Genomic DNA, 110,579 nt, shown 5'->3' with positions numbered 1-110,579 from the left:
GTGGCTGCCCCCCGGGATGCGTGTCCGCATCGCCGAGGGGGAGCTCGACCCGCCGCGCGGCTGGGTCTCCTCCGGTTTCGGGGAGCGGCACCCGGCGCCGGCGCTCGTGGCCTCGGGGACCGTGGAGCTTCCGACGCGGGCCGCGTTCCTCATCGCGCCCGGGCACGAGGGAGAGGGGTCCCCGCGCGCGACGCGTGCGGCAAGCGGGCCAGGCGGCCTCGTTCTCGACGTCGAGGTCGGCCCGGACCGGGAGACGTGGCTCTTCGGTCATGTGTCGGTTCCCGACCGCGGTGCACTCTTCGAAGGCGCCGTCGGTCTTCGGGCCGTCCGCTCCGGCGCGACGGCGCTGATCGGCCTCGACGTCGCGCGCTGGACCGAGTCCGGCCGCGACGCAGCCCATGAGAGCGTTGCGAACCTCCTCGCGGCGGTCGCTCGCGGAAAGGAACGCGCGAAACGATGAAGGTCAGCGTGCTCGGTCTCGGTTACGTCGGCTGTGTCTCCGCAGCCTGTCTCTCCGACATGGGTCACACCGTCATCGGCCTCGACGTCGATCCGCGGAAGCTCGAGCCCCTGCGTCAGGGCAGGAGCCCCATCGTCGAGCCGGGCCTCGCCGAGCTCGTGAAGAAGGGCGTCGCCGAGGGGCGGCTCTCCGTGACCGAGGACTACGCGAAGGCGATCGGCGAGAGCGAGATCTCGCTCGTCTGCGTGGGGACGCCGTCCACCGAGTCCGGCACCCCGAACCTCGAGTACACGAAGCGCGTCTGCGCGCAGGTGGGCCAGGTGCTCAGGAGGAAGAGCGCCTTCCACACGATCGTCTTCCGGAGCACGATCCCTCCCGGGACCGTCGAGACCGAGCTTCTCCCGGTTCTCGAGCGCGAGTCCGGGAAGAAGGAAGGGGAGGGCTTCGGCGTCCTGTTCAACCCCGAGTTCCTCCGCGAGGCCTCGGCCGTCCGCGACTTCCACCACCCGCCGAAGATCGTCGTCGGCGAGAGGACGCCGGGAAGCAGAGCGGGCGATGAGCTCATCCGGCTCTGCCAGGGCATCGAGGCCCCGCTCGTCCGGACGGAGCTCCGCGTGGCCGAGATGGTGAAGTACGCCGACAACTGCTTCCACGCCCTCAAGGTGTGCTTCGGCAACGAGATGGGCAATCTCGCGAAGGCGATGGGCGTGTCGGACAGCCACAAGGTCATGGAGATCTTCTGCCTCGACCGTCAGCTCAACCTCTCCCCGTACTACCTGAAGCCGGGGTTCGCGTTCGGCGGCTCGTGCCTCCCGAAGGACGTCCGCGCGATGGTGCGGAAGGCGCAGGAGCTCGGCGTGAGGTCGCCCGTGATCGAGTCCCTGATGCCGTCGAACCGCGAGCAGATCCAGCGCGCCGTTCAGCTCATCCGCGACACGGGGAAGAGGAAGATCGGCGTCCTCGGCATGAGCTTCAAGTCGGGCACGGACGACCTCAGGGAGAGCCCGATCATCCAGGTCGTCAGCACGCTCATCGGGAAGGGCTACGAGCTCTGCATCTACGACCGGAACATCTCGTGGGAGGAGCTGTTCGGGTCGAACCTGGGCTTCCTCAAGCACGAGCTGCCCTACGCGCAGCGCCTCAGGGCCGAGACGGTGGAGGACCTCGTCGCGCGTTCGGAGGTCCTCGTCATCGCCAACGGCGCCGAGGAGTTCGAGGCGGTCCCGCGGACCATGCGCCCCGACCAGGTGCTCATCGACCTCGTGCGGATCATCGACGACCCGCGCGAGGCGCGAGGGAAGTACGTCGGGATCTCCTGGTAGGGACCTCAGGGGGCCGCGGAAGGCGGAAGGCCGCAGCAGGGAGCGTCCGTGGGTGAGACACGAAGGAAGCACATCCTGATCATCGTGGAGAACCTGCCGGTCCCCTTCGACCGCAGGGTGTGGCTGGAGTCGCTCACGCTCCGCGGCGCGGGCCACGACGTGAGCGTCATCTGTCCGCAGGGCGGCGGGTACCGGGCGTCGCACGAGGTCATCGACGGCATTCACATCCACCGGTATCCGCCGCCCCCGCCGACGAACACCAAGATCGCCTACGCGTGGGAGTTCCCGTACTGCTGGATCGAGACCCTCAAGCTGGCGCGGCGGATCTGGAGGGAGCGGCCGTTCGACGCGATCCACGCCTGCAATCCCCCCGACACCTTCTTCCTCATCGGCCTCCTCTACAAGGCGGCGGGGCGCGTGAGGTTCGTCTACGACCAGCACGACCTCTGCCCGGAGCTGTACCTGTCGCGGTTCGGCGGCTCGAAGTCGATCTACTTCTGGCTGCTGAGGGTCCTGGAGCGGGCGACCTACCGCGCCGCGGACATGGTGCTCTCGACGAACGAGTCGTATCGCGAGCACGCGATGACGCACGGGAGGATCCCTGCCGACCGCGTCTTCGTCGTCCGGAGCGGGCCGAGAGTGACCCGATTCGTCCCGGTACCGCCCGACGAGGGCCTCAAGCGGGGCAAGAGGTACCTCGTCTGCTACCTCGGAGTGATGGCGCCCCAGGACGGCGTCGACTATCTCCTGCGTGCCGCAAGGCACGTGGTGGACGTCGTCAAGAGGAAGGACGTGCACTTCACCCTCATCGGGTCGGGCGACTCGTTCCTCGGGATCAAGGCGCTACGGGACGACCTCGGTCTGACGGACGTCATCGAGATGACGGGCCGCATCCCGGACGAGGACGTCCGGAGGCTCTTGTCGACCGCCGACGTCTGCGTCTGCCCCGATCCGAGGAGCCCGCTCAACGACGTGTCGACCATGAACAAGGTGCTGGAGTACATGACCTGCGGGAAGGCCATGGTCTCCTTCGACCTCAAGGAGAGCAGGTTCTCGGCGGGCGAGGGCGCCCTCTACGCGACCCCGAACGACGAGATCGAGTTCGGAGAGCGCATCATCCAGCTCCTCGACGACGAGGAGCTCCGGGAGAAGATGGGGCGGGCGAACCGCGCCAGGATCGAGGCCGAGCTCAGCTGGGAGCGGACGAGCAGGGAGCTCCTCCTGGCGTACCGCGCGCTCCTCGGCGCGCCGGAGGGCGGGGGCGGCTCATGAGAGGTCCGGTCGCGTGCGTGGCCGCCGTGACCTACCGGTGCAACGGCCGCTGCACCATGTGCGACATCTGGAAGCGCCCGCCCGAGGCCGAGCGCGAGCTCGCGCCGGCGGACTACGCGTGGCTGCCGGCCTCGCTCCGCTCCGTCAACGTGAGCGGCGGCGAGCCCTTCCTGCGCGACGACCTGCCCGACGTCGTGAGGGTCATGCGTGAGAGCTGCCGGCGCGCGCGGATCGTCGTCTCGACCAACGGCCTCGAGCCCGACCGCATCGCGCGCATGGCCGCGGCGATGAAGGGCATCGCCGTCAGGGTCTCCGTGGACGCGGTGGGGCCGACCCACGACGCCGTCCGCGGCGTGGACGGCGCGTTCGAGCGCGCGGTCGAGACCGTGCGCCGCCTGAGCGCGGCGGGCGTGCGGGACCTCGGGATCGCGGCGACCTCGACCGAGCGCACGACCGGGCAGCTCACGGCCGTCGAGCGCCTGGCGTCCGAGCTCGGCGTCGCGTTCATCGCGAGCGTCGCGCACAGCTCTCCCATCTACTTCGGGAACCAGGACGAGAGCCGGCCGTCGTCGGACGGCGTGGTAGAGGAGATCTCGAGCCTCGTGCGGCGGCAGCTCCGCTCGAAGAGGCCCGCGGATTGGGCGAAGGCGTACTACGCGCGCGGGCTCATCGAGTACGTGCGGCGGAGGCCGAGGATGCTCCCGTGCGGAGCGGGTGAGGACCACTTCTTTCTCGACCCGTACGGGGACGTGTACCCGTGCAACGTGCAGGGGACCCGGATGGGGAACGTCCGCGAGGGCAGCTTCGCCGAGCTCGCGGCGCGGTCGCGCGATCTGGTCCGCGAACGCGTGGCCGGGTGCCGCGAGCAGTGCTGGATGGTCTGCACCGTGTCGCCGCCCATGAGGCGGCACCCGCTTCGGCCCGTGGCGTGGATCGCCGCGGCCAAGCTCTTCGGACGCGACGCGGCGGGCGGGCCGTGGGGCGCGGGAGGGCGACAGGGCTCGTGACGGTCCTCATGTGCAACAAGTACTACTTCGTCAAGGGAGGGGCCGAGCGCTACCTCTTCGAGCTTTCACGCATTCTCGAGTCGAAGGGGCACCGCGTCGTCCCGTTCGCCATGCGGCACGAGCGCAACGAGCCGAGCGAGCACTCTGAGGCGTTCGTCTCGCACGAGGGGTTCGACGGTGACGGAGGCGCCATCGGGCGTCTGCGGGCCGCGGCCCGTGTCATCTACAGCGTCGAGGCGAGGAGGAAGATCGAGCGACTGGTCGACAGGGTCGGGCCGGACATCGCGCACGCGCACAACATCGCGCACCAGCTCTCGCCCTCGATCCTCTACGGGCTGGCGGCGAAGGGCGTCCCGGTCGTTCAGACGCTGCACGACTACAAGCTCGTGTGTCCCAACTACTCGATGTTCGTCGACGGGGAGAACTGCGAGCGCTGCGCGACGTGGCGGTACTGGAACGCCTGCGCGAGGCGCTGCATGCGGGGAGCGCTCGCGCCGAGCGCGCTCGTCTGCCTCGAGGCGTACGCGCACCGGCTGCTTGGCTCGTACGCGAGGCACGTGGCGCTCTTCATCGCCCCCAGCCGCTCGCTGCGCGATCGCGTGATCGCGCACGGCGTGTCCCCGGACAAGGTCGTTCACCTCCCGTACGCGATCGACCTGTCCGGCTACGCACCGACCTACGCGGACGACGGCTATGCCGTGTACGTGGGCAGGCTCTCCGCGGGCAAGGGCATCGGGACGCTGCTGGGGGCCGCGGCGCTCGCCCCCGAGGTCCGGATCAAGGTCGTCGGCGCAGGCCCGCTCCTGGCCGATCTCGAGGCGCTCCGCGACCGGGAGCGCCTCTCGAACGTGGAGTTCGTCGGGCATCACACGGGCGAGGAGCTGAAGCGCCTGATGGCGGGCGCGACGTTCGTCGTGGTTCCCTCGGAGTGCTTCGAGAATTCCCCTCTCACCGTGTACGAGGCCCTCGCGCTGGGGAAGGCCGTCGTGGGCTCCGACATCGGCGGCATCCCGGAGCTGCTTGGCGGCGAGGCCGGCGTGCTCTTCCCGGCCGGCGACCGCGAGGCCCTGGCCGAGCGGCTGCGCTCCCTGTGGGGCGACCGGCCGCGGGCGGCGGAGATGGGCAGGCGCGCCCGGGCGCGCGCGGAGGGCGTTTACGGTCCCGAGAGCCACTACGAACGGCTCATGGACATCTACGGACGGGTGGTCCATTGAAGATCGCGATGCTCGGACAGAAGGGGATCCCTGCGACCTACGGCGGGATCGAGCGGCACGTCGAGGAGCTCGCGACGCGGCTCGTGGAGCGCGGGCACGAGGTGACGGTGTACTGCCGCCCGTACTACACGAGGATCCGCGGGGAGTATCGCGGCGTGAAGCTCGCGATCATCCCGAGCGTGCGCACGAAGCACCTCGACACGGCGACGCACTGCGCCCTGTCGGCGCCGGACATCCTCGCGCGCGACTACGACATCGTGCACTTCCACGCCCTCGGGCCGTCGATGTTCGCGAATCTCCCGAGGATGCGCGGGGCGCGGACCGCCGTCACGGTGCACGGCCTGGACTGGCAGCGCGAGAAGTGGGGCCGCTTCGCGCGGTGGGTCCTCAGGCGCTGCGAGTACACGTCCATCTACTTCCCGAACAAGACGATCGTCGTGTCGAAGGCGCTCCGGGAGTACTTCTGGGAGGCGCACGGCGTGACGGTCACCTACATCCCGAACGGGACGGTCCTTCCGCACGTCCGGGAAGCCTCGAAGATCAGGGAGATGGGCATCACGCCCGGGAACTACGTGCTCTTCGTCGGCCGCCTCGTGCCGGAGAAGGGCTGCCACTACCTGCTCGAGGCGTTCAGCCGCGTCTCCACCGACGCCGAACTCGTCGTCGCCGGCGGGACGAGCTTCTCGGCGGAGTACGTGGACAGGCTTCACGCGCTCGGCGGCGAGAGGACGCGCTTCCTCGGGTACGTGTACGGCGACGTCCTCGACGAGCTCTACTCCAACGCCCGGCTCTTCGTCCTGCCGTCCGACATCGAGGGGTTGCCCATCGCTCTCCTCGAGGCCATGAGCTTCGGGAACTGCTGCCTCACGAGCGACATCCCGGAGAATCTCGAGGTCATCGGGGACGACGGCGTGACGTTCCGCAGGGGGGACGTGGACGACCTGGCCGCGAAGCTCGGCGGCCTGCTCGAGCGGCCGGAGAAGTGCCGCAGCCTCGGCGAGCGCGCCAGGCGGCACGTGCTCGAGACCTACGACTGGGACGGCGTGACGCTGCACACCGAGGCGCTCTACTACTCGATGCTGAGAGGATTCTGACCGCGATGGCGGGGGCGGCGCGAGCAGAGGAGATCCGGAGGTCCGTGGACGCGTCCGCGCGGCTTGAGGAGCGGCGGGTGGTCGTGGAGGCCGCGCTGGGGCGCAACCTCCCTGCCGAGGGGGAGTATCCCCCGCGCATCCACGAGGCGCTGCGCTACGCCTGCCTTGGCGGCGGCAAGCGGCTGAGGCCGCTCGTGACGATGGCCGCGGTCGAGTCGGTCGGAGGATCCGCCGAGAGCGTCCTCAAGGCCGCGTGCGCCGTCGAGTACGTGCACTGCTGCTCCCTCGTGCTCGACGACCTTCCCTCGATGGACAACGCGCTCATGCGGCGCGGGAGACCCGCGACGCACCGGGTGTTCGGTGTTGCCACGTCGATGCTCGCCGCGGACGCGCTCCTCATGCATGCGTTCCGGCTCGTCGCCGACAACGCGGTCGACGTCGGGGCCGACGGGCCGCGAACGGCGCAGGCCGTCCGGGACCTCGCGACGGCGGTGGGATCGTTCGGCATGGTCGGCGGGCAGCACGTGGACCTCGAGACCGCCGGAAGCGCCGTCGAGCCCGCGACCCTCGAGTACATCCAGACCAGGAAGACGGGCGCGCTCTTCGCCGCCTCGGCGACGGTGGGGTGCGTTCTCATCGGCGCCCCGGCCGACGCGGTCAGGCGCCTCTCCGAGTACGCGCGGAGCCTCGGGCTGGCCTATCAGATCGTCGACGACATCCTGGATGCCGAAGGCGACCCCGTAGTGATGGGGAAGGACGCCGGTCAGGACGCGAGGAAGGCCACGTTCGTGACAGTCCACGGAGTGGACGCCGCGCGGCGCGCCGCGCGGGCGCTGGGCGCCGCCGCGAAGCGCGCGCTCGAGGGCTTCGACGGGGACGCCGGCGCGCTTCTGGGCATCGTCGACCAGTGCCTCACGAGGTCGTCCTGACCGGACGGGAGGGCGCATGATCCACGCGGTCATCCTCGCGGGCGGCTGGGGAGAGCGGCTCTGGCCGATGAGCACGCGCTCCCGCCCGAAGCAGCTCCTGAAGCTCGCGGGCGACGAGTCGCTCGTCCGGGCGACGGTGCGACGGATCGCTCCGCTGGCGAGTGCGGAGGGCGCCCTCGTGCTGACGGGCGAGGCGATCCGCGGCGCGATCGCGGAGGAGCTCCCGGACGTCCCGCTTGGCCGCATCATCGCCGAGCCCGTGGGGAAGAACACGGCGCCGGCCATCGCGCTCGCCGCGCGTCTGCTGCTGGCGGAGGACCCCGACGCGGTGATGGTCGTCCTGCCCGCCGACCACGTGATCGCCGACGAGGACGCGTTCCGGGCGGCGGTCGCGCTCGCGGCTCGCGCCGCGGACTCCCCGCGGGCGCTCGCGACGCTGGGCATCCGGCCGACGCGTCCGGAGACGGAGTACGGCTACATCAGGCCGGGAGCGGAGTCGGCTGTCCCCGGCGTCTTCGTCGCGGAGGAGTTCACGGAGAAGCCCGACCCCGCGACCGCGCGGGCGTTCCTCTCTGGGGGCCGCCACCTGTGGAACAGCGGGATGTTCGTGTGGCGGGCCGACAGGTTCCTGGAGGAGGTCGCGCGCCACCTCCCGGCGGTCGCGGACGCGCTGGCGTCCGTTCCCGACCTCGGCGACGCCGGGTTCGAAGCCGCGGTCCGGCGCTACTACGACGCCGTGCCCGCCGTCTCGGTGGACTACGGCGTCATGGAGCGGGCCGACGGCGTCGTCGTGGTCCCGGCAGGGTTCGGCTGGGACGACGTGGGATCGTGGAAAGCCCTGGAGCGCGTCTGGAAGTGCGATGAGGCCGGCGCCGCCGCGCGCGGTGATGCCGTCCTCATCGACGCCGAACGCTGCATCGTCTCCGCGGAAGGCGGGGTCGCCGCGGTCGTCGGCGTGTCGGACGTCATCGTCGCCCACACGTCCGAGGCCACGCTCGTCTGCGCGAAGGAGCGCGCCGGCGACGTGCGGCGCGTGGTCGAGGAGCTCAAGCGAAGGCGGATCGTCGAGCCGTAGGAAAGGGCCGCGTGCGAAGTCGTCGCCGGGGGTGCCGTCCCGCGCTTGACGCGCCGCGGGGATTCTGGTAACCGTTGCCGCTTCCGCCGACCCCCTCGACGGTGGCCGGCCACGGCGAGGAGACGGAATGCCGCAGCTCAGGAAGGACCCCGTCCTCGGACGCTGGGTCATCATCTCGACGGAGCGCGGGAAGCGCCCGACCGACTTCGCCCACGAGCGGGAGCCTTCGCGCGGCGGCGTCTGCCCGTTCGACGAGGGCAACGAGGACAAGACCCCGAAGGAGGTGCTGGCGTACCGCCCCGGGGGTTCGGGCCCCGACACGCCGGGATGGCAGGTCCGCGTCGTGCCGAACAAGTTCCCCGCGCTCGCGATCGAGGGGGAACTCGACCGCGCCGGCGAGGGCATGTACGACAAGATGAACGGCATCGGCGCGCACGAGGTCATCATCGAGACGCCTCGCCACGACGCGACGTTCGAGGGGCTTCCGCTCGAGCACGTCGCGCTCGTCGTCAAGGCGGCCCAGGACAGGATGCTCGACCTGCAGGGCGACACGCGCTTCCGCTACGTCCAGCTCTTCCGGAACAAAGGAAGCGCGGCGGGCGCGTCACTCGAGCACCCGCACTCCCAGCTCATCGCGCTGCCCATCCTGCCGAAGCGGCTCGCCGAGGAGCTCTCGGGTAGCCAGAAGTACTTCGGCTACAAGGAACGCTGCGTGTTCTGCGACATCGTCGCGCAGGAGACCTGGACCCGGACGAGGATCGTCTGCGAGAACGACGAGTTCATTTCGATCGTGCCGTTCGCCGCGCGCTTCCCGTTCGAAGCGTGGATCCTCCCGCGCAAGCATCTGCCGTCGTTCGAGTACATGGAGGAGGGCACCAGGGTCGCGTACGCGGCCATCCTCAAGGAGACGCTCACGAGGATCACGCTGGCGCTCAACGACCCGCCGTACAACCTGATCGTGCACACGTGCCCGTGCGGTGAGCGCGATCTCAGGTACTACCACTGGCACACCGAGATCATGCCGACCCTCACGAAGGTGGCCGGCTTCGAGTGGGGATCGGGCTTCTACATCAATCCGACGCCCCCGGAGGACGCCGCGCGCTATCTCAGGGAGGTCGATCTCTCACAGCGGAGCGCTCCATGAGGATCCTGATCGCGGCCGCCGAGGTCGCTCCGTTCGCGCGCGTGGGCGGGCTGTCGGACGTCGCGGGCGCTCTGGCGAAGGAGATCGCGCGCGCCGGCCACGACGTGTCGGTGTTCCTGCCGCGGTACGCGAGCATCGACGGGACCGCCTTCGGGCTTCAGCCGGTGGCGGGACTGGGGCCGGTCGGCGTGCCGATGGGCGACCGCGAGGAGCGGGCGTCGCTCTTCCGCGCGCCGATGCCCGGGGAGCCGCGGGTCAGCGTGTTCTTCGTCGGCCACGAGGGGTACTTCGGGCGCCCCGGCATCTACACGGACCCGGCGACGGGGCACGGCTACCCGGACGAGGTCGAGCGGTACGCGTTCTTCTGCCGCGCGCTCCTCGTGTTCGCCGAGGCGATGGGGCTTGCCCCCGACGTCGTGCACCTCAACGACCATCACACCGCGCTGGCCGCGGCATACCTCAGGGGGCCGAACCCGCACGCGGGAGCGCTGTCGCGCGCGGGTGTCGTGTTCAGCATTCACAACCTGGGGTACCAGGGGTGGTTCGACCGGGATCTCCTTCCGCGGCTCGGGTTCAGCTCCGAGCTCTGCTCGCCAGGCAGCCCCTTCGAGTTCAGCGGACGCGTCAATGCCCTCAAGCTCGGCATCGAGTTCGCGGACTTCGTGAACACGGTGAGCGAACGGTACGCGATCGAGATCTCCACGACCGCCGAGTTCGGCCTCGGTCTCGAGGGCGTTCTCGCCGACAAGGCGAGCCGCGGGCGCCTGATCGGGATCCTGAACGGCGTGGACACGGCGGTGTGGGACCCCGCGACGGACCCGCTGATCCCGGCCCACTACTCGGTGTCCGACATGAGAGGGAAGACGGCCTGCCGCGAGGCGCTGACCAAGCGCTGCGGGCTTTCGGTGTCCTCGCGCGCCCCGGTCGTCGGGATCGTCTCCAGGCTCGCGGACCAGAAGGGACTCGATCTCATCAGGGAGATCGCGGACGAGATGATCGGGCTCGACCTCGCGCTTGCCGTGCTCGGGACGGGCGACCGCGCCTACCACGAGTTCCTCACGGGACTGGCGGCGAAATACCGGGGCCGGGTGTCGGTCGACCTGCGCTTCGACGATGAGCTCGCGCACTGGATCGAGGCCGGCTCGGACATGTTCCTTATGCCCTCGCGGTACGAGCCGTGCGGCCTCAACCAGATGTACAGCCTGAGGTACGGCACGGTGCCGGTCGTGAGGGAGACCGGCGGGCTGGCCGACACCGTGACGGACTACGACGCGTCCAAGAACACGGGCACGGGCTTCTCGTTCAGGGAGTATCGCGCCGACGCGCTGCTCTCCGCGCTGCGACGGGCGGTCGGGACGTTCCGCGAGCCCGATCGGTGGGCCGGCATCGTGCGCCGCGGGATGCAGCTCGATCTGAGCTGGGCCGCGTCGGCGCTCAGGTACGCACGGCTCTACGAGGACGCCGCGGCGGCGCGGCGGAAGGCCGAGGCTGGGGAGCTTCGCGCTTGACAGAGGCGCGAGAGGCCCCTATACTCGGGGCTCGAAAGACAGCGCGGGAATAGCTCAGTGGTAGAGCGCCACCTTGCCAAGGTGGATGTCGCGGGTTCGACCCCCGTTTCCCGCTCCAGACTTCGGGGCAGGGGCGATCGGAAGCGACTGCCCCTGTCCGTGCCTCAGGGCGGCGTAGCCAAGCGGTAAGGCAGAGGACTGCAAATCCTTCACCACCGGTTCGAATCCGGTCGCCGCCTCCAGTCTCCCGATCCAGGACCCGTCCGCAGCCGCACGTCGGCCCGGTCGGGTCTGCTGTTCCCACGGCCCGCCGGGGTGGCGGAGCTGGAAGACGCGACGGACTTAAAACCCGTCGGGGCCTTGAGGCCCCGTGCCGGTTCGATTCCGGCCCCCGGCACCACCGCCGCAGCGCGACGCTCCGGTTCCGTCCCCGTTCCCCGATGGCATTTGCGCCTCCTATGGCACAAGGTATGCATCTCGGCATGAAGTAATGTGCCGTGGAGCGCTTTGTTGCATGGAGGCCCGAACAGCCATGGCAAGAGCCGGCGCGGCGTTCGTCGAGTGGGACGATGCGGAGAGGCGGCGGGCGAGGCGCCTGGGTTGGGCGACCGGACTCCTTCTTGCCGTGCTCGTTCTCCTTGCCTGCCCCGGTCGCGCCGAGGTCTCCTACCCGCGGCTGGCGAACATCTACTTCCCGACACTGGCCGGCGCCGACCTTGAGAAGCTCGCGCGGTGGGATCTCGTCGTCCTCACGACGTACACGGGGGAGTCGTGCGGGGACGAGCTCGAGACGCTTCGTCAGCTGAACCCGGACATCAAGCTCATCGTGCACATGCCGGTCGGGTACCACGGGGGCTGGACATGTCCGAGCGCCCTCGGCGGCCTCAGGGACGCGCTGGACGCGAACGGGTGGTGGCTGATGGACACCGCCGGAGAGATCGTCACGCCGCCGTTCGGGTTCGGCATCATGAACATGACCACCTCGTGCGCCCCCGACGGGCAGGGGCAGAGGCTGTGCGACTGGCTGCCGGAGCACATCGCGTCGCACCTCGGGCCGGGTGGAACGTGGGACGGGATCTTCCTCGACTTCTGCATGGACGACATCTCCTGGGTGAGCGGGTACATCCCCAATCCGATCGACGCGAACGGCGACGGCATTGCCGACACGCGGGCCGAGCTGGACGCCTGGTGGAAGAGTGGGATGCGACGGATGGCCGACCGTCTTCGCGAGCTCGTCGGCGACGACTACACCCTGATCACCAACGGCAACAACACGCTGTACGACGTGTGCGACGGCTCCACGCGGGAGAACTTCCCGTTCATGCACGGCGGCTGGTACGAGAACGTCATGCACCCGACGTACGGGTACGCGTCGAACAACGCGAACTACCGCCAGCCGGCCGTCAACATCGTGAACTCGATCTGGGCCGGCGAGGCCGGACCCAACGGCCCCCAGGGCAATCTGAACTACGAGCGGCAGCTCAGGTTCGGTCTTGCGACGACCCTGGTGTACGGAGACGGGTACTTCTCGTTCGACGGGCTGGACGGAGAGGACGCGCACAGCCACATGTGGTGGCATCCTCTGTACGACGTGGACCTCGGGCAGCCCGTCGGACGCGTCGAACGCGTCACGGCATGCCCCGGTGCACTGCCGGGGATGGTCAACGGCGAGTATCTGCGTCTTCGCAGGTTCACCAAAGGCATCGTCATCGTGAACCCGACCGGCGCGCTCCAGGCTGCCGACCTGGGCGGGATGTACTACATGGGCGAGTCGTGGAACGGGCAATTCTTCGAGAGGTCGGGCGCGGTGCACGAGGTGCTCGTCCATGCGCGCTCCGGCGCCATCGTCGTCGGGCGGGGGCACATGCTTGCCAGCTCAATCGTGCTTGAGGTCGTCGGGCGGGGGGTGGGCGGCAGTCCCGAGGTGTCATGGGACGCCCTCCCCGGCGCGGAGCGCTACAGCGTGTACCGAAGCCGGCTCGACGGTTCCGTGCCGGGCGAGCCCGTTCTCGTGGGCGTGGTGGACACGCCGACCTTCGTTGACGACTCCGCCGCGCAGGGCATGGCGTACCGGTATGCCGTTGCGGGAATCGACTCCAGCGGTTGCGAAGGGCAGCTGTCCCGTCCGGTCGAGGTGTCGACCGAGCCGGGGAGCGACCTGCACGTTCACTTCACGGTCGACATACTGGACGGGCGGCTGACCCTCGCGTGGACCGTTTCTGAGAACACGCGCGTTGCGATCATGCGGACTGGAGCGCGCGGAGAGCGCGCGGCGGTCGGCGATGGCCCGCAGGACGGCCCCGGGAGGCTGGTCGACGAGTCGGCCGTGCCCGGCGAGGCCTACGAGTACGAGCTCGTGGAGATCGACGGCGGCGCCGAGCGGGTGCTCGCGCTCGCTCGCTCGCGCGTTCCGGTCGACTCCGCGGGCACCGCGCTTCTGAGCTGCTCCCCGAACCCCGCTGCGGGGGAGACGCTGATCCGGTTCTCGATCGGCGGCGTCGTCGGTCGCGGAGACGTGGCGCGCGCCTCGCTCACGATCCACGACGCCGCCGGGAGGGTCGTGAAGCGGCTGGCCGACGGCCCGCTGCCTTCCGGCCTCCACGAAGCCCGCTGGGCGGCCGACGACGAGGCCGGGAACCCCGTCGCGTCCGGCTGCTACTTCTGCGCGCTGACGGCCGAGGGCCGCACGGACACGGCGAAGCTCCTCGTGATCCGCTAGCCCCGTAGGTCGCCCCGGCCACGCTCTGCGCCGAGCCGCGGCGGGCCGCGCCGGCCCGAGCGGCAAGCCGCCTTGACAGCCCCCCGGTCCGGTGCTAGCGTCACGCGGCGTAGGCTGGCATCCCGGCCGGGAGGCACCATGAATGCCACCGACATCATCATCGGGGTCATCCTCATCGCGGGGCTCATCTCCGGCGTCGCGCGGGGGTTCGTGAGGGGGCTCTTCGGTCTCGCGGGGCTCGTGCTCGGCGTCATGATCGCCGCCGGGAACTACGGGTTCGTGAGCCGACGGGTGTTCGGATTCGTCTCCGACGAGCGTCTCCGCGCGATCGTCGCCTTCATGGCCGTCCTCATCGTCGTGCTCGTGCTCTTCTCCATTCTGGGCAAGCTGCTCTCCAAGGCCGTCCGCCTGGCCGAGATGGGCTGGGCCGACAGGCTCGCGGGGGCCTTCCTCGGTCTGCTGACGGCCTCGCTCCTGTCGGGCATGCTGCTGATCCTGGCGGTGATGGGGGGCGTTCACGGCGAGCGGTTCCTGGCGGACTCCGTTCTCGCCCCGAAGGTCCTCGCCGTGACCGACGCCGTCGTGTCGGTGTTCCCGGGCGCGGCGCAGTCGAGGATCGAGGAGGCCCGGGAGGAGCTCCGCCGCGAGTGGAACCGCCAGCGCGGGCGAGGCACGTCGACGCTCGTGCTCGGCGGCCCGCCTGCCCGGCGCGGCCCGACCGGCGCACGGCCGGCCTGAGGTCACCATCCATAGGCGAGGAGGGCGAGCCATGATGTCCCGCCGGGACGACGCGACCCCGACGAAGGAGTCCTGCGCGTCCGTGCTGGAGCATCTGGGCGTGGACCTCACCGCGCTGGCGCCGCCGCCCGACCCGCTCCTCAGCGACCTCTGGCGCCGCGAGCTCGACAGGCTCAAGGAGGTCCTCGGGAAGCGGGAGCGCCACGGCGCGCTGCTCGTGGGCCCGGACGGCGTCGGGAAGAGAGCGCTCGTCCTGGCGCTCGCCCGCGAGATCGCGGACGGGCGCATCGCGGCCCACTTGCGCGGCCGACGGGTCGTCGAGCTGCTGTTCCACAGGGTCGCGGCCGCGGCCGGCAACCCCGGCGACTTCGAGCGCATCGTCTTCGCCGCCCTCCGGGAGGCGGCGCTCCGCGACGACGTCGTGCTGTTCATGAACGACATCACGAGCTTCATGGGGCTTGTCGGGGGGCGGAGGGACTTCGCCGGCGCGGCGGTCGTCATCGAGCTGGCATGCCGCCAGCCCGGTCTGTACCTCATCGGGGCGACGACGCCCGAGCTTCACCGCGAGGCCGCGGGCGTCTTCCCGTGGTGCGAGAAGCGCCTCGCGCGCGTGGACGTGCAGGAACCGTCCCGCGAGGCGACCGTGGCGCTTCTCGGGCAGGCCGTGAAGTCGTTGTCCGAGTACCATGGCGTCACCGTGGATCCGGACGCGGTCCAGGCCGCGGTCGACCTCTCGAGCCACTACGTTCAGGAGCGCGTCCTGCCGGGGAAGGCGCTCGATCTTCTCGATGAGGCGGCGGCGAAGGCGGTGGTCGCCGCGCCGCCGGGCACGACGCCCGTCGTCGGCACGCCCGAGGTGACCGCGGCGCTCTCCGATTGGGTGGGGATCCCCGCGGAGAAGCTCGCGGAGCGCGGGAACCACGAGCTCCTGGGCCTCGAAGGCGCCCTCATGAGGAGGATCAAGGGGCAGGATCACTGCGTCCGGAAGCTCGCCGACACCGTCCGCGTGGCGAAGCTCGGGCTCGACGAGAAGCCGGGGCGCCCGGACGGTGTGTTCCTCTTCGTCGGGCCGCCCGGCGTGGGGAAGACGGAGCTCGCGCGGGCGCTCGCCGACGAGCTCTATGGCGGACCGCCGCGGCTGCTCACGTACAACATGACGCGATACTCCGAGGAGGACGGCCTCACGCGGTTGACGGGCGTCCGCTTCGGCGACGTGGACCGGTCCGGAGACCTCACGGCGGCGGCGGCGGCGCACCCGCACTCGGTCATCGTGTTCGACGCCATCGAACGCTCGCACCGCGACGTGGCGCTCATGCTCATGCAGATCTGCCGCGAGGGCTCGATCGTCGACGGGCAGGGCAACACGGTCTCCTTCTCGAACGCGACCATCGTGATGATCTCGAATTCGGACAACATCGCTCCCAGGCTCCCCGACGAGCCCACGGTCGGGTTCGGGACGGGCGAGACGGACGCGGAGCAGCGGCGCATCGCTCAGGTGACCCGGGCCGTCGAGGAGTTCTTCCCGCCGGAGTTCATGGACGGCGTGGACGAGGTCCTTCTGTTCTCGCCCCTGTCCGACGTCGCGCTCCGGGAGATCGTGCACCTGCACCTCGGAGACATGCGCGAGCGGCTTGCCGCGCGCGGCGTCGCGCTGAACGTGACCGACGAAGCCGTCTCGCTCCTTGTGGAGAAAGGGGCGAGTCGCGAGTACGGGGCTCGGAACCTCGGCCGCACCGTGGAAGGCCTCGTGCTCAAGCCCCTCGCGCGGTTCCTGTTGTCGAACGGCGCCGTGCGGGACGTGACCGTGCGGGTCGTTGAGGGCGACATCGAGGTGGCCGCCGGCGGCCCGGGCGGCGCCGGCGGGCGGCGGGCGAAGCGAGGCGGAAGGCCGGCGGCATGAAGATGCTCATTGCCGGGCGCGAGGCAGGGGTCGGCCGGGCGATCAGCGTGCAGAACCCGCGCGACGGGTCCGTGATCGACACGGTGCCCGAAGCGACCCAGGCCGAGCTGGAAGAGGCGCTGGCGGCGGCCGCGCGCGGCGCCCGGGCGATGGCCGCGATGACCCGCCACGACCGCGCCCTCGTGCTGGAGCGGGCGTCGGCCGCCATCGCGGAGCGCTCCGAGGAGCTGGCCGGCCTGCTGGCGTCGGAGGTCGGGAAGACCATCCGCGAGGCCAGACTCGAGGTCGCGCGGGCGGCGTCGACCTTCGCGCTGTCCGCGGCCGAAGCGCGGCGTCTGTCCGGCGAGGTCGTGCCGTTCGACGCCGTTCCGGCCGGGCGCGATCGCCTCGGCTTCTGGATGCGGATGCCGATCGGCGTCGTCGCCGCCATCACGCCGTTCAACTTCCCGCTCAATCTCGCGGCGCACAAGGTGGCGCCGGCCATCGCCGCCGGGAACGCTGTCGTGCTCAAGCCAGCGACGGCGACGCCGCTTGCGGACCTCCGGCTCGGTTCGATCCTTTACGAGGCCGGGCTCCCGGGCGAGGCGCTCTCCGTGCTGACCGGGTCCGGCCCTGCGGTCGGTGACGCGCTCGTCGCGCACGCGGCCCCCCGCATGATCACCTTCACCGGGAGCGCCGAGGTGGGCGCGGCCATCGGGGCGCGCGCGGGCCTCAAGAGGCTCGCGATGGAGCTCGGCTCGAACTCGGCCGTCATCGTGACGGAGCGCTGCGACGTCGAGGACGCGGCCGAGCGGTGCGTCCGAGGCGCGTACGCGGTGGCCGGTCAGGTCTGCATCTCCGTCCAGCGCGTGCTGGCGCACGAGTCCGTCATCGGGCGCTTCGTTGACGCCGCCGCGGCCGGCGCGTCGCGACTGCGTGTCGGCGACCAGCTCCTCGAGGACACCGACGTCGGGCCGATGATCGACGAAACGCAGGCGCGGCGGGCCGCGGAGCGGATCGCGGACGCGGTCGCGATGGGCGGCAGCGTCGTGGTCGGCGGCGAGCGCTCGGGCGCGTTCGTCACGCCGGCCGTGCTCACGGGCGTTCCCGAACGGGCGGCTGTTTGGAGGGACGAGGCGTTCGCGCCGGTGATGGTGGTCCGGCCGTACCGGGCGCTCGACGAGGCCATCGCGTCCGTGAACAGGTCGCGCTACGGCCTTCAGGCCGGGATCTTCACGGACGACCTCGGCGAGGCGCTGCGCGCGGCGACCGAGATCGAATGCGGCGGCGTCATGGTCAACGACGTTCCGTCGTACCGCGCCGACCACATGCCCTACGGCGGCGTCAAGGACAGCGGCCTTGGCCGGGAAGGTCCCCGGTTCGCCGTCGAGGAGATGACCGAGGTCCGGCTCGTGGCGTTCCGGAGATGAGGCCTTGGGCAGGGGCTTTTGCCGCTTGACACCCGGCCCGCGCTCACGTATCTTCTTGGAGCGCCGTCGAGCGGCCCGAGAGGGCGCCCGGCTGCGAGGGCGATTAGCTCAGTTGGTTAGAGTGCTTGCTTGACATGCAAGAGGTCACTGGTTCGAGTCCAGTATCGCCCACCACTCGAACATCACAGGGAAGAAGAGGCATCTCGCTTCTCACCTTGAGGGCTCACGGCCCGAAGAGGTCTGTCGGCGTGCTCAGGAGACCGGTCTCCTTGAGTCCGAGGACGGGATGCGTCTCGACGGGGATGCATCCCGTCCGCCGTTTCCATCGCCGCCGTGAACGGCGGCGCGAGCGGAAGGAGGTCAGGTGACGATCCAGGCCCCACGCGTCAACCGGAAGATCCGCATCTCCCAGGTGCGGCTCATCGACGTGGACGGCACGCAGGTGGGCGTCCTCGCGACGTCCGAGGCGTTGGCGATGGCTGAACAGAAGGGACTCGACCTCGTTGAGGTCTCGCCGAAGGCCCGCCCGCCGGTGTGCAGGATCATGGACTACGGGAAGTACATGTATCAGCTGAACAAACGGGCGAAGGAGGCGAAGAAGCGCCAGCACGTGACGCAGGTCAAAGAGGTGAAGATGCGTCCGAAGATCGAGCCGCACGACTACGACTTCAAGCTCCGCCATGCGCGGGAATTCCTCGAGGCCGGCGACAAGGTCAAGTGCACGGTCACGTTCCGTGGCCGCGAGATGGCGCACAAGGAGATGGGCATTCGCCTGATGGAGAAGGTGGCGCAGGACCTCGCCGAGGCGGCGGCGGTCGAGGTGCCGATCCAGTCCGAGGGACGCGCCATGATGATGGTGCTGTCGCCGAGGCCGGGGACGAAGGCGCGGGAGCGAACCGGGAGCAGCGAGCATGCCGAAGGTCAAGACGCATCGAGGGGCGGCCAAGAGGTTTAAGCGCACGGGGGCGGGGAAGATCAAGCGGCCCAAGGCGTACACGGGCCACTTCTTCATCCGCAAGAGCGCGAGGGCGAAGAGGAACCTGAGGAAGCAGGGCTACGTCCACAAGGCCGACCAGCCGCGCATCGAGCGGCTGCTCAGGGACTAGTCTCTCCGGGAGGAAGGGGAAGACATGCCACGGGCACGTTCGGCGCCGGCGTCGAGGCGCAGGCGCAAGAAGATCCTGAAGTCCGCGAGGGGGTACTACGGCGGCAGGAGCCGTCTCATCCGCACCGCGACGGAGACCGTCCACCGCGCGGGCGTCTTCGCCTACGGCGCCCGGAAGGACAGGAAGGGCGACATGCGCCGCCTCTGGATCGTGCGCATCAACGCCGGGGCGCGGCTCCACGGGCTCTCCTACAGCCGGTTCATGCACGGGCTCAGGGAGGCGAAGGTCGAGGTGGACCGCAAGCTCCTCGCCGACATGGCGGTGCACGATGCGGACGGGTTCGCGAGGCTCGCCTCGATCGCGAAGGGGCAGCTTGGGCAGGCATGACGCCTGACGCGGGAGGACCTCGTTGATCGAGCGGCTCTCCGAACTTGCGGCGGCCGCCCTCGGAGACCTCGACGCCGCGCGCACCGAGAAGGACGTCGAGGACGCGCGCGTCCGGTACCTGGGGCGGAAGAGCGAGATCGCGACGATCTCGAAGGGGCTCGGGGCGCTTTCGGACGATGAGCGGAAGGCGCTCGGGAAGGCCCTGAACGAGTTCAAGGCGACCGTGACGGCGCGGCTCGACGAGGCGCGGACGCGCGTTCTTGCCGGCGCGGCCTCGGCCTCGGTGGGGCCGGATCTCACGCTCCCGGGGCGGGCGCCGTGGGTCGGTCGGAAGCACCCGATCACAAGGACGCTCGACCGGCTCGAGGAGATCCTCCTCGGCCTCGGCTTCGAGGTCGCCGTCGGCCCCGAGGTCGAGGACGAGTTCCACAACTTCGAGGCGCTGAACATCCCGCCGGACCACCCCGCGCGGGACATGTGGGACACCTTCTACGTTGACGGCGGGTCCCTCCTCCGCACGCACACGTCGCCCGTGCAGATCCGCGTGATGCAGTCCACGAAGCCGCCCGTGCGTATCATCGCGCCGGGGCGGGTGTACCGGAACGAGAACCCCGACGCCTCGCACGGCTCCGAGTTCTACCAGCTCGAGGGGCTCTACGTGGACCGCGACGTCCGCCTGGCAGAGCTCAGGGGCGTCCTCACGCGATTCCTGAAGGAGCTTCTGGGGGACGACGTGGGCATCCGCTTCCGTCCCGGCTTCTTCCCGTTCACCGAGCCGTCCATCGAGGTGGACGTCCGCTGCAGCATCTGCGGCGGCTCGGGATGCAGCGTCTGCAAGGGGACGGGCTGGGTGGAGCTTGTCGGAGCGGGGATGGTGGACCCGCGCGTCTTCCGGGCCGTGGGGTACGACCCGGACGCCGTGAGCGGCTACGCGTTCGGGCTGGGCGTGGACCGCGTGTGCATGATGCTGACGGGCACGGACGACATCCGGCTCTTTCTGGAGAACGACCTCCGGTTCCTCCGGGGGGTCTGAGGGGCGCCCATGAAGGTGAGCCTCGCGTGGCTCAGGGACTACGTCGACTTCGACATGGACGCCGTCGAGCTCGCCCGGCGTCTGACCGAGCGCCTCACGGAGACCGTCCCCGTGCGCCCGGCCGGCGCGGACGCGACGGGCGTGGTCGTCGCGAAGATCGTGACCGTTGACCGACACCCGGACGCCGACAGCCTCAGCGTCTGCGTCGTCGACTGGGGCAGCGGCTCGGCGAGCGTCGTGTGCGGCGCGCCGAACGCGCGGGCCGGCCTCGTGACGGGGCTTGCGCTCCCCGGCGCCGTCATCGCCGGCGGGCGCGCGATCGGCGAGCAGACCATCCGCGGGAGGCGCTCGTTCGGGATGCTCGTGTCGGCGGCCGAGCTCGGCGTCTCCGACGACGCGGCGGGGATCATCGAGCTCGATCCCTCGTCGTCGCTCGGCGAGGACATCCGCAGCGCGCTCGCGCTCACGGCCGACGCGGTGGACGTCGAGGTCCAGCCCAACCGACCGGACTGCACGGGCATCGTCGGCGTCGCCCGCGAGGTCGCCGCGATGACGCGCTCGCCGCTCAGGGAGCCGCGCGTCGACCTCCTCGAGTCGGGCACGCCCGCGTCCGCCCTCACGGGGGTCGAGATCCTCGATCCCGCCGGCTGTCCGCGGTACATCGCCCGCGTGATCGCGGGAGTGAAGGTCGGCCCTTCCCCGGCGTGGCTCGCCGAGAGGCTCGAGAGCGTGGGGCAGCGGCCCATCAACAACGTCGTGGACGCGACGAACTTCGCGATGCTCGAGCTCGGGCACCCCGTGCACGCGTTCGACTTCGAGGCGCTCGAGGGGCGACGCATCGTCGTGCGGCGCGCGTCGGCGGGCGAGGAGCTCGTCACGCTCGACGGGGTCACCCGCAAGCTCGGCCCCTCGCAGCTCGTGATCGCCGACGCGGCGCACCCCGTGGCCCTCGCCGGCGTCATGGGCGGCGCGGGCAGCGAGGTGACCGAGGGCACGACGACCGTGCTCCTGGAGTGCGCCTGCTTCGACCCGGTGATCGTCAGGCGCGGCGCGCGCGGCGTCGGGCTCCGGACGGAGGCCTCGTGGCGGTTCGAGCGAGGCGTGGACACGGCGGCCATGGACCGCGTCGCCGCCCGCGTGTGCGGCCTGATTGCGTCGATCGCCGGAGGGCAGGTGGCCCCCGGCGCCGTGGACGTCGGCCCTGGCCTTCCGGCTCCCTCGCCGGTCACCCTCAGGATGTCGTCGGTGCGGCGCCTGCTCGGTGACGGGGTCTCGACGTCCGACGCGGCCGGACACCTTGCCGCGCTCGGTTTCGGCGTGGCGCCGGACGCCGACGCGCTCCGCGTGAGCGTGCCGAGCTTCCGGCGCGACATCGAGCTCGAGGCCGATCTCGTCGAGGAGGTCACGCGGTCGCACGGATACGAGAACGTCGCGTCGGCGGTGCCCTTCCGCGGTCTCGACGAGCGCTACGAGAAGCGCGACGCGCGCGTCGCGCAGGTCCGCGGGGCGATGGTCGGCCTGGGCTTCTACGAGGCGCTCACGAGCTCCTTCACGAGCCCGGCCGTGCTCGAGCGCGTGGGGGCGGACCCTGCGGCCGCCCCGACGCTCTCCAACCCCATCAACAGGGACGCGCCGCTCCTTCGTCCCACCGCCGTCCCGGGTCTCCTGGACGTCGTCCGGACGAACTGGAACGTGGGGGAGAAGGACGTCAGGGTCTTCGAGATCGCGAAGGTGTTCTCGAGACAGGGGACGGCGACCGCCGAGGCGTGGTCGCTGGCCGGGGCGATGACGGGCCGGGCCGGAAGGCCGGCGTGGGACGGGCAGTCCCGGTCCACCGACTTCTTCGACGGCAAGGGCGCCCTGTGGGCCCTCGGGGAAGCGCTCGGGGTTGACAGCCTGGGCATGCGCTGCTACGATGGCCGCCCGCTGTTCGACCGCGCGGAGGGGGCGGTGCTCTCCGCAGGCGGGCGGGAGATCGGGCATCTCGGCATGATCTCTCGCGGCGTGCTGGACGCGTGGGATCTCGAGCAGCCGGTGTTCGTGTTCGAGCTCTCCCTTGATGAGCTGGCACGGGGGTGCAGGTTGGTGGGGAAACACGAGCGGCTACCGCGGTATCCCAAGGTGCGGCGCGACGTTGCGCTGATCCTGGATGACGGGACGCCCGCGGCCGGCGTGCTGGACGTGGTCGGCGGGCACGGCGAGGCGCTCCTGCAGTCCGTGGAAGTGTTCGACCTGTACCGTGGCTCGCAGCTTCCCGCGGGGAAGAAGAGCCTTGGCCTGTCGCTGACGTACATGTCGCGCGAGCGCACCCTGACGGACGCGGAGGTCGACGAGGCGCACGGCCGCGTCGTCAACCGCCTCCTCAAGGAGCTGGGGGCGTCGCTCCGGAAGTGACCGGGCGGCGCCTTCGTGGAGACGACGATGCAGGTGCCCGGAATGGAAGCGCTCGAGGCCTCGATCGCGCGGGCTGTGGGTGAGCTCGCGCGACTGAGGGCGGAGAACGCCGAGCTCAGGGAGCGCCTGCGCGCTCTGGGAAAGGAGTTCGAGGACCTCGCCGGCCACATGAAGAGCGTCTGGTCCGGTGAGAAGATAGACGCGAGGCAGCGGAAGCGGATCGAGCAGAAGATGAGATCGATCGGCGAGAAGCTGGCCTAGGGGCCCGGCGGCGCTCCGTCGCGTCGCGGTGTCCCCGGTGAGCGCCCCCCGATGGGGCGACGAAGCCTGAGATCACCTGATGAGCAGCGTGAAGGTCGAGATCTTCGGGTCGGAGTACCGAATCCGCGGGGACGCGGACCCTGAGAGCATTCAGGAGATCGCCCACTACGTGGACAGCAAGATGCGGGAGGTGGACGGCGAAACGGCCCTTGGCTCTTCCCTCAAGGTGGCCATTCTCGCGGCCCTCAACATCGCCGGCGAGCTTTTCCGGGAGCGAGACGACCGGAACAGGCTGCTGGCCGAGGTCGAGGAGCGGGCCGAGGAACTCTCGCAGGAGATCGAGTCCCAGATGGGCGAGTGACCCCCGCGGCCCTTCTCAGGCCTTTCGCTGACCTTCAGAGCGCGCCGCCGCATTCGGAGGCGCCACGCCGATGCCGTCGACCGAGCTTCGTTCCAGCCCAGCCCGATGCCCTGCCCCGTGTCCCGCGTTCGGATGAACGAGGTGAACGCGTTGCGCGATGCCCACGCTGAGCCGGGGGGCCTCTTCACGGTTCCCGAAGCCCCGCACGCGCCTCTCGCGAAGAGGATGCGGCCGCGGGCGCTCGGTGAGTATCGCGGACAGGACCACGTGCTGGGACCGGGCAAGCTGCTTCGGAGGGCCATCGAGGCCGACAGGCTGTTCTCGATGATCCTGTACGGCCCTCCTGGGAGCGGCAAGACCTCCCTCGGCCACGTGATCGCGGAGGCCACCGGGTCGGCGCTCGTGAGGCTCAACGCGGTCGAGGCCGGCGTGGCCGATCTGCGGGCCGCCGTCACCGGCGCGCGGCAGCGCTCGCCCCGGCGGACGATCGTGTTCATCGACGAGGTGCACCGGTTCAACAAGGCCCAGCAGGACGTGCTGCTCGCGCCCCTCGAGGACGACGCGTTCGTCATGATCGGCGCGACGGTGGAGAACCCGTTCTTCTACCTGAACCAGGCGCTCCTGTCGCGCGTTCAGGTGTTCGAGTTCCGGCCGCTCTCGAGGGACGACGTGCGGGCGATCCTGGTGTCCGCCCTCGCCGACCGGGAGCGGGGCCTCGGCGAGTACCGCGTCGAGGCGGCGGACGACGCGCTGGACCACCTGGCCGACAACGCGCTCGGGGACGCGAGGAGGGCCCTCTCGGCGCTCGAACTCGCGGCGCTCTCGACGCCGCCGGACAAAGGCGGCGCCATCCGCGTGAGCCTGGCCGTGGCCGAGGGGTGTCTCGCGCGCCGCGTGATCAGGCACGACCGCGACGGCGACGCGCACTACGACGTGGCGTCGGCGTTCATCAAGAGCGTGCGCGGCTCGCAGCCCGATGCGGCGCTCTTCTGGCTGGCCAGGATGCTCGAGGGCGGCGAGGACCCGCGCTTCATCGCGAGGCGGCTCGTGATCCTGGCCTCCGAGGACGTGGGGCTTGCCGACCCGGGGGCCCTGGGACTTGCGGTCGGGGCGGCCAGGGCCGTCGAGATGCTCGGGCTTCCCGAGGCGCGGTACGCGCTCGCCGAGGCGACGATCTACCTCGCGGCGGCGCCCAAGAGCAGGGCGTGCGCCGACGCGATCGCCGCGGCCGAGGAGGCCGTCCGGACGGAGGACTCGGGGGAGGTTCCGGCGCACCTGCGCGCCGCGGGCTACGCGGGAGCCGCGCGGCTGGGGCGGGGGGCCGCGTACGAGATGCCGCGCTCGGAGGCCGAGGGCAGAAGGCAGGACTACGTCGAGAAGCGCCGGAGCTTCTACACGCCCGGCGATGCGGGGTACGAGAGGGAGGTCCGGGAGCGGTTGTCCCGATGGGACGCCGCTTCGCCGGTCGAGGATCCGGAGGGCACGTGATGCCGGGGGCCGGCCGATCGGCGCAGGACCACAATGCGATAGATGGGAGGGAGACGACCGCATGAGCCAGTGGGGAGCCATGGTCGTTGCGTTCCTGATCGGCGTTGCCGTGTTCGTGGCCGGCTGGTTCGCCAGACGGCTCGTGGACCGCAGCAAGATCGTGAGCGCCGAGGAACTGGCCGAGAAGATCGTCCGCGAGGCGCAGCGCGAGGCCGAGACGCAGAAGAAGGCGGCGATCCTCGAGGCGAAGGACGAGTGGTACAAGGCGAAGTCCAGGTTCGAGGAAGACACGCAGGCGACACGAGCGGAGCTCGAGAAGCTCCAGAGGCAGTTGGAGAAGCGGGAGGATGACCTCAACAGGAGGGTGGAGTTCCTCGACAAGAAGGAACAGGAGCTCGCCCGGTCGGAGACCGAGCAGGCCGCGAAGGAAGCGGAGATCGTCGAGCGTTCCGAGAAGGTCTCGAAGCTGATCGACGAGCAGAACGAGCGGCTCGAGCGGATCGCGGGCATGAACCGCGACGACGCGAAGAAGCTGCTCATCAAGAACATGGAGAGCGAGGCGCGCCTCGAGGCCGCGAGGATGGTCAAGGACATCCGGGACGACGCGCGGAGGCAGGGCGACAAGGAGGCGAAGCAGATCCTCACGCTGGCCATCCAGCGGTGCGCCGCCGACCACGTCGTGGAGTCCACCGTGTCGGTGGTGAACCTCCCCAGCGACGAGATGAAGGGCAGGATCATCGGCCGCGAGGGCAGGAACATCCGAGCGTTCGAGACCGCGACCGGCATCGACGTGATCGTGGACGACACCCCCGAGGCCGTGATCCTGTCGGGCTTCGATCCCGTGCGCCGCGAGGTGGCGAGGCTCTCGCTCGAGCGGCTCATCGGGGACGGGCGGATCCACCCGGGGCGGATCGAGGAGGTCGTCGAGAAGGTCACGAAGGAGCTCGACCAGAAGATCACCGAGACCGGCGAGGAGGCGTGCCTGGACGTCGGCATCCACGACCTTCGCCCGGAGCTCATCAAGCTCCTCGGGAAGCTCCGGTACCGGACGAGCTACGGTCAGAACGTGCTCCAGCACTCCAAGGAGGTCGCCTACCTGACCGGTCTCATGGCCGGCGAGCTCGGGCTCGACGTCGCGGTGGCCAAGCGCGCGGGGCTCCTCCACGACCTCGGCAAGGCCGTGGACCACACGATGGAGGGGACGCACGCCGCGCTCGGCGCGGAGCTGGCCTCCCGGTACGGGGAAGACGAGGTCGTCGTCAACTCGATCGAGTCCCATCACGAGGACGTCGAGCACACGAGCATGATCGCCGTGCTCGTCCAGGCGGCCGACGCCGTGTCCGGCGCGAGGCCGGGCGCGCGGCGCGAGACGCTCGAGACCTACATCAAGCGCCTCGAGAAGCTCGAGCAGATCGCGGGGACCTTCCAGGGCGTCGAGCGCTCCTACGCGATCCAGGCGGGCCGCGAGATCCGCATCATGGTCCAGCACAAGAAGATCGACGACGCCCGCGCCGAGGCCCTCGCCTCGGCCGTGGCGAGGAAGATCGAGGCGGAGCTCAAGTACCCGGGCCAGATCAAGGTCGTCGTGATCCGCGAGTCGAGAGCCGTGGACTACGCCAAGTAGCCGGGCGGGAAGGCGCATGAGGATCCTCTTCATCGGGGACGTCGTCGGGCGGCCCGGGCGGCGCGCCGTCGAGCTGCTCCTGCCCGGCCTCGTGAGGGAGTGGGGGCCGTCGCTCGTCGTGGCGAACGGCGAGAACGCGGCGGGAGGCATCGGGCTCACGAAGCCCGTGGCGAACGACCTCTTCGCGCTCGGCATCGACGTCCTCACGAGCGGCAACCACATCTGGGACAAGAAGGGTGCCGCGGAGCTGGTCGCGGGCTGCGAGCGGATCCTCCGGCCGGCCAACTACCCCCCGGGCACCCCCGGTCGGGGAGCCGGCGTCTTCGAGACCGCGAAGGGCGTTCCCGTGGGCGTCGTGAACCTGCAGGGCAGGGTGTTCCTGCCGGAGACCGACTGCCCGTTCCGCGTGGGCGCCGCGCTCGTGGCGGAGCTGCGGACGCGCGCCCGCGTCGTGCTGGTGGACCTCCACGCGGAGGCGACGTCGGAGAAGGTCGCGATGGCGTGGCACCTGGCCGGGGCGGCGACGGCCGTCCTGGGAACGCACACGCACGTGCAGACGGCGGACGAGCGCATCGTGGACGGGTTCACCGCGGCCATCTCGGACGCGGGGATGACGGGGCCGTACGACTCGGTGATCGGCATGCGAAGGGACCTCTCCCTTGCGAGGTTCCTCACGCAGATCCCGCAGCGCTTTGAGCCGGCCGGCGGTCGCCTCGTGCTCTGCGGCGTCGTCGTCGACGCCGACGAGACCAGCGGCGCCGCGACGGGGATCCACAGGGTCATGTCCGTGATCGACGGGTGAGCGGGGGGCCATCGTGGAGACGAGGGTTCTCAAGGGCAGGCCGATCGCGGCGGGGATCGTGGAGGAGGTCGGACGGCGCGCGGCCGCGCTCGCGGGCCGCGGCGTGCAGCCTTGTCTCGCCGTCGTGTGCGTCGGCGACGACCCGGCCTCGGCGATCTACTCGGCGAGCATCGAGCGGGCCGGGGGCGGCGCGGGCATCGACGTGCGCGTCGTGCGGCTCCCCGCGGGCGCCGGGACCGACGGCGCCGCCCGGGCGCTCGCGGCGCTCGCAGGCGACCCGCTCGTCCACGGCATCATCGTGCAGCAGCCGCTTCCGCGCGGCGTGGACCCCTCCGTCGTGGACGCCGTCCCGGCCGCCAAAGACGTCGACTGCGCGGCGGCGGGGAGCCTCGGCCTCCTTGCGAGGGGCGCCGAGGTCTTCGCGCCCTGCACGGCGCTTGCCGTGGTCGAGGCGCTGGCGGCCGCCGCGGTGCCCATCGAGGGCGCGCACGTGGTCGTCGTCGGCCGGAGCGCCGTCGTGGGGCGCCCGCTCGCGCTGCTGCTGCTCCGGAAGGGCGACCGCGGCAACGCGACGGTGACGGTCTGTCACACCGGCACGCGCGACCTCGCGACGCACACGCTCAGGGCGGACGTCCTCGTGGCAGCGATGGGCCGGCCCGAGGCGATCCGCGGGGACATGGTCCGCGAGGGCGCCGTCGTCGTGGACGTCGGCGTGAACCGCGTCGAGGACGCGACCGCCGAGAAGGGCTTCCGCGTCGTGGGCGACGTCGCGTTCCAGGAGGTGCTCGGGCGCGCGGCGGTGGCGACGCCGGTCCCCGGCGGCGTCGGGGCGCTCACGACGGCGATCCTCCTCAGGAACACCGTGCGGGCGGCGGAGGCGAGGGCGCGGGAGCGATGACACCTTCGCGGGGCGACGAGTCGCGGCCGGCGGAACGCACGTACACCGTCAGCGAGGTGACGGCGGCGGTCAAGCACATCCTCGAGGAGTCGCTTCCCTCGGTCTGGGTCGAGGGCGAGATCTCGAACTTCAACCGCCACAGCTCCGGCCACATGTACTTCACGCTCAAGGACGAGAAGAGCCAGCTCCCGGCGGTGATGTTCCGGCAGGCGAACGCGAAGCTCGCCTTCGCGCCGCAGAGCGGCATGAAGGTGCTTGCGTTCGGGCGCGTCGGCGTCTACGAGCCGTCCGGCAGATACCAGCTCTACGTCGAGCGGATGCGCCCCGCGGGCATCGGGGAGCTCGCTGCCGCGTTCGAGGCGCTCAAGCGGAAGCTCGAGGCCGAGGGGCTCTTCGACAAGGCCGGCAAGGTCCCCGCGCCGCGCTTCCCGAGGACGGTCGCGGTGGTCACCTCGCCGACGGGCGCGGCCGTGCGCGACGTCATCCGCGTCGCGCGCGCGCGGATGCCCTCCGTGCGCATCGTCGTCGTGCCCGTGCCCGTCCAGGGCGCCGAGGCGGCGCCGGCGATCGTCGCGGCGCTCGGCATGGTGGACGAGTGGGGCGGCGCCGATGTCTGCATCGTCGGGCGTGGCGGAGGCTCCCTCGAAGACCTGTGGGCGTTCAACGACGAACGCGTCGCGCGCGCGATCCACGCGATGCGCACGCCGGTCATCTCGGCCGTGGGTCACGAGGTGGACTTCACGATCGCGGACTTCGTGGCGGACGTCCGCGCGGCGACGCCGTCGAACGCCGCGGAGATCGCGGTCCCGGACCGTCGCGCCCTCCTGCGCTCGATCCTGGTCTCCGCCGGGCGGGTCGAGCGCGCGGTGCGCTCCCGGCTCCGCCGACACGCGGAGCGCGCCGCGGCCCTTCGCGGGGCCTACGGGCTCCGGATCCCGCTCGATCAGATCGAGCGCCTGTCCCAGCGCGTGGACGAGCTGGGCGGGCGGGCCGCGGCGGCCGCGAGGACCGCGCTCGCGCTCCGGCGGGCGCGCGTCGAGCGCTACGCCGCGGAGCTCGCCCTCGCCGACCCCGCGAAGGTCCTGGCGAGGGGGTTCGCGTCCGTCGCGCTCCTGCCGGTCCTGTCGGCGGTGACCTCGGCCGCGGACGTTGCGCCGGGGTCGCAGGTCAGGGTGACGGTCGCGGACGGCGCGTTCGACTGCACGGTGAACTCCGTTCGCGGCGGGAAGGAGAGGGCTGCGTGAGCAAGAAGCCGACGTTCGAGGACGACATGGCGAAGCTCGAGGAGATCGTCGCGCGGCTCGAGCGGAACGAGCTCGGCCTCGACGAGTCGCTCAGGGCGTTCGAGGACGGCATGAAGCTCGCCGAGTCTCTGTCGAAGGCGCTGGCCAAGGCCGAGGAGCGCGTGCAGCGGCTCGTCAGGGGCGTGCAGGGCGAGCTCGGGCTCGAGGACTTCGAGGGCGAGCCGCCCGAGGGGGACTGACCGCGTGTCGTTCCTCACTGAGTACCTGGATGCCAGGCGCGCGCTCGTCGAGGAGGCCCTCGACCGCTGTCTGCCGTCCGCGGGAGGGGCCGGGGCGTCCTCGGAGGACCGTCTCCACGAGGCCATGCGATACAGCGTGTTCTCGGGCGGCAAGCGCCTGCGGCCGATCCTCGCGCTGTCGGCGTTCGAGCTCGTGGGCGGCGCCGACGACGGCGTCCTCGTCCCAGCCTGCGCGCTCGAGCTCATCCACACGTACTCGCTCATTCATGACGACCTGCCGGCGATGGACGACGACGACGAGCGACGCGGGAGGCCGACGAGCCACCGCGTCTTCGGGGAAGCGCTCGCCATCCTCGCGGGCGACGCGCTGCTCACCCTCGCGTTCGAGGTCGTGGCGGGTGACGAGCGCCTTGCGCCCGAGAGGAAAGTCGCGGTGATCCGCGAGCTGGCCGAGGCGAACGGGAGCCGCGGGATGGTCGGCGGGCAGGCGGCCGACATTGCGATGGAGGGCGCGCCCCCGGACCTCGCCTCCATCACGCTGATCCACACCCGCAAGACGGCGCTGCCCCTCGCGGCGTCGGTGCGCGTCGGCGCGCTCGCGGCGGGCGCGGGCGCCGACGACGTCGCGGCGCTCACGGCCTACGGGCGGGCCGCCGGCCTCGCGTTCCAGATCAGGGACGATCTGCTCGACGTGACGGGCAGCGCCGACGAGATGGGGAAGGCCGTCCGGAAGGACGTGGCCCGCGGGAAGCTCACGTATCCCGGCGTCGTGGGCGCCGAGGCGGCCGAGCGGGAGGCCCGGAGACTCGCCGACCAGGCCGTGGCGGCGCTGGACCGGTTCGGAGCGACCGCGAGGCCTCTCACGGAGATCGCCCGGTACATCGTCGAGCGCAGGCGCTGAGGGCGCGGGACGGGCGGCGTTCGGCCTGCGCGAAAGGCGGAAGCGGCGTGGCACGGATCCTCGACGGCATCAACTCGCCTCAGGACCTCCGGGCGCTGAGCCCGAGGGACCTCGTTCCGCTCGGCGAGGAGGTCCGTCAGGAGATCATCCGCGTGGTCTCGCGCAACGGCGGGCACCTCGCGCCCAGCCTCGGGGTCGTCGAGCTCACGCTGGCCCTGCACTACGTCTTCGACTCGCCCCGCGACAGCATTCTCTGGGACGTCGGACATCAGAGCTACGCGCACAAGCTCATCACGGGACGGCGCGACTCGTTCGAGACGCTTCGGCAGGAGGGGGGCATCGCGGGCTTCCCCAGGCGCGAGGAGAGCCCGCACGACGCGTTCAACACCGGCCATTCCTCGACGTCCATCTCGGCGGCCCTCGGCATCGTCTGCGGGCGCGACTTCCTCGCCCGCGAGGGCCGCGTGATCGCCGTGATCGGCGACGGGGCGCTCACCGCCGGCCTTGCCCTCGAGGGACTCAACCAGGCCGGCCATCTGAAGAAGAACCTCATCGTCGTCGTGAACGACAACAGGATGTCCATCTCCAAGAACGTGGGGGCGCTCTCGCAGTACCTCACGCGGCTGCGGTCCGCGCCGACCTACCACAGGCTCGAGGCCGAGGTCTGGGACATCCTCGGCAGGGTCCCGGGCGTGGGCTCGCGGGCCCGCGAGCTCGCGAGCCGGACCCTCGAGGGGATTCGCGGACTCCTCGTGCCGGGCGTCCTCTTCGAGGAGCTGGGATTCAAGTACTTCGGTCCGCTCGACGGGCACAACGTCGAGACCCTCGTCGAGTCGTTCGAGCGCCTCAGGCTCATGGCGGGCCCGCTCCTCGTCCACGTCATCACGGTCAAGGGGAAGGGCTACCAGCCCGCGGAGGACGACGCTCCCAGGTTTCACGGGGTCGGGTCGTTCGACAAGGCGACCGGAACGACGACGTCCATGCCGACGGCCATCTCCTACACCGAGGCGTTCGGACGCACGCTCGTGTCGCTCGCAGAGAAGGACGACAGGATCGTGGCCATCACGGCGGCGATGCCGGACGGGACGGGGCTCTCGCACTTCGCGAAGCGCTTCCCCGACCGCTTCTTCGACGTGGGCATCGCCGAGCAGCACGCCGTGACCTTCGCGGCGGGCCTCGCCGCGGCGGGCATGAAGCCCGTCGTGGCCGTCTACTCGACGTTCCTCCAGCGCGCCTACGACCAGATCGTCCACGACGTCTGCCTGCAGAGGCTGCCGGTGCGATTCCTCATCGACCGCGGCGGGCTCGTGGGGGACGACGGCCCGACGCATCACGGGGCGTTCGACCTCTCGTTCCTGCGCGCCGTGCCGAACCTCGTCGTCATGGCGCCGAAGGACGAGAACGAGCTCGCGGCGATGGTCCGGACGGCCGTCGAGCACGACGAGGGGCCGATCGCGGTGCGGTACCCTCGCGGCGCGGGCCTCGGCGTCCGCATGGACTTCGAGCCGGTCGCCGTGCCCCTGGGCAAGGCCGAGCGGCTGCGCGAGGGCGGCGACGTCTCGCTCATCGCCGTGGGGCCCATGGTGGGCGTCGCGTCCAGGGCGGCGGAGGACCTCGCGGCCGAGGGCGTGGGCGCATCGGTCGTGAACGCGCGGTTCGTCAAGCCGCTGGACGGCGATGTGATCGAGGAGGAGGCGCGGACGACCGGGCGGATCGTCACGATCGAGGAGAACGTGACGAGCGGAGGGTTCGGCGCGGCGGTCCTCGAGCTCCTGCAGTCGTCGGGGCTCCACGGTGTCCCGGTTCGCCTCATGGGGCTTCCGGACGAGTTCGTGACGCACGCGACGCGCGAGCGGTTGCTCGAGCGGTGCGGCCTCACGGCGCACGGCGTGGCGGCGGCGGCCCGCGGTCTCATCGCGGGCGGAGGCCGGGGAGGCGCGGAGCGATGAAGACGGTGGGGATCATCGGCAACCCCCGCAAGGGGGGTCTGGGCGCCGCCATGGACGCGGTCCTCGACTGGTGCGGCGCGCAGGGCCTCACGGCGCTCGTGCAGGAGGACCTCGTCGCGGCGCTTCGCGGCCGGGCCGCGGAGGGCGCGCCCGTGGACCGGGTGGCGGCCGAGTCCGACCTCGTGTTCGCGCTGGGGGGCGACGGGACGCTGCTCGCGGCGGTGCGGGCGATCGCGCGCACGGGCCGTGAGGTCCCGGTCTTCGGCGTGAACCTCGGCAGCCTCGGGTTCCTGACGCAGGTCGGCGCGGACGAGCTGCCGGCCGTGCTGGCGGACGCGCGGGCCGGGGCGCTCGTCGCCCGCCCCCGCATGATGCTCGCGGGCGCGGTGGAACGCACGGGCGGGTCGGCCGTGGCGCTCAACGACTTCGTCGTCCGCAACGGCGCCGCGTCCCGCATGCTCTCGTTCGAGGCCCGCGTGGACGGGGACCTCATCACGCGCTTCGCGGCGGACGGCATCATCCTCTCCACGCCCACGGGCTCGACGGCGTACGCGCTCTCGGCGGGCGGGCCCGTCGTGATGCCCGGAGTCGAGGCCATCGTCGTCACCCCGATCTGCCCGCACTCGCTCAGCATCCGCGCCTGCGTCCTGCCGCCGACCGCCTCCGTCGAGGTGCGCATGCTGTCGTCCGACGGCGAGGCGGTCGTGAGCGTGGACGGCGACCGCCTGTGCGGCATGGAGACGGGCGACGCGATCGTCGTGCGGAGGGCGGAGCGGAGCGCGCGTCTCATCGAGATCGGGCGACACTCCTACTACGAGATCCTCGGGCGGAAGCTGCGCTGGTCGGGGAGGGTGGTGGAGCGGTGAGCGGCGCGAAGAGCCCCGTGTATCTGCTGCGGGTCGGGGAGGCAGGCGGCGACGACATCGCCGCCCGGCTCGACCTCCTGCTCGAGTCGAGCGGGATGGCCGGCGTCGTCCGGGCGAACGACACCGTCGCCGTCAAGCTGCACTTCGGTGAGAGCAACGAGACCGGCCACGTCAGGCCGCGCTTCGTGCGGCGGATCGTCGCGTGGTTGCTCAAGCAGGGCGCGAGGCCCTTCCTCACCGACTGCAACACGCTCTATCGGGGGACCAGGAGCGACTCGGTGACGCACCTCCGGACGGCGGCCGAGCACGGGTTCACGTACGCCGCGGTCGGGGCGCCGGTCGTCGTCGCGGACGGCCTCCACGGCACCTCGGAGATCCGCCTGCCGGCCCGCGGCCGGCACGTCACCGAGGCGCCGTTCGGCGCCGACCTCGTGAAGGCGGACGCCATCCTGTCCGTTGCGCACTTCAAGGGACACGAGGTCTCCGGGTTCGGCGGGGCCATCAAGAACCTGGGGATGGGCGGGGCGTCGCGCGCCGGCAAGCTGGACCAGCACTCCACGACCAGACCGTTCGTGCGGCCAAGCTGCGTCGCTTGCGGGACGTGCGTCGCGTGGTGTCCGGCCGACGCCATCACGGTGGGGGAGAAGGCGACGATCGACCCCGAGAAGTGCATCGGCTGCGCCGAGTGCATCGTCGTCTGTCCCCAACGGGCGGTGAGCATCCACTGGAACGAATCCGCTGACGTGTTCCAGAGGAAGATGGTAGAATACCTCGCGGCGATCGCCGCCACGAAGCCGGGGCGGATCGGGTACGTCAACTTCATCACCGACGTGCACCCGCTCTGCGACTGCTACGGCGCGGCGAAGGCGCCCATCGTTCCGGACATCGGCGTGATCGCGTCGCTGGATCCGGTCGCCGCCGACCAGGCGTGCTACGACCTGGTGAACGAGGCGCCCGTGGCCAGGGGGAGCGACATCTCCCAGAACTACCGCCGTGGGGGGGACAAGTTCCGCGACCTCCACGCCGAGGTGGACCCGACCGAGCAGCTACGCCATGCCGAGGAGCTGGGGCTCGGCACGCGGAACTACCAGCTCATCGAGATCGCAGACAGCGCCCGTAGCTCAGTTGGATAGAGCACTGGACTCCGGTTCCAGGTGTCGGGGGTTCAAGTCCCTCCGGGCGCGCCAGGCGAGGGGGCCGGCGGCGAGGCCGCCGGCCCCGATCGGAAGTGCGAGCGTGCGGAACGCGGGAGGTGCTCACCATGGCAGGCCGTCTCACGCTTGTCGCGCTGCTTCTCCTTCTGTCCGCCAACGCCTCGGGTGACACCCTGTACAACCTTGCGCTGGACGACGGCGCTGCGCTGGAGACGGCGCTCGCCGCGCGGGCGGTCGTCCGGTTCGTCGGCACGACCCACGCGCTCGTGGCGGGCGACGCGCTGCTCGGTGAGAACCTCCGTCGCGGCAGGCTCACGTGCGAAGAGGTGGCCGGGATCGACGGACGGGCGCCGCTCTACATCTGCTACCCGGCGGGCGGGCCCGAGGTCCTGCGGCCGTACGGCACGGCGCTGTGGAGCGAGCCGCGCGGGGCCGTGCTCGTCGAGCCGTTCGGCGGGGCGGAGGACGGCCTGCGGGCCGCGTGCTTCATGATGTACCCGCTGCCCGAGGCCGTGAGGGCCGAGCGGTGGTTCGACGGCGAGCCGCCCGCGCACGTGCGGACCACGGCGGAGCGGGACGGCCGCGCGGTGCGCGGGCTCGTGGCCGACGTCATGAGCGGCATCTCGGCCGACTCGCTCATGGCGCACGTGGAGCGCCTCAGTCAGTACCCGGGCGGCGCGCCGCGCAGCCGGTACGTGCGGCGCGCGGAGTGCCTCACGGAGGCCAGGCCGTACGTCGAGGGGCAGCTTGAAGCGGTCCTCCCGGGCGGCGCGCCCGTGGACACGCAGCGGTTCGGCATTCTGGGATACACGTGCGAGCAGGGTCCTTCAGGGCCCATCGTGACCTACCCGGCCGACAACGTCATCGGGGTCCTTGAGGGGACGGGCCGGCTCGGCGGCTGCTACATCGTCTGCGCCCACTACGACGCCATCTCGTTTTCGGGGTCCCTGAGGGACGGCTACTACTGGTGGTGCGACAACCCCGCGCCTGGCGCCGACGACAACGCCACGGGCGTGGCGGTGGCCATCGAGGTAGCGCGCGCTCTCTCGGGGGTGACGCTGCCGTTCGACGTCCGCTTCGCCCTGTTCTCGGGGGAGGAGCTGGGGCTTCTCGGCAGCGGCCAGTACGCCGACGCCGTCGCTGCTGCGGGAGACACCATCTACGGCGTGCTCAACGTGGACATGGTGGCGTACAAGCGCTCCGCCGACCACCCCGACACGTGCCACATCGTCACCAACCCGGGGTCGAAGTGGCTCGCGGACTGGATCCTCGGCACCGTCGAGGAGCACCCTGGCGCGTTCGCCGGTTCGAGCGTCCTGCGCATCGACGAGGCGCTCGCCTACAGCGACCACGCGAGCTTCTGGAGGACCGGGTACGACGCCGTCGTCGCGATCGAGCACGCTCACCCGACGACGAGGAACCCCTCCTACCACTCCGTGCGCGACACCGTCGGGAACGTGTTCCCGTCGCAGCTCGCGGTCGTCGCGAAGGCGATCGCCGGGAGTCTCGCGCGGTTCGCCGATCCCGACGGGCAGATCAACCTCGCGGTCTTCCAGGAGGACGTGGCGGTCAACCGAACTGCGCTCGTGGCCGGGAACGCGGTGCCCGTGACCGTGGACGTGCACGCGTTCGGGCCGAGCGAGCCCGTGAGCGCGACGGTGCGGGTCTGGGACGGGGCGCCGGGGAGCGGCGCGCTCCTCTTCGAGACTGCGGTGTCGCGGGTCGTGGGGGGCGGGGAGGTGATCCGGAACACGTTCGTGTGGCAGCTGGACGAGAGCGACATCGGGGAGCACGTGCTGACCGTGGAAGTCGTCGCCCCGGGAACGGACGAGCTCACGCTGACGGACAACGAGGCGGCCGTGACGCTGTACGTGCGGGCCGCGACGCTCAGGCTTGCCAGCCACTACGCGTACCCGAATCCGTCGGGCGCGGCGGACGAGATCACCTTCCGGTACGAGCTCACGCGCGAGGCGTGGACGGTCGCCCTCACGCTGTTCGACCTGACGGGCCAGACGCTCGGGAGTTACACCAAGCGGCGCGACGTCTCGGCGTCGGACCAGGACAACGAGGGTGTGCTCCCCGGTTGGAACGCGGTGCCGTGGGAGCGGCTGAACAGGGGGGGACCGCCCCTGGCGAGCGGCGTGTACGTGTACCGGCTCCAGGCGTACGGCCAGGGGCAGGTCGATCCGTCCGACGTCGCGACGGGGAAGTTCGCCGTGCTGCGATAGCGGCGCGGCCTGAAGGGGGCCTCATGCCGCGCGTGCCGCCGGCGTCGACACAGGTCCGCGTCCTGAGGACGATCCTCGGCCTGGCGTACCTCGCATGCGCGGGCATGATCGTGTACGCGCTCGTTCGCTTCGTAGATCTCATACTCCCTCGGTACGGCAACCGCTTCAGCTACATGTTCCTGCTTCTCGGCGCCATGGCCTGCTGGATGGCGTTCCGCGGCCTGCGGCATCTCCTGGGGAGGGACGATGGGCGCGGCCGCAGGGCGTGAGGCTCCCGCGCGAGGCGCCGTCGCGTTCGACGTGGACGGCGTGCTGCTTCAGGGGCTCTTCCTGTCGTGTGCCGCGCGGCGCAGGGGCGTCGGTGTGTGGTTCAGGAGCCTGTGGCTCGGGCTTCTGCACAAGGCCGGCTTCCTGTCGGTGCGCGAGGTGGTCGAGCGCGCGTACGCGCTGCAGCGCGGGGCGCGCGTGAGCGACCTCCTCGCCCTTGCCGAGTCCGTGCGCCTGGTGCAAGGGGCGCGTGAGGTCTGCGCCGCGCTCAGGCGCATGGGCTACTCGGTGGTGTTCGTGAGCGTGGGTGTCCCTCAGGAGGTCGTGGAGCGCCTGGCCGTGCGCCTCGGCGCGGACGGCGGCGCCGGCGCGCTGCTCGAGACCGAGAACGGCGCGCTCACGGGGCGCCTCCTGGGCGTCCGCCACTCTGAGACGGGCAAGCGCGAGTCTCTCGAGCGCATGCTGGGCCAGGCCGGCATCGGATGGGCGGCCACGACGGTGGTCGTGGACGACCGCAGCAACTCCGAGATCGTGCGGGCGGCCTGGCGCAGCATCGGCGTGAACCCCGAACAGCCCATCCTCCGCGACGCGAGCTTCGTGCTGCACACGCACGACCTCCGCGAGATCCTCCAGTTCTTCCCCGAGGGAGCGGCCGAGGGCGTGACGCCCCAGGCGCTCGCCGTGAGGCACGAAGCCGTCAGGAAGGCGATCCACGCCGCGGCGGCGGTCGTCCCGACCATGGCCGTCTGGTCGAAGGGGTTCACCCTCTGGCTCGTGGGCGCGGTGACCGGCCTGTTCGCGCTCTCGGAGTGGCTGCGGCTCCGCGGGATCGCGGTGCCGGTGGTCTCGCGGGTCACGTGGGCGACGATGCGGCCGGCCGAGCCGCGGGCGATCGTGCAGGGCCCGATCCTGTACGGGCTCGGGATCTTCCTCACCCTCGCCGTGTTCCCGCGCGCAGGAGCCACGGTGGGCATCCTGATCCTCGCCGTCGGGGACAGCGTGGCGAGCCTGGCGGGGCGCGCATTCGGCAGCACGGCGCTCCCTCACAATCCCGGGAAGACCCTCATCGGGTCGCTTTCGCTCTTCGCAGTCGGCGTGATTATTGCTACATTCTTCGTCTCGGTTCCCTGGGCCCTGGTCATCGGGGCGACGGCCGCCGTCGTCGAGTCGCTCTCGGTCGGAGCGAGCGACAACCTGCTCCTTCCGTTGGTCACCGCGGGGGTGGTCACCGTCGCCAGGGCCGCCCACTGATCCCGCCGTCCGGGCATGACTCCGGCGCGGTTCGCAAGGAGGAGAGCTTGCTGACGTCGAAGCTGGTCGAGAAGAAGGCGAAGCTGGGTGTGATCGGACTGGGGTACGTGGGGCTCCCGCTGTGCGTCGAGTTCGCCCGCGCCGGCTACCGCGTCACCGGCATCGACAAGGACGCGCGAAAGGTCGAGAAGCTCAACGCCGGGGAGTCGTACATCCAGGACGTGCCGACCGAGTCGCTGCGCGAGATCATGAAGGCCGGGCTGTTCACGGCGACGACCGACTTCGGCGTCCTGCGCGAGCTGGACACCGTCGACATCTGCGTGCCGACGCCGCTCAGGAAGACCAAGGACCCCGACATCTCCTACGTGGCCGCGGCTGTGGAGGAGATCGAGAAGTACGTGCACCCCGGCATGCTGATCATCCTCGACAGTACGACGTATCCTGGGACGACGGACGAGCTCATCCTGACGCGCCTTGAGCGCACCGGACTTCATGTCGGCAGAGACTTCTACCTCGCGTTCTCGCCGGAGCGGGTCGACCCCGGCAACCCCGACTGGAACACGAAGAACATCCCGAAGGTCGTCGGAGGCGTGACGCCGGCGTGCACGGAGCACGCGGCGCTCCTCTACCGCCTCACGCTCGGGCCGGTCGTCCCGGTGTCCTCGACGCGCGTGGCGGAGATGGTCAAGCTCCTTGAGAACACCTTCCGGAGCGTGAACATCGGGCTCGTGAACGAGCTGGCGCTCATGTGCGACCGCATGGGCATCGACGTGTGGGAGGTCATCGACGCGGCGGCGACCAAGCCGTTCGGGTTCATGCGCTTCTACCCGGGCCCCGGGCTCGGCGGTCACTGCATCCCCATCGACCCGTTCTACCTCTCGTGGAAGGCGAAGGAGTCGGGGTTCGAGGCGCGCTTCATCGAGCTGGCCGGGCAGATCAACGGCAGCATGCCCTACTACGTCGCCTCGAAGGTGGCGGACTGCCTGAACGACATCGGCAAGCCCGTGCGGGGAGCGAACGTGCTCGTGCTCGGCGTGGCGTACAAGCAGGACATCGACGACATCCGCGAGTCGCCGGCGCTGGACGTGATGAAGCTGCTCATGGAGAAGGGCGGGCGCGTGTCGTACAGCGACCCTCACGTGCCGTCGCTCACCCTCAACGGGTCCGAGATGCGCAGCGTGCCCGCAACGCCGTCCGAGCTCTCGCGCCACGACTGCCTCGTGATCACGACCGCGCACAGCGCCTTCGACTACGGCGCGATCGTTGCGACCGGCGTCCCCGTCGTGGACGCGCGGAACGCTCTCAAGGACCATGCGGCGCCCCACGTGAGGAAGATCTAGGCGACGTCGTCGATCGAGGAGCTGTGCCATGGCCTGCATGCTCGTCACGGGAGGCGCCGGGTTCATCGGCTCCCACCTCGCGGAACGCCTGGCGGCGCTCGGGCACGACGTCCGTGTGCTGGACAACCTCTCGACCGGGAAGCGCGAGAACCTCGCGGGTCTCGGCGGGCGCGTGGCGCTCATCGAGGCGGACATCAGAGACCTCGGCGCGGTGCGCGAGGCGGTCCGCGGCGTGGACGTCGTCTTTCACCAGGCGGCGCTCGCCTCGGTCCCGAGGTCCGTGGACGATCCGGCGACAAGCGACGAGGTCAACGTGCGCGGCACGCTCAACGTCCTCATCGCGTCCCGCGACGCCGGCGTCGGCCGCCTCGTGTACGCGAGCTCGTCGTCCATCTACGGGAACTCGCCGGAGCTGCCGAAGCGTGAGGGCATGACGCCGGCGCCCGAGTCGCCCTACGCCGCGGGGAAGCTCGCCGGCGAGCACTACTGCCGGGTCTTCTCCCTGCTCTACGGGCTGCCGTGCGTCGCGCTGCGGTACTTCAATGTCTTCGGACCCAGGCAGGACCCCTCGTCGCAGTACGCCGCCGTCGTGCCGCTCTTCGCCAGCGCCCTGCTGGCTTCCGAGCAGCCCGTGATCTACGGCGACGGCGAGCAGTCGCGCGACTTCACCTACGTGGCGAACGTCGTGGACGCGAACCTGGCCGCCGCAGGAAGCAGGGACGCCGTGGGGCAGGCGCTCAACATCGCGTGCGGGAGCACGACGACGGTGAGCGACCTCTGCGAGCGGCTGCGTCTTCTCTGTGGGGCCGACGTCCGGCCGCGCTTCGCTCGGCCGAGGCCGGGCGACGTGAAGCACTCGTGGGCGGACGTGACGAGAGCGCGCTCGGTGCTCGGCTTCGCGCCCGCCGTGGACCTGGATGAGGGACTCGCCCGGACCGTCGAGTGGTTCCGGGCCGCCGGCGCCGGCCGCCGCGGCGCCTGACGAACCCCCACGGAGCGGCACCTCGTGAAGAGCGTCTGGATCATCGACGCGACCGATGCGGCGGCGGAGGAGCTCGTGAAGGCCCTTCCGCCGCTCATCTACGACGCGCGCGTGTGGACCGACCCAGGGGAGATGCTGGAGGCGCTGGCCGGCGGCGCGCCCTCGCTGCTCGTCGTCGAGCACGGGCTCGAGCGCATGCCGTGTCTCGAGGTCCTCAGGCGCGCGAAGGCGATCGAGCGCAGGCTGCCCGTGGTCGTCGTGGCGGAGCGGACGAGCAGCCAGGGCGCGATCGAGTCGATGCGGGAAGGCGCGTACGACTACCTTCCCCGGGAGACGCTTCCGGCCGGTCTCGAGGACGCGGCGAGGCGCGCGCTGTCGGGCGAGGGCGGGATCATCCGCACGATCGGCTCCCCCGGGCCGGCGGACGTCGCAGACCTCGGTGCCATCGTCGGGCGGACGCCCGAGATGGTCGAGATCCACAAGCTCATCGGACAGATCGCGGCGACCGACGCCTCGGTGCTCATCCACGGCGAGGCGGGCACGGGCAAGGAGCTCGTGGCCCGCGCCATTCACTACAACAGCGGCCGGCGGGAGCGGCCGTTCGTCGCCGTGAACTGCTCGGCCGTCGCGCCCGAGTCGCTCGAGGCGGAGCTCTTCGGGGACGGGGGAGCGGGACAGGCCGGCGCGTCGGGTCGGTTCGAGCTTGCCCACACGGGGACGGTCTTCCTCGACGACATCGACGAGGCCGGTCTCGAGGCGCAGGGGAGGATCCTGAGCGTTCTCGAGCACGGGTGGTTCGAGCGGCCGCGCGCGCGGGCGCGGATCAAGACCGACGTGAGGGTCATCGGAGCGACGGGTCGGAGTCTCGTGGGCCGGATGAAGGAAGGCCGGTTCCGTGTCGACCTCTTCTACCGGCTCAAGATCGTGTCCGTGTTCATTCCGCCTCTCCGCGAGCGGCTCGACGACATCCCCGTTCTGGCGGCGCACTTCGTCGAGCGCGCGCGCGTGTCCATGCAGCGGGACATCGAGGGGATCTCGCCGGGCGCTCTGGCGCTCCTCCGTCAGCACTCGTGGCCCGGGAACATCCGCGAGCTCGAGCAGGCCGTGCAGCGCGCGGTCGCGCTGTGCCGCACGGGCGTGCTGGGGCCTGAGGACTTCGCGTCGCTGACCGAGGACGCGGAGCGATGGCCTGCGCCGGAGGCGGCGGGGGCGACCGGTCTACGGGCCGCCGTCGGCGCCGAGTACCGCAGGCTCCGCGGCGAGGAGCGCGAGGAGATCGACGAAGCGGTGGTCGGCGAGGTGGAGCGCTCGCTCGCGGCGCTGGCCATGGAGGAGAGCGGCGGAAGCCAGGTGGGCGCCGCCGCGATCCTCGGCATCAGCAGGAACACGCTCAGGAAGCGGCTGAGCGACGGGGAAGGGGCGCCGCAAGCGCGCCCCGGCAGGAGGCGGCGGGCGCGATGAGACCCCCGGGACCGCAGGTGGGACTTGCCTGCGTTGCGGTGCTCCTCGTTCTCACGGGATGTTCGCACTACGGGTTCTCCCCGGCGGTCCGGGCGGGCGGCCCGAGGACCGTGGCGGTGCCGGTGCTCGCCAACGAGACGATCGAGTACGGGGCAGAGGAGGGGGTGACGAGCGCCATCATCGCGGCGCTGACCGAGAACAACGCGATGAGGGTCGTGCCCGAGTCGGAGGCCGAAGCCATCGTGCGGGGCAGCGTGACCCTGTACGAGAGGCCCGTGCTCTCGTACGACGCCGCCGGCAACCCCCGGGAGTACCGAGTCCGCGTGGCGGCGTCCCTGTCGTACGACGACCGCAGAAGCGGGACCACCATCTGGAGCGGCACCGTCGAGGGGTGGGGTGTGTACGCCCTGTCCGGAGAGGGCGGCGGGCTCACGACCGAGGAACAGGCAAGGGCGGCGGCGTTCGAGATGCTGTCCGAGGAGCTGCTCTCCAAGACGGTCCAGGGCTGGTAGCGTCGAGCGGGTGGCCGAAGAGATGACCTTCGCGGAGTTCCAGAGGACGATCGCAGGGGGAACGGTCCCGCCCGTCGTGCTTCTCCACGGCCCCGAGTCCTATCTGGCGGGGTTGGGCGTCGCGCTCCTCAAGAAGCGCCTCATCGCTCCCGGCAGCGAGGCGTTCGACTTCGTGAGCCTCACGGGCAGGGACGCGACGGCGGAGGCCATCGCCTCGCAGGCGGCGACGATGCCGATGCTCTCGGAGCGACGTCTCACGGTCGTCTACGAGTTCGACGCCCTGACCCCGACGCAGCGGACCGGGCTCCTGAAGTACCTCGAGCATCCCGTTGCGAGCTCGTGTGTTGCCCTGGTCAGTTCCGAGCTCCTCTCGCGTGGCACGCGCTTCGAGAGGGAGGTGCTCTCGCGCTCGGCGGTGGTCGAGTGCGGTCGCGTCGCCGGCAAGACGCTCGAGGCGCTGGTCGCGCGGATGGCGAAGGAGCGGGGGCGCGCGATCGACGTCGCGGCCGCGCTCGCGCTTGTCGAGGCGACGGAGGCGTCGCTGAGCAGGATCGCCAATGAGCTCGACAAGCTCGCGTGCTTCGTTCCCGACGGACGGCCGATCGGGCGGGAGGACGTCGACGAGGCCGTGGGTGTCCGGCTCTCCGACATGAGGGATCTGGCGTCGGCCGTCGCCCGGCGCGAGCTTGGCGAAGCGCTCGCGCTTGCGCACGGGCTCATGGACGGCGGCGTCGAGCCGGCGCACATCGTGTCCCAGCTGTGGAACAGCTGGGTGGCGCTGTGGACGGCCCGGGCCGGGGCGGGCCGCGGCTCCGGGCCCGGCGCCGCGCGAGCGGGGGCGCCGACCGAGGGACCGGGCGATGTCGCCGGACAGCGCACATCGCGCGATTACGCCAACGGCGTGGGCGCGTTCCGGCGGGCGGATGCGGACATCCGACGAGGCATCGCGGGCGCTCCCGTGGTGAGCTCGCTCGTGTACGAGCTGGTCCGGGGAGTGTAGGGTGCCGGGCGGAGGGGGAGGGCTCCCGGAGGGACCTGCGGCGGCGTGCGCGCCGCTCTTCGCGCCTCGACGGACGCAGCGGGAAGGCGGGTGAGAACAGGGCATGCGCGGGCGTCTTCGTCTTCGGTGGTGGGGGTGGGTGCTGGTCGGGCTCGTGGTCGCAGGCGGCGGCCTCGCGCTGAACTTCTGGAGCGCCCGTTCCGAGTTCTGCGGCAGCTGCCACACCGCCATGGGATCGCACTACGCGAGCTGGAGCGCCTCCAGCCACTCCTCGGTCAAGTGCCTGGACTGCCACAGCGATCCCGGGTGGGTCGGATACTACCACTCCAAGGCCGACGGCGTCCGAAACGCGCTGGAGTACTTCCTGGGGATTCACACACGGCGCCGCTCGGAACCTCCGGGGCGGGCCGCCTGCCAGAGGCCGGGATGCCACTCGGACGCCGACCTCACGGCCGTCGGCCTCGCAGGCGCGGAGACCCACGCGAGGCATCGGGGCTCGGTCGCGTGCGTGAGCTGCCACGGCGACGTGGGTCACAGGGATGTCGCCGAGCGCCGCGCGGTGGTCCCATGCTCCGAGTGCCATCCCTCGGCACAAACCCCTTGACGACCGGTTGATTCCGTGGTACACACGCGAGGAGGCTCCGCGCGCGGGCGCGAGGCCTGTGTTCTTGGTACGCGGCCGGGTGACCCTCCGGGCCCCCCGCTGACTGCATGGAGGAAGAACGATGCGCCCTCTGAGCGTGGTCGTTGTCTCGACGGTGCTGGTGCTGGCGGCGTCCGGCTCCGTCTCGGCGAACGGGTTTCTCGTCCCGTCCGTGGGGGCGAAGGCGAGCGGGCTGGCCGGGGCGTTCATAGGACTCGCGGATGACTACAGCGCGGCGTTCTGGAACCCGGCAGGCATCATGCAGATCAAGGGGACGGACGTCACGTTGCTCGCGCAGGATGCCGTGTCGCTGGGCTCACGGGAAGGCGTGATCGCGTTCGACGGGGCCGCAGGCTACAGCATCCCCGTGCGCGCGGAGGTCGCCGCCACCGCGGACGCGGGGCACCGGGTCCTCCCGGGCATCTTCCTGTACCCGAAGTTCTCCCTCGGCGCCCTCTTCGACAAGGTCGGGCTGGCGGCGTACACGTTCGCGGACTACGGCACACGCTGGGCGGGAGACGCCGTGTACGACGACATCGTCGCCGTGTACCCGACCCAGCCGAGCAGCCCCCTAGGCTACCGGCGAGTGATGGGAGAAGCGCCGAACACCGAGAGTCGCCTCACCTCGTATGCCATCTCGCCTCTCGTTGCCAAGGAGATCGTCCCCGGGCTTTCGTTCGGACTGGCCGGTCATGCCGTCTACACGAGCCTCGAGACCAAGCTCGGCACGTGGTATGAGGAGCGGTGGGTGGACACGTCGGGACCTCAGACCGTCAACAGGGGTGACCTCCATCCGATCCAGATGGAGGACAGCGCCACCGGGTGGGGGTACTGCGCGACGGCGGGCATCATGTTCAAGGCGACGGACGCGTTGAGCTTCGGCGCGGTCGTTCGCACGCCGATGACCGTCGCCATGGCGGGGGAGATCGAAGTGTCGTCGACGCATCCGGACCACGCGACCCCGAAGCAGGACCAGGAATACGACCTCGTGTTCCCCATGTGGGCAGGGCTCGGCATCGCGTACCGGGACGTCCTCGTGGACGGCCTGACCCTGACCGTCGACGGCGCGTGGACCCAGTGGTCCAAGTACAAGGGCATCGCGCGTGTGGTCGACGCCGAACTCCCGTCGGAGCTGCACCTCGACGGCGCCGACCCCGAGTGGAAGGACACGATCGAGGTCGGGGCGGGGCTCGACTATCGGTTGTCCCGCGCGCTCTCGATGCGCGCCGGCTACCGCAATGTGCCGAGCCCCGGCGATGCGGAGCACTACACCGCCGCGTTCCCTCAGATCGCGAAGAACGCCGTGGCCGCGGGCATGACCTACCGCAGCAGCGCGTGGCACGCCGACCTCTCGCTCGAGTACCAGATCGGGGAGAAGCTGATCGTGCCGGCGAACGTCAACTACGACAACAATGGCGAGCACGTCGGGGACCTCGTCGTGACGAGCCTGTCGCTCACGTACGCCTTCTAGCGGGGACACCAGACCGCGCCGCACTCGAGGCCGGCACCGTGTCCCGGTGCCGGCCTTCGCATATGCGTCGGTCGACCTGAAGCGAGAGAACTCATGGAGCGCTACCCCTTCGCAGAGCTCGAGCCGAAGTGGCAGGAACGCTGGGAGCAGGACCGTCTCTTCGAGTGCCCGACGGAGGCGGAAGGCGGCTTCTACTGCCTGGTGATGTACCCGTACCCGTCCGGTGACCTCCACGTCGGGCACGGGCGGAACTACATCATCGGTGACGCCCTGGTCCGTCACCTCATGATGCGCGGGGGGACGGTGCTCTCGCCGATGGGGTGGGATGCGTTCGGGCTCCCCGCAGAAAACGCCGCCATCGAGCGCGGCATCCATCCAGCGCTGTGGACGGACGCGAACATCGCCAAGATGAAGGTGCAGTTCCGCAGGTGGGGGATAGGGTACGACTGGTCTCGCGAGATCGCGTCGCACGACCCGCGCTTCTACCGGTGGACGCAGTGGATCTTCACGAAGCTCTTCGAGCGTGACCTCGCCTACAGGAAGTCGGCGCCAGTGAACTGGTGCCCCTCGTGCGCGACCGTGCTCGCCAACGAGCAGGTCGTCAGCGGGAAGTGCGAGCGCTGCGAGACGGCCGTCGGCGTGCGCGACCTGGAGCAGTGGTTCTTCCGGATCACGGCCTACGCCGATCGGCTGCTCGATGGGCTCGACAGGCTGGGCGGCTGGCCGGAGCGCGTGCGCGCGATGCAGCGTCATTGGATCGGGCGAAGCGAGGGAGTGGAAATCGACTTCCGGGTTCCGGAGACGGGTGAGCGGCTGCCGTGCTTCACGACGCGAGCCGACACGGTCTTCGGCGTGACCTACATGGTCATCGCTCCGGAGCATCCCATGCTTCAGACGCTGGCGGAGGGGACAGGCAGAGAGACCGAGGTCGCGGCGTTCGCAGAGCGCGCGAAGCGGCAGAGCACGCTGGAGCGCAGCTCCGCCGACGTCGAGAAGGAAGGGATGTGGACCGGGAAGCACGTCGTGAACCCCGCCACCGGCGAGCGGGTTCCCGTGTGGGTGGCCAACTACGTGCTGATGGAGTACGGGACGGGCGCGGTGATGGCGGTCCCGGCGCACGACCAGCGGGACTTCGAGTTCGCCAGGCGCTACGGGCTGCCCGTGCGCGTCGTCATCGATAGGCCGACCGGAGGCCTCACCCCGGACGCCATGGACGGGGCGTACGTGGAGGACGGGGTCCTGACCGGCTCGGGCGAGTTCAACGGGATGCCGAACCGCGAGGGCATGGAGCGGATCGCCGACTGGATGCAGGCGAACGGGACGGGGCGACGCGCCGTGAGCTACCGCCTTCGCGACTGGCTCATCTCGCGACAGCGCTACTGGGGCACGCCGATCCCGATCATCTACTGCGAACGGTGCGGACTCCAGGCGGTGCCGGAGCGCGATCTGCCTGTGGTGCTCCCGACCGACATCCGGCTCACCGGCAAGGGCGAGTCGCCCCTCTCGACGTCGCCGACCTTCATGGCGGCTGTGTGTCCGAGGTGCGGGGGGCAGGGGCGGCGAGAGACGGACACGATCGACACGTTCATGGACTCGAGCTGGTACCTCTTCCGGTACATCTCGCCTCGGGAGGAGCGCGCCCCGTTCGTGAGCGAGGACGTCAACCGGTGGCTTCCGGTGGACCAGTACATAGGAGGCGTGGAGCACGCGTGCGGGCACCTGATCTTCGTCAGGTTCATGACCAAGGCGCTGCACGACATGGGGCTTCTGGGCTTCGACGAGCCGATCGAGCGGCTTTTCACGCAGGGGATGATCTACAAGGACGGCTCGAAGATGTCCAAGTCGAAGGGCAACGTCGTGCCGCCCGACGAGCTCATCGCGGCCTACGGCGCCGACACCGAACGCCTCTACACGCTGTTCATCGGCCCGCCGGACCGGGACGCGGAGTGGTCCGATGCGTCGGTCGACGGGTGCCACAGGTTCCTCAACCGCGTGTGGTCGCTGGCCGAGGAGTGGCCGTTCGATCCGCGCGCGGACTACGGCGCCGCGCTGGCGGGACAGGAGCTGACCGCCGGCGTCGAGGCGCTGCACAGGAAGACCCACCAGACCCTCAGGAAGGTCACGCGCGACTTCGAGGGGTTCCGCTTCAACACGGCGGTCGCCGCCGTCATGGAGCTCGCGAACGCCGCCAGGTCCTTCGCGGAGGGGCTCGGAGGGCGCGCGCCGGCGCCCGTCGAGCGCGCCGTGATCGGCGAGGCCGTGCGCAGCCTCGTGGTGCTGCTCGCGCCGATGGTCCCGCACCTCGGCGAGGAGCTCTGGCAGCGCGCCGGCGGCGTGACGTCCATCTTCAGAGGGCCCTGGCCGGTGTGGAACGAGGCCGCGGCCACGGATGACACGGCGACCATCGCGGTCCAGGTCAACGGCAAGCTGCGCGGGCAGGTCGAGGCGATCCGCGGGTCCTCCCAGGACGACGTGCTCGAGCTGGCTCGCCGGAACGACAAGCTCAGCAAGTACCTCGATCAGCCGTCCCTCGCTCGGGTCATCTACGTGCAGGACCGCCTGCTCAATCTCGTCGTGAAGCAGTAGGGCCACCCGGGACGCGCTCCCGTTCGCCGATGCCGCCCGCGACGCGCGGGGGAGCGGCGCGGCAGCGGGGCGCCGCTGTCGGGTGTCCGCTGCTGTCGCAGCGGGCTCGAGGCCTCCGTGCGATAGTTTACATAATGCGGATTATGCGACAGACAGGCAAGACCGAGAACCTGCGCGGCGGGACAGCCGGACCTCGGAGTGTTCGGGGTGCCCTGGTGCCCTACGGCTGTGGTCCAAGGAGGCCGGACGCTTCGGCGAGAGCGATGCGGGCATCGCCTGCCGACGGCGTGTCGGGATAGTCGCGGACGACGCGCTCGGCGGTGCCCTTCATGCTCTGCCAGTCCTGCAGGGCGCGGTAGCAGCGCACGGCGTTCATGAGGTTGAGGGCGGCCGTGGCGTGCTGGTCCCCTGCATCTGCGGCGATGGCGAGATAGGCGTCGGCGGCGGCCGCGAACTCGCGGCGGTGCTCGAGGATGGAGGCCTTGCCGGTGAGCGCGAGGTTGCGGAGATTGCCGGGGTTGCGGTATCGGTCGAGATAGGTCTGGAAGTGCTGGAGCGCGCCGTCGAAGTCCTTCTCGTGGAACCTGATCGTGCCGAGATAGCACGTGGCCGCCCCGGCGGCTCTGGTGCCGGGATACTGCTCGATGAGGCCCGTGAACTGGTCTGAGGCCTGGGCAAGAAGCCCCGAGCTGAGGGACTCCGTGGCGACGGAGAGAAGCGCGCTGGCCTGCCGCGCGGCGTTGCGCTGGCCGCGCACCACGAGGAACACCACCCCGACAGCCACGACGAGCACGACGGCGCCGATGAGGATCCGGTTGATGTGCTCCTCGATGAACTTCGTGCCCTTCGCCGTGGTGTCGACGAAGGCGTCGTGCTTGAGGGCCTTCTTCGTGACGCGCGTGCGCTTCCCCAACGTGTCCTCCCGGGTCGGTCCGTGTGCTCGCACCGGCCCCTCCCCCGGTTCGGGGGCCTTCGGGGCCGGTGCGATGCTGCTCCTTCTGGTGTCGGGAGCCTAGCACGCCCGCGCGGGGGTGTCAAGGCGGCCGGCTTCCCCAAACAGGAGGCCCCGCCTTTCGACGGGGCCCCTGCGTCTCCTCGATGCGCGTCCGGCGCAGATCCTCCGCCGGCGCCGCCTGGGCCTACCTATACAGGGCCTTGATGACGCCCCACGTGCTGCTCTCGACCGGCGACTGGCCCTGCGGGAAGATCACTTCGCAGTAGCTCGGGACCTCGACGGTGACGTTGTCGACGAAGAAGTCCGTGTGCTGAGGGTTGGCCGTCGGCGGCGTGCTGTAGAAGCGCACCTCGATGCGGAAGCAGCCCGTCGGGTCCGTGGCGTCGTTGTACGTCCAGGTCCACGACGTGGCCGGGGTCCCGGTGTTCCACGAGGCGGGGTTGCCGTTGGTGTAGGTCGACGGGTTCGTGGCCGGCGCCTCGTACACGGACGGGTCGGTGCAGGAGGTGTAGGCGCCCCAGATCCTCATGCCCGGGAACGTGGAGCTGCCCTCGAAGGGGTCGTACAGGCAGATGTTGGCGAAGATCGTGTCACCGATCTGGAGCCCCTTGATCCACGCCACGACGACGGACGGCGTCCCGGTGTGCGGGTCCTCGGCGACGTGCAGGTAGCAGTTGCCCTGGCAGGCGCCGGGGACGGTGAAGCCCGCGGAGCCACCGGGCGCCGAGCTGCCTGTGCCGTAGATGCCGCTCTGCGGGCCGCACACGTTCGCGATGCCGACGCAGTTGGCTCCGTAGGTGGCGAGGACGGTGCCGCCGTTCTCCCAGCTGTAGTTGTGCACCGTGGCGAACGCCGGAGTCACGCAGAGCAGAGCGGCCGCGATAACGAACAGGGTCCTCATAGATCCCTCCCTTGGTTCACGACTCCTCGTGACAGGACTTCTACGGACTGGCTGGGTCGCGCCCGGAGTGAGGCGCGGCCCGCTACCCGAGAATCGACTTCCCAATCACCTCCCTCCGGCAGAAATGCCCTTCCGGCCCCTCGGACCGGCACCGTGTCTCCAGAACACCCACAACCGACCGGCAGTCGGCGCGAACCGCCGCTGCCGACACAACATGGACTCACACGACAATCATCATAGCACAGGTCGGGTCAGGCCGTCAATGACGCAATGGCGGCGCCGACGGCGCTCCCAGCGGTCCGCGGGGCGACGCGAGGCAGGTCGATCGTCGAGGTGGTCTAGCAGGTCAGATGCAGGCAGGCCGCCGTCCGGCCGTCTCCCCGGAGGCGGTTGTAGGTCTCGACGGCCTCGGCCGTGGGCTTGACGATGACGCTGATGCCGCGGCCCTCGAGGAGCGCGGTCGTCTCCGGCGGGACCTCCATGAGACCCGACGCTCCCGTTCCGATGACGAGACAGGCCGGCCGCGCCGCCAGGACGTCCTCGACGTCCTCCGGCGCCAGCCGGTGTCCGTCCTTCCTCCACCAGCCGGCGATGACGCGTCCGGGCAGAACGACCACGTCGGCGGTGTAGATCTTCCCGTCGATCGTGACCCGTCCGAAGCTGTAGTGCTCGATCCTGGGCGCCAGAGAGCCCTCCCCCCTCACGGATCTCAGGAGTTCTCTCTCACGAAACGCGCGATGGCGCGGTCGTACGTCCGCTCAACGCGGTCCTCGAAGAAGCACGCCGGAAGCTCGCCGGCGTTCCGGTGATACATGATGCACTCGCAGCAGACGCCCTTGCGGCTGCACGGCTCGTATGAGCAGTTGCAGCCGGCCAGGTTCCGCTCGCGGTTCCCGCAACGCGCGGTCACTGCGGCGGCGCCGCTAGACGTCGCTTCTGTGACGGTCCCGGAGCTCCGCGGTCTTGCCCTTGTTCCATCCGCTCGTCTTCGAGAAGTACCCCGTCACGCGCGTGATGTGGTCCACGTCGCGGCCCTGCGTGCAGGCCGAGGTGATGGTCTCGATCGGGTTCTTCTCGATCGCCTCGAACGTGCAGTGCGTGGCCGTCCCGAGGTCGGCATTGCGGACCAGGAGCCCGCGGTCGTCGGCCTCGTACTCCCAGCCTTCGTGCTCGTCGATCCAGACCTTGAAGTCGTCCAGCTTCATCGCCGTCTCCCCCTCCGCTACTTGCCGTCGCCCACGATCGCTTCGTTGAGTCCCTTCACCAGAGCATCCGCATCGATTCCATGGGCCTGAGCTCCCTGCTCGAGCGACTCGAACGAGGCGATCGCGCAGCCCAGGCAGTGCAGCCCGTGCTTCATGAACACCGGGACGGTCTCCGGGTGCTTCTGGACGATCTCACCGATCGACATGCTCTTCGTCACCGTGTCGGGCATCGTGGTCCTTTCTGTTGAGTCCGTCGCGATCCCGGGCGGCTAGATGCTGCGCGGGGCCTCCGTCCCCCCCAGCACCAGAGACAAGCTAGCCGAGGAACTCCTGCTCCGCAAGCCGTTTCTCGAGTCTGCCGCGCAGCACCGCTTCGGCTCCCACGACCGCGAGCGCGAAGACGGCCAGCACGATGACCCCGGCCAGCGGCGTCTCCGTCATCGCCCGTCTCGCCGCCGCGATGACCGCCATGAGCGCGCCGAACACGACGATGAGCCCGAGCTGCGCCGTGCGACTGGCCCGCTCGACCGACTGCGAGAGCGGATGATGCGGCGCGCCGAACGAGAGCAGCGCGAACGCGAGCAGCGACGACAGGAGCACCAGCGCCCAGTAGGGCGCCAGCGCCCGGAGCGGCATCGCCGCCGCGAGCAGCAGGAACAGCAGCGCGAAGAACGGCAGGATGTACCCCAGCAGCACCAGCTTCCTCGCGCCGACGAGCAGCTCGGAGCGTCTCCTGAGCGGCGCCGCGTGGAACACCCAGCTCGCGCGCCAGTGCTCGGACATCCCCATGGCCGACGTGAAGAAGAAGCTGACGAACACGCAGTAGAGCCCGAGGATCGTGAGCACGTCCATGCGCTCGGCTCCGGAGGGCGGCGTGCGGAAGGACCCGCTCGCCAGGCCGTACACGTACGCGGCGAGCGGCAGCCCGAACGCCGGGTAGATCCGCGAGCGCAGTTTTCTGTCTCGTGTCATGTACGCCCGCATGAGCTCGTACCCGGCCCTCTCCGCGCTCGAGCGACAGAAGACGAGGCCGTACGCGGACAGCCAGGAGGTCGCGCGCGCGAGCCCTCCGCGGCCGGACTGCGCGGGCGGGGCCTCGAGCGCGAGCTCGCTGATCCTCCGCGAGTAGTCGTTCGAGACCGTCCGCGACGCGGCGGCGAACGCAAGCGCGGAGGACGCGAGCGCGAGGGCGAGCAGCGCGCCGTCCCCAGCCACTCCCCCGCCGGACAGGAGTCCCACGCCACCGGCGAACCACGCCGGCGGCGCCCAGTACATCCACGCGCCTCGCCGGACCGCTAGGAGCCCGACATCCCTTCCGACGAGCTGCGGCAGGAACACGTAACCGAGCGTGAGGACGAGCGTCGCCCCCATGTGCACGTACGTCATCGCCGCGGTGAGACGGCCGTAGCTCACGACCTTGAGGGCCGCGGAATACGCGACGACGATGAACGCCGCGGCCGCGGTGCACCCGAGAAGCGCCAGCGCGAGGTACGAGAAGCCGAACCGCGCGCCGCCGGGCAGCGCGAGGCTCCCCATCACCGCCGTCGGCCCTGCGAGCGCCGTCGCCGTCGCTCCGGTGTAGAAGAGGAGGTTCCCCATCTTGGCCCAGAAGTACGTCCTGGAGGAGACGGGTCTGAAGGAGATGACGTCGTAGTCCTCCGGGCTCACGACCACGATCCCGTGGTCCATGATGACGGAGAGTGCCGTCATGAAGAGCGCGGCGGACAGCGTGAAGAGGGCGATGACGAACGGGTCCCGCGCGGCGAGGACCGCGAGCGACAGGAAGGTGCCCATCAGGAGGTAGACGGCGAGCGCCAGGATCAGAGGCGGGACCCGGTGGCTGCCGTATCCGCCGCGCGACGTGCGGAGGTCGCACTTCACCGCGGCCACCACGAGCGCCCTCACCTGACGCCAGTCCACGGTCCCGGCCGGCGCAGCGTTCACGGCCGCCCCCCTCGCACGCTCTCCGAGAACGCCCTCACGATCTCCGCGAGGTCGCCCGCCGACGTGAGCCGGCTGAACACGTCCTCGAGGGACTCCCGACTCGTCAGGTGCTTGAGCTCCTCGACGTTGCCGTCCGCGATGACCTCCCCGTGGCTGAGGATGACCACCCGGTGGCACACCTTCTCGACGACCTCGAGGACGTGCGAGCAGTAGAAGACGGTCTTCCCCTGCGCCGCCAGCTCCCGGAGCAGCTCCTTGAGGACGAGCGCGGTGTTCGCGTCGAGGCCCGAAAGCGGCTCGTCGAGGAAGAGCACGCTGGGGTTGTGGATGAGCGCCGCGGAGATGAGCACGCGCTGCTTCATGCCCTTCGAGTACGAGCTCATCACGCGGTCCTGGACGTCGGCGATCCCGAAGAGCCTGAGGAATGACGAGATCTTCTCGGCGGCCTCGTGGGGCGGCACGTGGTAGAGCCTCCCGACGAGCGTGAGGTACTCCCGCGCCGTAAGGCTCTCGTACAGGGCCCCGGTCTCGGGGACCACGCCGATGCGGCGCTTCGCCTCGATGGGCTCGGCGGCGATGTCGAAGCCGTCGACGACGGCCGTTCCGCTCGTCGGGCGGATCATGCCGGTAGCCATCTTGACGGTCGTCGACTTCCCCGCCCCGTTCGGTCCCAGGTAGCCGCAGATCTGGCCCCGAGGGATGACGAGGTTCACGCCCTTCACGGCCCGCACGTCGCCGTAGGTCTTCGCGAGGTCCTTGAAGACGATCGCGCCGTCGCCGACGCTCATTCGCTCCTCCGTTCGCTCCCGTCCGCCTCGCGCGCTCGTTCGATGCGCTCGAGCGTCGCGGCGAGCGCGGCCCGGGCCTCCCGGTAGCCCGGATAGAGCCGCGTCGCTCGCTCGAAGGCCCGAGCGGCCTCCTCCAGGTCTCCTGTCTCGACGAGGGCGACGCCCAGGTTGTAGTGGGCCGAGATGTTGTCCGGGTCCTCCCCGACGGCCCTCCGGAACTCCGTTGCCGCGCCGACGTAGTCTCCCCGGTCGCCAAGGATGGCGCCGACCGTGTTGTGCATCTGCGCGAAGCCGAACTCGACCATCGGGACGTTCACGCCGACGGCCAGCGCGGCGAGGACCGCCCCCGCGCCCGCGAGCGAGCGCCACTTCGCCTCGCGGGCGAACGCCCACAGCTCGGTGAGCGCGTACCCGGCCGCGGCGAGCAGGACCGGCGCGACGGCGAGCCGGTATCTCGCCGTGATGAAGAAGAGCACGACCGAGACCATGAACGTCGCGCCATACGCGATGAGGAGCGGCGCGTGGGGCCTTCTGCGGCCGGCCGCGAGACACAGCCCGAGCAGGCCGAGCGGCGCCACGACGCCGAACGTGGACAGCGGAATGCGAAGCACCGGCGCGAACCCGCGCACGAAGTAGAAGTGGTAGTGGTTGGGGATCTCGTACGCGTTCCAGAAGAGCGCGGTCTTCCTCGCCATGAGCGCGAGCCACGAGCCCGGCTGCGACCTCATGTACGCGAACGCCTTGCGTGCCCAGTGGTCCGACACCTCCCCGGCCGAGAGCCGGCGTCCGGCCTCGCGCTCCGCCGCCCTCGTCGAGGACCCGAGCAGGTCGAGGCGCATCTCCGGCGGCACCTGGAACATCCCGGACGCCCCCGCGTGGTTGCCGATGTACAGGTTGATCCCGCCGTTCGACGACACGGGGATGAGGTCGCCCGACGTCCTGAGGTTGTGGACGGTGGCCGGGAGGATCATGAGGCCCGTGACGACGAAGAAGACGACCGCCGGGGCGGCGCGGCGGCCCCATGCCTCCTGCCGCTCCGCCCGGGGCGGTGCTTCCCGCTCGCCGGCCATCGCGCCGGCCATGATGAGGGCCGACCCGACGGGCGCGAAGAGCAGCAGGTTGGGCTTGCCGAGCGAGGCGAGGCCGAGCAGGGCCCCCGCCGCGGCTGCCGCGGCCGTCGTGAGCGCTGAGCGCCGCCGGGCGAGCAGGAGCAGCATCCCCGTCACGAATGCCAGCACCCACGCGATCTCGAGGACCTCGCTCTCGAAGAAGATGAAGGGGACGTAGAGCGCGGCGAGCCACGCCGCCGCGACCGCGGCGCGCCGCCCGAAGGCCGCCGCCGCGAGTCGCGCGATGAGGAGCACCGTGCCGATGCCGACCGCCGACTGCACCGCACGCACTGCCGTCAGGCTGCCTCCGCCGATGCGGAGGAGCGCGGCGAGCACGAACGGGTACAGCGGGCTTGAGTGGAAGTACGCGTGATCCGGCGCCGGCCTGCCGCCGAGGACGTCGAGCGCCTGTCTGTGATAGAGCGCCGGGTCTCCGGTGAGCGCCTGGTACAGCGGATGGGCGGCCGTCTCACGCAGGAAGACGATGCGAAGCACGGCTGCGACCGCGAGAGCGCAGGCCACGGCGAGCCAGTCGCGCCGCCCCATCGCCTCTGCGCCCGCGCCGCTCGGCGAGCTGCCCCCGGCGCCGCTCACGGCGTCTCCCGGTGACCGGGCTCCGACGGCGGCTCGCCCGAGATGACGCGGCCCGGAACGGCGATCGCGACCCAGGCGTCCATCGGGAACCCGTCAGCCCCGAGAGCCGGGTCGAAGCGCGCCGCGCTCACCGCCCTGACCGCGGCCTCCCGCAGCTCCTCGGACACCTCCGCCGGGGCGACGACCTCCGCCCCCCCGACGCTGCCGTCGGGCAGCACGAGCGCTTCGACGGTGACGGCCCCGGTGAACGCCGGCGCCGCGCGCTCGACCGCCGGCGGCCACTCGGCGAGACGCGGCAGCGTCTCCGGCGCCGAGCGGCTCGAGTCGGCGCGGGCTGCGGTCACGGGCCACGTGTACGGCTCGAGCTCGGGGTCGGCGGCAAGGTCGGGAAAGGGCGGGAGCACGTCGCGCCCCGCCACGCCTGCGTCGACAGCGAGCGCCTTCGCAAGCTCCGCCTCATGATCGCTCCACGGCAGGCCGCGCTCGCTCAGCATCTGCGCCAGGAGGAAGTACGCCCGCCCCGACTCCTTCGAGGTCGGCCCCAGGAGATCCGCCGCGCACCTGTAGAGGCGCTCCGCCTCGCGCGTCCTGCCGAGCTGCTGCAGGGACATCGCCAGTCCCAGCACGTGGTTCGGGTCGACGGGGCCCTGGAGCGCGGCGCTCTGAAGAGCGCCCGACGCGAGGTCTCGCGCCGTGCCGACCCCGATGAGAGCCTCGAACTGCTCGACCGCGCTGCCCGCGGCTCCGTTCCTGAACAGCGCCGTCGCAAGCGACGCGCGCGCCGTGCTCCACCCCGGGCGCAGCGCGACGGCCCGCTCGAGCTGCTCGGTTCCCGACCGCATCGCGCGCGCGCGGTAGTCCTGGACGCCGCGGACCACGAGCGCGGCCGCCGACGGGTCGGCGGCGCCCGCCAGCCCGGCAACGACGCCCCACAGAAGGGCCGCCGTCAGGGACCCCGCGAGCATGCGCAGGCGCCCACAGCCTCTCTCACAGCCCCGGGAAGGCCCCGAAAACCGCTTCTGCGGGCCGTTTGCTGCGGATGGCTGCCCGGGCCCGGACGCCCGAAAAGAGCCACCCCGACGGCGTATTCTGGAGGCCAAAGTCAATAGCATGGGCTTTACAACTCCGCCAGCGGGGTCTTCCCCGCCGCGCGTTCGAGGCGTGCCCTGACCACGGACTCGGCGTGCAGAAGCAGCGGCCAGCCGGCAGCCGCGAGGCTCTGGTTGACGGCCTGGCGCGAGACGTTCAGGTGGCGGGCGACGGCCTGCTGGGTCTCGCTCTCTCTGACGAGGGACACGACCTGACGCTGCCGCGCGGTCATCTCGTCGTGCGCGCTCAGGAGGAGATCGAGCAGCGCTCCGAGGACGGGGTCAGGGTCCGGCAGGAGCATGACGACGCGCGGCCCGCGCGGGTCCGACTCCGGCAGCCCGGCGAGCGCCCGTTCGAAGGCGTCGCTCTGCGCGACGAGCCTCATTTCGACGGCCTCCGCGGGGCGCTGGAGTCTGACGACGGCTCCGCAGAAGGTCGGGCGGTCGTCGCGGAGCGACGCGGCCAGCGACAGCATCGCGTCAACGAGCGCCGCCGCGCTCGTCATCTGGAGCGCGAGCGCCCCGTCGCTCGTCACGGTGGGCGCGCCGGAGAGCGCGCCGGGCCAGCGCAAGGCGAAGGCGCGCGCCGCGCCCTTCAGCTCCCGCGCCGCCTCGTCGTCGGCGCGCCGCCCGCCATCGGGCGCATGAAGCCGCGTCGCGAGCGAGATCGCGGCCGCCGTGAGCGTCGTCACGCGCTCCGCCTCGCGCTCACCCGGTGACCTTGAAGACCGCGTCGTGCTCGCGGACCTTCTGCGGGACCTTGATGCCGATGCTGTCGCCCCGGCCCGCCTCCTGGACGGCCGCGTGCTCGATCTGCATCGACTCGACCACCATCTCGACGTCGGTGGTGTGGCCCACGATCGAGATCCTGTCGCCCACCGCGAGCCGGTCGGAGAGCTCGATGGCCGCTACGCCCGGCCCTCCGAAGTAGTGGGACACCCTTCCGATCTGCTTCTTCTCCATGGCGCACCTCCTGTTTCCCGCTCAGCCCGCCGCGCGGCGGTGCTCGCGGGACGCGAACGTGCTGTGGTCGTGGGCTCCTTCGAGGTTCTCGGCTTCCACGCTGTACCAGTCGACGGACGGATCGGCCTCGAGCACCTGCGTCACGTTCCGCACGATGTCCTCGACGAAGAACGGACGGCTGACGGCGGACTCGAGGAGGGCGCGCTCGTCGGCGGCCTTGAGGAGGGCGCGCACCGGCGCGCTCGCGCACGACTCGACGAGGTCCACGAGGTCCTCGAAGCGGACGGCGCGGTCGGCCTCGACCGATACCGACACGTACCCCCGCTGCGCCAGTCCCGCGCGTCCCGCGGCGCCCACGGAGCACGGGCAGACCATCATGACCGGCACGCGGACGCCGACGGCGTAGCGGAAGGAGTCCGCAAGCGAGGCCTTCACGGTGGCTCGGCAGACAAGGGCGCTCGAGCTGCCCGTGGTGGGTGCTGTCTTCGTGACGGAGAAGGGGAAGTCCATCTCGATCCCGGCGCCGGGGGCGTCATGCCTGGACCGCAGGTTCGCGAGGAGCTCCCGCACGACGTCGCGGTCGAGCGGCTCGGCGCTTCCAGCGAGCGCCTCGAGGAAGCGGCTCATGTGAACCGCGCGGGCGCCGGCCGGGAGCGCGACGAACACGCTGACCGTCGCCGTCGCCTCGCGTGCCCGCCCGTCACGGTCGAGCACGCGGATCGGGATCGCAAGGCGCGCGAGGCCGACCTGGTCCAGGCCGATGCCCCTCGTCTCCTCCTGGTCCTGGATGTCCCGCATGCGGTCCCCCCTTGGGCCGGACCTGCCGAGCGGGGCCATTCTAGACCCGCCCGGCGGGTCCGTCAAGGAGCCCGCATTGCTCATCGAAGTGGGCGCGCCCGCGCGAGCCCCGCGCCGGAGCGGTCGTCGCCCCTCTCCTACGGGAGCGTGGACTGGAACTCCACGATGGCGTGCGCGGCGGCGCCGACGGAGACCGCGGCGACCGGAACGCCGCAGAGGCGCTCGATGCGCCTGACGTACTCGAGCGCCGCAGCCGGGAGGTCGCGCGTCGCGCGGGCGTCGCGCGTGCTGCGCTTCCATCCGGGCGCGTCCTCGAAGATGGGCCTGGCCCGCGCGACGTCGTCGGTCGAGCGCGGGAAGCGCTCGACCCGGCGCCCGTCGATCTCGTACGCGACGCAGACCGGAATGCGCTCGAAGGCGTCAAGCACGTCGAGCTTCGTGAGCACGATCCGCCCCATGCCGGAGAGCTCGGCCGAGTGCCGCACGGCCACCGCGTCGAACCACCCGCACCGCCGAGGCCTTCCGGTCGTCGCGCCTCGCTCCGCGCCCCGCTCCCGGATGAGCTCGGCGGCCGGGCCCTCGGCCTCCGTCGGGAACGGCCCCGCCCCCACGCGCGTCGTGTACGCCTTGGCCACGCCGACGACGTCGCCGGCCGCCGAGGGCGGCACGCCCGCCCCGGCCGCGACGCCGGCCGCCGTCGTGTGCGAGGACGTCACGAACGGGTACGTCCCGAACGCGACGTCGAGGAGCGAGCCCTGCGCGCCCTCGAACAGCACCTTCTTCCCCTCGGAGAGCGCGCTTCTCACGAGCGGCGGCGTGTCCGCAAGGTGCGGCGCGATGCGCGCCGCCGCCGCCTCGAGCCGAGCGAGCTCCGCGGCGACGTCCACCGGCGGCGCGCCGTGGAACTTCACCAGGAGCTCGTTGCGCCGCGCGGCGTTCTGCTCGAAGAGCTCGCGGAACCGGTCGAAGCGCGCGAGCTCGCCGGCCCGGATGCCCTCCCTCGTGCAGCGGTCCGCGTACGCCGGTCCAATGCCGCGGTGCGTCGTCCCGATGGCCCCCGCCCCGCGCGCCGCCTCCTCGGCGGCCTCGACCGCCTTGTGGTACGGCAGCACGAGGTGCGCCCCGACGTCCACGAGCAGGTTCCTTCCGACGGCGATGCCCTGGGCCGACACGGTGTCGATCTCGGCCACGAGGCCGAGGGGGTCGAGCACGACGCCCGGGCCGATCACGCACGTCGCCCGCGGCCGCGAGATGCCCGACGGGAGCAGATGGAACACGACGGTGCGGTCGCCGACCGCCACCGTGTGGCCCGCGTTGGCCCCGCCCTGGAACCTCACGACCATGTCGGCGCGCTCGGCGAGGTAGTTGGTGATCTTCCCCTTGCCCTCGTCGCCCCACTGGGCGCCGATGAGAACGAGCCCGCTCATCCCGCGCGCTCCTTCCCGGACCTCGCGCCGCCTCCCCCGAGCTCCGCGTCCTTCCGCTCGACCGCCCGCAGGAGGGAGTCCTTGAAGGCCCGCAGGCGCTCCCTCAGGTCAGGCCGGCCGACGGCGAGGATCTCCGCCGCGAGGATCCCGGCGTTCTTCGCGCCGGCCTTCCCGATGGCCATCGTCGCCACCGGGACGCCCGACGGCATCTGCACCGTCGAGCAGAGCGCGTCGAACCCGCGGAGGCTCCCTCCCTCCAGCGGGACGCCTATGACGGGGCGCGTGCTGACGCCGGCCACGACGCCGGCGAGGTGCGCGGCGAGGCCGGCGCCCACGACGAACACCTCGACGCCGTCGGCCTCGAGCGTCTCGACGAGCTCGACCGTCCGCCGGAGGGCGCGGTGCGCGGACGTGATGCGCGTGACGAACGGGATGCCGAACTCCGCGAGCGCCTGTTCCGCCTCGCGCATCACCGGAAGGTCCGAGTCGCTCCCCATGAGAACGGCGACCAGCGGCCGCCTGCTGCCCTCCATGCGTCCCTCCCGGTCCTAGTGTCGGAAGTGCCTCCGCCCGGTCATCACCATCGCGACGTTGCGTTCGTTGGCGGCCAGGATGGAGTCGTCGTCGCCCTTCGACCCGCCCGGCTGGATGATCGCCGTCACGCCCGCCTCGGCCGCGGCATCGACGGCGTCGCGCATCGGGAAGAACCCGTCGGACGCCATCACGCTTCCCTTCACCCTCTCCCCCGCCTTCCACACGGCGAGCACGCTCGAGTCCACCCTGCTCATCTGCCCCGAGCCGATGCCGACCGTCTCGGTGTCGCGGGCGATCACGATGGCGTTCGAGCGAACGTGCTTCACGACGCGCCAGGCGAAGATGAGCGAGTCGAGCTCCTGCTTCGTGGGCTTGCGCTCCGAGACGACGCGCAGATCTTCCTGGCTGAGGGTCTCCGTGTCGAGGTCCTGGACGAGGAGGCCGCCGCCGACGAGCGACCGCACCTGCCGCTCGGGTCTCGGCGCGTAGTGCGTGAGGTCCGGGAACGTCGCGCGCAGGATCCTCCGGTTCTGCTTCTTCGTCATGAGATCGAGCGCGCTCCGGTAGTAGTCGGGCGCGATGACGGCCTCGACGAAGTGCGTCTCGTGGATGAGCTCGGCCAGGCGCTGGTCCACGCTGCGGTTCACGGCGATGACGCATCCGAACGCGGACACCGGGTCGCACGCGAGCGCCCGCTCGTAGGCCTTCGACGGCGTCGGCGCCATCGCGACGCCGCACGGCGTGGCGTGCTTGAGGATGGCCGCTGCCGGGTCCTGGAACTCGCGCACGATGGCGAGCGCCGCGTCGAGGTCGAGGTAGTTGTTGTACGAGAGCTCCTTCCCCGACAGCTGCTCCGCGCCGACGACGCTCGGCGCCTGCGTCTGTCCGAGCGACGTGTAGAGCGCCGCGCGCTGGTGCGGGTTCTCGCCGTACCGGAGCTCCTGGACCTTCTCGTAGTCGAGGGCGAGACACGCGGGCAGGTCCACGGAGGACTCGGACTCCGTCGCAAGATACCGGTGGATCGCCCGGTCGTAGTCGCGCGTGACGGCGAACGCCTCGACGGCGAGCCTCCGCCTCGCGTGCTCGGGCACGTCGCCGTGCTCGGCGAGGAGCGCGGCGACCCACGGGTACTGCTCGGGCGAGCTCACGACGACCACGTTGGCGAAGTTCTTCGACGCGGCGCGCAGGAGCGCGACCCCGCCGATGTCGATCTGCTCGAGGGCCTCATCGAGCGCGGCCCCCGCGGCGGCGACCTTCTGGAACGGGTAGAGGTTCACGACGACCATGTCGATCCGCTCGATGCCTTGCGCCTCGAGCGTCGCCGCGTGGGACGGCTTCTCCGGCTGGCACAGGATCGCGCCGTGGATCCTGGGGTGCAGCGTCTTCACCCGGCCGTTCAGGATCTCGGGAGCGCCCGTGAGGTCCGACACCTCGCGGCAGGCGACCCCGCAGGTCGCGAGCGACCTCGACGTTCCGCCGGTGGAGACGATCTCGATGCCGAGCTCCGAGAGCCTGCCGGCGAACTCGACGATGCCGTCCTTGTTCGAGACGCTGACGAGGGCTCGCTTGACCTTCATGGCCTTCCTTTCTCCGGCGCGCGGCCGCCCAGCGAGTCCAGAATGCACTCGTGCGGGTAGCTTCCGTCGAAGCACGCGACGCAGTAGGACTCCCGCGGAGGCGGCGACGACGCGAGAAGCCCCTCGAACGACACGTAGCCCAGGGAGTCCACGCCGATGAAGCGCGCGATCTCCTCGATTTCCTTCGAGGCCGCGATCAGCTCGCCCTTCGTCGGCGTGTCGATGCCGTAGAAGCAGGGGAAGCGTATCGGCGGGGAGGCGACGCGCAGGTGCACCTCGCGCGCGCCGGCGTCCCGGATCATCCTCATGAGCTTCCGGCTGGTCGTGCCGCGCACGATGGAGTCGTCCACGACGACCACGCGGCGGCGGGCGAGCGTGTCGGCGACGGGGTTGTACTTGATCCTCACCCTGAGGTCGCGGAGCGACTGCTTCGGGTGGATGAACGTGCGACCGATGTAGTGGTTCCTGATGAGCCCGATCTCGAGCGGGATCCCGCTCCCCTCGCTGAAGCCCATCGCCGCCGAGTTGCTCGAGTCCGGGACGGCGATCACGACGTCCGCGTCGGCCGGGTGCTCCTTCGCGAGCCGCCGCCCGAGCGCGCGCCTGACGCCGTCGACCGAGACGCCGCGAACCACCGAGTCGGGCCGCAGGAAGTAGATGTACTCGAAGACGCAGAAGCTCTCGGGGCTTCGTTCCGCGGCGAGCGGGAACGCGCGCGGGCCGCTCGCCGGATCGAACACGACGATCTCGCCCGGCGCGATCTCGCGCTCGAGCTTCGCGCCCACGATGTCGAGCGCGCAGCTCTCGGACGCGACCGCCCAGCCGCCGCTCCCGAGCGCGCCGAAACAGAGCGGCCGATAGCCGCGCGGGTCGCGCACCGCCACGAGCGTCCCGTCGATCATGAGGAGCACGGAGTAGGCCCCCTGCACCCCCGCGAGCGCGTCGGAGAGGACCGACGGCAGCTCGCCCAGCGAGCGGCCGGGCTTCTTCGAGTAGGCCCGCGCGATGAGATGGAGGATCGTCTCCGTGTCGGTCGTCGTCCGGAAGACGGCCCCGCCCGCCTCGAGCGTCGAGCGCAGCCGGTCGGCGTCCACGAGATTGCCGTTGTGCGCGGCCGCCAGCGACCCGCCGCGGAACCGCACGAGGATGGGCTGCGCGTTCATGAGTCGGCTCTGCCCGGTCGTGGAGTAGCGCACGTGGCCGATCGCCACGTGGCCCGGGAGGAGGTCCAGCACCGTCTCGTCGAACACGCTGTTGACGAGCCCCATCGCGCGGTGCTGGAACGCCGTGTCGCCGTCCCACGTGACGATGCCCGCGCTCTCCTGCCCGCGGTGCTGGAGCGCGTAGAGCCCGAGGTACGAGAGCCGCGCCGCGTCGCAGTTGCCGGAGACACCGAAGATCCCGCACTCCTCGTGGAACACGGGTGTCACCTCACTGGGTTACCCGGTCCAGAACCTCGCCGTAGGCCTCCATGAACCCGCCGAGGTCCTGCCGGAACCTGTCCTTGTCCATGATCCTCCCCGTCGCCGCGTCGCGGAGCCGGCAGGTGTCCGGGGACACCTCGTCGCCCAGCACGAGCTCGCCGCCCTTCAGGCCGAACTCGAGCTTGAAGTCCACGAGGTCCACGCCGCGCCCCGCGAGGAAGCGCCTGAGCACGTCGTTGACCTGAAGCGCCCGCTTCCGCATCTCCCGCGGCATCCCCTCCGGCGCGAGCCCGAACGCGCGGATGTGGTCGTCCGTGATGAGCGGGTCGTGCAGCGCGTCGTTCTTGAGGAAGAACTCGACGAGCGGCGGGTCGAACCGCATGCCCTCGGTCGCCCCGAGCTTCTTCACGATGGAGCCCGCCGCCGCGTTCCTGACGACGACCTCGACGGGGAGCATCTTGAGGCGCTCGACGAGCATCTCGCGCTCGGAGAGCTTCCGCACGAAGTGCGTGCGGATCCCCTCGTCGCGGAGCATCTCGAACAGGCGCGACGAGATGGCGTTGTTGAACCGCCCCTTGCCCTCGACCACCGCGTGCTTCGTTCCGTCGAACGCGGTCGCGTCGTCCTTGAACTCCTGGACCATGTGCTCCGGCGAGTCCGTCGTCCACAGGATCTTCGCCTTGCCCTCGTAGAGCCTCTCCAGCTTCTTCACGATCTCGCGCTCCTTTCTCCGTTCCGGGTTGCCGTTCGCCCGCTCCTCGCCTTCCCCGCGCCCTTCTTCCGTGCCGCCGCCTTCCGTCCCCGCGCCGGCCCGACGATCCCCAGCCGTTCGAGGACCGTCCGCGCGTGCGCGAGGTGCCTGCCGAGGTCGAACGCGTCGTCGAGCGTCTTCCCCAGCGCCCGCACGACCTCGGCGTCCTCCGCGAGCACGTCCCTGAGCGCGGCGCCCTCCCTCCTTGCCCGCATGGACGCCGCCTGCACGCGCTCGTACGCCTTCTCCCTCGTCATGCCCGCGTCGATGAGCGCCGTGAGCACCGTGCCCGAGAAGACGAGCCCGCGGGACGAGCCCAGGTTCTCGAGCATCCGGTCGGGCCGCACCTCGAGCGAGTCCACGATGCCGCGGAACTTCACGACCATGTAGTGCGCCGCGATCGAGCTGTCGGGCAGGATCACGCGCTCCACCGACGAGTGCGAGATGTCCCGCTCGTGCCACAGCTCGACGTTCTCGAGCCCGGCGATCGCGTTGGCGCGCAGGAGCCGCGCGAGCCCGCAGAGCTGCTCGCACTTCACCGGGTTCCTCTTGTGCGGCATCGCCGACGAGCCCTTCTGCTTCCGCGCGAACCCCTCCATGATCTCGGACGCCTCAGTGCGCGCGAGGAGCCTGATCTCGAGCGCCTGGCGCGCGATGACGCTGCCGAGGAGCGCGAGCGCGAAGAGGTAGCGCGCGTGGCGGTCCCGCGGGACGATCTGGCTCGAGACGCCCGCCGGCCGAAGGCCGAGCGCGCGGCAGACGCGCTCCTCGACGCGCGGGTCCACATTCGCGTAGGTCCCCACCGCGCCCGAGAGCTTGCCGACCGACGCCTCGCCCACGGCGAGGGCCAGGCTGTCGCCGGCGCGCGTGAGCTCGTCCCACCAGAGCGCGAACTTAAGCCCGAGCGACATCGGTTCGGCGTGCACGCCGTGCGTGCGGCCGACGATCGGCGTGTCCGCGTGCTCGGCTGCGAGCCTCGCCACGGACGCGGTGACCCCGTCGAGCGCCTCGAGGACGAGCACGCCGGAGCGCATGATCTGAGCGGCCGTGGCCGTGTCGAGGACGTCGGACGACGTCATCCCGAGATGGAGGTACTTCGAGTCCGGCCCGATCTCCTCCGAGAGCGCGGAGATGAACGCGATCACGTCGTGGTGCGTCTCCTGCTCGATCTCGCGCATGCGCTCGATGCTCACCGAGGCCTTCTTCCCGATGGTCGCCGCCGCCCTGCGCGGGATGCGGCCGATGTCGGCCATCGCGCGCGCGGCCTCGACCTCGATCTTCACCCACAGCGCGAGCTTCACGCGCTCGTCCCAGACGGCCGTCATCTCGGGCGTCGAGTACCTGTCGATCACGCGCTCCTCCTCCCCCCTACTCCCACTCGATCGTCGAGGGCGGCTTCGAGCTCACGTCGTAGCACACCCGGTTCACGCCGCGGACCTCGTTGATGATGCGGGCCGAGATCCGCTCGAGCACGTCGTGCGGCATCGGGTACCAGTGCGCCGTCATGCCGTCGAGGGAGTCCACCGCGCGCACGGCCACGACGTCCTCGTACGTGCGCTCGTCGCCCATGACGCCGACGCTCTGCACGGGCAGGAGCACCACGAAGGCCTGCCAGATGCTGTCGTAGAGGCCGGCGCGGCGGATCTCCTCGAGCGCGATCGCGTCGGCCTCCTGAAGGGTCGCCACGCGCCCGGCCGTGACGTCGCCGAGGATGCGGACCGCGAGCCCGGGCCCGGGGAACGGGTGCCGCCGCAGGATGTCCGCGTCGATCCCCAGCTCGCGGCCGACGCTTCGCACCTCGTCCTTGAAGAGCGTCTTCAGGGGCTCGATGAGCTCGAGGTCCATCCGCTCCGGGAGCCCGCCCACGTTGTGGTGGCTCTTGATCGTCGCCGACGGCCCCTTGACCGACACGCTCTCGATGACGTCCGGGTAGAGCGTGCCCTGCGCGAGGAACCGGACGCCGCCCAGGCTCCTCGCCTCCTCCTCGAACACGCGGATGAACTCGGTGCCGATGATCTTCCGCTTCGCCTCGGGATCGACGACGCCGGCGAGCTTCGAGAGGAAGCGGTCGCGCGCGTCCACGGTCCTGATGCGCAGCCCGAGCCCGTCCCGGAGCCGCGCCACGACGTCCGTCTCCTCGTTCTTCCTGAGGAGCCCGTTGTCCACGAAGATGGGAACGAGCCGGTCGCCGATCGCCCGGTGCACGAGCACCGACATCACCGACGAGTCCACGCCGCCCGAGAGCGCGCAGACGACCTTCGAGTCGCCGACCGTCGCGCGGATCGCTCCGACCGCCTCCTCGACGAACGAGGCGGGCGTCCAGTCGCCCTCGATGCCGGCGATGCCGTGAACGAAGTTCCCGACGAGCCGCGCGCCCCCTTCCGTGTGGACGACCTCGGGGTGGAACTGGAGGCCGTAGAGGCGGCGCCCGTCGTCGCCGAACGACGCGATCTTGCCGTCCGCGCTCCTTCCGAGGACCTCGAATCCGGCCGGCGGCGCGACGACCTCGTCGCCGTGGCTCATCCACACCTGCGCTCGGGCCGGGAGGCCGTCGAAGAGCCGGTGGCGGCCCGCGACCTCGAACCCCTGGGGACCGTACTCCCGCGTCGTTCCGCGGATGACCCGCCCGCCGAGCGCCTCGGCCATCGCCTGCATCCCGTAGCAGATGCCGAGCACGGGGACGCCGAGCCGGAAGATCCCCGGGTCCGGCCTCGGCGCGCCCTCCGCGTAGATGCTCGACGGCCCGCCCGACAGCACGACGGCCCCGGCGTTGCGGGCGACCTCGGCGGCGGGCGTGTCGAACCGCACGACCTCGGAGTACACGCCGCACTCGCGCACGCGCCGCGCGATGAGGTGGGTGTACTGCGAGCCGAAGTCGAGGATGACGACGCGCGTCCTTCCCGAGGTCCCCGCGGCGCAGTCCCCGCGCGCGCTCTTCGCCGTGACCGTCGCCGCTCCCGACGCCATCGCGCTACCTCCACATCCCGACGTGCTGCGCCCGCTGCATGAGCTTGCCCTCCGACCGGATGGACGGGGCGATGATCAGGTCGGCCTGCTGCATCTCGAGGATGTTCTTCGCGCCGACGTTGCCCATGCACGTCCTGAGGGCCCCGAGGAGGTTCTGCGTGCCGTCGTCGGTGCGCGCCGGGCCGACGATGATCTCCTCGAGCGTCCCGCTCGTTCCCGTCTTCACCCGCGCGCCCCGCGGGAGGTTCGCGTGCGGGGTCGCCATGCCCCAGTGGTAGCCGCGCCCCGGGGCCTCCTTCGCGCGCGCGAGCGCCGAGCCGATCATGACGGCGTCGGCCCCCGAGGCGAACGCCTTGCACACGTCGCCGCCGGTGTCCATGCCGCCGTCCGTGATGACGGGGACGTACTTGCCCGCGCGCTTGAGGTAGAGGTCGCGCGCGGCCGCGCAGTCCACGGTCGCCGTGACCTGCGGGACGCCGATGCCCAGCACGCCTCTCGTCGTGCACGCCGCGCCCGGGCCCACGCCCACGAGCACCGCGTCGGCGCCGGCCTCCATCAGGTCCATCGCGACCTCGTAGGTGACGCAGTTGCCGACGATGACCGGGACCTTCATCGAGTCGATGAACGCCGGAAGGTCGAGGGTCTTGTACGCCGTCGAGATGTGGTCGATCGTCGCGACCGTGGACTGGACGACGAACACGTCCGCGCCCGCCTGCTCCGCAAGCCGGCCGAGCTGCGCGGCGCGGATCGGCGTGGACGACACCGCGGCGACGCCGCCGCCGCTCTTGATCTCGCGGATGCGCGTCGCGACGAGCTCCTCCTTGATCGGCGGCTGGTAGAGCTTCTGCACGAGGCGCGTGGCCTCGGCCGGGTCAGCGCTCGCGATCTCGCCGAGCACCGTCCCCGGGGCCTCGTACCTCGTCTGGACGCCCTCGAGGTTGAGCACGGCGAGCCCCCCGAGCCTCGACATGGCGACGGCCATCGCCGTGTCCACCACCCCGTCCATCGCCGCGGCGAGGATGGGCACGCCGAACCTGAGGTCGCGCAGCTGCCACGTCGTGTCGACCTCGTCCGGGTTGATGGTCACCCGCCCGGGGACGATGGCGACCTCATCGAAGCCGAAGGTCTGCCGTGCCTTCCTCCCGCGGCCAATGTACGAGCTCATCGCGTCCTCCTGTGGGGGTTCCGCCTTCCGCCGGGCGCGCCGCCCCGGCCGTCGCCTCCGAACGGAGTCATGCTCTCTCGGTCCCCGGCCTGCTCCCCGGCTTCACGACCGGCACGCCGTCCGCGCAGAGCGGGCAGCGCTCGGGCTCGTGGCTCTCCATGGGGCGCCTCGCGAGCGCGCGGGCCGGCGCGCCGAGGTCGCGGGGCTCCCGGCTCCTGTCCAGGATGAACCCGAACCCGGCAACGACCGCGCCCGCCGCGCGCACCACCTCGGCCACCTCGAGCACGGAGCCCCCGGTCGTCCTCACGTCCTCGATGATCAGCGCGCGCTCGCCCTCGCGGAGCGCGAACCCGCGCCTCAGCGTCATCCTCCCGTCCTCGCGCTCGGCGAACAGGCATCGCACGCCCAGCGCCCGCGCGACCTCGTGCCCGATGATGATGCCCCCGAGCGCGGGCGACACGACCGCGTCCACGTCATCGCCCACGAACAGCTCCGCGAGCATCGCGCCCAGCTCCTCGGCCGCCTCGGGCCGCTCGAGGACGCGGGCGCACTGGCAGTACTCGTCGCTGTGCCGGCCCGATGAGAGCCTGAAGTGCCCCTTGAGCAGCGCTCCCGACTCGGCGAGAAGCTCGAGCACCCTCTCCGTGGTCCCTGTCATCACGGCGTCACCCCCGCGCTCTGCATCTCCTCCACGATGGCACGGGCGGCCGCCGCGGGGTCGTCCGCGGCGAGGACCGGCCGGCCCACGACGATGTAGTCGGCTCCGCTCGCCACGGCCTCGGCGGGAGTGGCGACGCGGCGTTGGTCGTTCCTGCCCGCGCCCGCCGGGCGGATGCCCGGCGTGACGATGACGAAGCCGCTCCCCGTCACGTCGCGGACGGCGCGCGCCTCCTGCGCGGACGCGACGACGCCGTCGGCCCCCGCGTCCCGCGCGAGCCTCGCGAGCTGCGTCACCTGCTCGACGGTCGAGGGCATGCTCGTGAGCACGGTGACGGCCAGGAGGCGCGGGCGCGGCAGGCCGAGCCTCGAGGCTTCCTCCCGGCTCGCCTCCGCCGCCGCGCGCACCATGTCGGCACCGCCCGACGCGTGCACGTCGAAGAAGTCCACGCCGAGCCCCGCCGCGGCCGCGGCCGCCTCGGCGACCGTGTTGGGGATGTCGTGGTACTTGAGATCGAGGAAGATCCCGTGCCCCGCGGACTTGAGCGCGCGGACGAGGTCGGGTCCCTCGGCCGTGAAGAGCCTCGACCCGACCTTGAGGAACCCCGCGTGCGGGCCGACCCGCCGGGCGAACGAGAGCGCCTCACTCCTCGTCGGCACGTCGAGCGCCACGATGAGGCGGCTGCGTTCGCGGTCGTTCATGTGGACATCCTCCCGGCCATCCCCTTGTACTCGGCCACGCTGCGCACGCCATCGTGCGCCATGCGACGCCTGAGCCCCTCGGCGATCGTCGTCGCGGCGTCGGGGTCGAGGAACAGCGCGGTCCCCACCTGCACGGCGGACGCGCCTGCCATGAGATACTCGAGCGCGTCCTCGGCCGTCGCGACGCCGCCGGACCCCGCGAGCGGGATCGACACGCCCGCGGCGATCCTCCACACGAGCGCGAGGTTCACCGGCATGAGCGCCCGCCCCGAGAGGCCGCCGGTCGCGTTCCCGAGCGCGGGACGCCCGGTCTCGATGTCGATCCTCATGCCCGGCAGCGTGTTCGCCACGACGAGGGCGTCCGCGCCGGCGCGCTGGGCCGCCTCGGCGACGCTCAGGGCATCGGCCGTGTTCGGCGAGAGCTTGACGAGGAGCGGTTTGCCCGTGGCCGCCCTCGCCGCGGCCACGACGGCCGCCGTCGCGTCCGGGTCGTCCCAGACCGGGCGACGCGCGCGCTCCACGTTCGGGCACGAGATGTTGATCTCGACCGCGGCCGTCTCCGGCCGCTCCCCGACGCGCCGCGCGAGCCTCGCGAACGCCGCCGGGCTGTCCCCCGCGACGCTCACGACGACCGGCGCTCCGAGCGCGGCCGCCGCGGGCAGCTTCTCGTCGAGGAAGCGCTCGATCCCCACGTTCTCAAGCCCGATCGCGTTCAGGAGCCCGCCAGGCGTCTCGGCCAGGCGCGGGGGCCGGTTGCCATCCCTCGGCGCCTCCGTCACGGTCTTCGTCACGATCGCCCCGACGCTCGAGAAGTCGCAAAGCCCTGACAGCTCGCCGCCGTATCCCACGGTCCCCGAGGCCAGCATGATCGGGGTCCGCATCGCGATGCCGGCGAACGTCGTTCTGAGGTCAGGCACGCTCCTCCCCGTCGAACACGAGCTCCGCCGCGTCGAACACCGGCCCGTCGGCGCACGCGGCGCGATACCCGGTCCGCGTCCGCACGACGCACCCCCGGCACGCGCCGATCCCGCAGGCCATGACCTCCTCGACGAGCGCCTCGCACCGCGCGCCCGCCGCGAGTGCGATCCCCGCCGCCGAGCGGAGCATCGCCTGCGGCCCGCAGCAGTAGACGCGGGCCGGCGCGTCCGTCTCCTCGAGCGCGCGCCCGACGAGGTCGCACACCGTCCCCCGGAGCCCTCGCGAGCCGTCGTCCGTGGCGACCTCGACGCGCACCGCGCCGTCCGTCGTCGGCCCGGGAAGCACGCCGTCGAGGAGCGCCGTCGCCGTCGGCGCGCCGACCAGAACCACCTGGCGGCGGCCGTCCCTCGCGAGCGTCCGCGAGAGGTGCCGCAGGCCCGCGACGCCGATGCCGCCGGCGACGAGCACCGCCCTCTCGCCGGGCTCCGGCAGGCCGAACCCGTTCCCCGAAGGTCCGAGGACCGACACCTCCGCCCCCTCCGGCAGCGAGAGGAGCGCGGCGGTGCCCTCCCCCCTCTTTCGCACGAGGAGCTCGAAGCGCCCCCGGCCCGTGACCGCGGCCACCGAGAAGGGGCGCCTCAGCGTGAGGTCCGCCGGCGTCCGCACGTGCACGAACTGCCCCGGGCGCGCGTCGGGGAACGCCCCGCCCGCGTCAAACGCGCACAGGAAGTCCTCCGCGCGCACGCGCGTCGCTCTCTCGAGCCTCGCAGTCGCCTGGATCGTCATGCTCCGGTTCGCTGAAGACGACCTCGCCTCCGCGGAGCGTCATCGTGACGCGTCCGCAGAGCACGTGGCCGATGAACGGCGAGTTCCTGGACCTCGAGCGGAACCAGGGCTCGTCCACCTTCCATCTGCGCTCGGCGTCGAACACCGCGACATCGGCGGGCGCGCCGACCTCGAGCGTGCCGCCGGGGACCCCGAGGATGGCCGCCGGGTTCACGCTCAGGACCTCGACGGCGCGCGACAGCGAGATGATCCCCGGCGCGACGAGGTGCGTGACGACCACGGGAAGCGTCGTCTCGAGGCCGATGGCGCCGGGCGGCGCCGCGTCGAACTCGACCTGCTTCTCCTCGAGCGAGTGCGGCGCGTGATCGCTCGCGACCGCGTCGATCGTTCCGTCGGCCAGCCCCTCGCGCAGCGCCTCGACGTCGCGGGCCGACCGGAGCGGCGGGTTCACCTTGAAGCTCGTGTCGTAGGTCCTCACGTCGTCGTCCGTCAGGCTCAGGTAGTGCGGGCAGGTCTCGCACGTGACCGCGGCGCCGTCCGCCTTGGCCCTTCGCACGAGCTCGACGGAGCCCCCCGTGGAGACGTGGGCGATGTGGAGCCGCGCGCCCGTGGCGCGGGCGAGGATGACGTCGCGGGCGACCATCACCTCCTCGGCGGCCGCCGGCGACGGCTTGAGCCCCGCGATCGTCGAGGCGAGCCCCTCGTGCATCGCGCCGCCCCGCGCGAGGTCGGCATCCTCGCAGTGCGCGATGATCGGTCGCCCGACCATCGAGGCGTACTGGAGCGCCATCCGCATGACGTGCCCGCTCGCCACGGGCGATCCGTCGTCGCTGAAGGCCACGGCGCCGGCCGCCGCGAGCTCGGCCATCTCGGTCAGCACCTTCCCCTCGCGCCCCACCGTCACGGCCGCGATCGGGTGCACGGCCGCGGCGCACGGCCTCGTCCGCACGAACTCCACCCACGAGGCGGTGTCCATGGCCGGGCTCGTGTTCGGCATGGCCGCCATCGCCGTGACGCCGCCGTGGACGGCCGCGAGGCCTCCGCTCTCGATCGTCTCCTCGTCCTCGCGGCCCGGCTCGCGCAGGTGCACGTGCATGTCCACGAAGCCCGGGCAGACGACGAGGCCCGCGACGTCGAGGACGGTCGTGGACTCGTCCGCCGGCAGGTTCGGCGCCCGCTCGGCGACCTTGCCGTCCACGATGAGGAGGTCGAGCCTGTCGTCGGCGCGCGTCGCGGGATCGACCAGCCGCCCGCCTCTCAGGAGCGTCTTCTTCATAGTCCCACCTCCGCGAGGATCTCGGCGCCCTCGACGCGCTCGGCCGCCCTCGCCCTGGACAGAAGGTAGATGACCGCCATGCGGACGGCGACCCCGTTCGTCACCTGCTCGAGGATCACGGAGCGCTCGCCGTCGGCCACGTCGGGCGCGAGCTCCACGCCGCGGTTGATCGGCCCCGGGTGCATGATCACGACGTCCGGTCGCATGCGCTCGACGCGCTCGCGCGTGACGCCGAAGAGCGCGGCGTACTCCCTGAGGCTCGGGATGAAGCAGCCGTCGAGCCGCTCCTGCTGGATGCGGAGGATGTTGACGACGTCGGCGTCCCCGACCGCCGCGTCGAGGTCGGTCGTCACGGCGACGCCGACGCGCTCGATCTCGGCCGGGATGAACGTCGCCGGGCCGCAGAGCGTCACCTCGGCGCCCATCGCCGTGAGCCCCCACACGTTCGAGCGGGCGACGCGCGAGTGCAGCACGTCCCCGAGGATGGTGACCTTCTTCCCCTCGATGTCGCCCATCCGCTCCCTCATCGTGAAGAGGTCGAGGAGGGCCTGGGTGGGGTGCTCGTGGGCGCCGTCGCCCGCGTTGATGATGGAGGCGTCGAGGTGGTCGGCGAGGAAGTGCGGCGCCCCGGGGGCCGAGTGGCGGATGACCACCATGTCCACCATCATGGCCTCGATGTTCCGCGCCGTGTCGCGAAGCGTCTCGCCCTTCTTCGCGCTCGACGTCGCCGCCGTGAAGCTCAGCGTGTCCGCCGACAGCCGCTTCTCCGCGAGCTCGAAGGACATGCGCGTGCGCGTGCTCGGCTCGAAGAAGAGATTGACCACGGTCACGCCGCGCAGCGTCGGCACCTTCTTGACGGGGCGGTCGAGGACCTCCCGGAACTTCGCGGCCGTGTCGAGGATGGTGACGATCTCCTCGCGCGTCACCCCCTCGAGGCCCAGGAGGTGCTTGCTCGTCCAGCTCACGCTTACCCTCCCCGAGGCTGAGGGGCAAACGCAACGGCGGGCCTCGCGAGCGCTAGCTTGCGATGACCCGCCGTATCGCGTTTGGTGTGCTCACCCTTACTAGCCTCGCCGTGCTAGTTTAAAAGGCGTCCGTCCATGTGTGGGTGCAGCGGCAGTCTAGCCGGGCGTCCCTGTCCGCGCAAGGGTTTTCTTGCGGGGCCCGCGCGCCGGACCGCCGGTCGCCGCTCCTACATGTCTCCGCGCAGTGGGACGACGCAGATGAACCGCAGCGTGCCCGTCCCGGTGTTCACGAAGTTGTGCTGCTCGTCCGGCTCAACGAGCAGGGAGTCGCCCGGCCCGAACGGCGCGTCCCCGTGCTCCGTCTTGAGCGCCCCCTGCCCCTCGACGCCGTAGATCACGTGCTCCCAGCCGTGGGCGTGCCACGGGGTCTTCCCACCGGGGGCGATCTCGAAGAGCCGCATGCCCACCGTCGGCGACTTCTCGTCCGCTCCGATGAGCTTCGCCGCCTTGACGCCCTCCGCGCCCGGCATCGTCACCGGCGCGGGAACCCGCTCGGACTTCGGCGCTGACTTCATCCTGGTCCTCCTCCCTGTCGCTTGCTGCCGGGCTCGCGCCGCCCGGACCTTCACCGTGCCATCCCCAGTGCCCGCGCCGCGCCCAGCCAGAACGCGGCGATGCTCCCGTGCGCTGCGAGGTGTTTCACGACCAACAGCGCGACGACGGCGGCGAGGCCGACGAGGGTGTCGCGCTCGCTCCTCCACGCGATGCCGGCCGCCCACGCCGGGCCGGCCGCGCCGCGGTACCGCCGCGGCGACGGCACCCAGCGCCTCACGCCCCGCCGGTAGTCGTCGTACGCCTCGCCGAACGCCTGAGCGAGGACGCGCTCCTCCCAGGCGACGATGGCCGCGTACTGGAGGGCGAAGAGGAGCGGCATCGCCCACAGGAGCCACCCGACCTTCGAGAGCACGGCGACGCCGCCCGCGATGGCGAAGTTGCCCAGGTAGAGCGGGTTTCGCACGAAGCCGAAGGGGCCCGACGTGACGAGCCCCTTCACGTTGGAGCCTCTCGTCCTCGTGAGCTTCCCCGCCACCCCTACGGCCCACAGGCGCAGCGCCTCGCCCGCGACGAGCAGCGCGGCCGCCCCGGCGAGCCTCGCGGCCGTCAGGCCTCCCGGCGTCGGCCAGAGCAGCGCGGCCGCGAGGATGCCGATCGGCGTGACGCTCCGCGCCCGGAAGAACGCACCGCCGATCCGCTCCCATCGCGTCGTCGCGCCGCTCGGCGAGAGCGGCGCGGGCGTGCTGCGCGCGTTCAGGGCGTCCATGGAGCGCGAGTCTCGCAGAAGTCGCGGCGGCGGTCAAGGAGCGGGGACGGCGCCGCCGCGCGCGCGTGGTCCGCCGCATGCGGCCGGACCGGCTCTGGACGCGGCGCGCCCAATCTGGTAACATTGTCTGGAGAAGCCGGTTCACGTCCGGTCGGCGCGCCGCGGCCTGCCGGACGCTCCGTCTCGGTTCCGCGGATGGCAGGAGGAATCGCCGTGAGCAGCCGTCGAAGCCTGTGTCCCGTGGCCGTTCTGGCCTCTGTTCTGGCCGTCACCGTCCTTGTCCTCCCCCGCGTGGCGCACGGCGCCTCCGAGCCGGTCTCCCCCACTGCGGCGGACTTCCCCGTGGCGGCGCTCGAGTCCGTCGAGCAGCTGTCCATCGCCCCGCTCGATCGCGACGCCCTCGCCATCGAGGACGAGGAGCGCGACCGGCAGGGTCTGGCGCCGCGGTACGCGGTTCCCCACCCCGTCTCGATGACCCCGGCGACCCACGGGTCGTGGGAGGAGCTCGACGGAGGCGTGAGCCTCTGGCGCCTGCGCATCACCTCCCCCGGCGCCCTGTCGCTCAACCTGGGCTTCACGACCTACCGCATGCCCGAGGGCGGCAGGCTCATGGTCTACGCCGCGGACATGGGCGAGGTCCTCAGGCCGTTCACGGCGGCCGACAACGCGGAGCACGGCGAGCTGTGGACGCCGGTCGTCCTCTCGGACGACATCGTGATCGAGGCGACCGTGCCGACCAAGGCCGTCCCGGCCCTCGCCCTGACGCTCACGTCGGTCAACGTGGGATACCGGGGCTTCGGCGAGCTGCTGTCCCGCGCTCCGGGCTCGTGCAACATCGACGTGATCTGCCCGCAGGGCGATCGCTGGCGGGATGACATCCGCTCCGTGGGCGTCATCTCGACCGGCGGCTCGCTCTTCTGCACCGGCTTCATGGTGAACAACACCTCGTCGAACGGCGTGCCCTACTTCATGACGGCCAGGCACTGCGGGGTCACGTCCAGCAACGCCGCCTCGCTCGTCGTGTACTGGAACTACCAGAGCCCGGTGTGCGGGCAGCTGAGCGGGGGCTCGCTGTCGAGCTCCCAGACGGGCTCGTACTTCAGGGCCTCCTACTCCAACTCGGACTTCACCCTCGTGGAGCTCGACGAGGACCCGAACCCGTCGTGGGGCGTCACGTTCGCGGGCTGGGACAGGACGGGAGCGGTCGCGGCCACCGCCACGGCCATCCACCACCCCGACACCGGCGTGAAGTGCATCAGCTTCGAGAACGACCCGACGCAGATCACGAGCTACCTCGGGACCTCGTCGCCGGGTGACGGCTCGCACGTTCGCGTTGTGGACTGGGACGAGGGCACGACGGAGCCCGGGTCGTCGGGAAGCCCGCTGTTCGACCAGAACCACCGCGTCATCGGCCAGCTGCACGGCGGCTACGCGGCGTGCGGCAACAACTCCTCCGACTGGTACGGCAGCTTCTCGTTGTCCTGGACCGGCGGCGGCACGAGCTCGACCCGCCTGTCGAACTGGCTTGACCCCGCGAGCACGGGAGCGACCACGACGGACCTCTATGACCCGAACGCGGCGGGGCTCAAGGTGACGCCGTCCTCAGGCCTCGCCGCGGCAGGCGATGCCGGCGGCCCCTTCACCCCGTCCAGCGTGACGTACACGCTGGAGAACCAGTACGACACCCGCATCGACTACGCGGTGACGAAGACGCAGCCGTGGGTCACGCTCTCGAGCGCGTCGGGGCACCTCGAGGGCCACGCGACCGCGGACGTCACGGTGTCCATCAACGCGGCGGCCAACACGCTCGGGAACGGCACGTACACCGACCTCGTTCAGTTCATCAACACGACGGACCACGTGGGCGACACCTCGAGGGGCGTCACTCTGACCGTCGGGGCGCCGACGCTCGTGCACAGCTTCTCGATGGACTTGGACCCGGGCTGGACGACGCAGGGTCTCTGGGCCTACGGGAGGCCGACCGGCGGCGGCGGCCAGTACGGCGGGCCGGATCCGATGAGCGGCTACACCGGCACGAACGTGTACGGCTACAACCTGAGCGGCGACTACGAGAACAACCTGCCGGAACGCCACCTCACGTCCACCGCCATCGACTGCTCCGCTCTGTCGTCGGTGACGCTCAAGTTCCGCCGCTGGCTCGGCGTGGAGCAGAGCATCTACGATCACGCGTACGTGAGGGTCAGCAACGACGGCACGAACTTCACGACCGTGTGGCAGAACGGCGGGACCATCGCGGAGACCGCCTGGTCGCTGCAGGAGATCGACATCTCAGCCGTTGCCGACGGGCAGGAGACGGTCTATCTCAGGTGGACGATGGGGACGACCGACTCGAGCTGGCGGTACTGCGGCTGGAACATCGACGACGTTGAGATCTGGGGGATCGAGGAGAGCCAGAGCAGCGTGGCTGAAGGCCCCGCGGCCCCGCGCCTCCTCCTCACGCCCAACTACCCGAACCCGTTCAGCCCGCGGACGTCGGTGCGGTTCGCGCTGCCTTCGCGGGGTCACGTCGACCTCGCGATCTACGACGTGGCCGGGAGGCTCGTGCGGCAGCTCGTGGACGGTGAGCTGGGCGCCGGCGAGCATGCCGTGTCGTGGGACGGGCAGGACGCCTCCGGCGCCGACGCCGCGTCGGGCGTCTACTTCTGCCGCCTCCGCGCGGGCGACGTGACCGAGGTCGGCCGGATGGCGCTCGTGAGGTAGGAGCGGACGACGAGGACGGACATCGCGAAGAGGCCCCGGCGGGCGCCGCCTGCCGGGGCCTTCGCTTTCGGACGCGGCCGCGTGACCGCGTCTGCCGTGAGGCCGGGCGCCCGGCCCGCGGGACAAAGAAAGGGGCCCGCTCCCAGAGCGGGCCCCGGCATGTGGTACCCCCGGCAGGACTTGAACCTGCGGCACACGGTTTAGGAAACCGTTGCTCTATCCACCTGAGCTACGGGGGCCCGCAACGTCAGCAGACGCGCCGAGGTCGCACGCGTCGCGCAAGCCTATTCCGAGTCGTATTCTACCAGACGGAAGACGTCGTAGCCACTCAGCTTGTCGCGGCCCTTGAGGAACGCGAGATCGACGACGAAGGCCAGCGCGGCGACCTCTCCTCCGAGCGACTCGACGAGCTTCACCGCGGCGGCCGCCGTGCCTCCCGTGGCGAGGAGGTCGTCCACGATGAGGACGCGCTGCCCGGGCGCGACGGCGTCGCGGTGCATCTCGATGGCGTCGGTCCCGTACTCGAGGGCGTACTCGGCGCGCACGGTCTCCGCCGGGAGCTTCCCCGGCTTGCGGGCTGGAACGAACCCCACGCCGAGCCGGTACGCGACGGCGGCCCCGAAGATGAACCCGCGCGCCTCGATGCCCACGACGACGTCGATGCGCTCCTTCTCGTAGCGAGCGGCGATCGCATCGACGGCGGCCCTGAGGCCCCGCGGGTCCTTGGCGAGCGTCGTGATGTCCCGGAAGACGATCCCGGTCTTCGGGAAACCCGGGACGCTCCGGATGAGGCTCCTGAGATCGGTCCTCGTGTCTGCGCTCATGGTCCTCCCCCGCTCGCCCGACGCTCCGCGGTCACGGAAGGCGGTCCAGCGGATCGACCGACGCGCCCCTGACCCTGACCTCGAAGTGGAGGTGCGGGCCGGTCGCGCGACCGTCGCTTCCGACGTACCCGACCGTCTGTCCGCGCTGCACCCTCTCCTCGATGTCGACGACGGCCCGCGACAGGTGCGCGTAGAGCGTGATCGTGCGGCTGCCGTGGTCCACCATGACGACCGTGCCGTATCCGCTCATGCGGCTTGCGAACACCACCTCGCCGTCGGCCGCCGCCAACACCCGCTCGCCGTGCGCCGCCTCGATGTCGATGCCCTGGTGGAACGTCCTGCTCTTGTTGATGGGGTCGGTCCGCGTCCCGAACGGGCTTCTGACGGACGCTCTGTTCCGTCCGGCAAGCGGCCACGCGAACGCGAGGTCGCCCGCCTGCCTCGGTTCTTCCGTCGGCCTCCGCGGCGCCGCGACGACCGCGCGCGAAGCTCCCGGGATGAACAGCCGCTGCCCGACGAGGATGGTGTCGTCGCGCAGGCCGTTGGCCTCCTTGATCTCCGTCACCGAGACGCCGTAGGCCTTCGCGATGCGCCAGAGGGTCTCCCCGCCCGCCACCACGTGGTGCGCGCCGGGGCCGGCCGGAGGAGCCGTCGCGGCGCGCTGGCGCGGCGGGAGCGGCGTGCACGAGGTCGCCGCAAGACCGAGGGCGACGACCGCGAGCCCGAGAGCGAGCCTCGCGCGGAAGCGCCCGCTCGCGCGGGAGGCCGTCACGACCTGCGGCCCTCGGCGAGGGCGAACGCCGTCGCCACGGCGTCCTCGGCCGATGCCGCGCGCACGACGTCCGGCGCGGCCGCGGCGTCCGCCGGCGACACGACGGGGATGCCCATCGCCAGCGCGAGCGCGACCTCTGAGAGCGTCCCGTACCCGCCCTCGACCGCCACGACCGCGTCGGCTGCCCGCACGTTCACGGCGTTCCTCGCGTGTCCGAGGTCTGTCGCGATGGGGATGGCGATGTGCGGATTCGCCGCCGCGGCGTCCGGACCGGGGAGGATGCCCACGGTGAGCCCGCCGGCCTCGCTCGCGCCGCGCGCCGCGGCCTCCATGACGCCGCCGAGGCCACCACAAATGAGAACACCGCCCCGGCGAGCGACCTCCCTGCCAACGCGCTCGGCGATCGAAGCGGTCTTCTCGTCACAGCGGCCGGCACCGACCACCGTGATCCTCACAGGGCGAGGCGACATCCGTGCCTCCCTTGTGGGATGGTCGGGGCGAGAGGATTTGAACCTCCGACCTCATGGTCCCGAACCATGCGCGCTAACCGGCCTGCGCTACGCCCCGACGTGAACTGCGATGCTACACTAGAGCCGCCACAGATGCAAGACCCCTTGCGAGGCCAGGGTGACGATGACCCCCGCGATGACCACCCCCGCGACGACCGCCGGGACCGCGTACCTCGGCCGCACGCCGAGGAGGTGGGCGGCGAGCACCCCCGTCCAGGCGCCCGTCATCGGGAGCGGCACGGCCACGAAGAGCGCGAGGCCGATCGCCTCGTACCGCTCGATGAGGCCGCTCCGCCTGCGCGTCCGCGCGAAGACAGCCTCGATGACGCGCCGCGCGAAGGCCCAGCGCTCGAGGAACCTCGTCATCGGCCCGAGCGCGAAGAGGAGCGGGATGACCGGCGCGAGGTTCCCGGCCGCCGCGACGAGGAACGCCTCCCGCCACGGCATGCCGGAACCGACGCCGAGCGGGATCCCGCCGCGAAGCTCCGCGACGGGGAGCGCCGACAGCGCGAACACCTTCACCCTGAGGCGAGCCTCGGGCGACAGACCGTTCCACATCTCAGCGAGCGCCTCGAGCACCCCCGCGCCCTCCTATCTCGCCGCGCCCCAGCCCTCACGGCCGAGGAGCGGCACGAACACGCAGCCGCCCGCGTTGCGCTCCGAGAGCGAGCCGGCGCGGCGGCGGATCACCCTGAGCTCCTGGAAGCCCTGGCCGCCGACGGGGATCACGATGATCCCGGGGTCGGCGAGCTGCTCGAGCAGGCTCTGCGGCACCTCGGGCGCGCCCGCCGTCACGAGGATGCGGTCGTACGGCGCGAACTCCGAAAGCCCGATGGTCCCGTCGCCGATGTGGACGATGACGTTCGCGATGCCCAGGGACTCGATGGTCTCCTGGGCGCGCCGCGCGAGCGACGCGACGCGCTCGACGCTCACGACGCGGTCGACGAGTTCCGCGAGCACGGCCGTCTGGTACCCGGAGCCCGTCCCGACCTCCAGCACCTTCTCGCTGCCGTCGAGGGCGAGCTCCTGTGTCATGAGGGCGACCATGTACGGCTGCGAGATCGTCTGCCCCTCCCCGATCGGAAGCGCGTGGTCGCCGTAGGCCGAGTCCTCGAACCCGGGCCCCACGAAGAGGTGCCTGGGTACCGCGCGCATGGCCGCGAGCACCCGCTCGTCCGAGATGCCCCGGGCGGCGATCTGCTCCTCGACCATCCTGGCGCGAAGCGCGTCCCAGTCTCTCACGACTTCGCCTCGCCCCGGCCCGCCGCGGCGCGGGGCCCGAGCGCATCCGCCAGGGGCCAGTCCCGGAGCGCCGCGAGCGACCCGTGGTCGGTAAGGTCGAGATGGACGGGCGTCACGGACACGAGCCCACTTGCGACCGCCTCGAAGTCGGTCCCGGGCCCGCTCGGCGTCGCGGAGCTCTGTCCGCCGATCCAGTAGTACTCCCGTCCCCGCGGATCGGTCTTCTTCACGACCGAGTCCTCGTACACCTGCTTCCCGAGCCTCGTGAGGGCGACGCCCCCGATGCCCCCGGACGGCACGTTCGGGACGTTGACGTTGAGGAGCGTGCCCGGCGGGAGCCCCCGCTCGAGCACGAGGGACGCGACCCCCGCCGCGACCTCCGCCGCCGGTCCGTAGTCGAACGCGCCGTCGGGCGAGCGGGCCAGCGAGACGGCAACCGCCGGAATGCCGAGGATCGTGGCCTCCATCGCCGCGGCGACGGTTCCCGAGTACGTGACGTCGTGCCCCATGTTCGGACCGCGGTTGACGCCCGAGACCACGAGCGCCGGGCGCTCCGGCAGCAGGTTCTTGACCGCCAGAAGCACGCAGTCGGTCGGCGTGCCCTCGACGCTCACGACGTCGTCGGACAGCCGGTTGGCACGAAGCGGCACGTCGAGCGTGAGCGAGTGGCTCGACGCGCTCCGCTCGCGGTCCGGCGCGACGACGATCACTCGACCGAGCGGCAGGAGCGCGCGGTGCAGCGCGGCGATGCCGGGCGCGCGGACGCCGTCGTCGTTGCTGACGAGGATCACGGGCTTGTCCAGGAGGCCTCCTATCGCCAGAAGAGACTGAGCAGCACGAGCCTCACGAAGCGGAGCGTGTCCACGAACGGGTTGATGTGACTGACGCCGCCCGCGTAGATGGACTCGATCGGGATGGACGATATCCTCGCGCCCCGCCGAGCGGCGCGGATGAGGATCTCCGACTCCGTGTCGTACCGCGACGTCACGAGCGGAAGGTCCCTCACGACGTCGGTCCTCAGAATGCGGTATCCGCTCTGGCTGTCCGGGATGTCCTGGCCGGCCAGACGCGACACGATGCGGGAGGTCGTCCGGTTCGTCCAGATCCTGATGGCGGGCATCGCGCCGACGGCCCGCATGCGCGACCCGACCACGATGTCCGCGCCCTCCTTCTCGAGCGCCTCGACGAACGCCGGGAGCGCCGCCGGGTCGTGCTGGAGATCGCCGTCCATCGTGACGACCGCGTCGTACCCGCGCTCGGCGGCGCAGGCGAAGCCTGTCTTCAGGGCCGCGCCCTTCCCCCGGTTCACCTCGTGACGGACGACCGACGCCCCCGCCTCCCGGGCGACGGCGCCGGTGCGGTCGTCGGAGCCGTCGTCCACGACCAGGGCGTCCAGCGCGGGGGCGACCTCCCGGATCCGGCCGACGAGGCGCCCGATCGTCTCCTCGACGTTCTTGCAGGGGATGACGACCACGATCCTCACCGCGCGCTCCTCACCCGCGCCGCGCCCCTGCGCCCCCGCGCAGTGCGGGCGGCCTCGCCGCCCCAGATGGGCCGAAAGACGTACCACTGCTCGGGATGCTCCCGGATGCGCCGCTCCACCACCGTCAGACAGCGGTTCACGCAGTCGCGGACGTCGCCCGCCTCGTCGTCCGTCGTCCTCGGGACGATCGGATCGTCCACGAGGAGATCGTACCGGCCGTCCTCCGTCATGAGAAGGAAACACGGAACAAGCGTCGCTCCGAGCCGGCGCGCCAGCACGGCGTGTCCGTCGGGGACCAGCGTCGTCTTTCCCATGAACGTCGCGTGGATGCCCTGTCCGGTCACCGGTCGGTCGCCGACGATGGCGACCGCGCCGCCGCCCTTGAGCGCCCTGAAGCACCGGTGGAACGACGACACAGTGACGACCGCGCAGCCCTTCGACTCCCTCCGTCCGTTGAAGAACGCGGTGACTCGCGGGCTCGGGTGAGTGTCCGCGAGCACGGTGAGCGGCGTCACCGCGAGCGCCACGGCCGCCGCCCCGAGCTCCCAGTTGCCGAGGTGCGCGGTGAGGAAGACGAGCGGCCCCCCGGCCCCGGTCTGACGCAGCCTCGCGAGGCCCTCGATGCTGCGCTCGGTCAGCCACTCGCCCAGGTTGTCGCGCGTGAAGAACGGGAACCTGAGGAAGTCGGCGACGAAGACGGCGAAGTTGGCGTAGATGCGGAGGCGGAGCCCGCGCAGCTCGCGCTCCGACATCGTGTCGCCGAAGGCGGTCCGGAGGTTCTCGATGAGGTGCCTGCGCGTGCGTCTCTGGAGGGCGCACGACAGTCTGCCCACCGCGGCGGCGATCCTGCGCGCGGTGGGCAGAGAGAGCCTCAGGGCCAGGAACGCTCCCAACCTGTAGAGGTTGTAAGCAAACATCGCTCGCGTTGCCGCTCCGGCCCCGGCGGCCTTGATCTCGTGATGGTCGGGGCGACTGGATTCGAACCAGCGACCCCTAGCCCCCCATGCTAGTGCGCTAACCGGACTGCGCTACGCCCCGACACCGCAGAATCTACCACGCGTGCCGAGCCCTGACAAGGGCCAATGTGACGGCCGCTCGGGGGCGGCTCAGCGCGAGGGCGCCGCGTTCTCGGGTTTCGGGTCCCGCATCATGAGCTCGCCGATGGCCTCGCGCGGGTCCTTGCCGTCGAAGAGCACGGCGGCCATCTGCTCGGCGATGGGCATCTCGACCCCGTGTCGGCGCGAGAGGTCCACGGCGCTCGTGGTCGTCCGCACGCCCTCGGCGACCATGACCATGGAATCGAGGATCTCGCGGAGGGAGCGGCCTCCGGCGATCTGCTCGCCGACGTATCGGTTCCTGCTGTGCCTGGATATGCACGTCGTGATGAGATCGCCCATGCCCGACAGGCCCGCGAAGGTCGCGGGCTCCCCCCCCATCGCCACGCCGAGCCGCGTGATCTCGGCCAGGCCGCGCGTGAGCAGGGCGCCCTTCGTGTTGTCGCCGTACCCGAGCCCGTCGCAGATGCCGGCGGCGATGGCGATGACGTTCTTGAGCGACACGGCGAGCTCGACGCCGACGACGTCGGTGTTCGTGTAGACCCTGAGGCGAGGCGTCATGAGGAGATCGCGGGCGGCCACGGCGACCTCCTGTTCGCGCGCGGCGGACACGACGGCCGTGGGAAGCCCGCGGCTCACCTCCTCCGCGTGGCTCGGGCCGACCAGCGACGCGATGCGGCGCGCGTCCGGGCGGCCGAGCGTCTCCGAGAGCACCTCGGACATCCTGAGGAGCGTGCCGTTCTCGATGCCCTTCGCGACGTTCACCACGAGCGCGTCCGGGCGCAGGCGCTTCGCGGCGCGCTCCGCGACGGCCCGCATCGCGTGCGAGGGGACGGCGGCGACGACGGCGTCCGCGCCGGAGAGCGCGCTCCCGATGTCGCCCGTCACGGCGACGGCGGGCGGCACGGGAATGCCCGGGAGGAACCGCCTGTTCTCTTGGTCGCGCGGGATGGCCTGGACCTGCGCGGCGTCGTGCTCCCACAGGACGACCTGGTGTCCCTTCCCGTGCAGCACGAGACCGAGCGTCGTGCCCCAGCTGCCCGCGCCCAGGACCGCGACACGGCTCATCGGTCGCCTCCCTTCGGCCCGGCCGGCCGCGCGGCGCCGAACCGGTTCTCCGTGCCGGCGAGGAGGCGTCCGACGTTGGAGCGGTGCCTCGCCACGATGAGCGCCGCCACGACGGCCGCGGCGGCCACGAGCGCCGCGGGCTGCGCCGTGCCGGCCCGCCGCGCCTCGACCCAGACGCCCCACGGCAGCGCGAGCGCTCCCGCGATCGACCCGAGCGACACGTACCGTGTGGCGGCGACGAGCGCGCACCAGACCGCCGCCGCCGCGAGCGTCGCGAGCGGCGAGAGCGCAAGGAACACGCCGCACGCGGTGGCCACGCCCTTCCCTCCCCGGAAGCCGGCGAACACCGGCCACGCGTGGCCCGCGATCGCCGCGACGCCCGCCGCGAGCCGAACGCCCGTCGGTCCGAGCGGAGAGCCGCCGCCGAGAGCGGGCGCGATCGCGAGCACCGCGACGACCCCCTTCGCGATGTCCGCGATGAGTACCGGGACGGCGGCGCGGGGACCAAGAACGCGCCAGGCGTTGGTGAAGCCGGGGTTCCCGCTCCCGGCGGTGCGCAGGCTCGTCCCGCGGAGGCGCGCGGCGATGTCGCCCGCCGGGATCGACCCGACGAGGTACGAGAGCGCGGCGACGAGCAGCGTCGGCACCATGGCCCTAGCGTCTCTTCCTCACGTTGATGCGGATGGGCACGCCGGCGAAACCATACTCCCGCCTGAGCTGGTTTGCAAGGTAGCGGCGGTACGCGTGGTCGACGGCCTCCGGGTCGCTCACGAAGACCACGAACGTCGGGGGGCGCACGCCGACCTGAGAGGCGTAGAGGATGTGCGATCGGTGGCCGCCCCGCGGCGGACGGCGGTCTGCCGCGGCCATGATCGCGCGGTTCACGTCGTGCGTCGGGATGCGCTTCGACGCCTCGCGGTGCACCTCGCGCGCCAGGGAGAGGACCTTCCTCACCCGCTGGCCGGTGAGCGCCGAGATCTGCACGACCGGCGCGTGCCTCACGAAGGCGAGCTCGGTCTGCGCGTGGCGCTCGTACATGCCCGCCGTGGAGGAGTCCTTCTCGACGAGGTCCCACTTGTTGAACGCGACGATGAGACCCCTCCCCGCCTCTTCGACGAACCCCGCGATCCTCGCGTCCTGCGCGACGATGCCCTCGGTGGCGTCCGCGACCAGCACCGCGACGTCGGCGCGCTCGATGCTCTTGAGCGAGCGCATCGCGCTCCAGAGCTCCACGCCGCGGTCGATCTGCGACTTCCGCCGGAGCCCGGCCGTGTCGATCAGGACGAACCGCTCGCCCTCGAACGTGACGACGGTGTCGATCGCGTCGCGGGTCGTGCCCGGCGTGCCGTGGACGATCACGACGTCCTGTCCCACGAGCCTGTTGACCAGGGACGACTTGCCGACGTTCGGGCGGCCGACGACGGCCACGCGCACGCCTGTCTCCTCGGGGGCCGCGGCCGACGCCGGGATGATCGCGACGAGGCGGTCGAGCAGGTCGCCCACGCCGCGCCCGTGCAGGGCAGACACCGGCAGGGGCTCGCCGAGGCCCAGCGCGTAGAACTCCGGCGCGTCCGCCTCGTGCTCCCCCGCGTCCACCTTGTTGGCGGCGAGGAGGACGGGCTTCGGGGAGCGCCTGAGGAGCGCGGCGATGTCGGCGTCCACGACCGTGGGGCCGGTCGTCCGGTCCACGACGAGCACGACGGCGTCGGCCTCGCCGATGGCGGCCTCGGCCTGCGCGCGGACCATGGCGGCCATGGCCTCCTCTTCGCCGGGGAGCATGCCGCCCGTGTCCACGACGACGAACCGCCGGCCGCTCCAGTCGGTCTCGCGGTAGTTCCTGTCGCGCGTGACGCCCGGCTCGTCGTCCACGACGGCCACGCCGGAGCGCGTGATGCGGTTGAAGAGCATCGACTTCCCGACGTTCGGGCGGCCGACGATCGCGACGACGGGGAGGTTCGCCCGCTCACCGGTGTTCGCTTCCACGAGTCACTCCGTCCCGCCGCCGCGGGCGGCTTCGAGGAGGGCCGAGACCACGTCGTGGACGGCCGATACGTTCGTTCTCCCCGCGGCGATGTCGGCGATGGTCATGCCGTCGAGCGTGAGACCGTCCTCGTTGAAGGCCTCGCCGGGGACGAGGATCAGGTCGGCCGCCCCGGCCTCCGCGACGCCCCGGGCCAGGTCGCGTCCCGGCAGGAGCCCCGCCACGGTGACGCTCGGGCCGAAAAGCGAGTTCCCGACGGACACAACGCGCGCCGTCACGGGCGCCGCGGCGGCGAGCGCGGTCCTCACGGCCCTCTCGATGAACGGCGCGGCGATCGTGCCCGTGACGATCGCGAGATGGAGGGGCTTCGCCACGAGGCCGCGAAGCTCGGCGGCCCGCTCCGCGAGGTCCGCCTCGAACCTCCTGAGCAGCCCGACGCCGTTCTCGATCTGCGGGAACTCCTCGTAGCTCTCGAAGGACGGGAGCTCCCGCCCCGCCACGAGGTACAGCTCGTCGGCCGCGAACACGACCGCGCTTCCCCGCTCGGCCCGCAGCGCCGGCTGACGCCGCTCCACCGAGTCGGCGAGCGCGGCGGCGAGCGCGGGCGCGACCGGCCGTGCGTCGGGCAGCCCCGCGCGGTGGGCCGTCAGCCCGACGGGGACGACCGCGATCGAGCGCACGACCGACGGAAGCGCGAGCAGATCGTCGAGCGTCCGCTCGAACGCGGCGCCGTCGTTGACGCCCGGGCAGACGACGATCTGTGCGTGGACCTCGACGCGAGCGTCCCCGAGTCGCCGCAGCGACGCGAGGATCGACGGCGCCTTCGGGTTCCCCAGCATCCGGCGACGCACGGCGTCGTCGGTCGCGTGGACCGAGACGTAGAGCGGCGACAGGCGCTGCTCAGCGATGCGCGCGTAGTCCGCGGGCGAGAGATTCGTCAGCGTGATGTAGTTGCCGTAGGCGAACGAGAGCCTGTAGTCCTCGTCCTTGACGTACAGGCTTCTCCGGAGTCCGCGGGGCAGCTGATCGACGAAGCAGAAGATGCACCGGTTCCCGCACGTGCGGGTCTCGTCGGGCGCGAAATCAACGCCGAGGTCGGCCGGGCCCTCCGTCGGGAGCGCGACCTCCGTCACGGCGCCGTCTCGCGCGAGCGCGCACGCGACGGTCCCGCTCTCAGCGCAGCCGAGCGCGAACGCGAGATCGAGCGAATCGTGGACCGGACGCCCATCCACGGCGATCAGGTCGTCGTCCGCCAGGAACCCCGCCCGCGCGGCCGCTGTGCCTGGCCGCACGCCGAGCACCCGCACGAGGTCCTCCGGGGGGCCCCGGCGGCGCGCCGGCGAGGGCCGCGCCGCTCCGGGGCGTAACATGGAGCGGGCAACGGGATTCGAACCCGCGACTCTCAGCTTGGGAAGCTGATACTCTACCAGCTGAGTTATGCCCGCTCGGAATGCGCCAGTCTGCCTGCCCCATGCATACCTCAGGGCTCACCGCCTGTCAAGGCGTTTCCCGCCCGGGCGAGGCGCACGATCTCCGCGGCCGTTGCCTCCGCTCCGAGCTCGCCCGCGTCGAGCCACCGCGCCGTGGGCAGCGATCGGAACCACGTGAGCTGACGCTTCGCGTATCGTCTCGTGCTCGTCTTGATCCGCTCGACCGCCTCCGCGAGCGCGTCACCGCCGCGCTCGCCCAACTCGAGGAGCTCGCGGTATCCGACGGCGCTTGCCGCCGGCATGCCCGGGAGGAGTCTCCCCGCGGCGCGGAGCGACGCGACCTCCCGGGGAAACCCCGCCCGCATCATCGCGTCCACCCTGCGCCCGATGCGCTCGCGCAGCGGCAGGCGCGCCATGGTGAGGACGACGTAGAGCGGCTCGTACGCGGGAACCCTGCGGGGACCGGCGTGCCATTCCGAGAGCGTTCTCGCCGTGGTCCGGAAGAGCTCGAGGGCTCGCACGACCCGGCCCCCGTCGCGCCGGTGGATCCTCGCGGCGGCCCTGGGGTCCGCGCGTTCCAGCTCCTCGTGGAGCGCCTCGGGCCCCACGTCCGCCAGCCGTCGCTCGAGCTCGGCGCGGACCGACTCGTCGCGCGGCGGCGCCTCGAAGAGCCCCTCGAAGAGCGACGCCAGGTAGAATCCCGTCCCGCCGACCACGATGGGCGTGACGCCCTCGCGGAGCAGTCGCGAGATGGCCGCCTCCGCGTCCGCCGCGAAGCGCGCCGCGTCGTACCGCTCGCAGGGCTCCACGATGTCGATGAGGTGGTGGCGGACCTGCGCCTGCTCCTCGCGTGTCGGCTTCGCCGTGCCGATGTCCATCCCGCGGTACACCTGGCGCGAGTCCGCCGACACGATCTCGCCGCCGAGCGTGCGCGCCACCGCGATCGCGACGCCGGTCTTTCCCACCGCCGTCGGCCCGACGACGGTGAGCACCGCCCCGCGGCGCGACGCCTCGCGCGCCGGCCGCTCCGCGCACCGCGGCTCGACCTCGGGCTCCGCGACCGCCGTCGTCCCGGCGCTCATGTTCGCCCGAACCTCCTGTCGAACTCGGCGAGCGTGATCCGCATGAAGGTCGGTCTTCCGTGCGGACAGGCCTGCGGCAGCGCCGTCGCGAAGAGCTGGTCCACGAGCGCGCGCATCTCGTCCGGCTTCATCGGGTCGCCGGCCTTGATCGCCGCCTTGCAGGCCATCGTCCTCGCGATGCTCTCGACGATGTCCCTCACGGCGCTCGTGCCGCCCGGCAGGTCGGCGAGGATGTCGTGGAGGATGCGGTCGTGCGGCCACCGCGGGAACGCGCCCGGCGCGGCCTCGAGGAGCACGGTGCGCCCGCTCATCGGGCGCGTTGCGAACCCCAGCCGCTCGAGGAGCGGGCGGGCGCCTTCGTAGCTCTGCCACTCCCCCGGCGAGAGCTCGACGACGACCGGGAACAGAAGCTGCTGGCTCGGTCCGCTCTCGGCCGTGCCGGACAGCCTGCGAAGGGCCTCTTCGTAGATGACGCGCTCGTGCGCCGCGTGCTGGTCGATCACGAGCACGCCCTCGCGCGTCTGCACGAACACGTACTGCCCGTGGAGCTGCCAGAACTTCGCGTCCTGCGGGCCCTCGGCGGCCTCTCTGGGGAGCTCCTCCCCGGCGTCCGCGCGTCCCGTCCCGCCCGGCGGCGCCCCCCACGGCGCCATCGACTCGGCCGCCGCGAGCGGAAGCTCACCCGCCGTCGCGGCGCCTCCCGCCGGTTGCCCCGCCCGGACCTCGGCGCCGTCGCCCCACGGGCGGCCGGCCGCCGGCGCCGCCTGGACGCCGAGGAGCGCCTCGCGCACGGCGCGCTCCACGAGCGCGAAGACGGCGCGCGAGTCTCCGAACCTCACCTCGCGCTTCGTCGGGTGCACGTTGACGTCGAGGGCGTCCCCCGCGACGTCGATCAGGAGGAACACGACGGGGTGCCGGTCGCGCGGCAGGAGCTCGCCGTACGCCGACCGGATCGCGGCGGCGAGGAGCCTGCTCCTCACGGGGCGGCGGTTGACCGCCGTGAGCTGCTCGCTCGGGCGCGGCCGCGCGATCGAGGGCCGTCCGACGAGGCCGCGCACGGCGCAGAGGCCCTCCTCGGCGACGACCGGGACCAGCGCGCCCGCGACCGACGCGCCCACGAGGCCGGCGACGCGCTCGGAGAGGTCCTCGGACGGCAGGAGCTCGAGGGCCGCCCTTCCGTCCACCGCGACGTCGAAGCGCACCTCCGGGTACGTCACGGCGTACTCGCCCACGAGGTCCAGGACCCGCGCGGTCTCGCTGCGGTCGCTGCGCAGGAACTTGCGTCGCGCCGGCGTGTTGAAGAAGAGCGACGAGACCTCAACCGTCGTCCCGCGGGCGCGGGCGGCGGGGCGGACGTCGCGGACCGCGCCTGCGACCAGCGAGACCTCCGTGCCCTCGGACGCGCCCTCCTCACAGGTGATGAGCCGCACCCGCGACACGGACGCGATGCTCGGAAGCGCCTCGCCCCGGAAGCCGAGCGTCGAGACGGCCGCGAGGTCGTGGGCTTCCGCGAGCTTGCTCGTGGCGAACCGCTCGAACGCGGCGACCGCGTCCTCCCTGCCCATGCCGCTGCCGTCGTCGGAGACGCGGACGAGGTCGCTCCCCCCGCCCTTCACCTCGATGGCGATCGCGCCCGCCCCCGCGTCCAGCGCGTTCTCCACGAGCTCCTTCACGACGGAGAACGGTCCCTCGATCACCTCGCCCGCGGCGATGCGGTTCGACACGGACTCCGAGAGGACCCTGATCCTAGCGCTCACCCTGCCCCCGCTTCTTGAGCTCGGCCAGCGTCGCGAGCGCGTCCATCGGCGTCATGCGGTCAATGTCGATCTCGGCGAGCCTCCGCTCGACCTCGGACGCCGGCGCCTCGAACAGCCCGAGCTGCGCCCCGCCCGACGAGAGCGGGCCGTGCTCGCCGCCCGCGAGGCGCGGGACGGCGTCCGGCGTGTACTGCGACGACTCGAGGTTCCTGAGGACCTCTTGCGCGCGCACCACGACCGACTCCGGCATGCCTGCAAGTCGGGCGACGTGGACGCCGTAGCTCTGGTCGGCGGCACCGGGGACGATCCTCCTCAGGAACACGACCGTCTCCCCCGTGTCCTGCACGAGGACGTTCATGTTCTTCACGCCGGGAAGCACGTCCGCAAGCTCCGTGAGCTCGTGGTAGTGCGTCGCGAACAGCGTGCGCGGGCGCGCGCCGGACGCGTCGTGCAGATGCTCGGTCACGGCCCACGCGATCGCGAGCCCGTCGAACGTGCTCGTTCCGCGCCCGACCTCGTCGAGGAGGACGAGGCTCCGCTCCGTCGCGTTCCGGAGGATGTTGGCCGTCTCGCTCATCTCCACGAGGAACGTGCTGCGGCCCCTCGCCAGCGCGTCGGTGGCGCCGATCCTCGTGAAGACCCTGTCGACGAGGCCGATGCGGGCGTCGGCCGCCGGGACGAACGACCCCATCTGGGCCATGATGGCGATGAGCGCCGTCTGCCGCAGGTACGTGGACTTGCCCGCCATGTTCGGGCCCGTGATGAGAAGGACCTGCCGGCCGGAGCGGTCGAGCGTGACGTCGTTCGGCACGAACCCGCCGGCCTCGAGCAGCCTCTCGACGACCGGGTGGCGTCCCTCCGAAACGACGATCGCGTCGCCGTCGTCCACGACCGGGCGCACGTAGCGGCCCTCGACGGCCGCCGACGCCAGGGAGAGAAGCGCGTCGATCTCCGCGAGCGCGTCCGAGGCCGCCCGGAGCTCCGCGGTGAACCCCGCGACGCGCTCCCGCGCGCCCGCGAAGAGCTCCTGCTCGAGGCGGAGCATGTCCTCCTCGGCGGTGAGGACGCTCGCCTCGCGCTCCTTGAGCTCGGGCGTGACGAAGCGGGCCCCGCTCACGAGCGTCTGTCTCGGCGCGTAGTCCGGCGGCACGAGATGCAGGGACGGGTTCGTGACCTCGATGTAGTAGCCGAAGACCCTGTTGTAGCCGACCTTGAGGTTCGGGATGCCGGTTCGCCCACGCTCGGCGGCCTGGAGCTTCGCGATCCAGCCCTTGCCGGAGCGCGCGATCTCCCGCAGCTCGTCGAGCCGTGCGTCGTGCCCGTCGCGGATGACCCCGCCCTCCCTCAGGCTCGGCGGCGGGTTGTCCACGATCGCGCCGGCGATGACGGCCGCGGCCGGGGCGAGGTCCGGGATCGCCGCGGCGCGCGCCGCGAGCGCGGCGGATCCGAACGCCGCGAGGCCGTCGCGGACGGCGGGAAGGAGCTCGATCGACCGCCTGAGCGCGGCGAGGTCGCGGGGTCCGGCGTGCCCGGAGCCGACGCGCCCCGTCACCCTCGCGACGTCGCAGAGCTCCCCCACGGTCTCGGCGAGCCCGCGCGCCACCGCGTGCCGCCCCACGAAGCTCTCGACGGCGGCGAGCCTGTCGGCGATGCGCGCCGCGTCCACGAGAGGATAGAGGATCCACTGCCTGAGAAGCCGCGCGCCCATCGGCGACGTCGTGCGGTCGAGCGCGCCGAGGAGCGTCGCTCCCGGCAGACCCTGCTCGAGCGGCTCGACGAGCTCGAGGTTCCGCTGCGTCGTCTCGTCGAGCACCATGTGGTCGGAACGGGCGATCCGCCGCACCGACGTGATCTGCCTGAGGTCGCGCCGCTTGAGGTCCTTGAGGTAGCGCAGGGCCGCGCCCGCCGCGCCGATCCCCTCGGTGAGACCCGCGAGGCCGAACGCGTCGAGGTTCGCCACCCCGAAGTGCTCCGCGAGCGTCTGCGCCGCCGGGCCGCGGCCGAACTCCCAGTCCGGCAGCCTCGTCACGACGACGCCGGGGATCTCGGAAAGGAGCGAGGCGAGCGGCGGTCCGTCCGCCCTGCCCTCCGGCACGAGGATCTCGGCGGCGTCGGCCCGCAGGACCTCGCGCCTGACCTCGTCCGGCGCGTGCTCCGAGACCGTGAACTCGCCCGTCGAGGGATCGAGCCTCGCGAAGCCGACGGTGGTTCCCCAGGGAAGGAGCGCGACGAGGCAGCTCGCCCTCTTCTCGCTCAGCATCGACGCCGACAGGACGGTGCCCGGCGTGATGACCTCCGTCACCTCGCGCCTGACGAGCCCCTTCGCCGCGCGCGGGTCCTCGACCTGGTCGCAGATGGCCACCTTGTGGCCCGCCGCGACGAGCCGCGCGAGGTAGGTCTCGAGCGCGTGATGCGGAACGCCGGCCAGCGGCACGGGGCGCGCGCTACCCTTGTCGCGCGTGGTGAGCGCAAGGCCGAGGACGCGCGACACGGTCTTCGCGTCCTCGAAGAAGGTCTCGTAGAAGTCGCCCATCCTGAAGAGCAGGACGGCGTCCCTGTGCTCCGCCTTGATGCGCGTGTACTGCCGCATCATCGGCGTGAGCTCCGTGGCCTCGTCGAGGGGCATCCGGTGCTTCCCGTCGGTGCGGTTGCGTCAGGGGGCCTGGGTCGCGGCCGTGCTGTCGGGGCTCTCCTCGGATCGCGGCGCGGTCTCCGCGAGGCCGCGCAGGCGCTCCTCGGCGAGGACGGCGTCGTACGTGCCCGGGAACTCCGCGACGATCGCGGCGAGCGAGACGGCCGCCCGGGCCGCGTCGCCCGCCTCCTCGTGGCTTCTCGCCGCGCCGGCGAGAGCCGCGAGCCTGGCATCGTGGTCCGGGTGGGCCCGCGCCGTCGCCTCGAACCGCTCGGCGGCCTCCTCCGCCGCCCCGCGCGCAAGCAGGGCGCGCCCGAGCCCGATCTCCACCCACGGCCGCAGTTCCTGCGGCAGGCCCTCCGTGTCCACCGCGGACCTGTACGCGTCCTCCGCGGCGGGCGCATCGCCTCCCGCGAGCAGAGAGGCCGCGCGCTTGAGCGCCGCCGCCCACCGGATGTCCCGCGGTCCCCCGAGGGCCGCATCGTACTCGCGCACCGCCTCGACGTACGATCCGCGGGCGTAGAGGTAGTCGCCTCGGAGAAGCCGCGCCTCGCCCGCCAGCCTCGCGTCTCTGGTTGCCGCGATGACCTCGCCGCACAGCTCGACCGACTCCTCCGGCGACGGCGACAGGCGCGCGATGGCCAGAAGGAGCGCCGGGTGCCTCGCTGCGACCCCGGACTCCAGCGTCCGCCTCAGGAGCGCCTCGGCGTCGTCCTGGCGGCCCTCGCTCTCGAGCCTTCGAGCCTCCTCGAGCGCGTCGTCCACGCTCGAGGCGACCGCGGGGCGCGGCGCCGCGATCGCGGCGAGCGACATCGCCACGAGGAGGAACACGCAGGACCTTCGCAGCCTCTCAGCAGCCATGGGTCCACGCCCCGCAGTGCTGGCAGCGCCAGGCAGCATCGGTCCACCGCTTCCCGCACGAGGCGCACTTGCGCGCGCCCCGCTCGTCCGACAGCCTCCGGACCAGCGCCACGGCCAGACGCGCGGCCTCCTCGTGCTGCCCGTTCCGCGCGAGCATCTCGAGAAGCTCGCGGTGCCCCGCCAGCGTCGCTCCCTCGTGCTTGACCGCCTCCTGCGCGACGCGGATGGCCTCGTCGAGCGCCCCCTTCCGCTCGTGCATGCGGGCGAGCCCGATGAGCGCGGGGGCGTTGGCCGGCGAGCGGGCCACGATGTCCTCGTACACGCGCATCATCCTGCCGAAGTCGCCGGCGTCGTAGTACGCCTTCTCCAGCCGGTCGAAGACGAGATCGGCGCACTCCGGCCTCTCGGAGACCAGCTTCAGCCAGTGGGCGATCGCGTTTCCCGCGTCACCCTCGTCGCGCGCGATGTCGCCCAGGTACGCGTGCGCCAGGACCGCCTCGGGCGACTCGTTGACGGCCGCCTGCAGCTCCGCCTTGGCGCGCGCCGCGTCGCCCTGCCTGAGCGAGAGGAGCGCCGTGTGCGCCCGGTAGACGCCGAGCGGCGGCTGCGCCGCGTCGGTCGCCGCCCTGAGGAGCTCCCGGTGGTCGTGCACCGCGCGGTCGAGCTCGCCCGTGTTCTCGTGGGCGTCGCGCGTCAGCCTGAGCGCCTCCGGGTCGCCCCGCTCGGACCTCGGCAGCGAGCGCAGGGTCTCCAGCACTTCGCCCCAGTTGCCCGACGCCGCCAGGTCGAGGGCGTAGCACCTCAGGATCTCGCTCTTCGTGGTCGGGGGCAGGCGCCGCTTGATGAGGAGCTCGCGGTGGATCTGTGTCGCCTGTCGGAGCTGGCCGCGCTCGCGAAGGAGGTTGCCGAGCTTCACGTAAGCGTCGACGTTGCGCGGATCGTCCCGCACGGCGGCGGCGAGGTGCCGCACGGCCGCGTCGCGGTCCCCCGCCACCATGGCGTCGATGCCGCGTCGGTAGGCCGCCGCGTCGGGCGGCGCGGCGCGCTCCCTGATCCTCCGTGACGTGACCGTCACCCAGACGAGGAAGAGGAGCAGCAGGAACGCCCCGAAGACGCCGTAGGCCATGCTCTCATCCCCCGTGCGCCGCTCTCGGGGCGCTAGCGTCCGTCGGAAGGAGGCTTCTCAGCGTCGATGCCGTCGAGCGAGATGTTGCGGAGGCCGGCGACCTCCTGCAGGAGGTCCGCGTTCTCCTGTCTGAGCTTCCTGATGGTGCGCCGGAACACGATCTCGTGCGACACGGTGGCGAGGAACCAGACCACCGCCCCCACGACGAACGCCTGGAAGAGGAGGAACATGAGGTGGACCTCGTGCGGGGGGCCGGAGTCAGTGAGCCTCACGTCAACCCACGTGGCGCCGTTCAGCGTGACGAAGTACGTCACGGCGATGAGGAAGACGAGGAACAGAAGCGTCTTCAGGATCCACACGGCGTTCACCTCCACTGAGAAGGACGTCCGCGAACGGATCCGGTCCGGTGCTCGGGCCGGGCCAAGCCTGCTGGCGCGGTGAGTCTAGCAGCGGCCCGCGCCGCGCCGCAAGGCGATTCTGCCCGCCGCGCGCGGGGGGGCGGACGCGCTCACGCGCGCCCGGGCACGATGTCGCCCCGCAGCGTCCACGCGGAGGACGCGGTCACGCGCACGCGCGCGAGCGCGCCGCGCAGCGACTCCGACCCCTCGAAGACCGCTCCCTTCCCCGATCCCGTCCGCCCGAAGAGGAGCCTCCCGTCCCGCTCGCTCGGTCCCTCGACGAGCACCTCCTGGACCGACCCGACGAGGGCCGCGTTCAGCTCCTCGCTCGTCCGCTTCTGGAGCCGGATCACCTGCTCGAGCCGCCGGACCTTCTCGGCCTCGGGGACGTCGTCGTCGAGCGCGGCGGCCGCGGTGCCGGGGCGCGGCGAGTAGCGGAACATGAAGGCGGAGTCGAACCGGACCTCGCGCATGAGCGAGAGCGTGGCCTCGAAGCGGTCGGGCGTCTCGCCCGGGAATCCCACGATGACGTCGGTCGTGATGGCCACGCCGGGCACGCGCTCGCGGATGCGGCGAACGAGCCGCAGGTAGTCTGCGCGCGTGTACCGTCTGTTCATGGCCGAGAGCGTCTCGTCCGAACCCGACTGCGCCGGAAGATGCACGTGTCGGCACACCGTCTCGCGCGATGCCAGGGCCTCGATGATGTCGTCCGACAGGTCCTTGGGGTGCGACGTCGCGAAGCGAAGCCGCGGGAGCCCGGGCACCTCGCTCACGCGCGCGAGGAGCTCCGCGAAGCCGACGTCGCCGTCGCGGTACGAGTTGACGTTCTGTCCCAGCAGCGTGACATCCCTTGCGCCGAGCGCGACGAGCGACTCGACCTCCGCGACGATCGCCTCGGCCGGCAGCGACCGCTCGCGTCCGCGGACGTGCGGCACGACGCAGTACGAGCAGAAGTTGTCGCAGCCGCGCATGACGGTGACGAAGTCGCGGAGGCGGGCCTCGGTGCGGGGCGCGCGGCGTGCCGGGACGGACGGGGCGTCCGGCGTGGTGTCGACGGTGCGCAGCCCCGCCGACGCGCGGCCGAGGGCCTCGGGCAGTTCGCCGTGGCGCTCGGTCCCCAGCACGAAGGCGACGCCGCGCACCTCGCGCAGAAGCTCCCCGCCCATGCGCTGCGCGACGCAGCCCACGACGCCGAGCACCGCCGACGGGCGCATGAGCCCCCGAAGATGCCGGAGCCGCCCGAGCACGCGCACCTCGGCTCGCTCCCGGACGGCGCAGGTGTTGACGATGACCGCGTCGGCGTCGGACGGACCCGCGGCCTTCGTGTGGCCCGCGGCCTCGAGGGTCGCGACGATCCCGGCCGAGTCGCACTCGTTCATCTGACATCCGTAGGTCTCGACGTAGAACCTCATGGGCGCTCCCCGAGGGCCGTGCCCCAGGTGAGAACCCCGTCCGCCCGGTCGACCCGCACCGCGACGATCCTCCCCGCGAGCGCCTGCTCGCCGCTGAACGTCAGGCGGACGTAGTTCGACGAGAGCCCCGAGACGAGGCCGGCGCCCGCGGCGCCCTCGACGAGCACATCGAGCGTCGACCCCACGAGGCTCCGTCTGAACTCCAGGGACTTCCTCCTGCCCACCTCGCGGAGCTCGCGGCTCCTCGCCCGCTTCACGGCCGGCGGCACGCGGCCGGTCCTTGCGGCGGCCTCCGTCCCGCTCCTCGGCGAGAAGGCGAAGACGTGGAGATAGGTGAACGGGAGGTCGCGGACCAGCGCGAGCGTGTCATCGAAGTCCCGGTCGGTCTCGCCGGGGAAGCCGACCATGACGTCCGCGCCGAGCCCGCAGGTCGCAGCGCGGTCCGTGACGCTCCGCACGGCGGCCACGTACCCCTCGCGCGTGTAGTCCCTTCCCATGGCCGCGAGCACGCCATCGGAGCCGCTCTGGAGCGGGACGTGAAGGTGCTTCGCAACGCGGTCCAGCGACGTGATGGCGCTGGCGAGCTCGGGCGTGAGCTCGCGCGGCTCGAGCGACCCCAGCCTCACGCGCTCGAGGCCCTCGACCGCGACGAGGGCTCTGAGGAGCTCGGTGAGGCCGCCGCCCGGCGAGCGGTACGCTCCGATGTGCACGCCCGTGAGGACGACCTCACGGTGCCCCGACGCCGCGAGGCGCTCGGCCTGCAGGACGACGTCGGCGAACGGGCGGCTCCGCTCCGGGCCGCGCGCGTCCGGGACCGCGCAGTACGCGCACCGTCGGTCGCAGCCGTCCTGGATCTTCACGAAGGCGCGCGAGTGTCCGCGGAACCTCCGGATGTCGAGTGCCTCGAAGGCGGCCGACGCCATCGGGCCCACGGCGACGCGGGGCGGCTTCCGCGCCGACAGGATCTCGCCGACGAGCGCGGCGACCCGCCCCTTGTCGCTGTTTCCCGCGACGAGGGCGACCTCGGGCATGGCGCCGAGCGCCTCCGCGTCCCGCTGCGCGTAGCAGCCCGTGGCCACGACCACGGCGCCGGGGTTGGCGCGGGCGGCCCTGCGGAGCATCTGCCGCGAGCGGGAGTCGCTGCGGGAGGTCACCGTGCAGGTGTTGACGATGTAGACGTCGGCGGGTTCAGAGAACGGCACGACCTGAAAGCCCGCGCTCTCCATGAGGTCCGCGAGCCCCTGGGTCTCGTACTGGTTGAGCTTGCAGCCGACCGTTGCGAGTCCGACCGTTGGCGCCTTCATGGTCCTGCGCGTCTGACGACGCAGGGGGACCCCGGCCGGAGTCCCCCCGCGATCAGTCACTCCCGGCCTTCCTGCCACGCCGCTCAGGCGCCCGCCTCGCGCGGGGCCCCGGCGTCTCCGCCCTCGGGCTCCGGCTGCCGGACCTCCGTCTCAGCGACCTCCGCGGCAGCCTCGAGCTCCGGCTCGGGTTCCGGCCTCGTGACCGACTCCTCCGCCCGCTCTTCCGCCGGCTCCTCCGGCGCCGCTTCGGCGTCCTCTGCGGCAGGCTCGCGCCCGGCCTCGTCCGCCTGCTCGCTCTGCGCCGCGACGAGCTCCGGACGGATGTCGTGCGCGGCCACGTACGCCGCGATCACGTCCTCCGGCTGCCTGTCCATGTACGACTTGACGGACAGCACGATCCTGCGGTTCTCGGGCGACACCTCGATGACCTCGACGGGCAGCGGGTCGCCCGGCGCGAACCTCAGCTCGACCCGGCTGATGTCCGGAAGCGCGAGGTGCGACATCGGGACGAAGCCCTCCACCTCGTCGGGGAGGTCAACGACGATGCCCGACTTGTGGATCCTGCTGACCTTGCCGTCCACGTGCGTGCCCACCGCGTACTGCTCGGCGAGCTTCGCCCACGGGTTCTCTTTGCACTGCTTGATGCCCAGCGAGATCCGGTGCCTCTCCTTGTCGATCGAGAGGACCATCACGTCGACCTTCTGGCCGCGGTGCAAGAGCTCGCTCGGGTGCTTGATCCTCTTGGTCCACGACATGTCCGAGATGTGCACGAGGCCGTCCATGCCCTCCTCGAGCTGGACGAACGCGCCGAAGTCCGTGAGGTTGCGGACGCGCCCTTCGATCCTCGTGCCCACCGGGTACTTCGTGTCGAGGTCCTGCCACGGGTCGCTCTCGGTCCGCTTGAGCGAGAGCGAGATCTTCTCCTCGCCCTTGTTCACCGACAGGACCTTGACCTCGACGATGTCGCCGATGCCCAGGATCTTCGACGGGTGCCGCACGTGCTGCGTCCAGGACATCTCCGAGATGTGGATGAGGCCCTCCACGCCCTCCTTGAGCTCCACGAACGCGCCGTAGTCGGTGATGGAGACGACCTTGCCGCGGACCCGCGAGTTCACGGAGAACTCGTCCTCCACGTTCTCCCACGGATACTGCGCCAGCTGCTTGAGACCGAGCGAGATCCGCTCCCTCTCGGGGTCGAACGACAGCACCTTGACAGTCAGCTCGTCGCTGATCGCCACGAGCTCGGATGGGTGCCGGATGCGTCCCCAGCTCATGTCCGTGATGTGGAGAAGGCCGTCGATGCCGCCCAGGTCCACGAACGCGCCGAAGTCCGTGATGTTCTTCACGATGCCCTGGCGGATCTGGCCGACCTGAAGCTCCTGAAGCAGCGTGGACTTCTTGCGCGTGCGCTCGTCCTCGAGGACGACGCGGCGCGACACCACGATGTTCCTTCTCCGCTTGTTGACCTTGAGGATCTTGAACTCGAGCCGCTGCCCGAGCAGCTCCTCGAGGTTGGGGATCCTGCGCAGGGCCACCTGCGAGCCCGGCAGGAACGCCTCGACGCCGAAGAGGTCGACCTTGAGACCGCCCTTGATCCGGCGCTTCGGGATGCCCTCGACGATCCGCTGCTCGTCGTGCGCTTCCTTGATCTTGTCCCACACCTGAAGGAAGTCGGCCTTCCTCTTCGAGATCCTGAGCTCGCCGTCCTGGTCCTCGGTGGCCTCGAGGAGCACGCTGATCTGGACCCCCGGCTTGAGCTCGCTCGGGTCGGGGAACTCCTCGAGCGGGATGCGTCCCTCGGACTTGAACCCGATGTCCACCATGACCTCGGAGTCCGTGACCGAAAGAACGGTGCCCTTCACGAGCTCGCCCTCGTCGATGGACCGGAGCGTGGTGTCGTACAGCTCCGCCATCTGCTCGTAGTCCTCGCGCGAGTACCCCAGTTCCTCGAGCTCGTCGTCCGTGAGCTTCGGCAGGGGCTTGGGCTCGGCGCTGCGCTTGCGGCCGCCCCGCTCCTCCGAATCGTCGTCATCGTCGTCGTCGTACGGGAGGCCGCCCCGGTCTCTCCCGATGCCCTTGTCGTCCAACATTCCGTGACACCTCTCCTCTCGGGAATCGTCTTCAGCGATGCGGCCCGCGCTGCGCGGACCTGGGTTTCACATGCTCTCCACTGCCAGGACCACCTCGTCGATGATCCACTGGGGCGTCGACGCGCCCCCGGTGATTCCCACCTCCTTCTTCCCCTCGAACCACGCGGGCTCGAGTTCGTCGGCTGTCTCTATGTGGTAGGCGTCCCGCCCCGCTTCCCTGCAGAGCTCCCAGAGGCGCCTGGTGTTCGCGCTGTCCTTCCCGCCCACGACCAGCATCACATCCACGTCGCGCGCCAGGTCGAGCGCGCTGCGCTGCCGTTCCGACGTCGCCCGGCAGATCGTGTTGAAGACCTTGAGCTCCTCGGTCCCGTCAAGGAGCCGCTCGACCACCGCCTTGAGGTGCCCGAGGGGCTGCGTCGTCTGACAGACCACGCCCACGCGCCCCGACGGCGGCGCGCCCTCGAGCCCGCGAGGCCCGTCCACGACCGTCGCCGGTCGCTCGAGGCTGCCCGTGATGGACAGGACCTCGGGATGGCGCTCCTCGCCCACCACGACGACCGCGTACCCCTCGCGCTCGAGCTGCGCGGCCCGCTCCTGCGCTTCCTTCACGAACGGGCAGGTCGCGTCCACGATGCGCAGGCCGCAACGGGACGCCTCCTCCAGGACGGCGCGCCCGAGTCCGTGGGACCGCACGACGAGCGTGGCGCCCGGCGCGAGGCCCGAGAGATCGCCGACGACCGAGAGCCCCTCCTCCTCGAGCTTCGCCACGACCTGCGGGTTGTGGATGATGGGCCCGAGCGTCACCACCGGACCGTCGCCCCTCCGGGCAGCCTCGAAGGCGATCTTGAGGGCCCTCTTGACCCCGAAGCAGAACCCGGCGCCCTGCGCCACGGTCACCTTCACGGCTCCTGCAGCTCCCTCCGAAGCTCTCCGATCGCGGCCATGATGCGGTTCGTGAGCGCTTCGTACTCCGCGCGCGAGCCTGCGCCGGCCTCGATCGCGCCGCCGAACGCCACCCGCACGCGTCGCCGGCGGAGGAAGGCGCGCCCCAGCTCGTTCGACCCGGCGACGGCGGCGGGCACCACGACGGCCCCCCCCGCGCTCGCCATGTACGCCGCGCCGTGCCTCGCCTCGCCGACCTCTCCGCTCCTGCTGCGCGTCCCCTCCGGGAACACCAGGAGCGCGTCGCCCCGCCTGAGGATGCCGATGGCGAGCGAGAGCGCCCTCCGGTCGAGCCCGCCGCGCCTGACGGGCAGCGCGTTGTAGGCCCTGATGAGCCGGCCGAAGACGCGGTTCCGGAAGAGCCCGTCCTTGGCCAGGAAGTGGAGCTCCCTCCGGCAGGCCAGGCCGACGAGGACCGGGTCCCAGTTCGAGATGTGGTTGCACGCGACGAGCACGGGCCCGCTCGCGGGCATCCGGTCCGCTCCGCGGCCTCTCACGCCCCACACGAGCCAGACGAGGGTCCGGAGCGCGAGCCACCCGATCCGGTAGTGCGGTCTCACGCGCTTCCATCCCCGCGCGGGCGTCCCGCCATGCGCTGCCGCGCGATCCGCGCGACCGCCTCGACCTGCTGCTCGATCGACAGGCCGGTCGTGTCGATCTCGACCGCGCCCTGTGCCCTCCTGAGCGGGCTGTCCTCGCGGCTCGAGTCGCGTCGGTCGCGCTCGGCGATCTCGGACTCGACCGCCGCGAGGTCCCCCGGTGTGCCCCGCGCCGCGAGGTCGGCCACCCTCCGTCTGGCGCGCTCGGCGAGCGACGCCGTGAGGAAGACCTTGAGGTCCGCGTCCGGGAAGACGACCGTCCCGATGTCCCTTCCCTCGACCACGCAGTCCGCGGCGGCCGCGAAGGCACGCTGCTGCCTGACCAGCGCGCGCCGCACCGCGGGCACCGCGGACATGATCGAGGACGCCTCGGACACCTCGGGCGCCCTGATGGCGTCCGTGACGTCCTCGCCGTCGAGAAGCACCGGCCCGCGCCCGGCCGCGGAGAGCTCGATGACCGCGCCCTCGGCCGCCTTCGCCAGCGCTGCGTGGTCGTCCATGGGAACGCGCAGGCGCAGCGCGCGGAGCGCCGCGGCGCGGTACATCGCGCCGCTGTCCAGATAGACGAATCCCAGCCGGTCGGCCACGAGCTTCGCCGTCGTGCTCTTGCCCGAGGCTGCCGGCCCGTCGATCGCGATGATCAGGCTTGTTGCCCTCGTCCAGCGACTCAGGATGGGTTAAGAGGTCGGTCCAGTTGGTGTCTTGCCTCTTCACGCCACGCGACGGATTATAGCGGAGAGCGGTCGGGCGGGCAAGGTGTTTCCCGTGGGGCGGCCAGGCCCACGGCCTGCCGGAGCGCCCCGAGCTCCGCGGTCGTGAGAGGGCGCCACTGCCCCGACGGAAGATCGCCGAGGGCGAGCGGTCCGAGGCGGATCCGTACGAGCCGCGTGACCCGATGGCCCACCGCTTCGAACATCCTCCGGACCTGCCGCTTTCTCCCCTCGTGGATGGTGGTCTCCGCGGCCGTCACGTTCCCGCTCGTCGAGAGCACCCTGACGACCGCGGGCGCCGTCGTCCTGCCGTCGAGCTCGACGCCGGCCTCGAGCGTCCGTCGGCCGCCCTCGGAGAGGACGCCGAGGGCCTCGACTCGGTACACCTTGTCCAGCTCGAACGAGGGGTGCGCGACGCGGTGCGCGAGCTCTCCGTCGTCGGTCAGGAGCAGGAGCCCCTCGGTGGCCGCGTCGAGGCGGCCGACCGGCACGACGCGCGCGCCCGCGCCGGACACCAGCTCGGCCGCGGTCCTGCGGCCCTGCGGGTCGGACATCGTCACCACGAACCCGGGCGGCTTGTTCAGCAGGACGTACGTGAACGAGGCGGGAAGCGCGACGGGCCTTCCGTCGAGGGCGACCGAGTCCCGGTCCGGGTCCACGCCGGTCCCGAGCCGCGCGACGGTCTCCCCGTTCACCGTGACCCGCCCCGCCGCGATGAGCGTGTCGGCCTGCCGTCGCGAGGCGAGCCCCGCCTGCGCGAGGAACCGGTTAAGTCTCATCGGGCGGAACGATGATGCTGCGGTCGGCCACGGCGTGGTCGTCCGCGCCCGCGGGCACGGGCGCGAGCGCGTGCTCGGCGACGGGCTCCGCGGCGTCATCCACGTCGCCTTCCGTCTCCGGGGCCGGCGTCCCTCCGTCCTCCCCGCCGACCTCGGCGAGCGACTCGCTCGCCGCCAGCGTGGCCTCGAGGTCCTCGGGTTTGAGGCCGAGCACCTCGGCGAACTCCTGGAGGCGCGGGAGGTCCGTGATGGCGTTGAGCCCGAAGTACCGCAGGAACTCCTTCGTCGTCCGGTACATGAGCGCGCGCCCCATGCCGGGCGCGCGGCCGGCGATCGTGACGAGGTTCCTCTTGAGCAGCGTCGCGAGCACGCCGCTCGAGTCCACGCCGCGCACGGTCTCGATCTCGGTCCTGACGATGGGCTGCTTGTACGCCACGATGGCGAGCGTTTCGAGCGCGGCCTGGCTGAGCTTCGCCGGGATCCTCCCCTTCTGGAGCTCGCGGACCCACCGTCCGTAGTCGGGGCGGCAGTAGAGCTGCCAGCCGCCCGCGATCTCCGTCACGGTGAACGCGTGGCCGTCGCGGTCGTACTCGTCGCGAAGCGACGCCAGGGCCTCCCTGATGCCGGCTCGGTCCGCATCGGGCACGATCTCGGCCACGCGGTCGACGGGGACCGGCGCGTCCGCCGCGACGAGAAGGGCCTCCACGATGCGTCTGAGGTCAGGGCCGGTCACGCCGCACCTCCTTCGGTCCCTGGGGACACCATGATCTCGCCGAAGGCCCTGTCCTGCGCGACGGCCACGGCGCCGAGCCTGATGAGCTCGAGGAGCGCGATGAACGTCGTCACGATCTGGACCCGCGTCGGGCTGTCCTCGAACAGGCTCGCGAACGTGACGCCGCCCCGCTCGCGCACGGTCGCCCGGATCCGCTCCATCTGCTCCTCGACCGTCACGCGCTCGACGTCCACGCGGTGGACGTCGATCCTCTGCGGGATGCGCGACAGCACCTCCCTGAGCGCGTCCACGAGATCGAAGAGCGTGACGTCCCGCAGGAACTCCTCGGTCTCGAGGCCCTCGTCCGTCAGGTCGGCGTACGCCTTCGGGTCGGACCCACGCGCGAAGTGCTCGCGCCGCTCCTCCTCGCTGCGCGACAGCGAGAGCGCTGCCTCCTTGAACTTCCGGTACTCGACGAGCTTCCTGACCAGCTGCTCGCGCGGGTCCTCCTCCGCCTCGCCCTCCTCGATCGGCGCGGGCAAGAGCATCTGAGCCTTGATGCGGATCAGCGTGGCCGCCATCTCGAGGAAGTCGCCGGCGAGCGACAGGTCCAGCGACTCCATGAACGAGATGTACTCGAGGTACTGGGCCGTGATCTGCGCGATGGGGATGTCGCAGATGCTGACGCGGTTCTCGTGGATGAGGTGGAGGAGCAGGTCCAGTGGCCCTTCGAACGCGGACAGGCGCACCTCGTAGGAGCACCGGCCGACGCCCGGCCACTCGGATTCGCCGCCGTCCCGCCGCGGGGCGCCGCTCTCCGACGCGCTCTCGCCGCCGGGCCCCGGGGACGCCTCCTGGAGCGTGGCGTGCGCGCAGACTGCGTCTTCAGGCTCTCTCAGCATGCGTCCTCACGGGCGTCTCGCACCGGCTCTGGAGCCGGCGACCCTAACAAGCCTTGTTGCCCGTGTCAAGGTTGCGGGCGACCTCGCGCGCGAGGGACTCCTCTCCGGCGCGGCCGCGCGCGAGGCCGTCGAGCTTCGCATCGAGCACCGCGGACAGCACGCGCCCGACGGCCGGCCCCGGTGCGACCCCCATCGCGATGACGTCGCTTCCGGAGAGCTCGGCGCGCACGTGTCTGATGTCCTCCACGAACAGCCGGATGCGCGCCGCCGCGACGCTCCCCGGACGCCGCGCGACGCCGAGGACGAGCGCGTCGGGACCGAACCCGTCGAGGAGCCGTCGCACCTCGCTCCGCCGCATCTCGTCCGCCGCTCCGAGGCGGCCGCCGGAGAACCCGTCAAGCTCGTCCGCCTGCCGCGCGGCGTCTCGAAGCCGGCGCGGCGCCGCGAGCCTGTCGAGGACGCGCCCGCGCCGCTCGCGCGGCGCCGCGTCGAGGAGGGCCGCGAAGAAGGCGACCCACGGCTCCGCGTCCGGGGCGAGCGCCGGTCCCGACTCGGGGTGCAGCATCCGCGCGAGCTCGGCGAAGACGGGCTCCGACGGCGCGCCCGTCCACGCCTCGTCGATGCCGGCGAGGATGCCCCACGCCGACAGCCTCTCCGCGGCGGGCCACGGCGCCGGCTCCCTCAGGATGAGGACGATCTCGTTGAGAAGTCTCTCCCCCGTCACCGTGGCGAGGCATCCGTCGCGGACGGCGCGTTCGAGCAGCCGGCGCGTGCCGTCCTCGAGCCGGAACCCGTAGCGCGCCGACAGTCTGACGGCGCGCAGTGTCCGCGTCGGGTCGTCCTCGAAGCTCCTGCCGGTGAGCACGCGGAGGACCCCACGTTCGAGGTCGGCCAGTCCGCCGAAGCGGTCGATGAGCCTCCCGAAGTCGCCCTCGTTGATGGCGACGGCCAGCGAGTTCAGCGTGAAGTCGCGGCGCAGCAGGTCGTCGTCCATCGTCCCGCCCGAGACGGTCGGAAGCGCGCCCGGTCGCTCGTACACCTCGCTCCGCGCCGTCGCGAGGTCCACCTTGACGCCTCCCGGAAGCGCGAGGAGCGCCGTGCCGAACCGCGTCACCGCCTTCACCTCACCGCCGAGAGCGCCTGCCGCGGCGCGGCCGAAGTCCACCGCCGGCTCCGTGACGACGATGTCGAGGTCGCCGGTCGGGACGCCGAGGAGAAGGTCCCGGACCACGCCCCCGACGACGAGCGCCGCGGCGCCCCTCTCGTCGGCGACGCGCCCGAGGTCGCGGAGCACGCGGACCGTCTCCGCGGGCATCCGCGACTCCATGACGGTCGTCAGGTTCCGTTCGGGCATGGTCGTCCCGGTCCAGGTCTCCCCGGGCGGCGCGAAGGCGCTCGGCGCGGGGCGCGCATCAGGCCCTTGGGTGGAAGCTCCGGTGCACTTCCTTCAGGTACTCGCGGTCCACCGTGGTGTAGATCTGCGTCGTCGAGATGTCCGAGTGCCCCAGCATCTGCTGCACGACGCGGAGGTCTGCGCCGCCCTCGAGGAGGTGCGTCGCGAACGAGTGCCTGAGCGTGTGGGGCTTCACGCGCTCGCGGATGCCGGCCGCCCGCACGTGCCGCTGGAGGATCTTCCAGAAGCCCATCCTCGTGAGCCGGCCACCGCGGGCGTTCAGGAAGACGGTGTCGGACTGGACCGCCCGCGCGAGCAGCGGGCGCGCCGTCTTCCGGTATCGCGTCACCCACGCGACGGCCTCGCCGCCGAGCGGGACCACGCGCTCCTTGGAGCCCTTCCCGAGGCAACGGACGTAGCCCTCGTCGAGGAAGAGGTTCGAGAACTCGAGGGAGACGAGCTCGCTCACGCGGAGTCCCGCCCCGTAGGCGACCTCGAGGAGGGCGCGGTCGCGCACGCCGCGCGGCCCGGACGTGTCCACCGCCGCGAGGAGCGCCTCGATCTCGGGCACCGAGAGAACGTCGGGCAGCCTCCGCGCGGACCTCGGCCCGACGACCCGCACGGTCGGGTCGGAGCCGGCGACGCCCGAGAACGCAAGGTAGCGATGAAACGTCCTGAGGCACGACAGGAGCCTCGAGACGCTGTGCGGGGAGTGCCGCTCCAGCCTGCGTCGCGCGTACCGACGGACGTGCTCCTCGGTCACGGCGCCCGGCCCGCTGACCCCGAGCGCCTCGAGGAACGCGGCGTAGCCTTCGAGGTCCGCGCGGTAGGCCGCGACCGTGTTCGGCGAGAGGCCGCGTTCGACCTCGGCGTGCTCGAGGAAGTCGTCGATGGCGTCGCGCAGCGGCGACGCGGCCCGCGCGGCGCTAGCGCCCGTCCTCGCCACGGCCATCCTCCGACTCGAGGAGGAAGCGGATCCGCTCCCGGACCTCGCGCTCCGTCTCAGCGAACTCGAGGCCGAGCTGCCCGTTCTCGATGTCGATGAGGCGCCGCTTCATGTCGGGGCCCCCGCCGGAGTACCCGCCGAGCGACCCGTCGCTCTCGACCACGCGGTGGCAGGGCACGACGATGGGCAGCGGATTGCGCGCGAGGACCTGTCCGACGGCCCGGGCGGCCTTCGGCGAGCCCGCCTCGCGCGCCACCCACTTGTACGAACGGAGCGCGCCGAAGGGGATGCGCCGCACCGTCTCGATGACCCTCGCGGCGAAGGGCGTCAGCTCGCCGGGATCGAGACGTCCCTCGAACGAGACCGGCTTGCCGCGGAGGAAGTCGCGGACCGCGTCGGCGACGCGCGCAAGACCGATCGCGTCCTCGACGGCGATCGCGCCCCGGCGCCGCGTGAGGGCGTCGAGGGCCGCGCGCACGTCGAGGTCCCTCCCGAACGCGACGGACCGAAGCCCGCGCGCGGTCCTCGTCACGAGCACGCGCCCGAGCTGCGTCGAGAACGCCGTGTACCGGAGGATCTCGGTCCGCGGCGAGGACGGCTCAGCCGTCGGCACGATCACGAGCCCGCGCCTCGCCGAGCGCCTCCCTGATCCTGCGCGCCGTTTCCGGCCCAATGCCAGGTACCTCCGCAAGCTCCCGCTCGCTCGCGCGGGCGACGCCTGCCGCGGACCCGAAGCGCGCGAGAAGCAGCTCCTTTCGCGCCCTCCCGACCCCGCGCACGCCGTCGAGCGACGACCGCCTCGTCTCCGCTTCCCTGAGCAAGCGATGGTAGCTCACACTGAAGCGGTGCGCTTCGTCGCGCGCCCTCTGCAGCAACCCTCTGGCCGCCGACCGGTCCGGGAACGCGACCGGCGCGGCGCGCCCGGGAACGAAGACCTCTTCCTCGCGCTTCGCGATGGCCGCAAGGGCGATGCCTCGCACGCCGGCCCCGGAGAGCGCCCGTGACGCGGCGGCAAGCTGCCCCTTTCCCCCGTCCACGAGGAGCAGGTCGGGCCGCTCGAGCCGCCCGGACGCCGCCCTTGCGAGATGCCGCGCGGCGACCTCGCGGATCATAGCACAGTCGTCCGCGCCTTTCACGGTCCGCGTCCGGTACCTGCGATAGAGCGAGCGGTCAGGCCGGCCGTCGCGGAGCGCGACGACCGTCCCCACCGCGAACTCGCCCCCGATGTTGGAGATGTCGACGGCGGCGATGAGCCGCGGGGGCCGCGAGAGGCCCAGGACCTCTCCCAGCTCGGTGACCGCCTTCGGGACCGCGGCCGACTCGTACACCCCGCGCAGGGCGTGCTCCGCGTTCTCCCGCGCGAAGGCCGTGAGAAGCCTCTTGCGGCCCCGCCGCGGGGAGGCCACGCGCACACGCCGGGCCGCGCGCCCCTCCAGCCACGCTCCGATCGTCTCGCCGTCTGCGAGGGGCCGCTCCACGAGCACCTCGGGCGGGATCTCGCGCGCGATGGCGTAGAACTGCTTGACGAACGCCTCGAGCGCCTCGTCGTCGCCCGTCTCCGGGCCGACGCTGAGCGGGCAGCTCTCGCACGCCACGAGCTTCCCGCGCCGCACCTTCACGACGGCGCCCACCGCGTGCGCGCCGCGCCGGGCGACGGCGAGCACGTCCCGATCGACGTCCTCCGCCGTGAGCGCCCGCTGTCCCTCGACGACCTTGGCGATGTCGCGGATCCGGTCGCGGAGCGCGGCGGCCTCCTCGAAGTTCCTCTCCCGCGCGGCCCCCGACATCTCCTCACCGAGGATCCGCAGCACCTCCTGTCCGCGCCCGTCGAGGAACAGGCAGAGATCGCGCACGACCGCCGCGTAGCGCTCCCTCGTCACGCCGCCGGCGCAGGGGCCGAGGCAGCGCCCGATCTGCGCGTTCAGGCACGGTCGCGGGCGGCGGCGGAACGTCGGGCACTGCCGCACGGGGAAGAGCCGCCGGATGAGCCTCAGCGTGCGGCGCATCGCCTTCGCGTCGGTGTACGGGCCGAAGTAGCGCGACCCGTCCTCCGGGACGACGCGGGTCACGTGCGCGCGGGGGAAGTCCTCCGAGGCGGTGACCTTGATGAACGGGTATCGCTTGTCGTCCTTGAGCCTGACGTTGTATCTCGGCCTGTGCTCCTTGATGAGGTTCGCCTCGAGCACGAGCGCCTCGGTCTCCGAGGCCGTCACGATGGTGTCCACGGCGGCCGTGCGCGAGCGGAGGATCGCGGTCTTGGGGTCGTCCACGCCCGGGCTGCCGGAGTACGCGCGGAGGCGGCTCCTGAGATTGCGGGCCTTGCCGACGTAGATCACGCGGCCGCGGGCGTCCTTGAGAAGGTAGACGCCCGGTCCCGTCGGGATCGCCGCCCGCGTCGTCTCCCGCTGTTCCCCCGCCGCCATGGAACCTCCCGTCGAACGCTCCGCGCGTCCGCCGCGTCTCCCGTGAAGCCTAGCCCCGGTGACGGCGCCCGTCAACCCGGCTTGACGGCTCCGCGTTGCGGGTGTATCCTCGCGGAGGCTGAATCATCCTGCCGGGACAAGGCCGCGCGTCCGTCCCGGGCCGTTCTTAAGACACCGGAGGTGTGCACGTGCCGCACAAGAAGTCGGCGAAGAAGAGACTGAGGCAGAGGGACAAGCTCACGGCTCACAACCGCGCCTGGAAGTCGAGGGTCTCCACGGCCATCAAGACGGCCCGCTCGGCCTCGGCCGAGGAGAAGGACCAGGCCGTGCGGAAGGCCGTGTCCGTGCTCGACAAGGCGGCCAAGGTCGGCG

At 71.5% G+C, this 110,579-nt stretch carries 103 protein-coding genes and 9 tRNA genes; 48 read left to right on the top strand and 64 right to left on the bottom strand.

Features of this window, described 5'->3' with window-relative positions; genetic code table 11:
* The 46 genes from FJY74_02135 to FJY74_01910 form a co-directional block, all read left to right on the top strand.
* On the top strand, positions 1-460 hold a 460-nt coding region (locus FJY74_02135; GenBank protein ID MBM3307106.1), incomplete at its 5' end, for a hypothetical protein.
* Positions 457-1,782, top strand: coding sequence for a nucleotide sugar dehydrogenase (locus FJY74_02130; GenBank protein MBM3307105.1), 1,326 nt, complete (start codon positions 457-459; stop codon positions 1,780-1,782). The genes FJY74_02135 and FJY74_02130, both read left to right, overlap by 4 nt.
* Positions 1,783-1,854: 72 nt before the next feature.
* Entirely contained in the window at positions 1,855-3,054 is a 1,200-nt protein-coding gene (locus FJY74_02125; protein ID MBM3307104.1) for a glycosyltransferase family 4 protein, read from the top strand.
* The gene (locus tag FJY74_02120) at positions 3,051-4,061 is read left to right on the top strand and encodes a radical SAM protein (GenBank protein ID MBM3307103.1); all 1,011 of its coding nucleotides are present in this window, start codon (positions 3,051-3,053) and stop codon (positions 4,059-4,061) included. Before FJY74_02125 ends, FJY74_02120 begins: the two co-directional genes overlap by 4 nt.
* A complete protein-coding gene (locus FJY74_02115) occupies positions 4,058-5,275 on the top strand; it encodes a glycosyltransferase family 4 protein (GenBank protein MBM3307102.1) in 1,218 nt (405 codons plus the stop codon). Before FJY74_02120 ends, FJY74_02115 begins: the two co-directional genes overlap by 4 nt.
* A gap of 8 nt (positions 5,276-5,283) precedes the next feature.
* On the top strand, positions 5,284-6,369 hold the full coding sequence (locus tag FJY74_02110; protein ID MBM3307101.1) for a glycosyltransferase family 4 protein: 1,086 nt from the start codon (positions 5,284-5,286) through the stop codon (positions 6,367-6,369).
* Positions 6,370-6,374: 5 nt separating this feature from the next.
* Positions 6,375-7,298 carry a polyprenyl synthetase family protein gene (locus tag FJY74_02105; GenBank protein MBM3307100.1) on the top strand — a complete coding sequence of 308 codons (924 nt, stop codon included), beginning with the start codon at positions 6,375-6,377 and terminating at the stop codon, positions 7,296-7,298.
* A 16-nt stretch (positions 7,299-7,314) separates the two neighbouring features.
* Entirely contained in the window at positions 7,315-8,373 is a 1,059-nt protein-coding gene (locus FJY74_02100; protein ID MBM3307099.1) for a mannose-1-phosphate guanylyltransferase, read from the top strand.
* Positions 8,374-8,500: 127 nt separating this feature from the next.
* Complete coding sequence (gene galT / locus FJY74_02095) at positions 8,501-9,517, top strand: galactose-1-phosphate uridylyltransferase (protein ID MBM3307098.1); 1,017 nt, start codon at positions 8,501-8,503, stop codon at positions 9,515-9,517.
* Positions 9,514-11,025 (top strand): glycogen synthase, encoded by a 1,512-nt coding sequence (locus FJY74_02090; GenBank protein ID MBM3307097.1) that lies wholly within the window; start codon positions 9,514-9,516, stop codon positions 11,023-11,025. The genes galT and FJY74_02090 overlap by 4 nt, the downstream gene beginning before the upstream one ends.
* A gap of 43 nt (positions 11,026-11,068) precedes the next feature.
* A tRNA-Gly gene (locus FJY74_02085) sits at positions 11,069-11,143 on the top strand.
* 50 nt (positions 11,144-11,193) lie between these two features.
* Positions 11,194-11,267, top strand: a tRNA-Cys gene (locus FJY74_02080).
* Between the two features lie 67 nt (positions 11,268-11,334).
* Positions 11,335-11,425, top strand: a tRNA-Leu gene (locus FJY74_02075).
* A gap of 132 nt (positions 11,426-11,557) precedes the next feature.
* A complete protein-coding gene (locus FJY74_02070) occupies positions 11,558-13,744 on the top strand; it encodes a hypothetical protein (GenBank protein ID MBM3307096.1) in 2,187 nt (728 codons plus the stop codon).
* A gap of 138 nt (positions 13,745-13,882) precedes the next feature.
* On the top strand, positions 13,883-14,482 hold the full coding sequence (locus tag FJY74_02065; GenBank protein ID MBM3307095.1) for a CvpA family protein: 600 nt from the start codon (positions 13,883-13,885) through the stop codon (positions 14,480-14,482).
* A gap of 31 nt (positions 14,483-14,513) precedes the next feature.
* Complete coding sequence (locus FJY74_02060; protein MBM3307094.1) at positions 14,514-16,382, top strand: ATP-dependent Clp protease ATP-binding subunit; 1,869 nt, start codon at positions 14,514-14,516, stop codon at positions 16,380-16,382.
* Positions 16,379-17,791 carry an aldehyde dehydrogenase family protein gene (locus FJY74_02055; GenBank protein ID MBM3307093.1) on the top strand — a complete coding sequence of 471 codons (1,413 nt, stop codon included), beginning with the start codon at positions 16,379-16,381 and terminating at the stop codon, positions 17,789-17,791. The genes FJY74_02060 and FJY74_02055 overlap by 4 nt, the downstream gene beginning before the upstream one ends.
* Positions 17,792-17,888: 97 nt before the next feature.
* Positions 17,889-17,965, top strand: a tRNA-Val gene (locus tag FJY74_02050).
* A gap of 190 nt (positions 17,966-18,155) precedes the next feature.
* The gene (locus FJY74_02045) at positions 18,156-18,746 is read left to right on the top strand and encodes a translation initiation factor IF-3 (protein ID MBM3307092.1); all 591 of its coding nucleotides are present in this window, start codon (positions 18,156-18,158) and stop codon (positions 18,744-18,746) included.
* Entirely contained in the window at positions 18,703-18,897 is a 195-nt protein-coding gene (gene rpmI / locus FJY74_02040) for a 50S ribosomal protein L35 (GenBank protein MBM3307091.1), read from the top strand. The genes FJY74_02045 and rpmI overlap by 44 nt, the downstream gene beginning before the upstream one ends.
* Positions 18,898-18,921: 24 nt before the next feature.
* The gene (rplT, locus tag FJY74_02035; GenBank protein ID MBM3307090.1) at positions 18,922-19,284 is read left to right on the top strand and encodes a 50S ribosomal protein L20; all 363 of its coding nucleotides are present in this window, start codon (positions 18,922-18,924) and stop codon (positions 19,282-19,284) included.
* A 22-nt stretch (positions 19,285-19,306) separates the two neighbouring features.
* Complete coding sequence (gene pheS, locus FJY74_02030) at positions 19,307-20,317, top strand: phenylalanine--tRNA ligase subunit alpha (protein ID MBM3307089.1); 1,011 nt, start codon at positions 19,307-19,309, stop codon at positions 20,315-20,317.
* Between the two features lie 9 nt (positions 20,318-20,326).
* On the top strand, positions 20,327-22,711 hold the full coding sequence (locus tag FJY74_02025) for a phenylalanine--tRNA ligase subunit beta (protein ID MBM3307088.1): 2,385 nt from the start codon (positions 20,327-20,329) through the stop codon (positions 22,709-22,711).
* 27 nt (positions 22,712-22,738) lie between these two features.
* The gene (locus FJY74_02020) at positions 22,739-22,972 is read left to right on the top strand and encodes a hypothetical protein (GenBank protein MBM3307087.1); all 234 of its coding nucleotides are present in this window, start codon (positions 22,739-22,741) and stop codon (positions 22,970-22,972) included.
* A 79-nt stretch (positions 22,973-23,051) separates the two neighbouring features.
* Positions 23,052-23,333: a cell division protein ZapA gene (locus FJY74_02015; protein ID MBM3307086.1), complete on the top strand. Its 282-nt coding sequence runs from the start codon at positions 23,052-23,054 to the stop codon at positions 23,331-23,333.
* 132 nt (positions 23,334-23,465) lie between these two features.
* Positions 23,466-24,821 carry a replication-associated recombination protein A gene (locus FJY74_02010; protein ID MBM3307085.1) on the top strand — a complete coding sequence of 452 codons (1,356 nt, stop codon included), beginning with the start codon at positions 23,466-23,468 and terminating at the stop codon, positions 24,819-24,821.
* Positions 24,822-24,882: 61 nt separating this feature from the next.
* The gene (gene rny, locus FJY74_02005) at positions 24,883-26,445 is read left to right on the top strand and encodes a ribonuclease Y (protein MBM3307084.1); all 1,563 of its coding nucleotides are present in this window, start codon (positions 24,883-24,885) and stop codon (positions 26,443-26,445) included.
* Positions 26,446-26,461: 16 nt separating this feature from the next.
* Complete coding sequence (locus FJY74_02000; protein MBM3307083.1) at positions 26,462-27,247, top strand: YmdB family metallophosphoesterase; 786 nt, start codon at positions 26,462-26,464, stop codon at positions 27,245-27,247.
* A 13-nt stretch (positions 27,248-27,260) separates the two neighbouring features.
* The gene (locus FJY74_01995) at positions 27,261-28,145 is read left to right on the top strand and encodes a bifunctional 5,10-methylene-tetrahydrofolate dehydrogenase/5,10-methylene-tetrahydrofolate cyclohydrolase (protein ID MBM3307082.1); all 885 of its coding nucleotides are present in this window, start codon (positions 27,261-27,263) and stop codon (positions 28,143-28,145) included.
* Positions 28,142-29,389: an exodeoxyribonuclease VII large subunit gene (xseA, locus tag FJY74_01990; protein ID MBM3307081.1), complete on the top strand. Its 1,248-nt coding sequence runs from the start codon at positions 28,142-28,144 to the stop codon at positions 29,387-29,389. The genes FJY74_01995 and xseA overlap by 4 nt, the downstream gene beginning before the upstream one ends.
* 26 nt (positions 29,390-29,415) lie before the next feature.
* Positions 29,416-29,628 carry an exodeoxyribonuclease VII small subunit gene (gene xseB, locus FJY74_01985; protein ID MBM3307080.1) on the top strand — a complete coding sequence of 71 codons (213 nt, stop codon included), beginning with the start codon at positions 29,416-29,418 and terminating at the stop codon, positions 29,626-29,628.
* Between the two features lie 4 nt (positions 29,629-29,632).
* Complete coding sequence (locus FJY74_01980; GenBank protein MBM3307079.1) at positions 29,633-30,529, top strand: polyprenyl synthetase family protein; 897 nt, start codon at positions 29,633-29,635, stop codon at positions 30,527-30,529.
* A 47-nt stretch (positions 30,530-30,576) separates the two neighbouring features.
* Positions 30,577-32,478, top strand: coding sequence for a 1-deoxy-D-xylulose-5-phosphate synthase (locus FJY74_01975; protein ID MBM3307078.1), 1,902 nt, complete (start codon positions 30,577-30,579; stop codon positions 32,476-32,478).
* Positions 32,475-33,344 carry an NAD(+)/NADH kinase gene (locus FJY74_01970; GenBank protein MBM3307077.1) on the top strand — a complete coding sequence of 290 codons (870 nt, stop codon included), beginning with the start codon at positions 32,475-32,477 and terminating at the stop codon, positions 33,342-33,344. The genes FJY74_01975 and FJY74_01970 overlap by 4 nt, the downstream gene beginning before the upstream one ends.
* Positions 33,345-33,439: 95 nt before the next feature.
* Entirely contained in the window at positions 33,440-34,477 is a 1,038-nt protein-coding gene (locus tag FJY74_01965; protein ID MBM3307076.1) for a DUF362 domain-containing protein, read from the top strand.
* Positions 34,455-34,531: transfer RNA gene (locus FJY74_01960), tRNA-Arg, on the top strand. The genes FJY74_01965 and FJY74_01960 overlap by 23 nt, the downstream gene beginning before the upstream one ends.
* A gap of 74 nt (positions 34,532-34,605) precedes the next feature.
* Complete coding sequence (locus FJY74_01955; GenBank protein ID MBM3307075.1) at positions 34,606-36,726, top strand: M28 family peptidase; 2,121 nt, start codon at positions 34,606-34,608, stop codon at positions 36,724-36,726.
* A gap of 23 nt (positions 36,727-36,749) precedes the next feature.
* Positions 36,750-36,995 carry a hypothetical protein gene (locus FJY74_01950; GenBank protein MBM3307074.1) on the top strand — a complete coding sequence of 82 codons (246 nt, stop codon included), beginning with the start codon at positions 36,750-36,752 and terminating at the stop codon, positions 36,993-36,995.
* A gap of 480 nt (positions 36,996-37,475) precedes the next feature.
* Entirely contained in the window at positions 37,476-39,584 is a 2,109-nt protein-coding gene (locus FJY74_01945; protein ID MBM3307073.1) for a nucleotide sugar dehydrogenase, read from the top strand.
* A gap of 28 nt (positions 39,585-39,612) precedes the next feature.
* On the top strand, positions 39,613-40,566 hold the full coding sequence (locus FJY74_01940) for an SDR family oxidoreductase (protein ID MBM3307072.1): 954 nt from the start codon (positions 39,613-39,615) through the stop codon (positions 40,564-40,566).
* A gap of 24 nt (positions 40,567-40,590) precedes the next feature.
* Positions 40,591-42,027 (top strand): sigma-54-dependent Fis family transcriptional regulator, encoded by a 1,437-nt coding sequence (locus FJY74_01935; GenBank protein ID MBM3307071.1) that lies wholly within the window; start codon positions 40,591-40,593, stop codon positions 42,025-42,027.
* Positions 42,024-42,539, top strand: a complete 516-nt coding sequence (locus FJY74_01930; protein MBM3307070.1) for an LptE family protein — start codon at positions 42,024-42,026, stop codon at positions 42,537-42,539. Before FJY74_01935 ends, FJY74_01930 begins: the two co-directional genes overlap by 4 nt.
* 22 nt (positions 42,540-42,561) lie before the next feature.
* On the top strand, positions 42,562-43,539 hold the full coding sequence (gene holA, locus FJY74_01925; GenBank protein ID MBM3307069.1) for a DNA polymerase III subunit delta: 978 nt from the start codon (positions 42,562-42,564) through the stop codon (positions 43,537-43,539).
* Between the two features lie 103 nt (positions 43,540-43,642).
* Positions 43,643-44,143, top strand: coding sequence for a NapC/NirT family cytochrome c (locus FJY74_01920; protein ID MBM3307068.1), 501 nt, complete (start codon positions 43,643-43,645; stop codon positions 44,141-44,143).
* Between the two features lie 121 nt (positions 44,144-44,264).
* Positions 44,265-45,653: an outer membrane protein transport protein gene (locus tag FJY74_01915; GenBank protein ID MBM3307067.1), complete on the top strand. Its 1,389-nt coding sequence runs from the start codon at positions 44,265-44,267 to the stop codon at positions 45,651-45,653.
* 93 nt (positions 45,654-45,746) lie between these two features.
* Positions 45,747-48,239, top strand: coding sequence for a leucine--tRNA ligase (locus FJY74_01910; GenBank protein ID MBM3307066.1), 2,493 nt, complete (start codon positions 45,747-45,749; stop codon positions 48,237-48,239).
* A 220-nt stretch (positions 48,240-48,459) separates the two neighbouring features.
* On the opposite strand, the gene FJY74_01905 is transcribed toward FJY74_01910, so the two are convergent.
* From FJY74_01905 to FJY74_01765, 29 genes are all read right to left on the bottom strand, one after another.
* Positions 48,460-49,152 (bottom strand): tetratricopeptide repeat protein, encoded by a 693-nt coding sequence (locus FJY74_01905; protein MBM3307065.1) that lies wholly within the window; start codon positions 49,150-49,152, stop codon positions 48,460-48,462.
* 226 nt (positions 49,153-49,378) lie between these two features.
* Entirely contained in the window at positions 49,379-50,095 is a 717-nt protein-coding gene (locus FJY74_01900) for a hypothetical protein (GenBank protein ID MBM3307064.1), read from the bottom strand.
* Between the two features lie 338 nt (positions 50,096-50,433).
* Positions 50,434-50,799, bottom strand: coding sequence for a hypothetical protein (locus FJY74_01895; protein MBM3307063.1), 366 nt, complete (start codon positions 50,797-50,799; stop codon positions 50,434-50,436).
* A gap of 5 nt (positions 50,800-50,804) precedes the next feature.
* Positions 50,805-51,005 carry a hypothetical protein gene (locus FJY74_01890; GenBank protein MBM3307062.1) on the bottom strand — a complete coding sequence of 67 codons (201 nt, stop codon included), beginning with the start codon at positions 51,003-51,005 and terminating at the stop codon, positions 50,805-50,807.
* Between the two features lie 13 nt (positions 51,006-51,018).
* A complete protein-coding gene (locus tag FJY74_01885) occupies positions 51,019-51,300 on the bottom strand; it encodes a hypothetical protein (protein ID MBM3307061.1) in 282 nt (93 codons plus the stop codon).
* Positions 51,301-51,317: 17 nt separating this feature from the next.
* Positions 51,318-51,530: a DUF1858 domain-containing protein gene (locus tag FJY74_01880; protein ID MBM3307060.1), complete on the bottom strand. Its 213-nt coding sequence runs from the start codon at positions 51,528-51,530 to the stop codon at positions 51,318-51,320.
* 85 nt (positions 51,531-51,615) lie between these two features.
* On the bottom strand, positions 51,616-53,244 hold the full coding sequence (locus FJY74_01875; GenBank protein ID MBM3307059.1) for a hypothetical protein: 1,629 nt from the start codon (positions 53,242-53,244) through the stop codon (positions 51,616-51,618).
* Positions 53,241-54,032, bottom strand: a complete 792-nt coding sequence (locus FJY74_01870) for an ABC transporter ATP-binding protein (GenBank protein MBM3307058.1) — start codon at positions 54,030-54,032, stop codon at positions 53,241-53,243. The genes FJY74_01875 and FJY74_01870 overlap by 4 nt, the downstream gene beginning before the upstream one ends.
* Positions 54,029-55,735 (bottom strand): tetratricopeptide repeat protein, encoded by a 1,707-nt coding sequence (locus FJY74_01865; protein ID MBM3307057.1) that lies wholly within the window; start codon positions 55,733-55,735, stop codon positions 54,029-54,031. The genes FJY74_01870 and FJY74_01865 overlap by 4 nt, the downstream gene beginning before the upstream one ends.
* Positions 55,732-56,700 carry a tetratricopeptide repeat protein gene (locus FJY74_01860; protein ID MBM3307056.1) on the bottom strand — a complete coding sequence of 323 codons (969 nt, stop codon included), beginning with the start codon at positions 56,698-56,700 and terminating at the stop codon, positions 55,732-55,734. The genes FJY74_01865 and FJY74_01860 overlap by 4 nt, the downstream gene beginning before the upstream one ends.
* Before the next feature lie 152 nt (positions 56,701-56,852).
* Positions 56,853-57,515 carry a hypothetical protein gene (locus FJY74_01855; GenBank protein MBM3307055.1) on the bottom strand — a complete coding sequence of 221 codons (663 nt, stop codon included), beginning with the start codon at positions 57,513-57,515 and terminating at the stop codon, positions 56,853-56,855.
* A 16-nt stretch (positions 57,516-57,531) separates the two neighbouring features.
* Positions 57,532-57,786 carry a translation elongation factor-like protein gene (locus tag FJY74_01850; GenBank protein MBM3307054.1) on the bottom strand — a complete coding sequence of 85 codons (255 nt, stop codon included), beginning with the start codon at positions 57,784-57,786 and terminating at the stop codon, positions 57,532-57,534.
* A gap of 21 nt (positions 57,787-57,807) precedes the next feature.
* Positions 57,808-58,584, bottom strand: a complete 777-nt coding sequence (locus FJY74_01845; GenBank protein MBM3307053.1) for a GTP cyclohydrolase I FolE2 — start codon at positions 58,582-58,584, stop codon at positions 57,808-57,810.
* A 137-nt stretch (positions 58,585-58,721) separates the two neighbouring features.
* Positions 58,722-60,011, bottom strand: coding sequence for an adenylosuccinate synthase (locus tag FJY74_01840; GenBank protein ID MBM3307052.1), 1,290 nt, complete (start codon positions 60,009-60,011; stop codon positions 58,722-58,724).
* Positions 60,008-60,544 carry a 5-(carboxyamino)imidazole ribonucleotide mutase gene (gene purE, locus FJY74_01835; GenBank protein MBM3307051.1) on the bottom strand — a complete coding sequence of 179 codons (537 nt, stop codon included), beginning with the start codon at positions 60,542-60,544 and terminating at the stop codon, positions 60,008-60,010. The genes FJY74_01840 and purE overlap by 4 nt, the downstream gene beginning before the upstream one ends.
* 15 nt (positions 60,545-60,559) lie before the next feature.
* Positions 60,560-62,122, bottom strand: coding sequence for a bifunctional phosphoribosylaminoimidazolecarboxamide formyltransferase/IMP cyclohydrolase (gene purH, locus FJY74_01830; GenBank protein ID MBM3307050.1), 1,563 nt, complete (start codon positions 62,120-62,122; stop codon positions 60,560-60,562).
* Positions 62,119-63,552 (bottom strand): amidophosphoribosyltransferase, encoded by a 1,434-nt coding sequence (locus tag FJY74_01825; GenBank protein ID MBM3307049.1) that lies wholly within the window; start codon positions 63,550-63,552, stop codon positions 62,119-62,121. Before FJY74_01825 ends, purH begins: the two co-directional genes overlap by 4 nt.
* 1 nt (position 63,553) lies before the next feature.
* Complete coding sequence (locus FJY74_01820) at positions 63,554-64,258, bottom strand: phosphoribosylaminoimidazolesuccinocarboxamide synthase (GenBank protein MBM3307048.1); 705 nt, start codon at positions 64,256-64,258, stop codon at positions 63,554-63,556.
* Complete coding sequence (locus FJY74_01815) at positions 64,255-65,649, bottom strand: adenylosuccinate lyase (GenBank protein ID MBM3307047.1); 1,395 nt, start codon at positions 65,647-65,649, stop codon at positions 64,255-64,257. The genes FJY74_01820 and FJY74_01815 overlap by 4 nt, the downstream gene beginning before the upstream one ends.
* A 16-nt stretch (positions 65,650-65,665) precedes the next feature.
* Positions 65,666-67,264 (bottom strand): glutamine-hydrolyzing GMP synthase, encoded by a 1,599-nt coding sequence (gene guaA / locus FJY74_01810; protein MBM3307046.1) that lies wholly within the window; start codon positions 67,262-67,264, stop codon positions 65,666-65,668.
* 4 nt (positions 67,265-67,268) lie between these two features.
* The gene (locus FJY74_01805) at positions 67,269-68,429 is read right to left on the bottom strand and encodes a GuaB3 family IMP dehydrogenase-related protein (GenBank protein MBM3307045.1); all 1,161 of its coding nucleotides are present in this window, start codon (positions 68,427-68,429) and stop codon (positions 67,269-67,271) included.
* A gap of 67 nt (positions 68,430-68,496) precedes the next feature.
* Complete coding sequence (locus FJY74_01800; GenBank protein MBM3307044.1) at positions 68,497-69,087, bottom strand: orotate phosphoribosyltransferase; 591 nt, start codon at positions 69,085-69,087, stop codon at positions 68,497-68,499.
* Complete coding sequence (gene pyrF / locus FJY74_01795) at positions 69,087-69,788, bottom strand: orotidine-5'-phosphate decarboxylase (GenBank protein MBM3307043.1); 702 nt, start codon at positions 69,786-69,788, stop codon at positions 69,087-69,089. Before pyrF ends, FJY74_01800 begins: the two co-directional genes overlap by 1 nt.
* Entirely contained in the window at positions 69,785-70,669 is an 885-nt protein-coding gene (locus tag FJY74_01790) for a dihydroorotate dehydrogenase (protein ID MBM3307042.1), read from the bottom strand. Before FJY74_01790 ends, pyrF begins: the two co-directional genes overlap by 4 nt.
* A 28-nt stretch (positions 70,670-70,697) precedes the next feature.
* On the bottom strand, positions 70,698-71,492 hold the full coding sequence (locus tag FJY74_01785) for a dihydroorotate dehydrogenase electron transfer subunit (GenBank protein MBM3307041.1): 795 nt from the start codon (positions 71,490-71,492) through the stop codon (positions 70,698-70,700).
* Positions 71,419-72,768, bottom strand: a complete 1,350-nt coding sequence (locus FJY74_01780) for a dihydroorotase (protein MBM3307040.1) — start codon at positions 72,766-72,768, stop codon at positions 71,419-71,421. The genes FJY74_01785 and FJY74_01780 overlap by 74 nt, the downstream gene beginning before the upstream one ends.
* Positions 72,765-73,733: an aspartate carbamoyltransferase catalytic subunit gene (locus FJY74_01775; GenBank protein ID MBM3307039.1), complete on the bottom strand. Its 969-nt coding sequence runs from the start codon at positions 73,731-73,733 to the stop codon at positions 72,765-72,767. The genes FJY74_01780 and FJY74_01775 overlap by 4 nt, the downstream gene beginning before the upstream one ends.
* A gap of 227 nt (positions 73,734-73,960) precedes the next feature.
* Positions 73,961-74,308, bottom strand: coding sequence for a cupin domain-containing protein (locus FJY74_01770; protein ID MBM3307038.1), 348 nt, complete (start codon positions 74,306-74,308; stop codon positions 73,961-73,963).
* 50 nt (positions 74,309-74,358) lie between these two features.
* Positions 74,359-75,054 (bottom strand): isoprenylcysteine carboxylmethyltransferase family protein, encoded by a 696-nt coding sequence (locus FJY74_01765; GenBank protein ID MBM3307037.1) that lies wholly within the window; start codon positions 75,052-75,054, stop codon positions 74,359-74,361.
* A gap of 213 nt (positions 75,055-75,267) precedes the next feature.
* Between FJY74_01765 and FJY74_01760 the strand changes: the two genes are divergently transcribed.
* Positions 75,268-77,775 (top strand): trypsin-like peptidase domain-containing protein, encoded by a 2,508-nt coding sequence (locus tag FJY74_01760; GenBank protein MBM3307036.1) that lies wholly within the window; start codon positions 75,268-75,270, stop codon positions 77,773-77,775.
* A gap of 162 nt (positions 77,776-77,937) precedes the next feature.
* Here the strand turns inward: FJY74_01760 and FJY74_01755 are convergent.
* From FJY74_01755 to uvrC, 35 genes are all read right to left on the bottom strand, one after another.
* Positions 77,938-78,014, bottom strand: a tRNA-Arg gene (locus tag FJY74_01755).
* Between the two features lie 45 nt (positions 78,015-78,059).
* Entirely contained in the window at positions 78,060-78,599 is a 540-nt protein-coding gene (locus tag FJY74_01750; GenBank protein ID MBM3307035.1) for an adenine phosphoribosyltransferase, read from the bottom strand.
* Between the two features lie 31 nt (positions 78,600-78,630).
* Positions 78,631-79,371 (bottom strand): M23 family metallopeptidase, encoded by a 741-nt coding sequence (locus FJY74_01745; GenBank protein MBM3307034.1) that lies wholly within the window; start codon positions 79,369-79,371, stop codon positions 78,631-78,633.
* The gene (locus FJY74_01740; protein MBM3307033.1) at positions 79,368-79,841 is read right to left on the bottom strand and encodes a TIGR00725 family protein; all 474 of its coding nucleotides are present in this window, start codon (positions 79,839-79,841) and stop codon (positions 79,368-79,370) included. The genes FJY74_01745 and FJY74_01740 overlap by 4 nt, the downstream gene beginning before the upstream one ends.
* A gap of 19 nt (positions 79,842-79,860) precedes the next feature.
* Positions 79,861-79,938 (bottom strand) — tRNA-Pro (locus tag FJY74_01735).
* Positions 79,939-79,958: 20 nt separating this feature from the next.
* Entirely contained in the window at positions 79,959-80,438 is a 480-nt protein-coding gene (locus tag FJY74_01730) for a small multi-drug export protein (protein ID MBM3307032.1), read from the bottom strand.
* Positions 80,439-80,471: 33 nt separating this feature from the next.
* On the bottom strand, positions 80,472-81,092 hold the full coding sequence (locus tag FJY74_01725) for a protein-L-isoaspartate(D-aspartate) O-methyltransferase (protein MBM3307031.1): 621 nt from the start codon (positions 81,090-81,092) through the stop codon (positions 80,472-80,474).
* 26 nt (positions 81,093-81,118) lie between these two features.
* Positions 81,119-81,925: a 5'/3'-nucleotidase SurE gene (surE, locus tag FJY74_01720; GenBank protein ID MBM3307030.1), complete on the bottom strand. Its 807-nt coding sequence runs from the start codon at positions 81,923-81,925 to the stop codon at positions 81,119-81,121.
* Between the two features lie 8 nt (positions 81,926-81,933).
* Positions 81,934-82,605: a glycosyltransferase family 2 protein gene (locus tag FJY74_01715; GenBank protein MBM3307029.1), complete on the bottom strand. Its 672-nt coding sequence runs from the start codon at positions 82,603-82,605 to the stop codon at positions 81,934-81,936.
* The gene (locus FJY74_01710; protein MBM3307028.1) at positions 82,602-83,522 is read right to left on the bottom strand and encodes a lysophospholipid acyltransferase family protein; all 921 of its coding nucleotides are present in this window, start codon (positions 83,520-83,522) and stop codon (positions 82,602-82,604) included. The genes FJY74_01715 and FJY74_01710 overlap by 4 nt, the downstream gene beginning before the upstream one ends.
* Before the next feature lie 43 nt (positions 83,523-83,565).
* Positions 83,566-83,643, bottom strand: a tRNA-Pro gene (locus FJY74_01705).
* Positions 83,644-83,711: 68 nt separating this feature from the next.
* On the bottom strand, positions 83,712-84,728 hold the full coding sequence (locus tag FJY74_01700; GenBank protein MBM3307027.1) for an NAD(P)-dependent glycerol-3-phosphate dehydrogenase: 1,017 nt from the start codon (positions 84,726-84,728) through the stop codon (positions 83,712-83,714).
* Entirely contained in the window at positions 84,725-85,378 is a 654-nt protein-coding gene (plsY, locus tag FJY74_01695; GenBank protein MBM3307026.1) for a glycerol-3-phosphate 1-O-acyltransferase PlsY, read from the bottom strand. The genes FJY74_01700 and plsY overlap by 4 nt, the downstream gene beginning before the upstream one ends.
* Positions 85,379-85,382: 4 nt before the next feature.
* Positions 85,383-86,636, bottom strand: a complete 1,254-nt coding sequence (gene der / locus FJY74_01690; GenBank protein ID MBM3307025.1) for a ribosome biogenesis GTPase Der — start codon at positions 86,634-86,636, stop codon at positions 85,383-85,385.
* Between the two features lie 78 nt (positions 86,637-86,714).
* On the bottom strand, positions 86,715-88,016 hold the full coding sequence (locus FJY74_01685; GenBank protein MBM3307024.1) for a DUF512 domain-containing protein: 1,302 nt from the start codon (positions 88,014-88,016) through the stop codon (positions 86,715-86,717).
* Positions 88,017-88,078: 62 nt separating this feature from the next.
* Positions 88,079-88,154, bottom strand: a tRNA-Gly gene (locus tag FJY74_01680).
* Positions 88,155-88,189: 35 nt separating this feature from the next.
* A complete protein-coding gene (gene miaA, locus FJY74_01675; protein ID MBM3307023.1) occupies positions 88,190-89,221 on the bottom strand; it encodes a tRNA (adenosine(37)-N6)-dimethylallyltransferase MiaA in 1,032 nt (343 codons plus the stop codon).
* Positions 89,218-90,978 (bottom strand): DNA mismatch repair endonuclease MutL, encoded by a 1,761-nt coding sequence (mutL, locus tag FJY74_01670; GenBank protein MBM3307022.1) that lies wholly within the window; start codon positions 90,976-90,978, stop codon positions 89,218-89,220. Before mutL ends, miaA begins: the two co-directional genes overlap by 4 nt.
* Positions 90,968-93,604, bottom strand: a complete 2,637-nt coding sequence (gene mutS, locus FJY74_01665; GenBank protein MBM3307021.1) for a DNA mismatch repair protein MutS — start codon at positions 93,602-93,604, stop codon at positions 90,968-90,970. The genes mutL and mutS overlap by 11 nt, the downstream gene beginning before the upstream one ends.
* A 27-nt stretch (positions 93,605-93,631) precedes the next feature.
* A complete protein-coding gene (locus FJY74_01660) occupies positions 93,632-94,471 on the bottom strand; it encodes a hypothetical protein (GenBank protein MBM3307020.1) in 840 nt (279 codons plus the stop codon).
* Positions 94,461-95,597, bottom strand: a complete 1,137-nt coding sequence (locus tag FJY74_01655) for a tetratricopeptide repeat protein (GenBank protein MBM3307019.1) — start codon at positions 95,595-95,597, stop codon at positions 94,461-94,463. The genes FJY74_01660 and FJY74_01655 overlap by 11 nt, the downstream gene beginning before the upstream one ends.
* 32 nt (positions 95,598-95,629) lie before the next feature.
* A complete protein-coding gene (locus FJY74_01650; GenBank protein ID MBM3307018.1) occupies positions 95,630-95,956 on the bottom strand; it encodes a LapA family protein in 327 nt (108 codons plus the stop codon).
* 149 nt (positions 95,957-96,105) lie between these two features.
* Entirely contained in the window at positions 96,106-97,407 is a 1,302-nt protein-coding gene (miaB, locus tag FJY74_01645) for a tRNA (N6-isopentenyl adenosine(37)-C2)-methylthiotransferase MiaB (protein MBM3307017.1), read from the bottom strand.
* Positions 97,404-98,711 (bottom strand): tRNA (N(6)-L-threonylcarbamoyladenosine(37)-C(2))-methylthiotransferase MtaB, encoded by a 1,308-nt coding sequence (mtaB, locus tag FJY74_01640; GenBank protein ID MBM3307016.1) that lies wholly within the window; start codon positions 98,709-98,711, stop codon positions 97,404-97,406. The genes miaB and mtaB overlap by 4 nt, the downstream gene beginning before the upstream one ends.
* 83 nt (positions 98,712-98,794) lie before the next feature.
* Complete coding sequence (locus FJY74_01635) at positions 98,795-100,801, bottom strand: 30S ribosomal protein S1 (protein ID MBM3307015.1); 2,007 nt, start codon at positions 100,799-100,801, stop codon at positions 98,795-98,797.
* 66 nt (positions 100,802-100,867) lie between these two features.
* Complete coding sequence (gene ispH, locus FJY74_01630) at positions 100,868-101,704, bottom strand: 4-hydroxy-3-methylbut-2-enyl diphosphate reductase (protein MBM3307014.1); 837 nt, start codon at positions 101,702-101,704, stop codon at positions 100,868-100,870.
* Positions 101,701-102,303, bottom strand: coding sequence for a 1-acyl-sn-glycerol-3-phosphate acyltransferase (locus FJY74_01625; protein ID MBM3307013.1), 603 nt, complete (start codon positions 102,301-102,303; stop codon positions 101,701-101,703). The genes ispH and FJY74_01625 overlap by 4 nt, the downstream gene beginning before the upstream one ends.
* Entirely contained in the window at positions 102,300-102,986 is a 687-nt protein-coding gene (locus FJY74_01620) for a (d)CMP kinase (GenBank protein MBM3307012.1), read from the bottom strand. Before FJY74_01620 ends, FJY74_01625 begins: the two co-directional genes overlap by 4 nt.
* Positions 102,987-103,069: 83 nt before the next feature.
* A complete protein-coding gene (locus FJY74_01615) occupies positions 103,070-103,831 on the bottom strand; it encodes an rRNA pseudouridine synthase (GenBank protein MBM3307011.1) in 762 nt (253 codons plus the stop codon).
* Positions 103,821-104,564, bottom strand: a complete 744-nt coding sequence (gene scpB / locus FJY74_01610; protein MBM3307010.1) for an SMC-Scp complex subunit ScpB — start codon at positions 104,562-104,564, stop codon at positions 103,821-103,823. Before scpB ends, FJY74_01615 begins: the two co-directional genes overlap by 11 nt.
* Positions 104,561-105,445 carry a segregation/condensation protein A gene (locus FJY74_01605; protein MBM3307009.1) on the bottom strand — a complete coding sequence of 295 codons (885 nt, stop codon included), beginning with the start codon at positions 105,443-105,445 and terminating at the stop codon, positions 104,561-104,563. The genes scpB and FJY74_01605 overlap by 4 nt, the downstream gene beginning before the upstream one ends.
* A 43-nt stretch (positions 105,446-105,488) precedes the next feature.
* Positions 105,489-106,799, bottom strand: coding sequence for a CCA tRNA nucleotidyltransferase (locus tag FJY74_01600; protein ID MBM3307008.1), 1,311 nt, complete (start codon positions 106,797-106,799; stop codon positions 105,489-105,491).
* 58 nt (positions 106,800-106,857) lie between these two features.
* The gene (gene xerD / locus FJY74_01595) at positions 106,858-107,790 is read right to left on the bottom strand and encodes a site-specific tyrosine recombinase XerD (protein MBM3307007.1); all 933 of its coding nucleotides are present in this window, start codon (positions 107,788-107,790) and stop codon (positions 106,858-106,860) included.
* Positions 107,765-108,403, bottom strand: a complete 639-nt coding sequence (locus FJY74_01590) for a methylated-DNA--[protein]-cysteine S-methyltransferase (protein MBM3307006.1) — start codon at positions 108,401-108,403, stop codon at positions 107,765-107,767. Before FJY74_01590 ends, xerD begins: the two co-directional genes overlap by 26 nt.
* Positions 108,384-110,207, bottom strand: coding sequence for an excinuclease ABC subunit UvrC (gene uvrC / locus FJY74_01585; GenBank protein MBM3307005.1), 1,824 nt, complete (start codon positions 110,205-110,207; stop codon positions 108,384-108,386). The genes FJY74_01590 and uvrC overlap by 20 nt, the downstream gene beginning before the upstream one ends.
* A gap of 188 nt (positions 110,208-110,395) precedes the next feature.
* Here uvrC and FJY74_01580 point away from each other — a divergent pair.
* On the top strand, positions 110,396-110,579 hold a 184-nt coding region (locus FJY74_01580), incomplete at its 3' end, for a 30S ribosomal protein S20 (GenBank protein MBM3307004.1).

Source organism: Candidatus Effluviviaceae Genus I sp. (assembly GCA_016867725.1).
Classification (GTDB): Bacteria; Joyebacterota; Joyebacteria; order Joyebacterales; family Joyebacteraceae; genus VGIX01.
The sequence above is the reverse complement of the archived record's forward strand: the minus strand, read 5'-3'. Positions and strand labels throughout refer to the sequence as shown.

Bases quoted from the DNA above. Each gene is read 5' to 3' on its own strand.
- xseB (MBM3307080.1), top strand. From the start codon at position 29,416: ATGGCGAAGCTCGAGGAGATCGTCGCGCGGCTCGAGCGGAACGAGCTC.
- FJY74_02120 (MBM3307103.1), top strand. From the start codon at position 3,051: ATGAGAGGTCCGGTCGCGTGCGTGGCCGCCGTGACCTACCGGTGCAAC.
- xerD (MBM3307007.1), bottom strand. From the start codon at position 107,790: ATGGCCGTGGCGAGGACGGGCGCTAGCGCCGCGCGGGCCGCGTCGCCG.
- FJY74_02055 (MBM3307093.1), top strand. From the start codon at position 16,379: ATGAAGATGCTCATTGCCGGGCGCGAGGCAGGGGTCGGCCGGGCGATC.
- FJY74_02010 (MBM3307085.1), top strand. From the start codon at position 23,466: ATGAACGAGGTGAACGCGTTGCGCGATGCCCACGCTGAGCCGGGGGGC.
- FJY74_01635 (MBM3307015.1), bottom strand. From the start codon at position 100,801: ATGTTGGACGACAAGGGCATCGGGAGAGACCGGGGCGGCCTCCCGTAC.
- mtaB (MBM3307016.1), bottom strand. From the start codon at position 98,711: ATGAAGGCGCCAACGGTCGGACTCGCAACGGTCGGCTGCAAGCTCAAC.
- FJY74_01750 (MBM3307035.1), bottom strand. From the start codon at position 78,599: ATGAGCGCAGACACGAGGACCGATCTCAGGAGCCTCATCCGGAGCGTC.
- FJY74_01885 (MBM3307061.1), bottom strand. From the start codon at position 51,300: ATGAAGCTGGACGACTTCAAGGTCTGGATCGACGAGCACGAAGGCTGG.
- FJY74_01615 (MBM3307011.1), bottom strand. From the start codon at position 103,831: ATGAGACTTAACCGGTTCCTCGCGCAGGCGGGGCTCGCCTCGCGACGG.
- FJY74_01955 (MBM3307075.1), top strand. From the start codon at position 34,606: ATGGCAGGCCGTCTCACGCTTGTCGCGCTGCTTCTCCTTCTGTCCGCC.
- der (MBM3307025.1), bottom strand. From the start codon at position 86,636: ATGCTCTTCAACCGCATCACGCGCTCCGGCGTGGCCGTCGTGGACGAC.
- FJY74_01740 (MBM3307033.1), bottom strand. From the start codon at position 79,841: ATGTCGCCTCGCCCTGTGAGGATCACGGTGGTCGGTGCCGGCCGCTGT.
- FJY74_02015 (MBM3307086.1), top strand. From the start codon at position 23,052: ATGAGCAGCGTGAAGGTCGAGATCTTCGGGTCGGAGTACCGAATCCGC.
- FJY74_01970 (MBM3307077.1), top strand. From the start codon at position 32,475: ATGAAGACGGTGGGGATCATCGGCAACCCCCGCAAGGGGGGTCTGGGC.
- FJY74_02020 (MBM3307087.1), top strand. From the start codon at position 22,739: ATGCAGGTGCCCGGAATGGAAGCGCTCGAGGCCTCGATCGCGCGGGCT.
- FJY74_02025 (MBM3307088.1), top strand. From the start codon at position 20,327: ATGAAGGTGAGCCTCGCGTGGCTCAGGGACTACGTCGACTTCGACATG.
- FJY74_02060 (MBM3307094.1), top strand. From the start codon at position 14,514: ATGATGTCCCGCCGGGACGACGCGACCCCGACGAAGGAGTCCTGCGCG.
- miaA (MBM3307023.1), bottom strand. From the start codon at position 89,221: ATGAGCGCCGGGACGACGGCGGTCGCGGAGCCCGAGGTCGAGCCGCGG.
- FJY74_01950 (MBM3307074.1), top strand. From the start codon at position 36,750: ATGCCGCGCGTGCCGCCGGCGTCGACACAGGTCCGCGTCCTGAGGACG.
- FJY74_01725 (MBM3307031.1), bottom strand. From the start codon at position 81,092: ATGGTCGAGGAGCAGATCGCCGCCCGGGGCATCTCGGACGAGCGGGTG.
- FJY74_02130 (MBM3307105.1), top strand. From the start codon at position 457: ATGAAGGTCAGCGTGCTCGGTCTCGGTTACGTCGGCTGTGTCTCCGCA.
- FJY74_02070 (MBM3307096.1), top strand. From the start codon at position 11,558: ATGGCAAGAGCCGGCGCGGCGTTCGTCGAGTGGGACGATGCGGAGAGG.
- FJY74_01930 (MBM3307070.1), top strand. From the start codon at position 42,024: ATGAGACCCCCGGGACCGCAGGTGGGACTTGCCTGCGTTGCGGTGCTC.
- FJY74_02110 (MBM3307101.1), top strand. From the start codon at position 5,284: ATGCTCGGACAGAAGGGGATCCCTGCGACCTACGGCGGGATCGAGCGG.
- xseA (MBM3307081.1), top strand. From the start codon at position 28,142: ATGACACCTTCGCGGGGCGACGAGTCGCGGCCGGCGGAACGCACGTAC.
- purE (MBM3307051.1), bottom strand. From the start codon at position 60,544: ATGGAGGGCAGCAGGCGGCCGCTGGTCGCCGTTCTCATGGGGAGCGAC.
- guaA (MBM3307046.1), bottom strand. From the start codon at position 67,264: ATGGCGTCGGGAGCGGCGACGGTCACGGCGAAGAGCGCGCGCGGGGAC.
- galT (MBM3307098.1), top strand. From the start codon at position 8,501: ATGCCGCAGCTCAGGAAGGACCCCGTCCTCGGACGCTGGGTCATCATC.
- pyrF (MBM3307043.1), bottom strand. From the start codon at position 69,788: ATGAACGACCGCGAACGCAGCCGCCTCATCGTGGCGCTCGACGTGCCG.
- FJY74_01870 (MBM3307058.1), bottom strand. From the start codon at position 54,032: ATGAGCGTCGGCGACGGCGCGATCGTCTTCAAGGACCTCGCGAAGACC.
- FJY74_02090 (MBM3307097.1), top strand. From the start codon at position 9,514: ATGAGGATCCTGATCGCGGCCGCCGAGGTCGCTCCGTTCGCGCGCGTG.
- mutS (MBM3307021.1), bottom strand. From the start codon at position 93,604: ATGCCCCTCGACGAGGCCACGGAGCTCACGCCGATGATGCGGCAGTAC.
- FJY74_01780 (MBM3307040.1), bottom strand. From the start codon at position 72,768: ATGAAGAAGACGCTCCTGAGAGGCGGGCGGCTGGTCGATCCCGCGACG.
- FJY74_01945 (MBM3307073.1), top strand. From the start codon at position 37,476: ATGGGCGGCCACGACGGTGGTCGTGGACGACCGCAGCAACTCCGAGAT.
- FJY74_01840 (MBM3307052.1), bottom strand. From the start codon at position 60,011: ATGAGCGGGCTCGTTCTCATCGGCGCCCAGTGGGGCGACGAGGGCAAG.
- rplT (MBM3307090.1), top strand. From the start codon at position 18,922: ATGCCACGGGCACGTTCGGCGCCGGCGTCGAGGCGCAGGCGCAAGAAG.
- FJY74_01700 (MBM3307027.1), bottom strand. From the start codon at position 84,728: ATGAGCCGTGTCGCGGTCCTGGGCGCGGGCAGCTGGGGCACGACGCTC.
- FJY74_01605 (MBM3307009.1), bottom strand. From the start codon at position 105,445: ATGCTGAGAGAGCCTGAAGACGCAGTCTGCGCGCACGCCACGCTCCAG.
- FJY74_01845 (MBM3307053.1), bottom strand. From the start codon at position 58,584: ATGCGGGACATCCAGGACCAGGAGGAGACGAGGGGCATCGGCCTGGAC.
- FJY74_02000 (MBM3307083.1), top strand. From the start codon at position 26,462: ATGAGGATCCTCTTCATCGGGGACGTCGTCGGGCGGCCCGGGCGGCGC.
- uvrC (MBM3307005.1), bottom strand. From the start codon at position 110,207: ATGGCGGCGGGGGAACAGCGGGAGACGACGCGGGCGGCGATCCCGACG.
- FJY74_01920 (MBM3307068.1), top strand. From the start codon at position 43,643: ATGCGCGGGCGTCTTCGTCTTCGGTGGTGGGGGTGGGTGCTGGTCGGG.
- FJY74_01730 (MBM3307032.1), bottom strand. From the start codon at position 80,438: ATGTGGAACGGTCTGTCGCCCGAGGCTCGCCTCAGGGTGAAGGTGTTC.
- FJY74_01785 (MBM3307041.1), bottom strand. From the start codon at position 71,492: ATGACGATCCAGGCGACTGCGAGGCTCGAGAGAGCGACGCGCGTGCGC.
- FJY74_01850 (MBM3307054.1), bottom strand. From the start codon at position 57,786: ATGGAGAAGAAGCAGATCGGAAGGGTGTCCCACTACTTCGGAGGGCCG.
- FJY74_01900 (MBM3307064.1), bottom strand. From the start codon at position 50,095: ATGAGGACCCTGTTCGTTATCGCGGCCGCTCTGCTCTGCGTGACTCCG.
- FJY74_01660 (MBM3307020.1), bottom strand. From the start codon at position 94,471: ATGGCTGCTGAGAGGCTGCGAAGGTCCTGCGTGTTCCTCCTCGTGGCG.
- FJY74_01770 (MBM3307038.1), bottom strand. From the start codon at position 74,308: ATGAAGTCAGCGCCGAAGTCCGAGCGGGTTCCCGCGCCGGTGACGATG.
- miaB (MBM3307017.1), bottom strand. From the start codon at position 97,407: ATGAGGTTCTACGTCGAGACCTACGGATGTCAGATGAACGAGTGCGAC.
- plsY (MBM3307026.1), bottom strand. From the start codon at position 85,378: ATGGTGCCGACGCTGCTCGTCGCCGCGCTCTCGTACCTCGTCGGGTCG.
- FJY74_01800 (MBM3307044.1), bottom strand. From the start codon at position 69,087: ATGACAGGGACCACGGAGAGGGTGCTCGAGCTTCTCGCCGAGTCGGGA.
- FJY74_01860 (MBM3307056.1), bottom strand. From the start codon at position 56,700: ATGCTCGCGGGGTCCCTGACGGCGGCCCTTCTGTGGGGCGTCGTTGCC.
- FJY74_01805 (MBM3307045.1), bottom strand. From the start codon at position 68,429: ATGAGCTCGTACATTGGCCGCGGGAGGAAGGCACGGCAGACCTTCGGC.
- FJY74_01880 (MBM3307060.1), bottom strand. From the start codon at position 51,530: ATGCCCGACACGGTGACGAAGAGCATGTCGATCGGTGAGATCGTCCAG.
- FJY74_01600 (MBM3307008.1), bottom strand. From the start codon at position 106,799: ATGCCCGAACGGAACCTGACGACCGTCATGGAGTCGCGGATGCCCGCG.
- FJY74_01965 (MBM3307076.1), top strand. From the start codon at position 33,440: ATGGCCGGCGTCGTCCGGGCGAACGACACCGTCGCCGTCAAGCTGCAC.
- FJY74_01710 (MBM3307028.1), bottom strand. From the start codon at position 83,522: ATGTTTGCTTACAACCTCTACAGGTTGGGAGCGTTCCTGGCCCTGAGG.
- purH (MBM3307050.1), bottom strand. From the start codon at position 62,122: ATGAAGGTCAAGCGAGCCCTCGTCAGCGTCTCGAACAAGGACGGCATC.
- FJY74_01915 (MBM3307067.1), top strand. From the start codon at position 44,265: ATGCGCCCTCTGAGCGTGGTCGTTGTCTCGACGGTGCTGGTGCTGGCG.
- FJY74_02100 (MBM3307099.1), top strand. From the start codon at position 7,315: ATGATCCACGCGGTCATCCTCGCGGGCGGCTGGGGAGAGCGGCTCTGG.
- FJY74_01655 (MBM3307019.1), bottom strand. From the start codon at position 95,597: ATGGCCTACGGCGTCTTCGGGGCGTTCCTGCTGCTCCTCTTCCTCGTC.
- rny (MBM3307084.1), top strand. From the start codon at position 24,883: ATGAGCCAGTGGGGAGCCATGGTCGTTGCGTTCCTGATCGGCGTTGCC.
- FJY74_01940 (MBM3307072.1), top strand. From the start codon at position 39,613: ATGGCCTGCATGCTCGTCACGGGAGGCGCCGGGTTCATCGGCTCCCAC.
- FJY74_01790 (MBM3307042.1), bottom strand. From the start codon at position 70,669: ATGCGGACCCCGATCATGCTGGCCTCGGGGACCGTGGGATACGGCGGC.
- FJY74_01765 (MBM3307037.1), bottom strand. From the start codon at position 75,054: ATGGACGCCCTGAACGCGCGCAGCACGCCCGCGCCGCTCTCGCCGAGC.
- holA (MBM3307069.1), top strand. From the start codon at position 42,562: ATGACCTTCGCGGAGTTCCAGAGGACGATCGCAGGGGGAACGGTCCCG.
- FJY74_01910 (MBM3307066.1), top strand. From the start codon at position 45,747: ATGGAGCGCTACCCCTTCGCAGAGCTCGAGCCGAAGTGGCAGGAACGC.
- FJY74_02105 (MBM3307100.1), top strand. From the start codon at position 6,375: ATGGCGGGGGCGGCGCGAGCAGAGGAGATCCGGAGGTCCGTGGACGCG.
- FJY74_02065 (MBM3307095.1), top strand. From the start codon at position 13,883: ATGAATGCCACCGACATCATCATCGGGGTCATCCTCATCGCGGGGCTC.
- rpmI (MBM3307091.1), top strand. From the start codon at position 18,703: ATGCCGAAGGTCAAGACGCATCGAGGGGCGGCCAAGAGGTTTAAGCGC.